This window comes from Massilia rhizosphaerae, assembly GCF_016093545.1.
Taxonomy (GTDB): Bacteria; Pseudomonadota; Gammaproteobacteria; order Burkholderiales; family Burkholderiaceae_D; genus Telluria; species Telluria rhizosphaerae.
The window spans coordinates 112,847-206,988 of record NZ_JADKYX010000012.1; the positions used below are offsets into that span (position 1 = coordinate 112,847).

Below are 94,142 nucleotides of genomic sequence, written 5' to 3' on the forward strand. Positions count from 1 at the left end.
GCGACGCGGTCGGCGGCACGATGGCCTTGATCGCGTCCATCGGTAAGCGCACCCAATCGTTCTCGGCCACGTCGCGCCAGCAGACGAAAACGACCCGCCCGCCCGGCCGGAGCGCGCGTCGCAGATGGGCAAACGCCCCTGTTGGATTATCGAAGAACATCACCCCAAAACGGGAAAACAGGATGTCGAATGCGCCTTCGGGCAGCTCGACGCTGCTGGCGTCGGCTACCTGGAACCGGACCGGCATATCCTGTGGTGCAAGCGCGCGTGCCCGGCCGATCAGCGGTTCGGATATGTCCACGCCAAGCACTTGCCCCCCTGCGCCGACGCGGGCGGTCAAAGCCAGACTCGATGCGCCCGCGCCGCAGCCGACATCCAGTATGCGCTCGCCAGCCGCCGGCGCGACGGCTTCGATCGCGGCCTGGCCGAACACCGCCACCATGGCGTCGAGCCGGGCCTGGTTAGCGACCCAGCGCTCCCCGCTTCGACCATTCCAGTCGGCGACCTGATCGCAACCGGAAAGGGAATCCCTGCTCTCAGACCAGCATCGATTGCTGGGCGAAGATGCCCGCCATCGCGCCCTGCGCCGATGCCTGGGTGACCGAGGGCAAGAAGGGCGTGGCGAGATCGCCAGCGGCGTAGATGCCTGGCATGCTGGTTTGGCGGCGCTCATCGACCTTGAGGACGATGCCGACGGGCGTATCCACCGTGGCGAGGCCCAGTGGTTCATGCAGGCTCGCGGACGGCTTATTGCGCGGCTGGGCGAACAGGATGTCGACCGCGATATTGCGGCCGGTATCGAGATTGACGGTGGTGATATGGCCCTTTTGATGGGCGATCTCGACGATCCGGCCATCGACGACAGGTATGTTGCGGCGCGCCAGATCGGCCTGGATATCGGGCGCGATGTCATGACCGTCGGCGAAGACCGTCAACTTGTCGGTCCAATCGCGGAACAGCCTGACGGACTGGTGGGACTGCGGGCCGGCCCAGACGACGCCCCAATGCTGGCCGGCGACTTCAAAGCCGTCGCAATAGGGGCAGGGCACGATGGACGTGCCCCAGCTTTCGGCAAAGCCCGGAACATTTGGCATCTGGTCGGCGACGCCATAGCTCAGGATCAGGCGACGTGCCCTTAGGGATTCGTTATCGTCAGTGACGACGCAGAAATCGTCGATTGCGCCAGACACGCTCTCGGCCCGGGCAGTGACCAGCCTGATCGTTGGGTAGCGCGCCAGTTGCTGCCGCGCCTCGGCCAGGATGTCCAGCGGCGGCTTGTGATCATGGCCGAGCAGACCGTGCGAATGGCCGGCAAAGCGGTTACGCGGCCGGCCGGTATCGAGAACGACGACCTTGCGGCGGGCACGACCGAGCTGCAGGGCGGCGGCGAGGCCGGCAAAGCTGCCGCCGATGATAATGACGTCATCCATGGCGATGGGCTCCGTGTTGTGAATGTAGGAAATCGGGCCGGGGCTGGCACGGAATATCGTCCAGCGATAGGCGCTCGAGACGGTCCTATCTTCGGCTTGCGTATTTTTTAAACTACGTGGTATCGTAATTAAAGAATTTAGATACTGTCAAGGACTATAATTGTCGTGACCAAAAAAAACAGTCAGACCCGGCGGGGCCGCCCCGCCAACGAGGCGCTTGGCCGAACCATCGTCGACGCTGCGTCCGAACTCTTTGTGGAATTGGGTTTTCAAGCGACGACATTGGACAAGGTCGCCCAGCGAGCGAAGATATCCAAACTGAGCATCTATCGGCATTTCGAGAGCAAGGAGGCACTGTTCAGCGCGGCTATCGCGGCCGGCTGCCAACAGTTGTTTGCACCTCAGTCTCTTCTTGAAGGCGTCGACGGTTCGGTCGAAGATCAACTGATGGCGGTCGGATCATTACTGCTTCGCACACTGTTGAGATCAGACGTCCGCAGTGTCGAAGCCATGGTCATGGCCGACAAGACGAATCAAAAGTCGTTAAGCAAGCTCCATTACGAAGCCGGGCCCGCTCATGTCATCGCCCAAATCGAGGCCCTATTGCGTCAGTTGCACGCAAAGGCGGTTCTGAACGTGCCCGATCCTCTCCTGTCCGCCCGCTTGTTTGCCGCACTTTTCAAAGGATCCGATCTTCTGGTTATCGCACGTTTCGATGAGGCGAGAGCAGAGGACGACAACGAAATCGAATCCTATTGCCGGTCGGCCGTCGCCATGTTCATCGCCGCGCACGGTGGCAACGACCACGCGGGCAGATAAGCATTTGATTGCTCCAGACAGCTTGGCTTGGGCACGTCTACCAACGCAAACTGAGGAGTAACGCAGGGTCGAACCTTGTATGGTCTGTGTCCGCTTTGTGCCGAACCCGGCCGTTGCAATGCCCAGGGTTATGGCCAGTATTGCTCTGCTGGCAAGTTGGCGTTTTGATAGACGTACTTTAGTGCCGCCTGAAATCCTTCGAATGCAGGCCATGCTTCTTGAGCAGGATCTGCAAGTGGGACCGGTTCATGTCCCAACGCCGCGCCAGTTCCGCGACCGTGCCGCCGACGTCCTTGAGGCCGCGCTCCAGGCAGGCACGCTCGGCCTCGTCGCTGGCGGCCCGCTTGGCTTCGGCCAGCGAGGCCGGCGGTGGCGGCGGAAGCGACGATGCGGCGGGCGCATCCTGCGCTTGCGCGGCTGCCGGACGCAGGTCTTCCGGCAAATGTGGCAAGTCCGCCGTGTCCCCGGCCAGGCAGGCCAGCCGGTACATCAGGTTGCGCAATTCGCGGATATTGCCGGGGTAGGCGTAGTCGAGCAGGAAGGCACGCAGGCGCGGCGTCATCCCGACCGGGCGCCGCTTCAACGCTTCGGCCGCTTCGTCGCCATAATATGCCAGCAGCAGCGGGATTTCGTCCTTGCGGTCGCGTAGCGGCGGCAGGGTCACGTGGATCACGCTGAGGCGATAAAACAGGTCTTCGCGAAACTGGCCCAGTTCGATCAGCTGGCGCAAATTCTTGTTCGTGGCCGCGACGATGCGGGCGTCGACGGCGATCGTCTCGTCCGAGCCGACGCGCTGGATCTCGTGCGACTGCAGCACGCGCAGCAGTTTGACTTGTCCCTGCAGCGGCAATTCTCCGATCTCGTCCAGGAAAATCGTGCCCTTGTGCGCGCTCTCGAACTTGCCCTTGCGGTCCGTCGCCGCGCCGGTGAACGCGCCGCGCTTGTGGCCGAACAGTTCCGATTCGATCAGGCTTTCCGGGATCGCGCCGCAGTTGACGGAGATATACGGCTTGTCGGCTCGCGCGCCGTTCGCGTGGATGACCTTGGCCATCAATTCCTTGCCCGTGCCGCTTTCGCCGTCGACCAGCACGGGCAGATCGGTCGGCGCCGCCTTTTCCGCGATCTCGAGCGCGTCCAGCAGGCGCGGGTTGTCGCCGAACGTGCCTTCGAACACGAAGCTGCGCGCCAGCAGCGCCGCGCGCCGCTCGCCGGGCGCCGGTTCGGGGCGCGGTGCCGCCTCGCTGCCGAGCGCCTGGATGAAACGCTCCTTGTGCGACAGCTGCATCACCTCGTCGCGCACGGCATTGGCCTGGCGCAGCAGCTTTTCGATGTCGGGCCGATCCAGGCTGTGGGCCCAGCGCAGGGTGGAGCGCAGGATTTCCAGCCGCTCCAGCAGGCCGGCGTACGACATCGACGACCCGCGCGGCAGGTCCTGGTTGAACAACTTCATGCCGCCGCCAGCTGCTTTTGCACAAGCTCGTAATACATGCCGCGCCCGGCCAGCAATTCCTCGTGCCGGCCCTGCTCGACGATGCCGCCCTCGTACAGCACGACGATCTTGTCAGCCCGCATGATCGTACTGAGCCGGTGCGCGATGATCACGGCCGTGCGCCCGGCGAGGATGTCGTGCATGTTGGCGATGATATTGCTTTCGGATTGCGTGTCGAGCGCCGACGTCGCTTCGTCGAACACGAGCAGGCGCGGGTCCTGATACAGCGCGCGGGCGATGCACAGGCGTTGCACCTGGCCGCCGGACAGCCCGACGCCGCGTTCGCCGACGACCTGCTCGTACCCGAGCGGCATCTTGCTGATGAAGGCATGCGCATCCGCCATCTTCGCGACCTGCTCGATGCGGCGCCGGTCCGGGCTTTCGTCGCCGCTGGCGATGTTCTCGGCGATGGTGCCGGAAAACAGCAGGTTGCTTTGCATGACGTAGCCGACCTGGGCCCGATAATAATCCTTGTCGATCGCCGTCATGTCGTAGCCGTCGACGAGGATCTTGCCGTCCGTGGGCGCATAAAAGCCGACCAGCAGTTTCGCCAGCGTCGTCTTGCCCGAGCCGCTGCGGCCGACGATGGCGACCAATTCTCCGCGCCGGATGTCGATGCTGATGTTTTCCAGCACATAGGCCGTGTCGTTGCCGCCGTAGCGGAAATAGACGTTCTCGAGCTTCACGTCGCCGCGCAGGTCGGGCAGCACGACGCGGCTGGCGGCCTCGCTGGGCTTTTGTTCCGGCTCGATGTCGAGCACGTCGCCGAGGCGCTCCATCGCCACGCCGGCATCGGCCAGCCGGCTCCACAGGGCGACGAGCCCCATCAACGGCGCCAGCACGCTGCCCATCAGGGCGTTGAAGGCGATCAGCTGGCCGATCGTCAGTTCGTGATCGAGCACGAGGCTGGCGCCGGCCCACAGGATGGCGATCGTCGTGGCGGCGTTGAGCAGCTGGCTTGCCAGGCCCACGAGGATGTTGAACTTCTGCGCGCGATATTGCGTGTCGAGCGCCTTGACGTATTTCTTTTCCCATTTCAGGCGCACGGGGCGCTCGCTGCCCATGCCCTTGATCGTTTCCACGCCGCCCAGCGCCTCCATCAGGAAGGCGTGCGCGTCGGTCGACGCGTTGAACACGTCGCGCGCGTACTGCTTGATGTGCGGCGTCGTCAGGATCGTCAGCGCCATGATCGGGACGACGAACGCGATCAACAGCAACGTCAGCTTGACGTTGTAGACGAACAGGATCGTGAAATAGATGAACACCATCAGCAAGTTCAGCATCGTCGTGACGGTGGACTCGGTGAGGAAGGCGCGGATCGTCTGGTTTTCCTGGAAGCGCGCGACGATATCTCCCGTTTTTCTCTTGGCGAAGAACGAGAACGGCAGCGACATCGTGTGCTTGAAGAACCCCGCCATCATCGAGAAATCGAGGTTGCGCACCATGTAGTTGGCGAGGTAGGCGCGCACGGTCGCCATCAGCTGGGAAAACACGCTCGCGATGACGAGCCCGGCGATCAGGACGTGCAGCAGGCTGACGTTCTGGTGCACGACGACGCCGTCGAGGATGTTCTGGATGATCAACGGCGGCACGATGCCGAGCATCTGGATGACGAACGTGGCGAGGAACAGGTGCAGCAGAATGGTCCGGTACGGCCGCAGATAGCCGACGAAGCGCAGCCACGGCGAGCGAAGGGCGGCTTGCGCCGCCATGTCCTGGCCGGGCGTGAAGACGAGGCACGTACCGCTCCAGCCGCGCTCGAACTCCTCGACGGACAGCTTGCGGAAACCCACCGCCGGATCCGCCATCCACACCTGGCGCGGCGAGATGCCGTACACGATCACGTAGTGGTAGCCCTCCCAGTGCACGATGAAGGGCAGGTCGAAGCCCTGCAAGGCATCGAACGTGCACTGCACGCCGCGGCTGGAAAAGCCGAGCGTCTCGCCCGCGCGCGCGAGGCTGTCCAGGGTGGCGCCCTGCGTGGTGACGTTGGCCAGCTCGCGCAGCTTGCCGAGCGTGACCTGCAAGCCGTGATGGCGGCACAGCATGGCGAGGCAGGCCGCGCCGCAATCCATCTCCTCGGCCTGTTCGACGAGGGCGAAGCGGCGGATCACGCGCTCGCCGGCCCCGGGCTGCGATTCGAGGTCGAGCCGAAGCGGGCGCTTGCGGCGTTCGGCCAGCTTTTTTTGCCGCTCGAGCTCGCGCTCGACGAAACGGATACGGTCTTCCAGCACCTCGCGCAGGCCGGCGTTGCGCTCGAGGATCGTGTGCGCCGTCTTCTCGGGAATGACGAGCAAGGTGGCGGGCGTGACGGCCACGGCCGACACCATCTGCTCCTGCCGCATCAGGCACGCCTTTTCGCCGAACGTGTCGCCCGCCTGCAACGTGGCCAGCGTGAATTCTTCTGCGCCGTCGTGATAGACCAGTTTGACCTGGCCCTGGCGCAGCACGTATAAACGGTGGTCGTCGCGCGCGTTCTGCTTGAGGATTTCCTTGCCGGCCGGGACGCGCTTGGCGCCCACGCTGCGCACGACCTCTTCCAGTTCCTCCTTGCCGACCTTGCCCCGCAAATCGAACAGGCGCGCCACGAGGCCGCCGGCGGAACCGATCGCGACATAGCTCGTGACGAAATCCAGCGCCTGCGGATTGTGCGCCAGCACCGGCTCGATGGCCGCGCGCGGGATAAGCCACAGCTCCGTCTTGAGCGACGCGCGCGCCGACAATTCGTGGTGCGCGTCGCGCAACATGGCGATGTCGCCGAACGTCTCGCCGGTTTTACGCACGCCGATGCTGAGCTCCTTGCCGTGCTCGTCGGAGAACACGCGCACGGAACCGGATTTCACGACGTACAGGCCCTCGGCCGGGTCGCCCGTCTTGCAGATGGTGTCGCCGAACGCGTAATGGCGCACCTGCACCGCTTCGGCCAGCCGTTCCAGTTCGTCGCGCCCGAGCGGGGACAGGATCTCGACCGACGACAGGAAGTCGGCGGGCGACTGCACGGCGGACGACGTCTCCATGATGCCTGGGCGGGCTCAGCGCGCCGGACACGCTTCGATTACGTGCTCCTGCGCGCGCGCCATCAGCCACTCTTCGCGCAGCAGGCGCCGCACCTCGGCGGCCGTGTCGGCATCGAGCGTGGCCGGGTGTTTCGCGTTGACGCAAAAGATTTCGTAGCACGCGCCGTCGGGCGCTGGAAACGGCCCGAGCAGTTCTCCCGGCCGCGCATTGAAGACCCGCGCCTCGACGTCGCCCTTGAGCGAGCCGCGCAAGACCTTGCCGATGACGCCGCCCTGCTGGCGCGTGCCCTCGTCGATCGAATGCTCGCGCGCCATCTCGCCGAACAGCTCCGGTTCCTCCTGCAGCACGGACATCATCTCGCGCGCCGCGCCCTCGGAATCGAGCACGACATGGCTGACCTCCACGCTGTCGAAGCGCGGCGAATTCAGCTTGAAATACTGCGTGACGGCCGCCGCGCTGCAGACCTGTTCCAGCATCTTGTCCTGGTACAGGCTGTCCGTAATGTAGGCCTCGAATTCGTCGAGGGAGACGCCGAGCGCGTCGAGGTAGTGATTGGTGTCGGCCGCGCGATGCAGGCCCAGCGCGCGGCGGAATTCGTCGGCGCGTTCCTGGATCTGTTCGGGTGCGAGCACGAGGCCCGCCTGCCGGGCGGCGCGCGCCGTGAGCCGGTCGCGCACCATCTGCTCGACGAGCCCCTCGAACTGCCCGCCCAGCTTGAGCGTGCGGATGAAGTCGTCCGTCGTGATCACCTCGTCGTCGATGCGCACGATGCCTGTCATGGTGTCGCTCCTGCCGCCGGGTATGGTCCGGTGCCCGTGTTAGAGCGTGCGGCGGGGTGAAGGTTCACCGCGCGACCGGTGTGACGCCCGGCGCGATGTTACAGAAATACAACAAGTCATCACACAGCGCTGCCGCGCCCTTCCCGTGTTGCAGTTCCTCCTCGGTAGCGGCAGAAATTAACGTAACACTTAGTAAATTTCATTTCCCCATTTGCACGTTTTTGCACTTGCGGCTCCCACCGCCGAAATGGCATCATAAACCATAAAAATGTCTGTTATATATAAAATACTATAGCGCCGCAGTGTGCAGGGATCGTGATGACGATCCCTTTCTGCCGGCGCCTGGATTTGCACGCCAGGTATCCGTATCCCGCTACCAGTCGAGTACATCCCTTTATCGGCATCCGCCCTGGCGCGTGCGTTCCCGCACGTCGCGCCGGCCCCCCGTTGCCCTTTGGCGCGCGTTTTGCGGGATTGATGAACAACGAGTTAACACAACAGAAAACAGAAAGGAACACCACCATGAGGAGACCCGCGATGAAGTTCCAGATAACAGCAATTATGCTTGGCTGCGCCGCCCTGCTCGGCGGCTGCGGCGGCGGCGGCGGCGGCAGCGCCAGCGACGGCGGCGTGGAGCAGACAATAGATTTCTCGCTCCCGTTCTCGGGCCAGGCGATCATCGGCTTGCCGGGCAGTACCGCGACCGCCACGCTGAAAGCGACGGCGAGTTCCGGCGGACCCGTGACCTACGCCTCGAACACGCCGGACACGTGCAGCGTCAGCGGGGATCAGCTGTCGCTGCTGAAAGCGGGCGAATGCTCGGTGACGGCCACCCAGGCCGGTACCGGCGGCTATGCGCCGGTCTCGAAGCGCCAGCTGTTCGTCATTCCGAAAAACCCGCAGCTCGTCACCAAGTTCCCGAACCCGGGTTGGCAACCGCTCGATTCGACGCCGGTGCAACTGTCCGCCAGCTTCAACACGGGCCTGCCGGTCACCTTCACGAGCAAGACGCCTGACGTGTGCTCGGTCAGCGGCAGCACGATGACCAAGCTCGCCAACGGGATGTGCACCATCACCGCCGAGCAGGCCGGCAATGACTACTATGCGGCGGCGACGGTGGACAGGCACATCCCGATCGGCACCGAAAAGGTGGCCGCGCTGAATTTCGTGACCGGCTACAAGGATGGCGGCACTACCAACGAAGGCCTCATCGGTCATCCGGGCAACCAATGGTGGTGCCAGGACTGCGATACGAAAGCGTCCAGCGACGGCAACAGCTACACGTTTACCGCGAGCTGGGGAGCGCCTCCGAAACCTGGGGACTGGGACTATAACTCGGCGTTGTTCACGCTGTTCGGAACCGGCCTCGACGACACCGATCTCTATTCGCCCAACGGCTGGTACAGGGGCGGCGTGAAAGCCGCGTCTTTCAGCAAGCCCAGCGCCATACCCAAAGGCGTGCAGATCGACATCCAGGGCGCATTGCATTTCAATCTCGCGCAAAATCCCGAATGGTTCGGCTCGAGCAACAACAAGTTCAACGTCGAACTGTTCCTCGCCCACTTCAACCCCAACAAAGTGGACGGGCAAGGCAATGTGTGCAACGTGACCTTGAAAGCCACGGTCCAGCCCACCGCCGCTGCCGCCACGGACTACAGCGTCGGCCTCAAGGATCAGTTCACGATCAGCGACACGTGCGACCTGAGCGGCCTGGACGTTTGGGACGAGCTGCAGACCTTCCCGGTCGTCGAGATCAAATTCTCCGCAGTGCAGCCGAACGGGGAGAAGGCCGACGCATCCGGGAAATACGTGAGCCAGTACACCCTGACCGGCCCGATCTACTTCCAGTGACAACCGACTGATATTCAAGGCCACCGCATGACACGGTGGCAATCAAGGCATACACAAGAGGACACAAATAATGACAAGAGTTGAGACGAAGATCGTGAGGAAGCCGATCAAGATGACCGCGCTGGCATTCGCCGCGGCGCAGGTCGCGCTGTTGTGCGGCAACGCCGCGCACGCGCAGACGGACACGTCGACGAAGGAACAAGACGCCAAGGACGGCAAGACCCAGACCGTCGTGGTGACCGGCCAGCGCAAGCAGTTGGAGACCGCCACTGCCATCAAGCGGAATTCCGACTTGATCGTTGACTCGGTCGTGGCCGACGAGGCCGGCAAGCTGCCCGACAAGTCGATTACCGAAGTGCTGCAGCGGGTGGTCGGGGTCACGATGGACCGTAACCGCTCGCGCCAGGGCGCCAGCCTGGCCGCGACCGGCCTGGAATTCAACGTCGAAGGCTCGGGCATCCAGGTGCGCGGCCTTTCCTGGGGTTCTTCCACGCTGAACGGACGTGAAACCTTCTCGGCCGGCTGGCCTGGACGTGAACTGAGCTGGGGTGACGTGCCGCCGGAATTGATGGCGGGCGTGGACGTGTACAAGAACCCCTCCGCCGAACTGATCGAAGGCGGCGTCAGCGGCCAGGTCGACTTGCGCACCCGGCTGCCGTTCGATGCCAAGGGACAATATGGCGCGCTGACCGCCACGGGCAATTATGCCGAGCTGGGCAAGAAGAAATCACCGGGCTTCTCCGGCTTGTATTCCAACCGCTGGAAAACGTCCATGGGCGAATTCGGCGCGCTGGTGGATCTGTCCGTCAACAAAAACAAGAACCGCTTCGATTCGATCGGCCAATCCGTCTATTACCCAAGGAGCGATCTCATCGCGGGCAAGACGGCGTGGGTGCCGGCCGGCGTCAACTACGGTACCACCACCGGTGACGACCAGCGTACGGGCATCTATGGGGCATTGCAGTGGAAAAACCGCACCATGGAATCGTCGCTGACGTACTTCGATTCCTCTTTCCATCAAGTGAGCGAACAAAACAGTATCGGCATCTCCGCCGGCTCGAATTACGGCGACTCCGAAGATCCCTACAAGCTCATGTTCACCGACGCAAAGTTCGACGACAACGGCGTCTTCCAATCGGGCACAATGAGCCACCCGATCGGCGGCCAGGGCGCCAACGAGTTCGCGGCCGGCGGCATCGGTACGAACATCACGCGGAATTACAGCGAAATCCGTGGACGCACGCGCGAGGTGGCCTGGAACTTCAAGTGGCGGATCAATGAGAGCTGGACGTTCCAGAACGATCTGCAATGGGTTCATGCCACCAACTCCGGTGATTACGGCATGATCAACCTCGGCACCTTCGTGCCGAGCATGAGCGTCGACGAGACCGGCTCGCGTCCGTCGTTCACTTTCGACGACAAGGCCCGCGCTTTCCTGGCCGATCCGGGCAACTATTACTGGGGTATTTCTCAGCCTGATGTCAACAAGGCCAAGGCGGATCTGTATGCATGGAAAGCGGATGGCAAATACACCTTCGATGATCCGGTGCTGCGCGATTTCCGTTTTGGCGTACGCGTGACGAACCGTTCTACGCGTAAAGACAAGAATGCCGGGACGGGTTGGAAATCCTACGCCGAGTCGTGGGGCGTGCGTCCGACCGACGTGGCGGGGCAGTTGCCGAACGTCGCCGATTTGGGCTGGCAGCGCAGTAACTTCGGCTATCTGAGCGATCCAAAATATGCGGCCCTGGGCACCGTCGAACCCTACGCGTTCCCCGACTTCTTCAACGGCAGGATGACTGCGCCGCCAACGTTCATCGTCCCCACTTCGGCGATGGTCCACGATAAGCCGGGCGCGTACCGGAATCTGTTGACCGCACTGAAATATAATTGCATGGACGACAATGCAATCAAGGGCGGTACCAATGATTGTTCGACCGCCGGCAGCGACTGGAAGCCAGATGGCTACGACAACGACCCGCAGCACGTCAGCAGGCACAGCGAAGGGAGCCAGGCCGTGCACGGCACTTTGCGCTTCGGCTTCGACAACTGGAAATATCCGGTGGAAGGCAATGTGGGCGTACGCGTGGTCAGGACCAGCACGACGGCCCATGGCTACACGGTGTTCAAGCCCAGTTATAGTGTGAACACCAATCCGACCGTTCCCCGGTTCGGAGAGGTCAACGAACCGCTCGATCTGAAGGCCAATTACATCGACGTGCTCCCCAGCCTGAACCTGAAGGCGAGCCTGACGAACAATCTGCAGGCGCGGTTGGCGCTGTCCAAAGGCATTTCCCGTCCCGGCTTCGATCAGATGCAGGAGTACATCACCCTGTCGCAGAACGTGATAAGCGACCCCAACGATCCGAAGATGATCAAGACGATCACCTACACCGGCAATAACGACGGCAACGTGAAGCTGAAGCCGCTCAAGTCGAACAACTTCGACGTGTCGCTGGAATGGTATCCGCATCCTGGACAATCCCTGACCGCCGCGGTGTTCTACAAGCAGGTCAAGGACATCATCATGAAGGAAACCTATACCAGGACGTACAAGGACCTTGCCGGCCAGGATATGGACTTCATGATCACCGGGCCGGCCAACGCAGCCAAGGCCCGGGTGCGAGGTATCGAAGTGGCCGGTATGACTTACCTCGATCACCTGCCTGTCATTAGCGACGATCTGCCTGACTGGGCGAAAGGATTCGGCGTTTCCTCGAACTTCACCTACATCGACGGCAAGCAGCAACTGTATCACCCGTTCAAGGGGGATTATTGCCCGGCCGGCGCCCTGTCGGGTACCCTTTTGCTGTTCGGTTGCGACACCAATGGCTTACCGTACAAGGATTTGCCGGTGCCGTACATGTCGAAGCGCGCATTCAACCTGGCGTTCATGTACGACCACGGTCCGGTGTCGGCGCGCCTGGCTTACAGCTGGCGTGACCGCATGCTGCTGGCGACGGGCATCTATGCCGCCAACAGCACCAACGGCACCAGCGCCGACCCGTCGCGCTTGTACGCCCCCGATTCGGCGCAGCCGGACGTCAAGGTCGAGCCGCATGACGTGGGCTTTGCGCCACCGATTTGGCAGGAAGCCGTGGGCCAGTGGGATGCGGGTATCAGCTACCGCTTCAGCGACCACTTCTCGGGCAGCTTCAATATCAGCAACCTGACCCGTACCGTGACGAGGCAGACGACCCAGCAGGCGCCCGGCAACATGGGCAGCTCCTGGTTCGATCCGGGCCGCAGCTTCCGGATGCAGGCGACCTACACGTTCTGATCTGAAGCACCCGCGGGGCGCGGCATGGCCTGACAGGCATGCCGCGCCCCGCCTCGTTTTACGATGACGGTCAACCGCGCACGCTGCGCCGCCCGACGATCACGTGCAGGACGAACAGCACGGCCACCACGAAGCCGACGCTCCAGTGCAGCAGCGACCAGACCGGACGGTCGCTTTCGCCGGCCACGTAGTACAGGCCGTAGCCGGTGAGCGTCAGGAAGGACAGGGTCACGATCATCGCCCACCCGGTGAGCGCGTTGCGGCCGGCCCGCAGCGCCCGGCGCACGTGCAGGTGCAGCAGGCTGCCGACGAAGAACAGCGAGGCCATCGCCGCCGCGCCATGCAATTTCATGGCCCAGGGTTCGAGCGGATTGACCGATTCGCCGAACTCGGTCACGGGGCGCAGGAAGTAGCGCAACACCAGCCACGCGGCACCCGACACGAGCAGCAGGATACCGGTCGCGTAGATGCTGCGGCGGTGCCAGCGTTCGAGCTTGAAGGAAAGAAGACGGCCGGTGGTCGGGCTGGGCATGCGGGTCATGGGTCTCGGATCAGGAAAGCGGTGGCATCGAGCGCGGCCAGTGCCGGGTGGGTGCAGTCGCCGGTCGCCAGGACGACCTTGGTCAACGCATCCGCCACGGCGCAGCGGCCCGCGCGCACGGACGCGCTGGCGTTCGAAACCAGCGGCTGGCCGTCGCGCGCGTCGAGCAGGGCGCTGACGACGCCGCCGCGATGCGCACGCGCCGAGAAATAACTCCCCGACGTCGCGAGGGCCGCGCCACACAGCATTATATGATGCGCGGCCCGCCCGGGCGCACCGGGCGCGCGCACCGCGACCGGCACCTCCATCGACCCGAAGGCGCGCAGGTCGCCGCCGGCGTTCACGCAACCGCCCGGCACGCCCGCCGCCTCCAGCACGGCGACGGCCGCATCCACGATATACCCCTTGGCGATGCCGCCGACGTCGATCCACCCCGCGCCGCATTTGCGTACGCAGCCGTCGTCCTCCAGCGCGAACACGCCGGCCGACGTCCGCGCGGCGGGCTCGGCCTGCTCCGGTGCGGGCGACGGCAGGATGTGCCGGTCGACCAGCCAGGGCGCGCACGCGATGTCGAACGCGCCGCCGGACAGGTCCGCGATTTCTCCGGCCAGCCGCAGGACGTCCCACGTGGCCGCGTCCACCCGGACCACGTCGCCCGGCGCCGCACGGTTGAAGCGCGCGATGTCGCTGGCCCCATCATGAAAACTCATCAACCGGTGCAGGCGCGCGATCTCGGCAAAGGCAGCCGAGACCACGTCCTGGCTGGACGTGCCCTCTACCGTGATGTCGACGAGGGTGCCGAGCCAGGGCTGCGCGCGGCGGATCATCTGGCCAGCGCGACCTGGGCCACGGCGGCGATGCGGCGCACGCCGTCCGTGACATGCGTGCAGGACAGGGTGGCGCCGCTGATGTTGTTGATGCCGCCGCCGATGCGCAAATCGCCGCTCCTGGCGCTCTTGCCGACGAACTGCCTGCGCCATGCGGGCAGGCGAATCTCGCTGCCGTGGCTTTCGCGGTACGCCAGGATTTCGACCTGGCGCACGCTGGCGTCCGGATTGACGCCGACGGCATACGAGATCAACTCGAATTTGCCGATCACGTCGTCCTGCACCATGTAGCCGAGCAGTTTCTCGCCCTTGTAGGCGGCCACGACACGCCATTGCACCGAACGCGTCGGCAGCCCCGCGATCTGCTCCACCTGGCGCATCTGCGCCAGGTCCAGCGACAGCGGCCGGGAATGGAACGCGTCGGCGTCCGGGAACATCAGCTTTTGCGCCTGTTCCGGGCTGAGGTATTGCGTCGCGAACGCGGGCGCGGCAACGGCGCTGGCGCCGAGGACGATCAAGGGAACATAGCGCATGACGATGCCTCCGGGGATACGATCAATAGGAGAAGCCGACGCCCAGGTTCACCCGGTCGAGCGACTTGTCTTGACGGAATTTCTGGTAATCCGCCTTGAGCACGACGCCCTGCGCGACCATCAGGTTGGCGCCGACGGTCGCCACGCGCTCGTACGGCGCGGACGGCACGCCCAGACCGGCGGGCAGTTGGGCATACGTGCGGGCCGTGTCGAAGCTTTCGAAACGGGCGAACGGGCTGAGCGAGAAATCGGCATTCTGCCAGAGTTTATATGCGGCCTGCAGATACCAGCCGGCGAAGCTGCTGGGGACGGGCGTCGGATTGCCGACGAAGGTCGCGTTGAGCGCTTCCGTGTTCGAGATGCGGCCGTAGGCCCACAGCGCCGACAAGTCCCACGCGCCCGGTGTGTAACGGGTGTGCAATTCGGCCAAGGTCACGCGCGCGTCGTTGGCGGAGAAATCGGTCGTCGCATGGCCCGCCTTGCCGGTGAAGACCGAGCCGCCGACGAGCAGGCCCGGATAGCCGCGCCAGTTGAGCGCGCCGTGCAGCTGCAGGTCGCGCGACTTCGCCAGCTGCCCTTCCTGGTGGATGGCGCCCAGCGGCGATTCGCGGCCCTCGCCGGAGGCGGCATCCCACTTGGTCAGGTCGAAGCCGGTGGTGAGGCCCGCATCCCACGCGAAGCCCTCGCCGAATTCGCCCGACAGGCCGACGCCGGCTTCGCGCCAGGTGGTCGGGATGATCGCCGTTTCGACGAAGTTGCGCTCGACGCCATAGTAGGCTGTCGGCTCGTGGTTCTGGTTCAGCAGGCCGACCGGCATCAGGAACAGGCCCGCCTTGCCGCGCAGGCCGTTATTGAACTCGCGCTCGACGTACATCTGCTCGACGGCCGACTCGCCGCTGTCCGAGGCGGACGCGATCGCATGCTCCCACTCGAATTCCGCGACCACTTTCGTCTTTTCGTCGAAGCGGTGCTGGACGCCGATCACGGCGCGGCGCAAATCCGTCTGCGCGCCGCTGGCGTTGCGTACGGGGTGGTTGTAGTTCACTTCGCCGTAGCCGGAGAAGACCGTGTCCGGCGTCGTGGCGGCAATCGCCGCGGGTGCCGGCGCGGCGGCGGCCGGCTGGGCCGGCGCGTTCGACGCGACCGCTGCCGCGGCCTGCGCGCGCTGCGCCGCGAGTTCGGCCTTCACTTGCTCGAGTTCCGCGGCGAGCTGCTCGACGCGTTTCGCCAGGTCGGTCTCCTGGGCAAGGGCCGCAACCGGAGCGGCAAGGAATGCGGCGGCCAGTGCCGCGCTGATGACACGTTGTTTCATGAATGTCCTTGGTTGATTTTAAGGTTGATAACCGTCGGTGAGCGTGCCGAGGAACTGGACCAGGTCGGCGATTTCGGCTTCGTTCAAGGCCGGCGCCATGCCCGGACGGCGGTTGTAAGGCACTTCCGTCGTGTTCACGTTCCCGCGCAGCGCCGGGGGCAGGTCGTTGAATTTGTCCACGGTGCCATCGGCGTTCACCGGATACCAGCGCTCCGGATTCGTATCACGCGTCACGTAGAAGCGAACGACATCGGTCAAATTCGTGAACGCACCGTTATGGAAGAACACCTTGCGCGTGGCGACGTTGCGCAGTGTCGGCACCTTGAAGGCGCCGCACAGGTCCATGCGCGCGGTCAGGTCGGTGCGATCGGGACCGCACAGGCCCAGGTCGAAGTAGGCCGGATCGCGCGTGGCCGGGATGCGCATGTTGCGCGGCACGCCCAGGTTGTCGTAGCTGAAGTCGGTAAACAAGGGCGCGCCGCCGTCCGCGCCGCGGGCGCTCGTGTGGCAGGCCGCGCAATTGCCTTTGTTCGGATCGTTGAACAGCGCCAGGCCGCGCAGCTCCGCATCGGACAAGGCCGCTTTGCCGGCCAGGAACAGGTCGTACTTCGAATCGAACGGGTGGAAGCGCGGATCCTCGTTTTCGAACTGTTGAAGCGCAAACTGGACGCGGCTGAACGCCTGGTCGACATTGTCGAAAATATGGTCGCCGAACGTGGCGCGGAATTGCGCCGCGTACGCCGCACGCTGCAGCCGCGCGACGACGTCCGCCTTGCTGGCGTTGGCCATCTCGTGCGGGGCCACGAACGGGCGTTCCGCCTGCTCCTGCAGCGTCTGGGCGCGGCCGTCGCGGTCGAAGCCGCCGACGGGCGTGCCGTCCGCCTCGAAGTGAAACGCCGGCGTCTGCTGCATGTAGCGCAGCGACGGCGATGCGCGGAAGCCCGGCACGTCGCCGTTCGGACCACCGAGCTGCACGGCCAGGTCGTTCGTGGGGCCGTGTGCATTGTCCGGATTGTGGCAGGTGGCGCACGACTGGCGGCCGGAGGCCGAGAGCGACACATCGTTGAAAATCTTTTCGCCCAGGACGGCGCCGGGGCTGAACGACGTCACGGCCGCGGCCGCCGACGTGGCCGGCGCGGGACTGCCGTCGCCACCGCCCCCGCATGCCGAGAGGGCGCCCGAAAGCAGGATGGCCAGGAGCAGGGTGGAGCGGCGGGAGGCAAGGCGGCGCATGTGTGAATGATAATGTAAATCTAAATGAGAACTATTCTAATTTAGAGATAAGTACGTGGCAACAAATAGATATCGTGACGACAGCGATATGTATCCGATTAGCAACTACCTGAGCTCATCGGGAAAAGATGCGGACGAGGCGCGACTTAACGGCAAGTCGCGCCTCGATCTTGGTCGTGCGGGCAATCGCCTTAGCCGGCGTTCACCATGTCGTCCACCAAGTCGCGGATGGGCCAATTCTTGAAGAAGAACTGGTCGTTGCCGGGGAAACGGTCGACCCCGAGGAGGGAGCAGGCCAAGCGGCCTTTATCGATGTCCGCCATCAGGCCTTTATCGGGAGGGAAAATTTTGCCCAGTAGCTCATCCCGCGCTCGAATCTCCTGGCCCTTGCCCCAGGGCACACCGATGGTTTGACCAAGCACCTGCAAGCACTCTCGTCCATCCTTGAAGACAATGTCATGGAAAGTAATTTCTGGGAGTTTGTTCCATTCGATGTCGAACTCCTGGTCGAATTGCGCTCTGAGCGCTGACTCCCGCGCAACGAGCGTCGCCAGCAAATCCTGCGTAACGGGCCGGCCTGGGCAAATATAAATGCTGTAGGCCGCCGGCGTATCGGGACAGGAAAGGGTCAAGGCGTCTTCGTAGGCCGCTTGTTTTCGGTGGTCCACCGCCCAGTTCGCGCCTGGGTCCTCCGCCTTCTTGTATTTGGCATCGACCAGCAGAACGCCGCCCATGTGCTTGCGCGTCGCCTCTCGATACGATTTGAATGGCGCACATTGCCAAAAAGCGCTCGGCCCCGGGCTCCACGTCCCGAGGCGGCACAGCATGGCGATGACTTCGGGACGGTCCGGATCGGGTCGTTGGACGCCGGTCAGCGCCAGAACAGGTTGGGCTACCTCCTTCTCGCCGCCAGGCGACGACACGGATGACCGGATTTGCGCCTGGGTTGGTGTACCGGTCGTAGCAAGGTACTCATGCGTGCCGGAAAGCGTCATGACGACCGGGCCTTCGCTCAGGTGGAGCTTCTCGACCCGGTGCCACCCTTGCTCGGGTTCGTACTCGCGTTTGAACTCCGCCGGTGACAGGATGGCGTCGGGATAGGGGTGCCCCAGCTTCTTGCCATTCGTCAGGAAGGTATGCCAGTCCCCACCGTTTTTACACAGCACCTGTTCGTCTTCCAGGGGAGGCTGGAAGCCGTCGTGCTGGAGCCGGTCGATCGTGTCGGGAGCGAGGTTGCCGTTCTCGATCCAGCAAAGACGGTTCCTGAACTGCTCCGCGGTCGCCAGCCGGGTCAGGACCATCCACTCCCATACGGGCCAGAAGCCGTCGAGCCCCCAGAGAATGCCGTTGCCGTGCGGCGTGTCCGCGGGCGGATACAAGAACCGCACCACTGCGTCGTAGAGCCGGTGGTAATCCTCATCCTTGAGCGCCGTCACCCGGTCGATGACGTCGAGTTTATCCCTGAGCGTATCGCGGGTCCGTTGCCATTCGTCGGCCTCCCAGCAGCTGGCCGAAGGCCAAAGGTGCTTGGATTCGAAATTCTCGGCGAGGACGCGAATGTCGTCCCGCAAGGGATCCGGATCACGCTCGGCCCAGACATGTTCGCGCAGATCGCGCAACAGGAAGCAATACAGGCCAACCAGATCGGAGGGCAGTACGGTCAGCGTGGTCGCCGGATGAAACGCCGCGTCGTCGAAAAACGTGTCGTCGTCCTGGTAGATGCGCCCGGCATCCGTCCGCTCGAAATACCGCAAATCGGAAGCCGGTCTGTCGGTGAAGCGCAGCCGCCGCTCCAGGCCGAGAATCGTCAGTTCGTCAAATGCGTCCAGCAGACTGTCGAAGGCATCGAAATGGCGGTAATAGTAGACGTCGCCTTCCTCATGGCGAACGATCCATTCGCGACCCGCTTGCAAGGCCGCACCGGCGTCCTCATGCGCGGCAGCGTCCTCTTTTTGCCGCTCCTGGTTGCGCCGTGCGACCGACCGGAATCGTCGAAACAGTTTAAAGAAGGCGATGTGCAAATCGCGGGCGGCGGCATACGGCTGATTACCACCAGGCCGCGGATAGCCGATCGGCAGACGGAATACCAAATCCTTGCCGCGCGCATACATGCCGACAAATGCCCAAGACGGATGCGAGGTGGACGACGCCTCACCCGCGTTTTCGAAGACGACGCGACTATAGTCCATCGCTTACGGCTTCTGCATGGCGGCGACGAAGTCCCCCGCCTTGTTCGCGAAATCGCCGAACGTGTGCAACTTCTCATTCTTCAATTCCGCTTCCAGGGGCGTTTTATCCCTGGCGAACACGCTGTCCCACAAGTGGAACATGACTTTCGCGAGGTCCCGTCCGAGCATGGTCTTGTTCGCATCCCGATCGGTGCCCTTGATGAAGCGGGGGCCGAGCAACTTGTCGTCAAGACGTCGAATTGCCGTTCCTTTCTTCTTGATGAACTGGTTGACCTTGGTCCGGAAATCCTTCCATTCCAGTTGCGGCGGGGTGGCGATTTCCAGGATCGCGCCATCTTCGGTCATATACTCCCAATCCCATCGCCGCTTGAACGCGGAGTCCATGTAGTAAATCGATTCGTCGGAGGTATTGATGGTGGCCAGGAAGTAGAGATTCGGCGGCAGTTGGACCTTGAAGGTCAGCCGCTCCTTGGCGCCATCGGCCTCGACGATCTTGTCCTTGATCGACTCCAATTGAGAACCGATTTCAACGAATTTGTGGTTAGGCATCCTGACCTGCGCACCGGCGATGTCGAATTTTTCGGCGCCGGGGAGCAGTTGCTGGAGAAAAGCCTCGTACTCCATGACGGAAAGGCTGATGGGATAGGACGACCAGCCGTCATCGTCACGATCCAGCAGGTTGAACACGCTGCCGAAGATCGCCGCCGCGTTGCCGCGATTGAGTTCGTCGATCACGAGCAACACATTCCCGCCATCCGGCCAGCGCCTGTATGCCTCGGCCAGCGCGATCAGAAAATGTCCCGAACGGTAGGCATAACGCACTTTGCCGTCCTCGGCGCTGGCCGGCAACAGGCGCCCCATAAAGTCGCCGTAAGTATATTCCGGATGGAACACGGCATTTACGATCTGCTCGCTGGAATCGATGTTCAGCGCCGCGGCATAGCTGCCATCCGCATAAGCACCGTTTTGTCGACCGTGGATTTTGTAGGATTTACCGGTTCCGGGGGGACCGAAAATAATCATCTGGCGGGGAATGGCGCTCGTGTCAGCGTGTGCGGCGTTATCGGAAGGGGTGGTGGTCATGAAAATCTCGTAATTGGTCGGCACGTGGGCGAGCCAGGGAGGCCCGCAACTGGATTGCCTGCGCGGCATTTCCAGTATCGGCACGCCAGTATACCGTTTTCTTGCAAATGGATAATATCAGATTGTCACTGAATGGCACTGGCGTCAGTGTCAGCGATACGTATTTGAATGCCGGCATTGTCGTTCAGTTTGGTAGCACGCTCATACGATTAGTTTATCTGCCACCGCTCACTAGCCGCTGACGGAGGATTTTTGCAACAGAGCCTGTTGCATTCAAAAATAATCCAGCTCAGCGATAAGAATTATCAAACTTCATTCAAGTTTCGAGGAATAACGTTTGTCTATGCATTTCGGGTATGCGCCAGCGGGTGCGTTACCCAAAGGGCGCAGCTATTGAAAATGCACAAGCGTTTCCAAGGAGCTTATGATGACAAATGGTGTCCTGAGCAGAAGAAACTTCATGCAACGATCGGTGATGTTACTGGGGGCATCGTCGATCGCACCGACAGTTTTTGGCCGAACCGCCTTGATGGTGCGTCCGGAATGGCAGTCGTTCAAGACGACGTCGCATTATGACGCATTGATCAGAGCCGTCAAATTAATGAAGGCCAATACGAATGCCAACGATCCGAAAAGCTGGAATTATTGGACGAATATTCATCTGAGACAATGCCCGCACATGGTGCCTTATTTTTTCGCCTGGCATCGCGGATATTTGTATTATTTTGAGCGCCAATTACGCGCGGTGTCGGGCGATGCGAATCTCGTCCTGCCATATTGGGATTATTACACGCACCCGACCATACCGGCCGAGTTCACGAATCCTAACGGCGGCAATCCTCTTTACGTGGAGCGCGTGAATACCGACGTCCGGCAAGCCTTGACGATGGCGCCATTTTCTTCGACGCTCATTCATTTTCCCAGGGGTACATCCAACGCATTCGAGCCGAGTTTCGAAGAGATGCCGCATAACCCGGTGCATGACATCATCGGCAACTGGATGGCCGACATGCAGTCGCCGACCGACCCGATTTTCTGGTTGCACCATGCGAACGTCGACCGACTGTGGGTCGCCTGGGTGAATGCCGGCGCCGGGCGGAAGATGCCGGCCCTGACGCAACCATATTGGTCCGGCTGGCACACGTACACGAGCTCGCTTAAAATGCCGAGATCGTCCACCTACGGCACGCGCACGACACTGGCATACAGCTACCAGAACGAGGCATTCCCGAGCAGGCTGCCATTGGCGCAATTGGCGCCTGCCACCCTGCACCGCGTGCAGGCGACGCCGGACGACCTCCAGCGCGCCCGCCCGCCCATCGGCTCATTCCGCCTGTCGCCGTCGCGCCAGACGAGCGAACAGACGTTCGCCCTGGGCGGCGCGCTCGACGTCGGCCTGGACGACAGGTCGATCAGCGTCCAGTTGCCGGTGAGCTCGGAACATACGCACGCCCTGGCGCGGATCGCGACCGGAAGCGCCGCCGCCCTGCCCGGCAGCTCGAAACGCTACCGTTCCGTCGACCTCGTCCTTGACGACGTCGAAGTCACCGAGGCCGGAAAGGCGGGAGGATATTACTACCAGGTGTACCTGAACATCCCTGTCGCGGACGATGCCGCAAGCAAGTCGAGAGCCGTCCTCGTCGGCACGCTGGGCCCGTTCAAGATCAGCGGCGCGGCGCGCCATGGCGGCCCTGTCCAGTTGCGCTACCCGATCGGACGCGCCGTCTTCGCCGACGTGGCGTCGGAGGCCGGCATGATGTCAGTGTCGTTCGTGCGGGTCAACGGCGACCAGAGTCCCAAAGGCGGCGTCATCGGCGTTGGCGAAGTGCGGCTGGAAACGTCGACCGAGGACGAGGACTCGTAGCCCGGCAGTCTCCGTGGAAAAGTCGCCTGCATCGTCACTCTCGAGGATCAGTTTCATGTCGAACGAGTCTGCGATCAACGAAGCGAACCGCCCGATGGGACTGCAGCCGCCGGACCGCGCCGCACTGGAGCATGAGGTTTCCATTTCATGCCACGACACCGTGCCGGCGTCTCTTGAAGCGGAGCTGGTCCGGTTGTATCGCCACATGAATTCCTCGCTCTGCCACTACGCCGTCGCGCGCAGGGCGCGGAATGCCTATGCCTATTTGGCGCGCCGGGGAGAACATCCCCTGGCAATTTTCCTGTTCCAGCGCGAAGACCGCAGTATCGAGGTCTTCAACGAAATGATGCAGGTGGCACCGGCAGAAATCGAAAGGTTCGCACGGTACGTTTTCAGCCGCTTTCCGTCCGTCGCACGCATATCGTTTTCCAAGATCGGCAAGGACGTCGGGACGCTGTCTTTCCCCCGGCAGCAATACGGGCATGCCGAGGATATCGTGGTGAGTTTGCCCACCACCCCGGACGCCTATTTTTCCAGCCTGAGCGCCAAGACACGCTACAACATCAAGCACCAGATGAAGGCGATTGGCGCCGACTTCCCAGGCTTTTCCTTCGAGACCTATGAGAACGGCGCGATCCCGGAAAACCATGTCTCGGGCCTCATCGACCTGAAGAAGGCCAACATGGATGAAAAACGCGTCAAGTTCGGCATCACGCCGGAAGAAACGGCGTGGATCATGGAACGCGCGAAGACCAACGGATTGCTCATCGTCGCCCTGCTCGACGGCAAGGTATGCGGCGGCAGCTTGAGCTTTTGTCTTGACGACCATTATTTCGCGCACGTGAATGGCTACGATACGCGTTTCGCGAAATACAGCCTGGGCATGTTGTGCTGCTATCTCGCCATGAGGGAAACCATCCAGCGCGGCGCCAAGGAAGCACATCTGAGCTGGGGACGGAACCCGTACAAATTCAAGCTGCTGGGCGTCGCGCGCGATATGGCCAATCTGGACATCTACCGGTCGCGCATGGCGTATTTCCGGTATCTCAATCGCGTGCTCAGGAATGCGCTGGGCGATGTCGTCGAACGGCAAAAACTGACGCTTCTGGAATATGAGCATCGCAATGGTTTTCTGCCGGCGCTTGCAGGGCGGGTTGTCAAGGTCATGCGGAGAATCAAGCGAGCAAGCTTTCGTCCCTCCGGCTGATTGCGGCGTGGCCGATCGAAAACAAAAACACCAGCCCTGAGCTGGTGTTCTGCTTCACAACTGCTGCTGTGGACGAACAAAAAAGTTTGACACAAGCGCACCTCTGGCGTACCGACTCCGATATGCCGAGCATTGAAATAATGTTCGACACAACCGCCCTTCGAAGCGTCTCAGATCCTCGATTTGCAACAATAAAGTTTGACACAGCCTGTAGGCCGTCGCCAAGACCACATGTCCATCCGCTATTGACCCTGCATTTCTAAAGAGGCTTCGCCCAATGGAATTTTATAAGCCAGAATGAAAGTAAAACGCACGGTAGTACAAGCAAAAGCTGGATAAACATGGCAATCGGCAGGACTATGAGTATAAGGAAACTGCCCAATCCGCTGGCAATACCTATTGCTGGCCATAATTTTGACAGTCGGACATTGCGTATCCATTGGACGCTCATGACGATATGGGCCACCCAAGCCACAACCCACATGCATTTCATAAAAACCGGAACTTGGTCAGTCCCCATCCCGGCGCTCATGACGAATATCCCTGGCAATGTGAAAGCGTAGTAGAGAAAAACGATACCTAACCTTTGGAACGTCGGCCTACTGGATGAAGATCTTCTAAACTGGATTTCCAAGGAAGACTCCTTATTGGATTGCGCAACCGATAGCTGACGTTAGAAAAATCATCGCTTCACCGCACCTTTTTGTCTAACTTTATTGTTTTGTGCCCGACTTTATTGTCCGTCCACAGCTGTGTGGCGGGATAATAAAGTTTGACAGAGCCTCTCTAACAAAATCAATGGGTTAGCGGGTGCGGATACAAGTTCGAACGCAAATAAAGTTTGACACAAGAACCTCTTCAAGCATTTGCCGTCGAATTCCTGCAATAATAAAGTTTGACACAACCCTCCCCCAGCAGGGGCCCAGCTACGCGATGGAGGGGGACCATTCGCCGTTACCCGCTAAGTTGCCCCAGCAAGATGAGCCCATAAAAGGCCCAAGCGCCGTTGATGGCGCCATCAACGTTAGCGAACAGCAAAGCAACCAAGCGCGGGTGCTGATGTGTACCCGCTGATCGAAGTCATTGCCGAATTCCCGCTTAACACACATCGTCCAGTGCCGACAATGGCCGCATCGAATCTACAGCTCGGCCGCCGAGCGCACTGTGGTGTCTCGCTAGGCCGACGTAACTTCCTTTTGCCGATGCTGACGACGGTAGCGAATGCGCTGCCGCAATGTATGGGCTGCTCGGAACGGCCAGGCTGGCTGAACGCAGCTTCCCAGTGGGGTGGCAAGCATCATCTCGCTTCCTGCTTAAGCTCAAGAGCTCAAGACGACGCAGGACAACGCTTACACTGGTTAGCTCGCGGTAGAACTTGCACAGTAGGGATGGGACGCCCATGCTGAACGCAATCGAGTAGGGGACGGAGTTACCCCCGCCGCCCTCTCACACCACCGTACGTGCGGTTCCGCATACGGCGTTTCATCAAACACACTGGAAGCGCTGTTGGGTGTCCGACAGCGAGACCAAACCCAGGACGTCGAAGAAGCGCTTCGGATACGCATCAAGCATGTGGCGTGCGCCGGCGTTCCACCATGGGCCTCGTCCATTACTTGCCGATTTCCACGCCCGATGCGCGTCCAGCCCTCGTTCCTGCAAGCGTCGGTTCCGGGCCGCTGGATGCTTCCATTGACGCCATAACAAACACCGCAGCTTGCGACGTATCCACCCATCCAAGTCTTGCAGTACACCTTTTACCTCGGTCAAACGGAAGTACGACGTCCAGCCACGTAGCGCCGGGTTCAGTTCGTTGATCGTAGCTCCGAGGTTGCGCGAGGCATTCCCGACGACGATTTCCCGTACCCTGCCCTTGAGTCGCTCGATACTGCTCTCCGCGATCTTTAGGCGTACCAGCTTGTGCCACGTAAAACTGTAGCCAAGGAACTTCCTGTGCCAAGGCCGTGCGACGGCACTTTTCTCTCGATTCACTCGCAGCTTGAGCTTTCGCTCCAGATAGTCAGTGGTCGTTGCCATCGCACGCCATCCCGCCTTTTCGCTCCCGACATAGATGTTGCAGTCGTCGGCGTAACGACAGAACTTGTGCCTCCTGTGCTCCAATTCACGGTCGAGATCGGTCAGCAGGATATTCGACAGCACCGGTATTCGCGCCGCGTGCTGGCCTGGCGCGTCAGCAACAGCATGGACGCGTCGTTCTGCGTGGACTGCCTGGAAGACGCCTTGCGTCACCACGGCGGGCCGGAGGTTTCAACAGCGACCAGGGTTCACCAGCGACGCGTTCACCGGCGTGCTCAAACGCGAAGGCGTGGCGATCAGCATGGACGGGCGCGGTCGGGCACTGGACAACATCTTCGTCGAGCGTTTGTGGCGCAACGTGAAGTACGAGGACGTGTACCTGAAGGGCTACGCCAACATGGCCGAGCTGACGGTCGGTCTGGCGCAGTACTTCGCGTTCTACAACGCCGTGAGGCCGCATCAGACGTTGGGCTACGAGACGCCGGACCATGTCTACCGGGCCGGCGTCGGAGGCGGTGCGCTGATCATCGACAGGTTCGACAGCGCGGCCCCGGAACGGGAAGAAGACGACAGTACGGGGCAGCGCCGGGCAGCTGCTGGAGTGGCAATGGACACCGCTTAAACTCGCTGGCTGAGTGTCTTGACTGACGGGTCCACTTTAGATCTCCCCGGGTATTGCGCACCTACCTTCCCGCTTATGCCTGTCGGATCTACGTCGCAGCCTTCCGGACAAGTATTGGGCTTTGGCGATAATGGACACCTCACCCGGCTGCGCCGCCTCATATCCGCTTCCTGTTCGTCAGACCAGCGTTTTGCCTTCGGCTTCCTTCAGATTCGCAGTCGCCCGCGACACCCTTGCCGTTCAGCTAACTCTTCCCCTTGTCGGGCGAGTAGAGGACTTTCACCTCCAAGTAGGTGCGCCCTGCCGGGCGCACCCACAAAAAAAAAACCGCCACAAGGCGGTTTTTTCAAAACTTTTGTATCTACAGTAAAGCTGTGAAGCCGTATAGACCGCATCAGCGTCGCGAGGGGCCGGTACTGCTCCAGCACATCCTCACCAGAATCCATTCTATACCCTTACTCAAATTTAAGCAACCGTCTCTTTACTGAGCAGGCTGTTCAGCAAGCTCAGCGGCCATGTCCTCGTTGAATTTCATTTGCTCCTGCACAAGTTGCTCAAGATCAATCTGTGCAGTTTTTGCCAGATGAGACGCTACCTCATGTAGAGCGGTCCTTCTCGCGATTTCTTGTTCTGTCTCCACAACTGGAGGTGCCTTTTGTTTCCTTTTTTCTCGCAGTTGTACTTCTTTCAGCTCCTTATACGCGTCACGAAGCTCTTCAAAATTTGTAATTCCAGCAAGATGAGCAAGCGAACCGCGCATAAAAACCCTCTCTTGCTTTGGCAATCTTTCTCGGTATGTAGCAAGTCGGCCGGTGCCGCCTTTCGGGCTAAACGTTTCAGGAGGCAGGATCCGGGATGGTGACACAGAGTCAACCATGCCACAGAGAGCCCAACTACGCTTTCCTGAGGTTGAGTACCTACTTAGGTTTTTTAAACTATTCGGATCGATCTCAAAGCACATTTTATCCCCCGGATCGGGCGCATCCGAAGTAACCGGAACGACCTGCACAGTCTCCTTACTGGCTCGCACAACCAAAGCTAGACGACGTTTGTGTAATTCGCCACTGAGTAGTGCATCAGTGTTCGTATTACTGAGAAGTGAATTGCTATCGTGTTTAGCTATTGCCGGTATGAATCCGTAGTCAACTTCAACCATCGTACCAAACTGCAGCAAAGACCCGATTTTTTCCCCTCCCGATAGCGTAGTATTTAAATAAGTCTCAACAGGCCCGTTACGCTTCTTGAGGTTGATGTTACACACTGCAGGCGTATTTGCCGAACCAGAGGATATAGAAACTGACTCTACACGCCAACGCTGAGTCTGATTGCCTAAAAACTGGATCGTCAGGTACAGGTGATCGTATCGACTCTTGTGCGGCAATAGTAACTCTACAATGCCATCGTAACTTGCTTGTCCTAGCTGATTTTGATGAACGGTACCCGTAGTTGGATCCGCAACTTCTTCAAAATAACGAACTAAAAATGTATTCATCGGCGATCATTCAGCGGCTTTAGTCTTCTTGGCGATGGCTTCCATTAAATTCGCTATCGCCACGTCCAGATCGCGAATTAAATTGCGCCGCACGTCCTCGGAAGCGTCACTTGCTTCGTCGAGCTTAGCCTTAGCTATATTTATTGCCTCCTTCAGCATCGTTAGCTTTGGATTTGCTAGCTCTCCAGCCAACACGCGACGCATCAGCCAGCGCTCCATTTGAAATGCAGAGGTATTCATAGCTCTGGCTTTGGCAGATTCTTCCCAGCGCTCAAATGCCGTCACTGCGTGCTTATTCGGGCCAACCGGGAAACGCTGGCGGTGCACCGCCGGCGCATGGGTCTGACGATTTACACTGTATGACGCTACTAAGCCCATGCGCCCGTCGTCTGATATAACATAACCAGCGTAGTTTTCACTGGAAACGACATCCAACGGCGCCTGGTCTTCGCTGACGATGACAACCAGCTCGCGGCTACTCTTGTCGCTTTCAATGCGCGCTATCTCTGCACGCACCTCGTGCATCAACAAACGCCAACGTACATCCGGCATAGCTTGACGGTTACTCTCCCACAGTGCAATCGTGCGCTCGGTCACGTCCAGTAGTTTTGCGGTATCGCCGACGCTCCACTCAAGCGATCGGCGCCACTTTATAAGCTGACCACCACGCTCGCTAGGCGCAATATTTTCTTCCGAAAGATCCATGGAACACTCCTGTCGATCTGCAAACACAACCCAACTCTGAAGTTGTAGCGGGATACGCCCAAACTTCCGATACCTGAAATTTCATGTTAGTGATGAAGTGGAGTACTGTCAAGTGATACTTACAATGACCGGATCGTATGAGACATTCGAAGTCGTGGCTCCCTCGCCCAACGGCCACCGTCTGAAACTGGAGCGTACTTCACGAATACTCCGCCGGGCCGCTACAATCTCGAACCCTGCTTGCCAATGGACGCAGGCGTAAGAAGAGACATGACGAGCCAGCTCCCGAACACGCCAAGCCAGCAATCCCGCAAGCTGCATTTTTTCCCCGCGTCCTGTATTGTGTCGGGACAACAATGGATAGAACGGCACGAAGGAACAGTTTGCGTACGAGTAGGATGACGACCACGTGTGAGCAATACTGGTCGTGGTATCAAGAAGTATCAGCGGATTTGAAACTTCTCAGGATTGATGATACTTGTTGATACCACGCGGAAAGGCTTCGACCGCAGCCGTAACCAGCGATACCAATCACGTACTGTGCCATGCGAAAAGCAAAATGCGGTTCAAGCTGTAGGCTGACCAACGTCAAAGTCTGCAAGTGTCTTCCCCGTGACAAGAGCATCGCTCAGCCACTTTGGTCGACGACCTTTCCCGGACCAAGTGTTGCCGAACTCATCTGCATACTTGGCCGGCCCATTGATGGCGGCCTTCGTTGCTACCATCGACTCTCGGAAATCGACTTGGGGCGCGGCGTTGATGCCGACGATACGCAAGAAGAGCGCTGGGTCCGCGGCTTGCAGCTCCAAGGCCTTCGCTTCGAGGAGGCGAATTAGTCCTGCAAAGTCAACTTCTCCGCCCGTCGGGTTGTTCCACTTCCGCTGACGCTGGAGCACAACGACGAAAAAGCCAATCTTCGAGTCCGAGGCTTGCATGTACTGTCCCGTCAGCTGCTCCGACAAGGCCACAAGGTAGTCGGCCACCGTCCAACGCTCGGACATCTTGAGTTCAACTGTGGCCCGAATCTCACCGACCTGACACAGTACATCGCGCCGGGTTGCCGCCGGAAGGATTGGCTCGAGCGTCACGCCATAACGGCCGCTGCTAGCATGGTTTAGCTCACTTCCGAGCAGTGCTTGAAAGTCTTCCTCGAGGGCCAGGCCTTCAGTATCGGTTTTGATGTGCTCCATGACCACCTGGTTGAAGAATCTCCGGAGGCTGAACTCGCCATGCTCGATGTCACGTTTCACCGTAAGCAGGTCGTTGTGCACAGCTTGAGCGAATTGCGCATAGCTAGTCATCGGAGGCGAGAAATCGCGCTCGAACTTGGCGTAGTTCTGTTGCGCGACTGGAGCAACATACCCTTCCTCCTCACGCATCTGAAATTGCAAGCGTTGGATGTACTTCGCATGTGGGCCAGTGGCCTTCCTTCGAAGTTCATCCAGCACCTCATAGGCTGCTTGAGACTTGACACTCGAAATCGCGGGTAGAAGTGAGTCGCGAAGACGCTGAGCGTTGTCTCGAGCGCCGACGTGATACGCCACCCCATCTTCGTGAGCAAGGTCCTCGGATTCGCGAACGACGGACACTACCCACTGATAGAGGGCTGAGAGTACCTTCAGTCCTTCCATGCCCCTCTCCGCTGCAGCTCTCAAGCGGCTTTGTCGGTCCTCGCCGATGTAAGCGGCCAAGTCGAACATGAACTCCTCCGCTGCGCGCTGTTCGGATGTACGCCAGCGTTCCCACCGCGCGCTGAAGGCAGATGGGTAGTGCAACAGCCAGAACAGGCCCCATACAACCGCGTTTGAGCGTAGGCGCGTCATCTCATGGATGCGGGCCTGTTGGTCGGCATTCTCCGGCAGGGTAAGCGCCGCCAAGGTAGGCAGGGGGGCTTGGAACGCGGCGCATATGCGCGACCAAGCTTCGCCCTCGAAAGTGTTTTTGTCGACACTCCCGCCGTCGCCCACTGCACAGGTCAGGGCACCTTCAAGGGCATAGGAATCGACGCTGGCAGAGCCTGTCGCGAACGTCCACGCCGCGCCGCCTAGACCGTACTGAACGGCTAAAGGCGCGTCAGGGAGGTGTCGAATCAGTGTGGCCGCCTTGTCGGCCGAAACCGCGCCGGCATCTGCTGCAGCCAAGACTTCGCGGAATTCCTCTAGCGCTACCGCCTCATGCGCACGCACGACCGGCCAGAACCACTTAGGGTAGCCGTTTAGTTCAAATCGACCGTAGAAGAGGGCTTGCTTAACCTCGGCGTCGGACAGCGCCGGAAGCTTGGCTCCGTCCCCGAGGTCGAGATGAAGTCCCTGGAGGCCTGCGACTGTGACGTAGTACGTGGTGTTACGCTCGGCCTCATTAAATTCGGGCGCGCGCTTACGCCAGATGGCGCTAAGTCCGGCGCGCGCAGCGCTCGCAAGTACAGGACCCGCCGCCGTCTCGAACGCCGAGAAGTCGCACTCGCCGTAGCGCGAGTTGTTAGTTGTCTGGCTAAGCCATCGGGCAATCCCGGCAAGTGCATTCGTGTTCGAACCGTCTTTCACGCTATCAACTTGAGTCAACAGTGCGACCTTTGAATGTTCGTCCAGTTCCAGCTTGTCTCGCTTCGCTTTCTGAGGGCGAGCAGCCGGCTTTTGCGCAGCAGCGTTTTCCTTGAGCGTGGTCACCAGTTCGGTGAACCCAGGCTCGGCAAGCGCTTCAACATCGCGGTCTTCCCAAGGCCAGTACAGCCCGTAGGAGACAAATGTCCTCCAGATTCCGTCAGAAGTTCGGTCACTTTGAGCGATAACCCTTCGAAGTAGGTTCTGGCGAACAGAGTCGGACAGCTTCAACGCGGCATGGAGCTCAGGCTGGTCGAAACGTCCGAAGTGGAGCCTGCCGTGCGCCTCGTAATACGTCAGGCACAGCTGGGTTCTGCGTTCGACAGGGAGGTTCTCGGCTTGAACAACGAGCGCAATTAACTCTTGAACAACCTCCGCGAAATTATCATACCGCTCGCTGTGCTCGTCACGCTTCACTTCATAGTGCTTCACCATATAGAACAACAACTCCTCGGTCAGCGCCGCGAGTTGCTCAGGGCTTGCAGAGTCTGCGACGTCGTGCTTAAGAGTCCAACTGAGGTTGAAACCGCCGCCCTTGCGCATGTACTGCTTGCTTGTCAGTTCAGCAATCGTCGTAGCATCAAATTTTTTCCACGCGAGCTCGCTAAGAAGAAGGCGAAGCGTCCGTTCTTCAAGACGCGGACTCACCTTCGCTGCATCAGCGAGTGCCTGAGCATCGTCATCTCGTTCGAGCGACATCAAATACACGAGCTCAGCTGAATTCCCTAGCAGCTTCGTATAATCGTTGCCATGTTCGGACAGAACCTTGTCGCGCAAGACGTCGAGACGAGCGTGGGTAGCAATATCGAGAAGTGCGGTGCGCGCGTGCCAGTCGGAGCCAACGCTGCTGTAGGTCTCCAGAAGCGTAGGTTCAATTCCGGGCTTCGCGGCTTGCCAGTAGTTCTCCGCCGTCAGGGTGAACTGGTTCCGTCCGAGCGTGTCGCCGAGAGTGCTTAGCCGCACCAAGCTACGCTTCAACGCTGCACTCGCATCAGCCAACGGAACCTGCGTACTCCGCAGGTCACCAAAGAATGCAACGGCCTGCGGTTCAACTTCCAATAACTCCAACCTGCAGTGGACGTTGAATGTGGCCAGCCAGCCGGCGACACTCAGGTAAGCCCTATGTACTCCACACTCACCCGTCGCCGCTCGCCAAGACAGCGCAGCAATAAGTCTGCGCGCGTCTTCGGGAGAGTGAACCAGTGATGAGAGACGCTTCGCGGCTAGGTAGGGGAGAAGTTGCTCAGGATACAGCTTGACCTGATGCTGTCCTGAGTCGATGAACAGCCTCGAGCCAAGCAGATACGTCAATGAACTCTCAGAAAGCAAGGAGCCTACGAGCGGCCGGCACGACAATACGCCATCCCGCACCTTGAGAGCACCCGCGGCCAACTCCATGTTTGGCAACTGACAAACTGCAGAAGCTGCCGCGAGCTTCGCCACAGCCTCGTCCAAGCTCTCCGGGGAGGGGCGTCCAACCAGCGACTCGCGGTGGTCAGAGCGCTGCTGAGCCTGAACACCAGCAACCATCCGCTCAAAGACGGAGCTTAGGTCGCTAGGCGGATTGGACAATGGGTCGACGTAAGACAATACGTCGAGACTTCCCGGGCCATCCGCGAGGTCATTTAGGCCGAAATGTCGCGCTGCATCCAGCAATGCCCTGCCGTCAGCGACATCATGGCGACTCTCGAGGTACAGCCTGGCGGCCTTGCTTGACAGAGGAAGCAACCTGAAGACCTTCAAGTGCTCCTTCGGGACGGCCATCGCTTTGACGGTGCTGCCGGCCTCGAACGCGGAGAATCCCGCGCTTGGCACATCAGTGGCATTCACTTCTTCTAACGTGTCGTCGGGCGACTCGTCCTTCGCGTCGCCCACATAGAGCGTTGTACAAAGCTCTGCTTGAATAACCTCAAGAACAGACGGCGTGAGAGTGGCGGGGCGCGACGAGAGAATCCAACTGACATCTGCGCCAGCACGTCCAACTGCCCTGGACACCCTACGAAGTGCAGATTGAAGCCCCGCCTCCCGACCAAGTGCCGCCTCGTCCAGCGAATCAACGAACAGGTGCAGTCGCTCGGTGGCCGCAGCCTCCCATTCTCCGAACGCTTTAGCCTCGGTCGCTTCAAGAGCGATTTGAAATTCGGGCTCTTCGAGAAGCCGGTGAAGGGCAACGAACACAGCATGCTTCCCTTCGTCACGAAGACGCTGCGCGCAAGCTCGCAGTTCCATTGTTTTGCCGAAGTTTGCACGAGCTGTGACAAGGGAAAAGCGTCCGGTGAGAAGTTGCTCCCAGCCTAGATGTTTGCGGCCCATGATATTCAGGGCCAGAAGTTCCTCGACCGAATACTTGGTCAAGAGTCCAAAACGTCGTTCAAGGTCGAGGTAGTCAGTCATCATGGGGCTGCTTAGTCGGGTTCTTCTTCATTGCGTGACCGCCGGTAACTTTTGGAACTTTACATCAATGCAGTCATCTGGAAGAACGAAAGTAGAAGCCGAAATCAAATACGAACGAGCCCAAAAGCCGTATATCAGCTGTTTCAGCTTTATCCGTTATTCAGCAAAATCAGAATATCTGCATAACGGATCCTCTGATGTCTTCTACTCCGCCATCGGTTACGGTTCTCACTGCGGCTCATTTGGGGCAGTTGCTGGTTTCAGCGCGCAAGGGTCGCAAGCTCACATAAGCCCAAGTTGGGTCGCGCCTCAACTTGAGTCAAAACCGCATCTCTTATCTAGAAAAGCATGCAGATGAACTGAGCTTCAAACAGTTGCTCGTTTACTGTGCAGTCGTCGGACTTCAGGTCCGAATTGGAGAGCGAGCCACCCTAGATGATTCGAAAAGCACTGCGGAATGGTGAACGCCCGAGAAGACTCGATAGTCAGTCTCAGCTGCTGCCAAGCAATCTCACGGATTGTTTGACGGATACTGCCGCGAGGTAAAATCCGGGCGGAACGGGCCATCGCGAGTCGGCGAAGGGTTGAGGTGGGGATGCACTCGTCAGATGCGAAGTGCTTGCCAGCTCGAAAACACGATATTTGCGCCAGGATGCGACGCCACGAAGCCGTCTTGCCTAAGCGAAAACAGTCGGAGGTATTGCTCCAGGCTGCAGTCTGGCGCGTCCTAATGTCGCGGTAAATAAAAGCGTTTCTGACCAAGCATGACGCGGGTTTCGGGGGAGGTCTGCCCCCCGAAACGGACGCTTTTACGTAGCAAAAAACGCACGCTTCTATTTCCCGCCTACACCGACACAATGTTCCAGCGCGCAGTTATTCAACCGTCACCGACTTCGCCAAATTCCTCGGCTTATCCACATCCGTCCCGCGCGCCAGCGCCGTGTGATACGCCAGCAACTGCAGCGCCGCCACGTGCAGGATCGGCGACAGCAGGCCGTAGTGTTCCGGCAGGCGGATCACGTGCAGGCCTTCGCTCGACGTGATCTGGGTGTCGACGTCGGCGAACACGTACAGTTGGCCGCCGCGGGCGCGCACTTCCTGCATGTTCGACTTCAGCTTTTCCAGCAGGGCGTCGTTCGGGGCGATCGTCACCACCGGCATCTCTTCCGTCACCAGCGCCAGCGGGCCGTGCTTGAGTTCCCCGGCCGGGTAGGCTTCGGCGTGGATGTACGAGATTTCCTTCAGCTTCAGCGCGCCTTCCAGGGCGATCGGGTAGTGGATGCCGCGGCCCAGGAACAGGGCGTTTTCCTTGCGGGCGAATTCGTCGGCCCACGCGATCACCTGCGGCTCCAGCGCCAGCACGGACGACAGCGCGACCGGCAGGTGGCGCATCTGTTTCAGGTAGTTCGCTTCCTGCTCGTCGCTCAGGCGGCCGTTGACCTGGGCCAGCGTCAGGGTCAGCAGGAACAGCGCGGCCAGCTGCGTGGTGAAGGCCTTCGTCGACGCGACGCCCACTTCGACGCCGGCGCGGGTGATGTAGGCCAGCTTGCACTCGCGGACCATGGCGCTGGTGGAGACGTTGCAGATCGTCAGTGTGTTCGTCATGCCGAGGCTGCGCGCGTGCTTCAGCGCGGCCAGCGTGTCGGCCGTTTCGCCCGACTGCGAGATCGTCACGACGAGGGTGCTCGGGTGCGGGACGCTGTCGCGGTAGCGGTATTCGCTGGCGATTTCGACGTTCACCGGCACCTTGGCCACCGACTCGATCCAGTATTTCGCCGTGAGGCCCGCGTAATAGCTGGTGCCGCAGGCCAGGATCAGCACGCGGTCGATTTCCTTGAACACGCGGAACGCCTGGTCGCCGAACAGTTCCGGCATGATGCCCGTCACGCCTTCCAAGGTGTCGCCGACGACGCGCGGCTGCTCGAAGATTTCCTTCTGCATGTAGTGGCGGTACGGGCCGAGCTCGGCCGCGCCCGTGTGCGCGTGCACGGTCTTGACCTCGCGCTCGGCCGGGCGGCCTTCCGCGTCGACGATCCAGTAGCGGGCCAGTTGCAGGTCGACCACGTCGCCTTCTTCCAGGTAGATGATCTGGTCGGTCGTGCCGGCCAGCGCCATCGCGTCGGAGGCGACGAAATTCTCGCCCTTGCCCAGGCCGACGATCAGCGGCGAGCCCTGGCGCGCGGCCACGACGCGATGCGGCTCTTCGCGGCAGAACACGGCGATCGCGTACGCGCCGTGCAGGCGCTTGACGGCCTGCTGCACGGTGTCGAACAGGTCGCCGTTGTACATGTGGTCGATCAGGTGGGCGATGACTTCCGTGTCGGTCTGGCTCTGGAACACATAGCCCAGGCCGGTCAGTTCGGCGCGCAGCTCATCGTGGTTTTCGATGATGCCGTTGTGGACGAGGGCGATGCGCGCGTCGTCGCTGTTCGGCGAGAAGTGCGGGTGGGCGTTCTTGGTGGCCGGTGCGCCGTGCGTCGCCCAGCGGGTGTGGGCGATGCCCGTAAAACCTTGCAGATGGGTTTCCTGGATCTGGGTTTCCAGGTCGGCCACGCGCGACGTGCTGCGCGAACGCTGCAGGCGGCCATCCACGTGCAGCGCCACGCCGCAGGAGTCGTAGCCGCGGTATTCAAGGCGCTTCAGTCCTTCGATGAGAACAGGGGTGATGTTGCGCTGGGCGACTGCTCCGACGATGCCACACATGGGAAACCTCCGAAATTGGTTGATGCAGGCACTGTAGAGCAGACCACATGAAATAAGCTTTCTAAGTGCATTTAATTTTGATAGATTATTTCACAGAGCTTTCTAGATGAAATATCCTTTCATTTTTCTCGAAATATTTTACTAATATGCCATCAGACGCCCCAATCCTGGACGATGTGGATCGTCGCATCCTGAATATCCTGCAGGTTGACGCTGCGCAGACCAATGCGGAGTTGGCGGAATTGGTACACGTGTCGCCGCCGACTTGCCTGCGCCGCGTCAAGCAGCTCACGGAAAATGGTGTTATCGAGCGGCAAGTCGCGATCGTGGCGCCGGACAAGGTGGGGGCGCGCCTGTCCGCCATCGTCGAGATCACGCTGGACGTGCAGGCGGCCGACCGCATGGCGGAATTCGAACGCGTGGTGGCCGACGAGGCGGCCGTGCTGCAGTGCTACCGGGTGTCGCCCGGGCCGGATTTCGTGCTCATCGTGCAAGTGGCCGACATGCCGGCCTATCACGCCCTGGCGCACCGCCTGTTCACCACGCACAGCAATGTGCGCAACGTGAAAGCGTATTTTTCGACGTTCCGCAGCAAGTTCGAAACCCGTATCGCGATCTGACAGCCTGTGGATAACTCTGTGCACTCATTCGAGGTGCATGGGACGAAACACGGCCTCATCTCCCGCCACAAGCGGATTTCACCGCGTTTCTGAAACGATCAGGCGCGTGTAAAGCACGCGGCGAACCTGTGGATGACTTTGTGGACGATCTTGTGGATAGACGGTTGACATCCCTGTGCACAGGCAGTGGATCAGGCTGTGATTACCCTGTGGGTTTGCCGTGGACTGCCTGTGAACATGCGGTGGAAAGCGCGTGGACAGGTCTTACTTCTTGACCTTGACCGGGCGCTTCCAACCTTCGATGGTCAGTTGCTTGGGACGCGAAATCGTCAGCTTGCCGGCCGGGGCATCCTTGGTCAGCGTGGTGCCGGCGCCGATCGTCGCGCCCTTGCCGACCGTGACCGGGGCCACCAGTTGGCTGTCGCTGCCGATGAATGCCTCGTCCTCGATGACCGTGCGAAATTTATTGGCGCCGTCGTAATTGCACGTGATCGTGCCGGCGCCGATGTTGACGCGCGAACCGACGTCGGCATCGCCCACATAGGCCAGGTGGTTCGCCTTGCTGTGCGCGGCGACCTTGCTGTTCTTGATCTCGACGAAGTTGCCCACGTGGACGTCCTCGCCCAGCTCGGTGCCCGGGCGCAGGCGCGCGTACGGGCCGATCACCGATTTTTCGCCCACGACGGCGCCTTCCAGGTGGCAGAACGGCTTGATCTGTGCGCCCGCCGCGACGGTCGCGTTCACGAGCACGCTGTTGGCGCCGACCGTCACGCCGTCGCCCAGTTCCACGCGGCCTTCGAACACGCAGCCGACGTCGATGGTGACGTCGCGTCCGCAGACGAGTTCGCCGCGCACGTCGATGCGCGCCGGATCCATCAGCGTCACGCCCTTTTCGAGCAGGGCGATGGCGATGTTCAGCTGGTGACGGCGCTCGAGCTCGGCCAACTGCACCTTGCTGTTCACGCCCGCCACTTCCCATTCGGCCGACGGCTGCGCCGACACGACGGGCACGCCCGCCGCCACGGCCTGGGCCACGATGTCGGTCAGGTAGTACTCGCCCTGGGCATTATTGTTCTTCAGCCCGCCGAGCCAGCCCGTCAGGAAGCGGGTCGGGATCACCATGATGCCGCTGTTGATTTCCTTGATGGCCCGTTCGAACTCGTTGGCATCCTTTTCTTCCACGATGCGCACGATCTGGCCGTTTTCGCGGACAATGCGGCCCAGGCCGAAGGGATTGTCCTGCTCGACGGTCAGGATGGCCAGCTTGTCGTCGCCGGCGGCCTCGACCAGGCGGCGCAGCGAAGCGACCGTCGTCAGCGGCACGTCGCCGTACAGGACGAGCGTCGGGGCGTTCTCGTCGATTTGCGGCAGGGCCTGCATCACGGCGTGACCGGTGCCCAGCTGCGGTTCCTGCAGGGCGGTATCGAGCGCGACGCCGCCCTCCGCCGACCAGGCCTGAACCGCACTCGGCACCGCTGCGCCGCCGTGCCCATAAATCACGCATAATTTACTCGGGTTCAGGCTGCGTGCCGTACTGATAACATGCTGCAATAGCGGCTTGCCTGCCAAAGGATGCAAGACCTTCGGCAGTGCGGATTGCATGCGCTTTCCCATGCCGGCGGCGAGGATGACTACGTTCATAAGCCGTTCTCAAACGAGTTAAAAAAGATGAAAAAGTTTAACACGCCCCATAACGGGTTCCAGCGGGCACGTCTGATGCTCGTGATTGCCCTCATCGCACTGCTGAGCGCCTGCAGCGCGGTCCGCTTCACCTACAACCACGGCGACACGCTGCTGTACTGGTGGCTCAACGCTTATCTCGATCTCGACAGCGACCAATCCGACTGGGTCAAGAAAGACATCGACAACCTGTTCCAGTGGCACCGCACGACGCAGCTGCGCGATTACGCGGGCCTGATGGCCAAGATGCAGCGCCAGCTCGGCGACGGCAACGTGACCCAGGACGAACTGCTGTCCGACTACCGCGACATCAAGGCGAGGACGGAGCTGCTGGCCTTCAAGGCGTTACCGCAACTGGCCGACCTGGCGATGTCGATCAAGCCGGACCAGATCGCCCAGATGGAAAAAAAATTCGCCAAGAACAATGCGGACTTCCGCAGGAAATTCATGAGCGGCAGTCTCGACGACCAGCACGAAGCCCGTTATAAAAAGGCGATGCAGCAGCTGGAACTGTGGTTCGGCAGTTTCAGCCGCGACCAGGAAACGGCCCTGCGCAAGGCGTCCGACGCGCGCCCGCTCGACAACGAGATCTGGCTGCAGGAACGCGTGATGCGCCAGAAGAAAATCGTCGCGCTGCTGCAGCGCATCCACCGGGACAAGTTGAACAAGGAACAGACGATGGCGGCGATCCACAGCCTCCTGCGCGACTTCTTCGACCGCATGGACGCGCCGGACCGCAAGGCCTTCTTCGACGCCTATATCGACAGCACGTCGACATTCATCCTGACGGCGATCCGCATCACGACGCCGGATCAGAGAGCCCATGCGCAGAAACGCATGCAGGGGTGGATCGACGATTTCAATACCCTTGCGACCGAGCGGTAGGACGGACGGCTGCATGCTATATTCCCGCCCATGCAAAAAAAGAAGTCCGCCCCCTCCCACGCCCGCCGTCCGGGCCCGCCGCAACAAGTCCGCATCATCGGCGGCACCTGGAAACGCACCCCGCTTCCCGTCCTCGACGCCCTCGGCCTGCGTCCCACGCCCGACCGTGTCCGTGAGACCGTCTTCAACTGGATCAACCACCAGATGGCGGGCGACTGGGACCGTGCCGACTGCCTCGACCTGTTCGCCGGCAGCGGCGCCCTCGGTTTCGAGGCGGCAAGCCGCGGCGCGCGCGCCGTCACGATGATCGACGCCGTCGGCCCCGTCGTGCGCCAGCTCGAACTGATCAAGGACAAGCTCAAGGCGGACAACGTCCGCATCCTGCGCGCCGACGCCCTCGCCGCGGCGCGCGACTTCGTCCAGCGCGGCCAGCGCTTCGACGTGATCTTCCTCGATCCGCCCTACCAGCAAGATTTCCTCGTCCAGGCCCTGCCGCTCTGCGCGCAGCTGCTGAACGAAGGCGGCCTCGTGTATGCGGAGTCGGGCGAGCGCCTGCCGTTCGCGACGACGGACGATGCGGCCGATGCCGATGCCGACGTCGGCGACGACGTGCCGGCATGGCTGCAGCCCTGGCAACTGGTGCGCGCCGACAAGGCCGGCATGGTCCACTACCACCTGTTGAAGTTGCATTAAAACACCGCTTCCCCCCGCAAAACTGCTTAAAAAATAAGCAAATGGAGGACCACCTCGGGGCGGCTGCCGAAATTTCAGGCATAATGCGCGTCTATTCAGGTGCATTCTCCAGGGAGCCGCAATGGTTGTAGCCGTTTATCCAGGTACGTTCGATCCGCTCACCCGCGGCCACGAGGATTTGGTGCGTCGCGCATCGGGACTGTTCGACACCCTGGTGGTCGGGGTTGCCGACAGCAAGAACAAGCGTCCCTTCTTCTCGCTCGCCGAGCGCCTGGAAATCGCCAACGAAGTGCTGGGCCATTATCCGAACGTGAAGGTCGAAAGCTTTTCCGGGCTGTTGAAGGATTTCGTCCGCCAGCACGACGCACGGGTGATCGTGCGCGGCCTGCGCGCCGTGTCCGATTTCGAATACGAGTTCCAGATGGCGGGCATGAACCGCTATCTGCTGCCCGACGTCGAAACCCTGTTCCTGACGCCGTCCGATCAGTACCAATTCATCTCCGGCACCATCGTGCGCGAGATCGCGATGCTGGGCGGCGACGTGTCGAAATTCGTGTTCCCCTCGGTCGACCGCTGGCTGCAAAAGAAAATCGCCGAGCTGGCCGCCGCCCCGAAAGCGTAAGGTTGATTCTGTCATGGCATTACTGATTACCGACGACTGCATCAATTGCGACGTGTGCGAGCCCGAGTGCCCGAACGAAGCGATCAGCATGGGCGCGGAGTTCTACCAGATCGATCCGCACAAATGCACGGAATGCGTCGGCCACTTCGACGAGCCGCAATGCCAGCAGGTATGCCCCGTCGCGTGCATCCCGTTCAATCCCGAATGGCGCGAAACGCGCGAAGAACTCCAGGCGAAATACGAACGCCTGACCGCGGACAAGGCCAAGGCGGCCTGAACGCACGAGCCGGCCTTGCGCCGGCTTTTCTTTTTGGCGGCCCCGCATCCGCCACGCATGTGTTCCAAAAACACAACACTCTCCCGCACTGCCCTGGTGCGCAGCAAACCCGCATTCTCACTCGGAAGGCCGGGGAAGAGGGTTCCGGGATTGTGCTATTGCAGCAATGAAATAGTTATGAGTCTCTAATTTTGTCAAATTGATCGGTGCTATATTTAATTTGGAAAATTAGCACGCCCATTCTTTTTTTCGGACGAGAGACTCAAAATAATGATTAGAAATATGAGTATCGGCCAGCGTCTGGCCATCGGGTTCGGTGTCGTGATTGCCCTGTTGGTGCTGCTGGCAGGGCTTTCGTATATCAGGATCGCCGGCCTGAACAAGGAAATGGACACCCTGGTCAACGTGCGCTACGCCAACACGGTGGCGGCCAACCGCATCAAGGAAGACGTGAGCGAAGCCACGCGCAGCATGCTCAACGTACTCATCATGACCGATCCGGACCAGATCAAGAAGGAATTGGCGACCACGGAAGCGCGCAGCGCCGGCGCCACCGCCGAGGTTGCAAAGCTGGCGCAGAGCACGAACGATGCCGAGGCCGCCGCGATCCTGAAGGCGCTGGCCGCCATCCAGAACAAATTCCTGCCGGCGCAAACAGCCTTCATCAAGCTCGTCGACGACGACAAGAAGGACGAGGCAATGGTCAAGTTCATGTTCTCGCTGCGCCCGCAGCAGACGCGTTACTTCGAACAGCTGGACAAATTCGTCGCCTGGCAAAACGCCGCGATGCACCAGGCCGGCGCCAATACGGCCGCCGTCACAGAGCGCACGCAAATGCTGATCCTGGCGCTGACGGCGATCGCGGCGGCGCTGTCGCTGGGCGTCGCCTGGCTGGCCACGCGCAGCATCACCCGACCGCTGGGGCAGGTGGTGGACATCGCGCGCCGCGTCGCCGACGGCGATCTCACGAGCGACATCGCGGTCGACAGCCGCGACGAGGCGGGCCAGATGATGGAAGCGCTGCGCCACATGAACGCCAGCTTGATCCGCATCGTCGGCGAAGTGCGCACGAGTACCGAATCGATGTCCTGCGCGTCCGGAGAAATTGCCAGCGGCAACCAGGACCTGTCGACGCGCACGGAATCCCAGGCCATGTCCCTGGCCCAGACGTCGAGTTCGATGCGCGCGCTGACCGGCACCGTGCAGCAGAACGCGGACAATGCGCGCCAGGCCAATATGCTGGCGGCCCAGGCGTCCGAAGTGGCGGCGCGCGGCGGGTCCGTCGTCTCGCACGTGGTCGAGACGATGGGGTCGATCACGGCGTCGTCGAAAAAAATCGTCGACATCATCGGCGTGATCGACGGTATCGCCTTCCAGACGAATATCCTCGCGCTGAATGCGGCGGTCGAGGCCGCGCGCGCGGGCGAGCAGGGGCGCGGTTTCGCCGTCGTCGCCTCCGAAGTGCGCAGCCTGGCGCAACGTTCCGCCGCCGCCGCCAAGGAGATCAAGCTGCTGATCGGCGATTCGGTGGATAAAGTCAAAGAGGGCAGCACGCTCGTCGAACAAGCTGGCGTGACGATGGCGGAGGTCGTCGAAAGCGTGCGCCGCGTCACCGACATCATGGGAGAGATTACGGCCGCCAGCGTCGAGCAAAGCGCCGGCATCGCCCAGGTCAGCCAGACCATCGTCGCGATGGACGAGACGACGCAGCAGAATGCCGCGCTCGTCGAGCAGGCGGCGGCGGCGGCCGCGTCGATGCAGGAACAGGCGCAGCACCTGGCGCGCGCCGTCAGCGTGTTCAAGCTGCAAAATGGCGGCACCGACACGCCGGCGGCGCCGCGCCGGACCCGAACTACCCAGGCACTGGCCGCGGCCTGAACCGCGGCCTTCGATTTTTACAACGACAGCGCTTCCATCAAGGAGACAACCATGACTACCACCCGATTCGCCATCAAGGGCCTGCTCGCCGGCGCCATCCTCACGCTGGCCGCCAGCCTGCCGGCGGTTGCCGCCGTCGTCGACGTCAGCGGCTACAAATTCGACGACGTGACCAAGGTCGCCGGCAAGGATTTGAAGTTGAACGGCGCGGGCATGCGCACCAAGTTCATCATCAAGGTCTATGCGGCCGGCCTGTACCTGCCGGAAAAGAAGAACAACACGGCCGAGATCCTCAAGGAAGAGGGCCCGCGCCGCGTGACCCTGCAAATGGCGCGCGACATTTCGTCGGAGGATTTCGGCAGGGCGTTCATGGATGGCTTGAACGAAAACATCGACAGGGCGGAAAAGCAGCGGATCGTGTCCCAAATCAGCAAGATGGGAGAATTGTTCGCCTCCGTCGACGGCCTCAAGAAGGGTGACGTGCTGCACCTGGACTGGATCCCGGGCACGGGCACGCAAGCCGAGCTGAACGGCCAGAAGCTGGGCGGCCCTATCCCCGACATCAATTTCTACAACGCGATCCTGCGCATCTGGCTGGGCGACAAGCCGGTCGACCGCTCGCTCAAGCCGGCGCTGCTGGGCGAAGCCAAGTAAGCCTCATGACCCCGCGCAACGCGGCCCCGGGCAACCGGCGGCCGCGTTTTTTTTCGCTCCGTAATTTTTACTGCGTACCGTTCGGTTTTCTGGATGAAGGGGGAGGCCTGCCGGCGCGCGGACGCCTCTGGCGGCGCATCCGTTCGACATGATCGATGATTACGATAACTCATTCATGTCTCGAAACCATTCGTGAACTTCGTATATTTTACGTATAACGTTGATTAAAATCCGTACATTTTCATCAATTTCTTCGATTTGAACAATATTTTTCAAACATTTTTTGAAATTTCCACGAGTTCGGCAACTTCCGCGATATGCCATCAACATAGAACGATACGCTCTCAACATGACGACAACTCATCCATTTACCTATCATCGATCTTTTGAGATGGATGTATCGTATCGACTAATTGTTAAATCGAACCGGCAAAAAACGACGTGACAAGCAGAGCGACCGCGAGTTACCCGCGACGGGTGAGACTGGATTACGTTTCGGGGCCGGATGCGCCGGAAGCAGGGCCGAAAAAAAAGCGGCGCCCGGTCATCCGGACGCCGCTTTCGAGAATGAAGCTGTGTAAACTAAACCGTATGGATCAGTGCGATCCCACGACGGCAGCGGCCTGCGCGCGCTGCTTGCGGCGCGCGGCCAGCTCATCCTTCGTGGGGCGCGGGCGCACGACCAGCACCAGCGCACGGGCGATGCCGATCAGGAGGGGGCGGAAGAACATCACGAGGCCGCCCAGCAGGGTCAGCTGGACCATGACGAACAGCACGTGGGTGAAAGGCAGGGCCATCACCGGCGTCTGGAAAAGGGTAGCTGAGAAGGACATGGCAAGCCTCGGAGTGGCAATCTGATCTATTCGTTCGATGTCACTATAGTGCAACGCAACATATAAATCTAATTACACTTTGTAATAGCTATTATATTGATCGTGAATGGAAATCGAGTACACTTGGCATACCCATGAACCATTTTTATTGCCAGTCCTGAACGGAGTCCCATGAGCTTCCTCACGCTTGATCTGAACCTGCTCCGCGTCTTCGACGCCGTCATGACCGAGCAAAACCTCACGCGCGCCGCCGGCCACCTCGCGATGACGCAGCCGGCCGTCTCCAACGCCATCAAACGCTTGCGCGAAAGCCTCGGCGACGAGTTGCTGATCCGCACGGCGTACGGCGTCAAGCCGACGCCGCGCGCGGAAGCGCTGTGGCCGGCCGTGCGCCAGGCCCTGGCCGCGCTGGAAGCGGCCGTGATGCCGGAAACCTTCGACGTGTCGAAGGCCCAGGCGACGTTCCGCATGGCGATGGCCGACGCCACCGCCGCGCTGTGGCTGCCGTCGCTCGTGCGGTCGATCGAAAAAGAGGCGCCGTGCGTCAATATCCGCATGGTGCCGCTGACCACACGCGAACCGCGCCCCATGCTGCTGCGCGGCGACATCGACCTGGCCGTCGGCTTCTTCCCCGGCGTCGCGGCCCAGTTGTCGTACGAAACGGGCTCGCCGATCCGCCACGAGCGCCTATATTCCGGCGAATACGTGGTCGTGATGCGCAAGAATCACCCGCTCGCCCAGGGCAAGCTCGACCTGGACGATTATTGCAAGTCGAACCACCTGCTCGTGAGCTTTTCCGGCCGCGCCCACGGTCTCGTCGACGAAGCGCTGGCGCAGATCGGCCGCGAACGGCGCATCCTGCTGACCGTGAACCAATTCTTCACGGCGGGCCGCGTCGTCGCGAATTCCGACCTCGTGACAGTGCTGCCCAAGCACCTGATCGCGTCGACGGGCGCCGCCGAACAACTGACTTGGCGCGAGTTGCCGTTCCAGCTGCCGGCCGTCCACCTGGACATGCTGTGGCACGAACGCGACGGCCGCAGCCCGGCGCACCGCTGGTTGCGCAAGAACCTGGAAAACCTGTCCGCCACGGCGCAAAAAATGGTGCCGCAGCGGTCGGAAGCGTCGGAAAAGATGGAAAGAATTGCCTGATGACGCATCGCCCCGCCTGGCCGGGGCGATGTGCTTATTTGATGGGCAGTTTGGTCGTGTTCTTGACCTCTTCCATCACGGCATACGTGTGCGTTTCGCGCACACCTTTCTGCAGTAGTGTCTTGCCGAGGAATTCGCGGTAAGCTGCCATATCCTTGACGCGCGCCTTGACGAGGTAATCGAAGCCGCCGGCCACCATGTGGCACTCGAGCACTTCCGGGATCAGCTGGACGCTCTGCTTGAAGGCATCGAAGACTTCCGGGGTCGTGCGGTCCAGCACCACTTCGATGAACACGAGCAGCGACACATCCAGCAGCTGCGGGTTCAACTGGGCGGTATAGCCCATGATGTAACCGGACTCGTGCAACTTGCGCACCCGCTCGAGGCAGGCGGCGGGCGACAGGTTGACCCGGGCGGCCAGTTCGACGTTGCTGATACGCCCGTCGCTCTGCAGTTCGGCCAGGATTTTCTTGCTGATCTTGTCCAGCATCTTGTTCTCTCTCCACTATAAATATTATTTGGTGAAATTCTCTCACCAAAAACTATCTATTGCTAGTCTTCTCTAAAAACAGAATTAATCCAGAAGATTTCCTTCTACAATCGAATCATTGATCCGCACTCGAACGACGCGCCGGCCGTGGCTACGGTGCGGCGCGTTTTGCTGGCGGTCGCCCTTTCACTTTTTTCTGAGCGTCCATGAACATTGCCGCCTTCCCGGCTTCCACCTACGTCCCCTTCGACGCCCTGCAGGCCGAGACGCGCCGCGAACAGACGCCGCTGCGCGCCGCGATCACCGCCGCCTACCGCCGCGCCGAGACCGGCGCCGTGGAATGGCTGCTGGCCCAAGGCGCCTGCGCCAACGCCGACGCCTATCTGCTGGCGCACCGCCTCGTGTCGGCCGTGCGCGAAAAACGCACGCGCTCGTCGGGCGTCGATGCGCTGATGCACGAATTCTCGCTGTCGTCGGAAGAAGGCGTCGCACTGATGTGCCTGGCGGAAGCGCTGCTGCGCGTTCCCGACACGGAAACGGCCGACCGCCTGATCGCCGACAAGATCAGCAAGGGCGACTGGAAAAAACACCTGGGCGAATCGCCGTCGCTGTTCGTGAACGCGGCCACCTGGGGCCTGCTCATCACCGGCAAGCTCGTGTCGCCCAGCAGCGAGACGGGCCTCGGCGCCGCGCTCGCCCGCATGATCGCGAAGGGCGGCGAGCCGCTGATCCGCAAGGGCGTCGACCTGGCCATGCGCATGCTCGGCAACCAGTTCGTCACGGGCCAGACCATCCACGAAGCGCTGAAGAACAGCCGGGACAACGAAACCCGCGGCTACCGCTATTCCTACGACATGCTGGGCGAAGCCGCGCTGACGGAGTCCGACGCCGACAATTACTATGCGTCGTACGAAGCGGCCATCCATGCGATCGGCAAGGCGTCCAATGGCCGCGGCATCAAGGACGGTCCGGGCATCTCGATCAAGCTGTCCGCCCTGCATCCTCGCTACAGCCGCGCGCAGTATGCCCGCGTGATGGGCGAGCTGCTGCCGCGCGTGCGCAACCTGATCCTGCTCGCGAAGCGGTACGACATCGGCATCAATATCGACGCCGAGGAAGCGGATCGCCTGGAAATCTCGCTGGACATGCTGGAAGCGCTCGCGTTCGATCCGGCGCTGGCCGGCTTCGACGGCATCGGCCTCGTCGTGCAGGCCTACCAGAAGCGCTGCCCGTTCGTGATCGACTTCGTCGTCGACCTCGCACGCCGCAGCGGCCGCAAATTCATGGTGCGCCTCGTCAAGGGCGCCTACTGGGATGCGGAGATCAAGCGCGCCCAGGTCGACGGCCTGCCGGACTATCCGGTCTATACGCGCAAGGTGTACACCGACGTGTCCTACCTCACGTGCGCGCGCAAGCTGCTCGCCGCCACGGACGTCATCTACGCCCAGTTCGCCACGCACAACGCCCACTCGCTGTCCGTGATCTACACGTGGGCGAAGGCGGATAACGTGTCCAACTACGAATTCCAGTGCCTGCACGGCATGGGAGAAACGCTGTACGACCAGGTCGTCGGCAAGGACAACCTCGACAAGGCCTGCCGCATCTATGCGCCGGTCGGCTCGCACGAGACCTTGCTCGCCTACCTCGTGCGCCGCCTGCTGGAAAACGGCGCCAACTCGTCGTTCGTGAACCAGATCGTCGACGAGAACGTCCCCATCGACACCTTGCTGGCCGATCCGTTCGAGGCCGCGCGCGCGGCCAAGTGTCTGCCGCATCCGCGCATTCCGCTGCCGCTGGATCTGTTCCCGGACGGCCGCAAGAATTCCACCGGCCTCGACCTGGCGAACGACAACGTGTTGACGGCGCTCGCCGCCGAACTCGGCACGCCGCGTCACTATCACGCCACGCCGCTCGTCGACGGTCCGGTGGAAGCGGCCGGCGCGCTGAACATCGTCAATCCGGCGCAGTCGGCGGACGTCGTCGGCCAGGTGACGGAAGCGACGACCGCCGATGTCGACACCGCCCTGCACGCGGCCGTCGCCGCCGCGCCGGGCTGGGAGGGCGCCGGCAACGGGGCCCGCGCGGACGTCATCGCCCGCGTCGGCGACCTGTTCGAGCAACACCGCGGCGAACTGATGGCCTTGGCCGTGCGCGAGGCGGGCAAATCGCTGCCGAACGCGATCGCGGAAGTGCGCGAAGCCGTCGATTTCCTGCGCTATTACGCGGCCGAGATCCGCAACGCGCAGCAAGCCAGTGCGCTGGGCGCGGTCGCGTGCATCAGCCCTTGGAACTTCCCGCTGGCCATTTTTACGGGCCAGGTCGCGGCCGCGCTGGCCGCCGGCAATGTCGTGCTGGCGAAGCCGGCCGAGCAGACGCCGCTGATCGCCCACCGCGCCGTGCAATTGTTCCACGAAGCCGGCGTGCCGAAGGGCGCGCTGCAGCTGCTGCCGGGCCGTGGCGAAACCGTCGGCGCCGCGCTCACGGGCGATGCGCGCGTAAAAGCCGTCATCTTTACGGGGTCGACAGAAGTCGCACAATTGATCAATCGCACATTGGCCGCGCGCGCCGCCAGCGAAGGCTGCGATATTCCGCTGATCGCCGAGACGGGCGGCCAGAACGCGCTCATCGTCGATTCGTCCGCGCTGCCGGAACAAGTCGTGCAGGATGTCCTGACCTCGGCATTCGACAGCGCCGGCCAGCGCTGCTCCGCGCTGCGCGTGCTGTTCCTGCAGGAAGATATCGCGGACAAGACGATCAAGATGCTCAAGGGCGCCATGCAAGAATTGCGCGTGGGCGTGCCGGACCGCCTTGCCACCGACATCGGCCCCGTCATCGACGAGGAAGCCCAGCAAAACCTGCTCGGCCACATCGAGCGCATGAAGGCGAAGGCGAAACAGCATTTCTCGCTGGACCTGCCGGAAGCGTTACAGGCGCAGGGCACGTTCGTGCCGCCGACCGTGCTCGAGATCGGCTCGATGAGCGAATTGAAGCGCGAAGTCTTCGGCCCCGTGCTGCACGTCGTGCGCTGGCGTCGCACCGACCTGGCGCAAGTCGTCGACACGATCAACGCCACCGGCTACGGTCTCACGCTGGGTGTGCATTCGCGCATCGACGAGACGATCGCGTTCATCACGACGCGCGCCCACGTCGGCAACATCTACGTGAACCGCAACATCGTCGGCGCCGTCGTCGGCGTGCAGCCGTTCGGCGGGGAAGGGAAATCCGGCACCGGGCCCAAGGCCGGCGGCCCGCTGTACCTGAAGCGCCTGCAAAAGGACGCGGCGCCGCTGCTGCACCACGCGCGCCGCGGCAATGAGGCGCTGGACGGGCTGCTTGCCTGGGCCCAGGCCAACGGCCACGGCGGCATCGCCCCGCTGGCGGAGCGCTATATGGAAACGACGCTGGACGGCGAACGCATCGAGCTGCCCGGTCCGACGGGCGAGCGCAACCAGCTCGATTTCGTCCCGCGCGGCACCGTCCTGTGCGCGCCGACCGGCATGGCCAGCCTGCTGAACCAGCTGGCGGCGGCGCTCGCGACGGACAACCGCGCGCTCGTGCTGATGGCGGAGAACGTCTCGCTCCCCGCCGCCGTCGAGGAGCGCGTGCGCTGGATCGGCGCGCAGGACCTGGGCGGCAGCGACTTCGCCCTGGCCCTCGTCGAGCAAGATATGGAAGGGGATTTGCGGCAAAAGCTGGCGGCCCGTCCGGGTGCCATCGTCGGCATCGTCGACACCCGCGAAGGCGATGCGATCGCCCTGTGGCGACTGGTGGCGGAACGCGCCCTGTGCATCAACACGACCGCGGCTGGCGGTAACGCAAGCCTGATGACGCTGGGCCAGTAAGCCAGGTCTACATGGACGCGAACGCCGCGGAGTAGGCTGGGCCTCTTCCGCGGCGTTTTGTTTTGGAAGTTCTTGGAAGTTCAGCTGCTTAACTTGGAGGAAGACATGTTAGTAGGCGTACCAAAAGAAATCAAAAACAACGAATTCCGGGTGGGCCTCACGCCCCCCAGCGTGCACGAACTGGCCGCGCGCGGCCATCGTGTGATCGTGCAGGCCGGCGCGGGTGCCGGCATCGGGTTGACGGACGAGCAGTACACGGCCGCCGGCGCGACGATCGTGGCGTCCGCGCAAGAGATCTTTGCGCAGGCCGACATGATCGTGAAGGTCAAGGAACCGCAGCCGCAGGAGTGCGCGATGCTGCGTCCGGGACAGATCCTGTACACGTATCTGCACCTCGCACCGGATCCGGCGCAGACGGCGGCCCTCGTCAAATCGGGCGCCGTGTGCATCGCATACGAAACCATCACAGGCCCGGGCGGCGGCTTGCCGCTGCTGGCGCCGATGAGCGAGGTGGCGGGGCGGATGTCGATCCAGGCCGGCGCCAGCCACCTGGAAAAATCGAAGGGCGGCGCCGGCATCCTGCTGGGCGGCGTGCCGGGAGTCGCCGCGGGGCATATCGTCATCGTCGGCGCCGGCGTGGTGGGGACCAATGCGTTGCAGATGGCCGTCGGCATCGGCGCGCGCGTCACCGTTCTCGATAAAAACGTCGACCGCCTGCGCCAGCTGGATCTCGTCTACGGCAACCGGATCACGACCCTGTATTCGAACGCGCACGCGATCGAGGAAGCCGTGCTGTCGGCCGACCTCGTCATCGGCGGCGTGCTCGTGCCCGGTGCCGCGGCGCCGAAGCTCGTCACGCGCGACATGGTGGCGCGGATGAAAAAAGGGGCCGTCGTCGTCGACGTGGCGATCGACCAGGGCGGTTGCTTCGAAACGTCGCATCCGACGACGCACGCGGATCCGACCTTCGTCGTCGACGGCGTCGTGCATTACTGCGTGGCCAATATGCCGGGCGCGGTGGCGCGCACGTCGACGTTCGCGTTGAACAACGCGACGATAGGCCACGCCGTGGCCTTGGCGAACAAGGGGTGGCGGCAGGCCCTGCGCGACGACGTTCACCTCAAGAACGGCCTGAACGTCTGCGAGGGCAAGGTGACGTATGCCGCCGTCGCGAAGGACCTGGGCTACGACTACGTGCCGGCCGACACGCTGCTGGCCTGACCCGCGTCCGCGTTGCGCCAGCCCAGGCAGAACTGCCTGACGATGTGAAACGCATACCGCGCGGCCACGGATTTCACGAAACGCATGAAATCCGTGGCCGCGTGTTCATTGGCGTTGTCGGAAATCGTCCGGATCACGCCGAATGGGATGCCCAGCTCGAAACAGGCTTGCGCCACCGCGGCGCCTTCCATCTCCACCGCCAGTAATCCCGGCAAGGCCTCATTCAACGCGTTCAGACGGTCCATGTCGCTCACGAACTGGTCGGCGCTGGCGATGAGGCCTCGATGCAGCCGCGGCCCGCTGAGCGCGAATACGGCCCGTTCCGCGGGATCGACGGCGAGGGCGAAGTCGTCTTCCAGGAAGCGACGGGCTGCGTCCGCCAGTTGCAACGCGACGTGGTGATCGGACGGGAAGTGCGTCAATCCCGTCAACGGCACCTCATAACGGGGAAACAAGGGACTTGCATCCATGTCGTGCTGGACGAGCGATTCGGCCACGACGATGTCGCCGACACGGATGGAAGGATCGCCGGCACCGGCCACGCCCGTGAACAGGATGTGGGTAACACCGAACTTCTCCACTAGCGTTGCGGTCGTCAGTGCCGCGGCAACCTTGCCAATTCGCGATAAAACGCACACAGCGTCGATTTCCCACAGTCGTCCGAGAAAGTACTCGCGCATGCCATGCATGAGCTTGTAGGGCCCTTCCATGGCCTCCACGAGCCCCTGCTGTTCTTCGTGCAACGCGCTGATGATCCCTAATCGCATGTTTCAGCCTTGTTCTGGATGGGTTGACGGGCCGGTTTTGGTCGGTTTTGCCCGGTTCTGGCGACTTGCGCACGCTGTTCCCGCTGTTTTTGTCTTAATAAAACAAAGATGTATATAAAAAATGGTAGTGATAGTAAACGCGCTTCTGTCTGTGGATAAGAAGGAATTTATCTACAGCGTCAACGGTTTACGCGATCGCGGACCGGCTGGACAAGCATTGTATCGATGCTGGACCGTTGTTGGACAAAAAGCTGGCGAGCAGAAAAAACGGCCGTTCTGCACATCCGGTCCTGTGGATATGCAGGACCTTTTCCACAGTCGAACCGGTTTGCAGTGGATGCGGAGGGTTGATTTGCCGTTCTTGCATGCATGCAGGACGCGCTGTCTCTTGTGGATGCGACAGGTGCATCGCGTTCTTTCTGTAGACAAAACGGTGTTCGCGTCATGTCGGCCTTGCCGCCAGTCGTGCGGCTGGAAGCGTTCGTTCGAAGCCGCGACGGTTTTCCTTCTTTAGTTAACTTGGATAGAAAGAAAGGATAGTGATGATAGTAAACGCTGTCCGATCTGTGGATAAACCCGATTTTTTCCACAAGCTCAAGGGTTTACGTGCGCCGGAAGCGCTTGAACAAACCTTGCTTCTGGACGGGACCGAAACTGGACAAGAAATTTGCCGTCGCATTGTTCGGCAGTTCCGCACATTCGATCCTGTGGATATTCAGCAGCTTATCCACAAAAGGGCCGGAAATCGGTGTTTTGAGTTGCCGGAAGCCGGCCTGGTCGACGTCGCGCAGAGCTTGTAGCGGGGAACGCGTCCGGAGTCGGTCGATTTTTTTTTTGCTTGCAGGAAGAGATCGTCGCAGCGCACCGTGGCCGGAGCCGAACATTTTTTTTTGCGTTCGCAACGGGTCGTCAGGTTTACACCCAAAAGCATGTATACAGAATAATGGTAGTAGTTAACGGTGGCACTCTTCTGTGGATAAGCCGGGTTTTTTCCACAACATCAAACGTTTACGGTTCGCATAAGGCAGTGGGCTGGTCTTGTATGTGCCTTGTGGCAAAACTGGATAAAAAACGCGGCTGTGCGAAAACGCTGTCTTCCCCACATTTCGTACCTGTGGATATTCATACGCTTATCCACAGCCGGAGGACCGCTTGTGAGCTTGATGATCTGGTAAGCTTGCTCAACCGAATCACGCGTGAGGATCCATGGAATCCGCCGGAGTATTCGATGTCATCATCGTGGGGGCAGGTACCGCCGGTTGCGTGCTGGCCAACCGGCTGAGCCGCAAGCCCGACGTGCGCGTCCTGCTGATCGAGGCCGGCGGCAGGGACGATTACCTGTGGATCCACATCCCCGTCGGCTACCTGTATTGCATCGGCAACCCGCGCACCGACTGGTTGTTCAGGACGGAAGCGGATCCCGGCCTCGCGGGCCGCTCCCTGATCTACCCGCGCGGTAAGGTGCTGGGCGGCAGCTCGTCGATCAACGGCATGATCTATATGCGCGGCCAGGCGGCGGATTACGACCGCTGGGCCGACATCGCGGGCGATCTGTCCTGGCGCTGGGATCGTGTTTTGCCCATTTTTAAGGCAAGCGAAGACCACCATGGCGGCGCCAGCGCCATCCACGGCAGCGGCGGCGAATGGCGAGTCGAGCGCCAGCGCTTGTCGTGGGAAATCCTCGACGCCTTTCGCGAGGCGGCCGCCGAGACGGGCATCCCGAAAGTCGACGATTTCAATGGCGGAGACAACGCCGGCTGTGCCTATTTCGACGTCAACCAGCGGCGCGGCATCCGGCTCAACACGGCGAAAGCGTTTCTGAAGCCGGCTGCGACGCGGGCCAACCTGACGATCATGACGGACTGCCATGTGGAAAAGCTTGTCCTCGAGCAGACGGCGCAGGGCGTTGCCTGCCGCGGCGTGCGATTCACCCGCGGCGGCCGCGCATTCACGGCCACGGCACGGCGCGAAACCCTGCTGGCCGCCGGCGCGATCGGCTCGCCCCACATCCTGCAATTGTCCGGCATCGGGCCGGCCGGCTTGCTGCACCGGCACGGTATCGAACCCGTCGTCGATGCGCCTGGCGTCGGCGAGAATTTGCAGGATCACTTGCAACTGCGCATGGTCTACCGCATCACGGGCGCCCATTCGCTCAACACGAGTGCCGCGTCCTGGTACGGCAAGATCAAGATCGGCATGCAATATCTGCTGTTCCAGAGCGGGCCGATGTCGATGGCGCCGTCGCAGCTGGGCGCGTTTGCCCGGTCCGATCCCGGCCAGCCGACGCCGAACCTGGAATACCACGTGCAGCCGCTGTCCCTGGACAAGTTCGGCGATCCGCTGCACGGCTTTCCCGCGTTCACGGCCAGCGTCTGCAACTTGCGGCCGACGGCGCGCGGCCACGTCCGGCTCGCGGCCAACGACAGCTATGCGCCGCCGAAAATCGTCCCGAACTATCTCAGCACGCCGGAAGACCGCAAGGTGGCGGCCGACGCGCTGGCGCTCACGCGCCGCATCGTGGCCGCACCGGCCATGGCGGCCTACCGCCCGGAAGAATTCAAGCCGGGTCCGCATTACCGCACGGAAGACGAGCTGGCGGAGGCGGCCAGCCTTATCGGCACGACGATCTTCCACCCCGTCGGCACGTGCCGGATGGGAAAAATGGACGATCCGTTCGCCGTCGTCGACAGCCGGTTGCGGGTCAAGGGCGTCAGCGGACTGCGCGTGGTCGACGCGTCCATCATGCCGACGATCACGTCCGGCAACACCAACTCGCCCACCCTGATGATCGCGGAAAAGACCGCGCAGCTGATCGTCCGCGAATGGGATGAGCTGGGCAAATTTGCACAACGGGTTTGCGCGCCGTCATGACCTAACGCAGGGCGACACATCAGCCGTGTGCTGTATCTTGACGAGTTCCAAAAGTGTGTATGATTTGTAAAGCTTGCATCACGACAGCGAGGAGACGCAATGTCGGACGTCATTCTGGAAACACGTGATCTGACGAAGGAATTCAAGGGTTTTACGGCCGTCAACCAAGTGAATCTGCAGGTGCAGCGGGGCCACATCCACGCGCTGATCGGGCCCAATGGCGCCGGCAAGACGACGTGTTTCAATCTGCTGACCAAATTCCTGTCCCCGTCCGGCGGCCGCATCCTCTTCAACGGCGCGGACATCACCGGGCTCAAACCGGCGCAGATCGCGCGCCGCGGCATCATCCGCTCGTTCCAGATCTCGGCCGTCTTCCCGCACATGACGGTGCTGGAAAACGTGCGCATCGGCCTGCAGCGCGCGCTCGGTACCAGTTTTTATTTTTGGCGCAGCGAGGGCTCCTTGAGCCAACTCAACGATCGCGCCATGCAACTGCTGGCCGAAGTCGACCTGGAAGAGTTTGCCGGCAGCGTCACGGCCGACCTGCCGTACGGCCGCAAACGCGCGCTCGAGATCGCGACGACGCTCGCCATGGAGCCGGAACTCATGCTGCTGGACGAACCGACGCAGGGCATGGGCCACGAAGACGTGCACCGCGTGACGGCACTGATCAAGAAAGTGGCGGCCGGCCGCACGATCCTGATGGTGGAACACAATATGAACGTCGTGTCCGGCATCTGCGACCGTATTTCCGTGCTGCAGCGGGGCGCCGTGCTGGCGGAAGGCACCTATGGCGACGTGTCGCGCAATCCGCAAGTCGTCGAAGCGTATATGGGCAGCGCCGACGGCCACCTGGCGGGGGCGCACGGATGACGCCGGCACTGGAGATCGACAACCTGCAAGCGTGGTACGGCGAATCGCACATCCTGCACGGCGTCAGCCTGGCCGTGCAGCCGGGCGAGGTGGTGACCCTGCTGGGCCGCAACGGCGCCGGCCGCACGACCACCTTGCGCGCCATCATGGGCCTGACGGGCGCGCGCACCGGTTCCATCCGCATCAATGGCGTCGAGGCGATCAACCTGCCCACGCACCGCATCGCCCACCTCGGCATCGGCTATTGCCCGGAAGAGCGGGGCATTTTCGCTTCGCTGTCGACGGAGGAAAACCTCATGCTGCCGCCGCGCCTGGCCGGCCGCGATGCCGGCATGTCCGTCGACGAGATCTACGCGATGTTCCCGAACCTGTACGAACGCCGCCGCAGCCAGGGCACGCGCCTGTCCGGCGGCGAACAGCAGATGCTGGCGGTGGCCCGCATCCTGCGCACGGGCGCGCGCCTGCTGCTGCTGGACGAGATCTCGGAAGGGCTGGCGCCCGTGATCGTGCAGGCGCTGGCGCAGATGATCACGACGCTCAAGGCGAAGGGCTACACGATCGTCATGGTGGAACAGAACTTCCGGTTCGCGGCGCCGCTGGCGGACCGGTTTTATGTCATGGAACACGGCCGCATCGTCGAGACGATCGCGGCCGCGGAACTGCAGGCCAGCATGCCGGCGTTGACCGAGCTGCTGGGTGTTTGATCATCGACAACGGAGACCACATGAAACGCACGACACGCACCGCGCTTGCCTTTACGGCTGCCACCTTGACCGCCGGTTTGTCCGCGTCGGCCCAGGCCCAGATTTCGGGCGACACCATCAAGATCGGCTTCATCACCGATTTATCCGGCGTGTATTCCGACATCGACGGCAATGGCGGCGCCGAAGCCGTGCGCATGGCAATCGCTGACATGGGCGGCGCGATCAACGGCAAGAAGATCCAGTTCATCGTCGCCGACCACCAGAACAAGCCGGACATCGCCGCCGGCAAGGCGAGGGAGTGGTTCGACCGCGAGGGCGTCGACATGCTGATCGGCGGCACGAATTCGGGTGCGGCCCTGGCCATGGCCAAGGTCGCGGCGGAAAAGAAAAAAGTCTTTATCGCCATCGGTTCCGGCAGCGCGCAACTGACCAACGAACAGTGCACGCCGTTCACCGTGCACTATGCCTATGACACGGTCGCGCTCGCGCGCGGCACGGGCGCGACGATGGTCAAGCACGGCGGCAAGACGTGGTATTTCCTTACGGCCGACTATGCGTTCGGCCAGTCGCTGGAAAAGGACACGACCGACGTCATCAAGGCCAACGGCGGCAAGGTGCTGGGCAGCGTCAAGCATCCGCTGGGCGCCTCCGACTTTTCGTCCTTCCTGCTGCAGGCGCAGGCATCGAAGGCGCAAGTGCTGGGGCTGGCGAACGCCGGCGGCGACTTCATCAATTCGGTCAAGGCGGCGAAGGAATTCGGCCTGACGAGCAAGATGAAGATCGCGGGCCTGCTCGTGTTCATCAACGACATCCACACCCTCGGCCTGGCGACGACCCAGGGCTTGTATCTGACCACGGGCTGGTACTGGGACTTGAACAACGACACGCGCGCATGGGCCAAGAAATACTTCGCCAAGATGAAGAAGGAGCCGTCGATGCTGCAGGCGGCGGATTATTCGGCCGCGATGACCTACCTGAACGCCGTCAAGGCGATCGGCACGGACGATGGCGAGAAGGTCATGGCCCAGCTGCGCAAGACCAGGATCAACGACATGTTCACGAAGAATGGCGAGCTTCGTCCGGACGGCCGCATGGTCCACGACATGTATCTGATGCAGGTTAAAACGCCGGCCGAGTCGAAGGGGCCGTGGGACCTCTACAAGGTCGTGGCCACGATTCCGGGCGCCCAGGCGTACACGACCAAGGCCGAGACCAAGTGCGCGGCCTGGAAGTGAGCTCGACGTAAGCGTGTGGCGGCTGGCGCCGGCCGCCATGTCCAACCTTGATGACGGATCCCATGGATATTTTCGGCGTCCCCCTGCAGGCGATGATGGGCCAGCTGCTGCTGGGCCTGGTCAACGGTTCGTTCTACGCCATGCTGTCGCTGGGCCTGGCCGTGATCTTCGGCCTGCTCAACGTGATCAATTTTTCGCACGGCGCGCTGTACATGATGGGCGCGTTCGCCGCCTATATCGGCGTCACGTCGTTCGGCCTGAACTACTGGACGATGCTCGTGCTGGCACCCCTCGTCGTCGGCGCGTTCGGCATCCTGATCGAAAGGACGATGCTGCGCTGGTTGTACCGGTTCGATCATCTGTACGGCCTGCTGCTGACCTTCGGCATCACCTTGCTGCTGGAAGGCGTGTTCCGCTCGTTTTTCGGCGTGTCCGGCCAGACGCTGGACGTGCCGGACGCGCTGTCCGGCGCCACCGACCTCGGCTTCATGATCCTGCCGAACTACCGTGCCTGGGTCGTGTTCGCGTCGCTCGTCGTGTGCCTGGCGACGTGGTTCACGATCGAAAAGACCCGGTTGGGCGCCTATTTGCGGGCCGGCACGGAGAACCCGAAACTGGTCGAAGCGTTCGGCGTCAACGTGCCCCTGATGGTGACGTTGACCTATGGCTTCGGCGTCGCCCTGGCCGGCTTCGCGGGCGTGCTGGCGGCGCCCGTCATCAACGTCACGCCGCTGATGGGGTCGAATCTCATCATCGTCGTGTTCGCCGTCGTCGTGATCGGCGGCATGGGCTCCATCCTCGGTTCCATCGTGACGGGCCTGGCTTTGGGCGTCATCGAGGGCCTCACGCGCGTGTACTACCCGGAAGCGTCGGAAGTCGTCGTGTTCGTCGTGATGGTGATCGTGCTGCTGCTGCGTCCCGCCGGCCTGTTCGGCAAAGAACGATAAGGAAGCACTATGAACAGAAAGTTCGGCTATGGCCTCGCGCTGGTGCTGGCACTGGCGGCGCCGTTCGTCGGCTATCCGGTGTTCCTGATGAAGCTGCTGTGCTTCGGCCTGTTCGCCTGCGCCTTCAACCTTTTGATCGGCTACACGGGCCTGCTGTCGTTCGGCCATGCCGCGTTCTTCGGCGGCGCCGGCTATGTCACGGGGTACGCGCTGGCCGTGCTCGGCTTGCCGTTCGAGGCGGCGCTCGCGCTGGGCGTGCTCGCGTCCGCCGCGCTGGGCCTCGTGATGGGGCTGTTGGCGATCCGGCGCCAGGGCATTTATTTTGCGATGATCACGCTGGCGCTCGCGCAGATGGTGTATTTCGCCGCGCTGCGCGCGCCGTTTACGCACGGCGAGGACGGCTTGCAGGGCGTCCCGCGCGGCAAGCTCCTGGGCGTGCTCGATCTCGGCAACGATGTCACCTTGTACTTCGTCGTGCTGGCGATCTGCGTGGGCGGCTTCGCTTTGATCGTGCGCACCGTGCACTCGCCGTTCGGCCAGGTGCTGAAGGCGATCAAGGAAAACGAGGCGCGCGCGGTGTCTCTGGGCTACGACGTCGATCGCTACAAGCTCGTCGCCTTCGTGCTGTCGGCCGCGCTGGCGGGCCTGGCCGGGGCGACCAAGACCGTCGTGCTCGGCTTCGAGACGCTGACGGACGTGCATTGGTCGATGTCCGGCCTCGTCATCCTGATGACCCTGGTCGGCGGCATGGGCACGCTGGCCGGGCCGATCCTGGGCGCCTTTCTCGTCGTCGCGCTGGAAAACAAGCTGGGGGACCTGGGGAACTTCCTGGCCGAGACGACGCATGTAGAATGGTTCGCATCACTCGGGGAATCCGTGGGCATCGTCACCGGCTTCATCTTTGTTGCCTGCGTGCTGCTGTTCCGACGGGGCATCGTCGGCGAGATCGCGGCGGCGCGCAAGGCCGCGTAGCGGTGCCGGTCGAGTTTTCAAGGAGGCGAACGTGATCGACGAATCCCTCATGCTGGACGTGAACGGCATCCGCATCCACACGACGACGATGGGGCAGGGCCTGGCCGTGCTGCTGCTGCACGGCTTTCCCGACACGCACCTCGTGTGGCGCAAGCAGGTCCCGGCGCTGGCCGCGGCCGGTTTCCGCGTGCTGGCGCCGGACCTGCGCGGCTACGGCCGCAGCGACGCGCCGGGCGGCATCTTCGACTACACGATGGATAAATTGCGGGGCGACGTGCTCGGCCTGCTGGATGCCCTGCACATCGACAAGGTCTTCCTCGTCGGCCACGACTGGGGCGGCATCATCGGCTGGCAGATCGCGGCGCTGGCGCCCGAACGCGTACGCCGCTTCGTGGCGATGTCGACGGGCCACCCGGATGCCATCGCGCGCGCCGGCCTGCTGCAGCGCTTGCGCATGACGTACATCCTCGGCTTCATCCTGCCGGTCCTGGCGGAGCATACGTTGCGCGCGGCCGACTGGTTCATCATGCGCCAATTCACCGACGAGCCCGGCCAGGCCGACCACTGGAAGCGGGATCTGTCGCCGCCGGGCCGCCTGACGGCCGCACTGAATTACTATCGCGCCAATCTGAACCTGGCCCTGCCGCACGGGCACCGGAAGGTGAGGGTGCCCGTGATGGGCATGTGGAGCGACCGCGACCCGGCGCTGGGCGAAAAGCAGATGCGCGACTCGGCCCATTATGTCGACGGCGAATTCCGTTTCGAGCGCATCCACGGCGCCGACCACTGGCTGCAATTGACGGCGGCGGACGAGGTCAACCGGCTGCTGCTGCAATTCCTGGAAGAGGGGCGGGCGGCGGCCGTGTGAACCGGTAACGGTTTGCTGCGTCGCAGCAATGGACGGGGCCTGACCGTCCTCTGCCGTACAATAACGCTTTTACGCGTTATTCCTCATGTTCGATTTTGCCCTGCTGGCCGTCGCGGCCTTCGTTGCCGGTCTCGTGGATGCTGTCGTCGGTGGGGGAGGATTGATCCAGATTCCGGCGATCTTCGCCGTGTTTCCGAAGGAAGTGCCGGCCACGCTGCTGGGGACGAACAAGCTGGCATCGATGTTCGGCACGGCGGTCGCCGCCGTCAGATACTCCCGCCGCGTGACGGTCGCATGGAGCACGGCGGCGCCGGCGGCCGTTGCCGCGTTCGCGCTGTCGTTCATCGGGGCCTGGACCGTGACCCGCGTGCCAGGCGACTTCGTGCGCAGCCTGCTGCCGTTGATCCTGCTGGCCGTGGCCGTGTACACGTTCAAGCAGAAGAACCTGGGCGCCGTGCACGCGCCGCTTCACAGCGGCATGAAGGAACGTTTATTGGCGACGGGCGCCGGCGCCGCGATCGGCTTTTATGATGGCTTCTTCGGTCCGGGCACGGGCAGCTTCCTGATCTTCCTGTTCGTGCGCTTCTTCGGCTTCGATTTCCTCAGTGCGTCGGCGGCCGCGAAGATCGTCAACGTCGCCTGCAATATCTCGGCACTGATCTGGTTCGGCTACAGCGGTCATTTGATCTGGCAGCTCGGCCTGTTGATGGCCGTGTGCCAGATCGCCGGCTCACTGGTTGGGACGCGACTCGCGCTCAAGCATGGCAGCGGGTTCGTGCGCAAGCTGTTCCTCGTCGTCGTCGGGTTGTTGATCGTAAAGACAGCGTTCGACACGTTCCGGCACCTGGGCTGGTGATTGTTTCACGTGGAACAATCAGCGGGCCTTGCGTACGTGGGTGACGAGCGTCGGTAGGTTCCAGGCACCGCCGGCCGCGATCTTGCGGCACATGCCCGTCGTCGCCGCCGATGTTTGCGCGAATGAGCGTCCGTCCCACGTCCAAGTCGCCGAGCCGAAGCAATCGCCGATGCCGCGGCCTTTTTGCGCCGATGAGATGACGCCGTCCGCGTAGTCCGTGGCGGACGTCGTGACGAGAACAGCGGAATAGGGTGGCTTGGCGTCGACGACCCAGTAGCCGTCGCCCGTGTTGTAGGCTGCCGTCCAGCAGGGGTGCGAGACGAGCAGTTTGTCGTGAGTGAGGTGCCTGACGTCGAGTGTGCCGGTGTCGACGTGCTTCGTGTCGACCAGCCCGCAGCTGCCATCCTTCACGGTCTTGCGGAGCGCGGCCATGAGATCTCGGGTCTGTGCAGTCGTCAGCTCGACCGGTTGCGTATCCGGGCTGACGACGCCCGCCTTGATCTCGGGCGGCGCAAGTGGCGGCAAAACATTTGATTCTGGGTTGGTACCTTTGCGCGCCAGCGCACCGGGCGTGCCGAGGCGCCCCTGGAATTCGTCCATCTTCAACAGCACGGCATTGGCGCCGTCCGTCGAGATCGTCCACGTCGTCCCGTTTACCGACCATGCGATGTGGCCGTCCTTGAGCAGTGCCGGCAGCAACGCCTTGACCTGTGCATCCGACAGCTTGCCGATGTTGGACTTCGGATCGATACCGACCGTGCCCAGCGCTTTGCCGTCGACCGTCATCGTAAGCTGATCGGGCGCTGGACGCCGGTCGTCATCGGCAAGCTGCAATTCGGCCGTGACCGGTTGGTTCGGGCCGGCGGCGCGCATCAACAGGATGGTGGCGTTCGGTTCGTCGTTTTCTTTGTGGTACCCGGCCGCGCGGCAGGTTCTCGTGTTGTCGCAGGCGAGTTCCCAATCCTTGTGGTTGAACGAGATGGATGGCAAGTCGTGGCGCGGATAGGCGCCGGCGGCGGCGCTGGCGACGAGCAGGGCGAGGGTCAATGGGCGTGGTCTCGGCATGGTAGCGATAGGTGGATGGCGTGGCAAAAGCCTAACATGAGCTCGCCTCCGCTGTTTCACGTGAAACAAAATCTGTCATTTTCGCGGTCGCGCAGAAGCCGCACGGAAAAAAGAATCTATAATCCTTGCTTAATCCTCCTCGCAACACACTCCATCATGTTATTTCCGACAGAATTCGACGTGATCGTCGTCGGCGGCGGCCATGCCGGCACCGAAGCGGCGCTCGCGTCTGCGCGCATGGGCCAAAAAACCCTGTTGCTCACTCACAATATCGAAACCCTGGGCGCGATGTCCTGCAACCCGTCCATCGGCGGCATCGGCAAGGGCCACCTCGTCAAGGAGGTCGATGCCATGGGCGGCGCAATGGCGATCGCCACCGACGAAGCCGGCATCCAGTTCCGCATCCTGAACTCCTCCAAGGGCCCTGCCGTGCGCGCCACCCGTGCCCAGGCCGACCGCATGCTGTACAAGCAGGCGATCCGTTCGCGCCTGGAAAATCAGCCGAACCTGTGGTTGTTCCAGCAGGCCGTCGATGACTTGATGGTCGAAGGCGACCGCGTCGTCGGGGCCGTCACGCAGATCGGCTTGCGCTTCCGGTCGCGCGCCGTCGTGCTGACGGCCGGCACTTTCCTCGACGGTAAGATCCACGTCGGCCTGCAAAACTACTCGGCCGGTCGCGCGGGCGATCCGCCGGCCGTGTCGCTATCGTCGCGCCTGAAGGAATTGAAACTGCCGCAGGGCCGTTTGAAGACGGGGACGCCGCCGCGCATCGACGGCCGCAGCATCGATTTTTCCGTCATGACGGAACAGCCGGGCGACCTGGATCCGGTGCCGGTGTTCTCGTACATGGGGAACGCGGCCATGCACCCGAAGCAGCTGCCGTGCTGGGTGACGCATACGAATGCGCAGACGCACGACATCATCCGTAACGGCCTCGACCGCAGCCCGATGTACACGGGCGTGATCGAGGGCGTCGGCCCGCGCTACTGCCCGTCGATCGAAGACAAGATCCATCGTTTTGCGTCGAAGGAATCGCACCAGATCTTCCTGGAGCCGGAAGGCCTGACGACGAACGAGTTTTATCCGAACGGTATCTCGACGAGCCTGCCGTTCGACGTGCAATTGGCGCTGGTGCGCTCGATGCGCGGCCTGGAGAACGCGTTCATCCTCCGTCCCGGCTACGCGATCGAATACGATTATTTCGACCCGCGCGGCCTGAAGGCGTCGCTGGAGACGAAGGCGATCGGCGGTCTGTTTTTCGCGGGCCAGATCAACGGGACGACCGGTTACGAAGAAGCCGCGGCGCAGGGCATGCTGGCGGGTATCAATGCGGCATTGCAGACGCAGGGCCGCGACGCATGGACGCCGTCCCGTTCCGAAGCCTACCTCGGCGTGCTCGTCGACGACCTGACGACGCAGGGCGTCGCGGAACCGTATCGCATGTTCACGAGCCGTGCGGAATACCGTCTGTCGTTGCGTGAAGACAATGCCGACATGCGCCTGACGGAGATCGGCCGCAAGCTGGGTGTCGTCGGCGATGCGCAGTGGGAAGCGTTCGAGCGCAAGCGGGAAGCCGTCGCGGTCGAACTGGAACGCCTGCGCTCGACGTGGGTCAACCCGCGCATCCTGGCGGCCGCCGAATCCGAGCGGGTGATCGGCCAGGCCATCGAGCGCGAATACAATCTCGCCGACTTGCTGCGCCGGCCGGGCGTCGAGTACGACAAGCTGGTGACCTTGCAGGGCGTCGACGGCCAGGCGCTGGGCGGCCCGGGCGTGACCGACTCGGCCGTAAAGGAGCAAGTCGAGATCCAGCTGAAATATTCGGGCTATATCAATCGCCAGGCGCGCGAGGTCGAGCGTCACGACTACTACGAAAACCTCAAGCTGCCGGACAACCTGAACTACCTGGAAATCCAGGCCCTGTCGATCGAAGTGCGCCAGAAGCTCGACAAGCAGCGTCCGGAAACGCTGGGCCAGGCATCGCGTATTTCCGGCGTGACGCCGGCGGCAATTTCTCTGCTGCTCGTGCACCTGAAGAAGCGCGGCGCGAAAGGTTTTACGAATGTGCCGAACGAGGAATCGGCCGCATGAAGAATTTCGACCGTACCGCCTTGTCCGCCGTACTGGGCGAGGGCATCGCCGCGATGCACCTCGACGTGACGCCGGCCCAGCAGGACAAGCTGATGGATTACCTGGCCATGATGTTCAAGTGGAACGCCGTGTACAACCTGACGTCGTTGCGCGATCCGATGCAGATGGTCACGCACCATTTGCTGGATTCTTTGGCCGCCGTGCCGGCGTTCGCGGGCGCGCGCAATGTGCTGGACGTGGGTTCGGGCGGGGGATTGCCGGGGATCGTGCTGGCGATCGTGCGTCCGGACATGAACGTGTCGATGATCGACACCGTGCACAAAAAGACGGCCTTTTTGACGCAGGTGAAGGCGCAACTCAGCCTGACGAACGTGACGGTGTACACGGCGCGGGTGGAGCAGCTGCAGGTGAGCGACAAATTCGACGTCATCACGTCACGTGCTTTTGCCGACCTCTCGGATTTCGTCAACTGGTCCAGTCATTTGCTGGCAGACGGCGGCCGCTATATCGCCCTGAAAGGGGTGGCCCCGAAAGACGAGCAGGAACGGCTGCCGGCCGAGTGGAAGGTGGCCGGGGTGGAATCGCTGCACGTGCCAAAGCTGGATGCCGAACGTCACCTGGTATTCATCGAACGTTCCACGTGAAACAATCGAAGCAATCGCGCCGCATGCGCCGGCGCATGGGGATAAAAAGATAAACCGTATAACCAGTTTATATCGTTGTTACCATATAAACCGTATAAATCGTTTTAATGGTATTAACGGTATGACTGAACAAGGCATACATGGCGAAAATTTTTTGCGTAGCAAACCAGAAGGGCGGGGTCGGCAAGACCACCACCAGCGTGAATCTGTCCGCCGGTCTCGCCAAGTTGGACCAGCGCGTGCTGCTGGTCGACCTCGACCCGCAGGGCAATGCCACCATGGGTGCGGGGATCAACAAGGCGGGGCTCACCTCGTCGATCTATGAGGTCCTGCTGGGCGAAGCCGACGTGGCGGCGGCGCGCCTGCGCAGCGAAGCGGGGCGCTTCGACGTGCTGCCGGCCAACCGCGAACTGGCCGGCGCCGAAGTCGAGATGGTCGCGCTGGAAAACCGCGAGCGCCGCCTCAAGGAGGCGCTGGCCAAGGTCGACGCCGATTACGACTTCATCCTGATCGACTGCCCGCCGGCGCTGTCGATGCTGACCTTGAACGGCCTCGTGTCCGCGCACGGCGTGATCATCCCGATGCAGTGCGAGTACTACGCGCTGGAAGGCTTGTCCGACCTCGTGAACACGATCAAGAAGGTGCACGCGAATCTGAACCATGATTTGCGCATCATCGGCCTGCTGCGCGTGATGTTCGATCCGCGCATGACGTTGTCGCAACAGGTCTCGGCCCAGCTCGAGCAGCATTTCGGCGACAAGGTGTTCAAGACGATCATCCCGCGCAATGTGCGCCTGGCGGAAGCACCGTCGTACGGCATCCCGGGCGTCACGTTCGATCCGTCCTCGAAAGGCGCACAGGCTTATATCGCCTTCGGCGCGGAGATGGTCGAACGCATCAAGACTATGTAACCAGAAATAGACAAGTTATGGCAACCAAAAAACTCAAAGGTCTCGGCCGCGGTCTCGACGCGCTGCTCGGCGGGGACGCCTCGGCGCCGCCGGCCGCGCCCAGCGGCGCGCCGTCCCTGCTGCCGGTCGCGCAGATCCAGGCCGGCAAATACCAGCCGCGCACGCGCATGGACGACGGCTCGCTGTCCGAGCTGGCCGCATCCATCAAGTCGCAAGGCATCATGCAGCCCGTGCTCGTCCGTCCGATCGACGGATCCGCCTCCGGCGCCCGCTACGAGATCATCGCCGGCGAACGGCGCTTCCGCGCGGCGCAACTCGCCGGCCTGGACGAGATTCCCGTCCTCGTGCGCGAAGTGGACGACCAGAACGCCGCGGCGATGGCGCTCATCGAGAACATCCAGCGCGAAGACTTGAATCCGCTGGAAGAAGCGCAGGGCATCGCGCGCCTGATCTCGGAATTCAGTTTTACGCACGAGCAGGCCGCGCAGGCCGTCGGCCGCTCGCGCAGCGCCGTGTCGAACCTGCTGCGCCTCGTGAACCTGGCGCAACCGGTGCAGACGATGCTGATGGCCGGCGACATCGACATGGGGCACGCGCGCGCGCTCCTGGCCGTCGACGCCGCCAGCCAGATCGGCCTGGCGAACCAGGTGATCGCCAAGCGCCTGTCCGTGCGCGAGACCGAAAAAATGGTGGCGCGCGCGCTGGAAGAGCAGAACGCACCGCCGGTCGCGCCCCGTCAGAAGGAAAAGTCGGGCGACATCGTGCGTCTCGAGGAAGAACTGTCCGACCGCCTCGCCACGCCCGTGATGTTCAAGATGGGACCGAAAGGCAAGGGGCAGTTGATCATCGACTTCGCCGACCTCGACGTCCTCGACACCGTCCTCGCGCGCCTGCGCGCTTAGGCCACACCCGCCGCGCACAGGCCCCCGGTGCACGGCCTGTTGTAATTAAGACACAGGAGCGACGCTCTTCGGTGCAGCGTCGCACCATCGCGGGCACGCCTGCGCATCAATTAAGTGCGCCGCGCGTTCCGGTGTAATGCTCGTTACGACGGCGAATATAGAGGCATCCAATCTTGCGGGACGCGCCGCCCGATGCCGGCAATTCATCATTTCCAGGTCCTATCTCCATGTTTTTGCTATCAAATCATACAACTTTACGCAGGCAGAATCGTTTGACTCAGTCTGGCGCAAGCACTTATAATCTCCGGGATTTCTGTAATTACCACGCCGTAACTAAGCTCCCGACGGCTTGCGCGAAAATAAGAACATGCTGCGCATAGTCTCCCTGCAATTAATAGCAACAACAGTCGCTGGTTTGATCGCCGGACTGCTGTGGGGCGGGGCTGCGATGTTTTCCGCGGTTCTGGGTGGATTGTGTTGTGTCGTCCCCAACGGCCTGTTCGCGCTGCGCCTGTTCGCAAGCGCGCGCCGACCGGGCGCCGCAAACCCGATGTCGTTTTTCATCGGCGAATTTATAAAGATTGCGTCGACACTCGCTTTCCTAGGGGCGATTGTCTGGTTGTACCACGACCTGAACTGGCCGGCGCTCCTCGGCGGCTTCATCGTGGCGCTCAAAAGTTACATCATCTTATTGTTTAGGCACCGTAAATGACTACTGAAAACGTGGCGGGAGCAGCACAACCAGCGGGTGAGCACGTCATCACCACTGGTGAATACATCACACACCACCTGCATCACAACGCATCGCACATCCAGCACGGACCGATCGACTTTTCTGTCATCCACTATGACACAATTTTGTGGTCGGTGTTGCTTGCTGCTATTGCCTCGATCGTCCTGATCGCCGCCGCGCGCCGCGTCACCAGCGGCGTGCCGGGCCGTTTCCAGGGCATGGTCGAAATGGTCGTCGAGATGGTCGAAGACCAATCCAAAGCCATCGTCCATGGCGACCGCACCTTCATCGCGCCGCTGGCCCTGGCCGTGTTCATCTGGGTCATCCTGATGAACTCGATGGACTTCCTGCCGGTCGACCTGTTCGCCACCATTTTCCGCGCGCTGGGCATCCATAATGCCGAAGGCCATGAGCCGTTCTTCCGCGTGGTCCCGACCGCCGACCTGAACGGTACGCTGGGCATGTCGCTGGTCGTGCTGTTCTTCATGCTGTACTACAACATCAAGATCAAGGGCGTGGGCGGTTTCGTGCACGAGCTGTTCAATGCGCCGTTCGGTTCCCATCCGGCCCTGTGGCCAGCCAACTTCGGCCTGAACCTCATCGAATTCGCTGCAAAAACTGTCTCGCTCGCAATGCGACTGTTCGGCAACATGTTTGCTGGCGAACTGATCTTCCTGCTGATCGCGCTGCTGGGCGCCCAGTGGGTTGGCTTCACGACCCAGAGTGTCCTGCTGTCGGGCCTGCACATTTTTGCCGGATCGATCTGGGCAGTGTTCCACATCCTGATCGTGCTGTTGCAAGCTTTCATTTTCATGATGCTGACGCTGGTGTACCTCGGCCAGGCGCATGAGGGTCACTAAGCGGCATCTCGTTTTTGCAGTATCCAGTAATTTTATTTTTTACTTTTTTGATTATCTAAGGAGTTTTTGATGACTAACGTCGCGTTCATTGCACTGGCTTGCGGTCTGATCATTGGTTTGGGTGCTATCGGTGCATGTATCGGTATCGGCATCATGGGCGGTAAGTTCATCGAAGCTTCGGCTCGCCAGCCTGAACTGATGAACACCCTGCAGACCAAGATGTTCCTGCTGGCCGGCCTGATCGACGCCGCATTCCTGATCGGTGTCGGTATCGCGATGATGTTCGCATTCGCTGCCCCGAATTTCGGCGGGTAATTCCCCGGACTCTTGAATAGCCGGGCCAGCGACGCACACCGCGTCGGCCCGGCGTACTTCATTCTGAGAAGGAAAAAGCTGTGAACTTAAACGCCACAATGTTTGTGCAGTCCATTGTGTTCCTCATCCTGGCGTGGGTCGTCGCGAAATTCGTGTGGCCGCCGGTGATGGGTGCGCTGGATGCACGTGCAACCAAGATCGCTGAAGGTCTGGCCGCAGCCGACCAGGGCAAGCAGGCCATGGCCGCTGCCGAGAAGCGCGTGCAGGTCGAACTGGCCAGCGCCCGCGACGAAGGTGCCAAGCGCATCGCCGACGCCGAAAAGCGCGCCCAGATGGTCGCCGACGAGATCAAGGCCAATGCCCAGGCCGAAGCCGAGCGCATCGTCGCCCAGGCCCGTGCCGAAGCCGAGCAACAGGTAAGCAAGGCGCGCGAAGAACTGCGTGCCCAGGTGGCCACGCTGGCCGTCGCGGGTGCCGAGCAGATCCTCAAGCGCGAAGTGAACGCAGCGGCCCACGCCGACCTGCTGAACCAACTGGCGACTGAGCTGTAATCATGGCTGAGCTCGCAACCGTTGCCCGCCCTTACGCCGAAGCGCTGTTCCGTGTCGCCCAAAACGGCGACATGAACGCCTGGTCGGCCGTCGTGTCGGAATTGGGCCAGATTGGTTCCAATGCCGACGTGCAAGCGTTCGCCAATAACCCGAACGTTACGCAAGCCCAGCTGGCCGACACGATTGCGTCCCTGGTCAAGTCGCCGCTGAACGCTGAAGCGAAGAACTTTATCTCGATGCTGGCCGAAAACGGCCGCGTCGCCCTGCTGACCCATATCGCTGCCCAGTTCCACGAACTGAAGAATGCGCACGAAGGCGCCGCCGACGCGCACATCTTCAGCGCGTTCGACCTCGCTCCGGCGCAGGTGGGGCAGCTGGCCGCATCGCTGGAAAAGAAATTTGGCCGCAAGCTGAACCCAACGGTGACAGTGGATCCTTCGCTGATCGGTGGTGTGCGCGTGGTCGTTGGCGACGAAGTGCTCGACACCTCGGTGCGTGCGAAGCTGCAACAGATGCATGTTGCGCTCACCGCCTGAGGCATTCGCACGATACGCCGGCGCCCGACGCCCTTGCCCTACGCATCAAGAAACTATTAGGAGTTAGCACTCATGCAACTTAACCCATCTGAAATCAGCGAACTGATCAAGAGCCGGATCCAGGGTCTCGAGGGTTCCGCTGAAGTTCGCAATCAAGGCACGGTGATTTCCGTCGCCGACGGTATCTGCCGCATCCATGGTCTGTCGGACGTGATGCAGGGCGAGATGCTGGAATTCCCCGGCAACACCTTTGGCCTGGCCATGAACCTGGAGCGCGACTCGGTCGGCGCCGTGGTGCTGGGTAACTACGAGCAAATCTCGGAAGGCGACATCGTCAAGACCACCGGCCGCATCCTGGAAGTGCCGATCGGTCCGGAACTGCGTGGCCGCGTCGTCAACGCGCTGGGCCAGCCGATCGACGGCAAGGGTCCGATCAACACGACCCTGACCGCCCCGGTCGAGAAGATCGCACCGGGCGTGATCGCGCGTGAATCCGTGTCGCAGCCGATGCAGACCGGCCTCAAGGCAATCGACTCGATGGTGCCGATCGGCCGTGGCCAGCGCGAGCTGATCATCGGCGACCGCCAGACCGGCAAGTCGGCCGTGGCAGTCGACGCGATCATCAACCAGAAGGGTCAGAACATGACCTGCGTGTACGTTGCGATCGGCCAGAAAGCATCGACCATCAAGAACATCGTGCGTTCGCTGGAACAGCACGGCGCGATGGAGTACACGATCGTCGTCGCCGCTTCCGCTTCGGAATCGGCCGCCATGCAATACATCTCGGCCTACTCGGGCTGCGCGATGGGCGAATACTTCCGCGACCGCGGCGAAGACGCGCTGATCGTCTATGATGACCTGTCGAAGCAAGCTGTTGCTTATCGTCAAATTTCGCTGCTGCTGCGCCGCCCGCCGGGCCGTGAAGCATATCCTGGCGACGTGTTCTACCTGCATTCGCGTCTGCTGGAGCGTGCCGCACGCGTCAACGCCGACTACGTCGAAGCCTTCACCGGCGGCGCCGTCAAGGGCAAGACCGGTTCGCTGACCGCGCTGCCGATCATCGAAACCCAGGCGGGCGACGTCTCGGCGTTCGTGCCGACCAACGTGATCTCGATTACCGACGGCCAGATCTTCCTGGAGACCTCCCTGTTCAACGCCGGTATCCGTCCCGCGATCAACGCCGGTATCTCGGTGTCGCGCGTCGGTGGCGCCGCCCAGACCAAGGTCATCAAGGGCCTGTCCGGCGGTATCCGTACCGACCTGGCGCAGTACCGCGAGCTGGCTGCGTTCGCGCAGTTCGCATCGGACCTGGACGAATCGACCCGCAAGCAGCTGGACCGCGGTGCGCGCGTGACGGAACTGCTGAAGCAGCCGCAGTATTCGCCGCTGCCGATCTCGCTGATGGCCGCGTCGCTGTTCGCCGTCAACAAGGGCTACTTCGACGACATCGACGTCAAGCAAGTGCTGGCTTTCGAAGCCGGCCTGCACGGCTACCTGAAGACCAAGCACGCTGCCCTCCTGTCGAAAATCGAAGAAACGAAGCAACTGGACAAGGACGGCGAAGCTGAGCTGGCCTCCGCCGTTGCCGAATTCAAGAAAGCATTCTGATCGATTCGGGATGGACACGCCGCCAGCGGCGCGCCCGTCCCGCCGACCAGGGTGAGGGCCGCTGGAAGCTTGCTGCGGCCCTCAAACCAAAGGAGTAAGGACTCATGGCAGTAGGCAAAGAGATACGTGGCAAGATCAAAAGCGTAGAGAATACGAAGAAGATCACCAAGGCGATGGAAATGGTCGCCGCGTCCAAGATGCGCAAGGCGCAGGAACGGATGCGTGCCGCCCGTCCCTACAGTGAGAAGATTCGCAACATCACCGCCAATCTGGCTTCCACCAATCCGGAGTACACGCACCCGTTCATGGCCAAGGCCAAGGACGTCAAGCGCAATGCGGTCGGCTTCATCGTCGTCACGACCGACAAGGGTCTGTGCGGCGGCATGAACACCAACGTGCTGCGTCAGGTGGTGCAGAAGACGCGCGAATTGGAACAAGCCGGCAACAGGATCGAAGCGGTCGCCATCGGCAACAAGGGCCTCGGTTTCCTCAATCGTATCGGCGTGAACGTGATGTCGAGCCTGACCCAGATCGGCGACACGCCGCACCTGGAAAAGCTGATCGGCCCGATCAAGGTGATGCTGGACGCTTTCCAGGACGGCACGCTGGACGCCGTCTACCTGTGCTACACCCGGTTCATCAACACGATGAAGCAGGAGCCCGTCGTCGAGCAGCTGTTGCCGCTGCCGGCCAAGGCCCTCGAAGCGGACAAGGCCGGTTATGGATGGGATTACATCTATGAACCGGACGCGGCTTCCGTCATCGACGAACTGCTGGTGCGCTACGTCGAGGCGCTGGTCTACCAGGCGGTCGCCGAGAACCTGTCGTCCGAGCAATCGGCACGCATGGTGGCGATGAAGGCGGCAAGCGACAACGCGGGCAGCGTCATCGGTGAACTGAAGCTGGTCTATAACAAGACCCGCCAGGCTGCGATTACCAAAGAACTTTCCGAGATCGTCTCCGGCGCGGCGGCTATCAGCGCTTGACGAACACTCATTGATCGCGGGACAGGGCGAGCGCGTGCGCCGGTTGCTGTCCCCACAGGTCTTAACGAATTAAAACTATATCTGAAGGAACGAAAATGGCTGATGGCAAAATCGTTCAGTGTATCGGCGCCGTGGTCGACGTGGAATTCCCGCGCGACGCAATGCCGAAGGTCTATGACGCACTGAAAATGGAAGGCTCCGAACTGACCCTGGAAGTGCAGCAGCAGTTGGGTGACGGCATCGTCCGTACCATTGCGCTGGGCAGCTCGGAAGGTCTGCGTCGCGGCATGGCTATCCAGAACACCGGCAACCCGATCATGGTGCCGGTCGGTCCGGCCACCCTGGGCCGCATCATGGACGTGCTGGGCAACCCGATCGACGAGCGCGGTCCGGTCAGCCAGGAAAAGACGGCATCGATCCACCGCGCCGCACCGGAGTACGACGAGCTGTCGCCGTCGCAAGACCTGCTGGAAACCGGCATCAAGGTGATCGACCTGGTCTGCCCGTTCGCCAAGGGCGGTAAGGTCGGCCTGTTCGGCGGCGCCGGCGTCGGCAAGACCGTGAACATGATGGAACTGATCAACAACATCGCAAAAGCGCACTCGGGTCTGTCCGTGTTCGCCGGCGTGGGTGAGCGTACCCGTGAAGGTAACGACTTCTACCACGAGATGGCCGATTCCAAGGTCGTCGACCTGGACAACCTGGGCAACTCGAAAGTCGCGATGGTCTACGGCCAGATGAACGAGCCGCCGGGCAACCGTCTGCGCGTCGCGCTGACCGGCCTGACGATCGCCGAGTCGTTCCGTGACGAAGGCCGTGACGTTCTGTTCTTCGTGGATAACATCTACCGTTACACCCTGGCCGGTACCGAAGTGTCGGCACTGCTGGGCCGTATGCCGTCCGCCGTGGGCTACCAGCCGACGCTGGCCGAAGAAATGGGCCGCCTGCAAGAGCGCATCACGTCGACCAAGACCGGTTCGATCACCTCGATCCAGGCCGTGTACGTCCCTGCGGACGACTTGACCGACCCGTCGCCGGCCACCACCTTCGCCCACCTGGACTCGACCGTCGTGCTGTCGCGTGACATCGCTTCGCTGGGTATCTACCCGGCAGTCGATCCGCTCGACTCGACCTCGCGCCAGCTGGACCCGCTCGTCGTCGGCCAGGAACACTACGAGACCGCGCGCGCCGTGCAGGGCACCCTGCAGCGCTACAAGGAACTGCGCGACATCATCGCGATTCTGGGCATGGACGAACTGGCACCGGAAGACAAGCTGGTCGTCGCACGCGCGCGCAAGATGCAGCGTTTCCTGTCGCAGCCGTTCCACGTCGCCGAAGTCTTCACGGGTTCGCCGGGCAAGTACGTCTCGCTGAAGGACACGATCAAGGGCTTCAAGATGATCGCATCGGGCGAGCTGGACCACCTGCCGGAGCAGGCGTTCTACATGGTCGGTACCATCGAAGAAGCAATCGAAAAGGCCAAGAAGCTGGCTGCTTGATCGCTTAGCCTCTTCAAAGGACACACATGGCAAATACCATTCACGTTGACGTCGTCTCGGCCGAAGAGCAGATCTTTTCGGGCGAAGCCGAGTTCGTCGCGTTGCCGGGTGAAGCAGGTGAGCTGGGTATCTACCCGATGCACACCCCCTTGATCACGCGCATCCGCCCGGGTGCCGTGCGCATCAAAGTGCCGGGCCGTAGCGACGAAGAGTTCGTGTTCGTCGCCGGCGGCATCCTGGAAGTCCAGCCGAAAGGCGTGACGGTCCTCGCCGACACCGCGATCCGCGGTGCCGACCTGGACGAAGCGAAAGCCCAGGAAGCCAAGCGCCGTGCCGAAGAGCAGATGCAGAACAAGGAATCGCAGATCGACTACGCCAAGGCGCAAGCCGAACTGGCGGCGGCGATCGCCCAGCTGGCGGCCATCGCCAAGCTGCGTCAAAAAGGACGCTGATCGCGGCCGTTCGCGCGCTCAAAGAAAAGCAGCCTCCGGGCTGCTTTTTTATTTCCAAAATTCGGGGTCAGAGCATGTTTTTCTTGAGATTCGGGGTCAGAGCAATTTTGGGAACAATATCTTTTGCACAAAAAAACGCTCGGAATCGACGCGGTTTGCGGACGGAGCGTGGCGTATATCGCGATAAGCTTTCTTGCAAACCATTGATAAAAAAAGTGCTCTGACCCCGAATTTTTGCCAAATTGTGCTCTGACCCCGAATTTTGCAAACCTGATAAGCTAGCGTCAACGACGAGACGAACCGAGTAACAGGCCATGCGAACCATCGAACAAATCCTCCGCGCCGCCCGGACCGTGGCCGTGGTCGGGCTGTCGAACAAGCCCGAGCGCGCCAGCCTGGAGGTTGCCAGCTACCTGCAGGAGCAGGGCTACCGCATCATTCCCATCAATCCGGCCTACGCGGGCCAGGAGATCCTCGGCGAGACCGTGTACGCCACGCTGCAGGAAGCGGCCGACGCGCTCGCGCCCGGCGGCACGCGCATCGACATCGTCGATTGCTTCCGCAAATCCGAAGATATCCCGCCCATCGCCAAGGACGCCATCGATGTGCGCGCCGGCTGCTTGTGGATGCAGCTCGGCATCGAGAACCAGGTCGCCGCCGACCTGGCCCGCGCCGCCGGCCTGGACGTGGTGACGAACCACTGCATGCTGATCGAGCACCGCAAGCTGGGCGAGCAGGTCGCATGAGCAAGACGATGCTCGAACGTTTCCGCGCCCCGAAGAATCTCGAACTGCGCGACAAGGACGCCGGCGATACCCCGCTGCGCGACGATGAGAACGGCAAGCTCAAGAATGGCGACATCAAGGAACGCGAGCGGGCGCTCACTACCGAGCTGACGGCCGAAGTGGCCAAGCTGCAGGAAAAGCTGTACGCGGCGCGCAACCAAAAGCTCCTGTTGATCCTGCAAGGCATGGACACGTCCGGCAAGGACGGGACGATCCGCGCACTGTTCTCGCAGATCAATCCGATGGGCCTGCACGCCACGGGCTTCGTCGCGCCGACCGACAAGGAAAAGGCCCACGATTTTCTCTGGCGCGTGCACGCGCGCGTGCCGGGCAAGGGCGAAATCGGCATCTTCAACCGCAGCCATTACGAGGACGTGCTCGTGCCGCGCATCCAGGGCACGCTGGACGACAAGGAGCGCGAGCGCCGCTACGCCCAGATCCGCGACTTCGAGCGCATGCTGGCCGAGACCGGGACGACGGTCATCAAGGTCTTCCTGCACATCTCCAAGGATGAACAGCGCGAGCGCCTGCAGGCGCGCCTGGACGATCCGGAGAAGCACTGGAAGTTCGACCCGGCCGACCTGGCCGCGCGCGACAAATGGGACCTCTACCAGCAGGCCTACGCCGACATGATCAACGCGACCGATTGCGACCACGCGCCGTGGTACGTCGTCCCGGCCGACTCGAAAACGCACCGCAACCTGATCATCGCCCATCTGCTGCTGGAGACGATGCGGGGCATGAAGCTCGAATGGCCGGCGCCCAAGGCGGACATGTCGAAGGTGAAGATAACGGGCTGAGCGACGGGCCGCGCGGATTGTCATAGAATGAAGATCCACCAACCCGCGCCCCTTCCGATCATGCTCAAGACCACCGCTTTGCTGCTTACCCTCGGCGCCGCCGCGACGTTCTCCGCGGCGCCGCCCGCGCTGGCGCAGACGCCGGCCGCCGCGGCGCAACCGTCCGCCCATCCGGCCAGCTGCCCGGCCGTGCTGCAGCACACCTTCAAGCGCCTGCAGGACGAAGCGCCGCAGGATTTATGCCAGTACGCCGGCAAGGTCGTGCTGGTGGTGAACACGGCCAGCTACTGCGGTTTTACCAAGCAGTACGACGGCCTCGAAAAACTGTACGCGAAGTACGCGCCGCGCGGCCTTGTCGTGCTGGGCTTCCCGTCGAACGATTTCAAACAGGAAGACGCGGACGCCAAGAAGATCGCCGACCTGTGTTACAACACGTACGGCGTGAAATTCCCGATGTTCACGAGCACCGTCGTGACGGGAACGGGGGCCAATCCACTGTATTCGGAATTGATCAAGGCCACCGGCAACCAGCCCAAGTGGAACTTCAATAAATACCTGATCGACCGGAACGGTAACGTCATCGACTACTTCCCGAGCAAGGTGACGCCGGAGGATCCGACCCTCGTCGGCAAGATCGAACAGGCGCTCCAGGTCCGTTCTTGATCTAAAACAGGTCGCCGTAATAACCCGTATGGCCTCATGGTCATTTTGATTCAAGTCAACGATTTTGCTGAGGTGGCTCAATAGACTGGTCTTCGCTGAACAACAACGCGAAGAAAGGTCTCACCATGAAAAAGTCGAGGTTGAAACTGGTGTGTGCAGCCCTGGTCCTGGCCGGGGTTGCCGTCCCCGCACTGGCGCAGGAATCGCCATGGGTGGTGCGTGTGCGGGCGGTATACATCAATCCGGCCGACAAATCCGATCCCGTCGGCGGCACCGGCGCAAGCGACCGCCTGCACGTCAGCGACAAGTGGATCCCGGAAGTCGACATCTCGTATTTCCTCACCCCTAACTGGGCCGCCGAACTGGTCCTCACGTATCCGCAAAAGCACGACGTCACGCTGGACGGCCAGCGCATCGGCAGCTTCAAGCACTTGCCGCCGACCCTGCTGGCGCAATATCACTTCCTGCCGGGCGCGCAGATCGATCCCTACGTCGGCGCCGGCATCAACTACACCTTGATCTCCAAGGTCGACATCCTGAACGGCGCCGGGCGCCTCGAGCACGACAGCATCGGCGCGGCGCTGCAGGCCGGCGTCGACTTCCGCATCGACAGCAAGTGGTCCGTCAATCTCGACGTGAAGAAGGTGCAGATCCGCAGCGACGTCGACATCAACGGCGTGCGCGCCAGCCGCGTGCGCATCGACCCGGTGCTGTTCGGCGTCGGCGTCGGTTACCGTTTCTGACGGACGTAACGAACCCCCGCTTCCTCCAAAAGCGTGCCGGCCGTAACAGGCCGGTTTTGGCCGGCCTTGCGCCGGCCCTTTTTATTTGAGTACGACGGCGCGCAACGCCCCGCGCAAGGCGTTGCAGACGACGATCTCCTGCGCATGCGCGAGGCTCTCGCGCGTGAGGGGACATTCGATCGCGTCCCAGGCCGGATCGTCCAGCAGCACGACGCGCATCACGCCCGGCAGCACGCCGGACGACAGCGGCGGCGTGTACCAGCGGCCGGCGATCTTCACGAACACATTGCTGCGCCCACCCTCGGTCAGTTCGCCGCGCTCGTTGAAGAACAAGGTGTCGAAGGCGCCCACGCTTGCCGCCGCGCGCCAGGCCGCATCGTAGCGGCTGCGGACGCTCGTCTTGTGGCGCAGGAAGACGTCGTGCGCGCGGGTCGGCGCGTCGGACAGCAGCACCGTCACCGGTTCGCTCAACGGCGCCAGCGCGCCCGTCTGCACGACGATTTCGCCATCGGGCCGCAGCGCGAGACGCACGCGGTGCGGGCCGTCGGGCAGCGCGGCGCAGGCTTCGAGCGCGGCGGCGCGCGCGAGCTCCGGATTGAACGGATGGCCGAAATACGCCGCGGACGCTTGCAGGCGCGCGAGGTGGCGCTCCAGGTGGCGGCAGCCGCCCCCGCGCGTCGCGTAAATGGTTTCGAAGATGTCGAAGTCGTTCGTCAGCCCGGTGAGGAAGCTCGCCTTGAGCCGGCATTCGGCGTACTCCGCGCCGGCGTCGCTGTCGTAGACGATGCCCGCGCCGACACCCAGTTCGCCGTGCCGCACGCCGTTCTGTTCCGGCTGCAGCGTCAAGGTGCGGATCGGGACGGCCAGGCAAAAATCGCCGAACCCGGCATCGTGGTGTTTGCCGAATCCGGCGCCCGGCGGCGGCGGATCGATCCAGCCGATCGCGCCCGTGTAGATGCCGCGCGCGGCCGGTTCCAGTTCGCGGATGATCTCCATCGTGCGGCGCTTGGGCGCGCCCGTGATCGAGCCGCAGGGATACAGTGCAGCAAAGATGTCCTGCAACGACGTGCCCGGCGCGAGCTGGGCCTGCACGGTCGACGTCATCTGCAGCACGCTGCTGTAGCGCTTCACTTCGAACAGCGCCGGCACGCCCACGCTGCCGGTGCGCGCGATGCGTCCCAGGTCGTTGCGCAGGAGGTCGACGATCATGAGGTTCTCGGCGCGGTTCTTCGGATCGGCGGCCAGGTGCTGGGCGCGCACGGCGTTCACGAGATCGTCGTTGTCCGCCGGCGCCGTCCCTTTCATCGGGCGCGCCAGCAGGCGGCCGGCGTCGTGGCGCACGAACAGTTCCGGCGACAGCGACAGCACGGCGCGGCCGTCCGGCAGGGCGATCAAGGCACCGTAGGGCACCGGCTGGCGCGCGCGCAGGCGCGCGTACAGCGCACACACGGGGCCGAACGCGTCGAAGCGCAGGCGATACGTGTAATTGACCTGGTACGTGTCGCCGGCCGCGATGTAATCGCGGATGCGCCCGATCGCATGCGCGAACGTGGCCTCGTCGACGTTGGCGCGTACAAAGCCGATGCCGGCCGGGCCGGGGCCCTGTTCGTCCGCGCGCGCCGCCAGCCAGGCGTCGACCTCCGCCGCATCCAGCATGTCGTAGCGTTCGAACAGCAGCACCTGGGCCAGCGGCGCGTGGAGCTCGCGCGCGGGCGCGATGCCGGCCAGCTGTTCGCCCAGTTCATAGGTCAGCACGGGCACGGCGTGCAGGCCGCGCGCGAGGGCGTCCTGCACGCCGTCGAGCAGGCGCGGCCAGTCTTCGATGCGCTGGCAGGCCAGCATGCCGGCATAACCGCCGTACAGGCGCGAGCGCGCCTGCGCATGGCCTTCGGCACTCGCGTCGTCGAGGAGGGCGAATACGGTGGCGTCCATGGCGGCGGTCAGGCGGCGAGCAACAGGGCCAGCTGCAGCGGGCTGTTCTCCGTGGGGTGCTGTTTGAAACCGCTCTTGGCGTAGCGGTGCCAGCGCCCGGTCACGTACGAGACGAGCATCGCGGCACGCGCGGCCACGTCTTCCTCGCGTCCGTGGTCCTGGGTGGCGGCCACGCGCAGCGCCTGCTTGAACGCCAGCTCGATCTTGTCGTAGAACTGGTTCATGCGCAGCTGCAGGCGGTCGTCCTCGCCGACGAGGGCGTCGCCGATCAGCACGCGCGTCATGCCCGGATTGTTGGCGGCGAACGTCAGCAGGATCTGCAGCATCGCATGCGCCTGCGCGACGCCGTTGTCCTCGCGTTCCGCTACCTGGTTGAACAGGGTGAACACGGTCGCCTCGATGAATTCGATCAGGCCCTCGAACATCTGGGCCTTGCTGGCGAAATGGCGGTACAGGGCCGCTTCCGACACCGACAGGCGGGCGGCCAGCGCCGCCGTCGTGATCTTCTCGCCCTTGGGATGTTCGAGCATGGCCGCCAGGGCTTGGAGGATCTGCTGTTTGCGTTGGCCCGGCTTCGTGCTTGCCATGTTGTTCGAGGTTCCCCGTGTGAGTCAGTGTGCCAGCCGGCGCAAATGCGCGGGCAGCTTGAGAACGGATTTTACTTTGACATCGACGTAACCGGGGCGTTTGATCATTTTCGGCAGGGGCGCTTTGCCGATCGGATCGCTGTAGCGTAGGTATTGCGTGACCCATACCGTGCGCACGCCCAGCTGCTTGGCGCGCTTGAGGTTCATGAGCGTGTCCTCGACGAGGATGCAGCGGCTCGCCGCCACGCCGTGCCGGCGCAGCAGGCGGCGCAGCATCAGCTTCGACGGCTTCGGACGCAGCTGGCCGTGCACGCGCATGTCCTCGATCGAGACGTGGTGCGCGAACTGGCGCTGCAGGCCGATGTGGCGCACGACGCCCGTCGAATACGCGGTCGGCGCATTCGTCAGCAGGATCTTGCGGCCCGGCAGACGGCGCAGCGCGCGTTCCAGGCCGCGCTCGAAGCGCACCAGGTCGTGCAGCGCGCCGATGTCGTGCGTCTGGCGCAGGAAGTCCGCCGCGTCGACGCGGTGGTGGCGGATCATGCCCAGCAACGTCGCGCCATAACGCTTCCAGTAGCCGACGCGGGCCGCGTCGACGGCGTCCTGGCTCGCCGGCGTGACGCCGTCGCCGAGCACGCGCGCGATGTACGTGTTCATGTTGGCGCTGATCGCCGGGAAGATCGCGTGCGATGCGTCGTGCAATGTGTTGTCGAGGTCGAACAGCCAGACGGGCGAGCGGAGCTTGGGCACGGGACAGGAAAACGAAGGAGGAAGTGGCGATTATATCGGGACGGCGCAAGGGAATTCCGACCTCTGATCCAGATCGCATGTCGAACTGCTGAGCAGATCAATAATCGATTCAGCACGATTACCCAATTTGGATGCCGGATGGAAATACAGGCGAGGGCAGTCGGCCAGGGATGACGTCAACCGGCAGTTCTTACCAGTGAGGATGCGTATGCGACGCTTCTTCCGCCCCTTTCGCACGTTCGCAAAGTTGCTCTTGGGCTTGTTCCTATTGGCGACACCAGCGGCCCACGCGACCGATCGCGGCGCCCTGTTCCGGCTGACGCTCGATGGTCATGTGATGCATCTGTTCGGTACGTTGCACGTTGGCTTGCCGGAGTTTTATCCGCTGGACGAGCGCCTCATGGGCGCGTTGGCGACGTCGTCCACGCTGGCGCTCGAGATCGACCCCGCCCAGCCGCGCGCCGACCTGCAGGACGCGCTGCGCACCTACGGCCTGCTGGCGCCCGGCAACCCGGCCTACGACAGCCTGCCGCCGCGGCAACAGCAGCGTCTCGACAGGTTGTTGCAGCAGGGCGGCCTCGATGCATCGTCCATGCTGACCTTCAAGCCCGTGCTGCTGGCGACGATGCTGGCATTGGCCGAGTACACGCGGCAGGGTTACCGGTCGGACTTGTCGAGCGACGCCTGGCTGGCCCGTCAGGCGCGTGGTCGGCACATCCGGGTGCTGGCGCTGGAATCGCTGGGCGGCCAGCTGGCGCTGCTCGACCGTCTGCCGGTGCCGGACCGCTGGCGTTTCCTCGAGGAGATGATGGACACGATCGAATCCGGCGCCCAGCACGCGGAAGCGCAGGAAGTCGTGCGGGCGTGGAGCACGGCGGATCGGGGCGCGCTCGACCGGATGGCGGCGCAGTGCGAGGCCGACCGGAGCGTTTCCGGACAGTTCGTGACCCGGGTGCTGCTCAAGGAGAGAAACGTCGGCCTGGCGGCGCACTTGCTGCAATTGCTGCGTTCGGAAGACCGGACCGTGGCCGCGATCGGCGTCATGCATCTGCTGGGGACGGGGAGCGTGCCCGACCTGCTGGCCCGGAGCGGCGTCAGTGTCGAGCGAATCTATTGACTGAAATTCGGGGTCAGAGCATTTTTTCTGCAGATTCGGGGTCAGAGCACTTTTTTGTGCACGATCTTCAAAGCAAGTTCGAGTGGTAGTGCGCGGCGGGCGTACGGGGGACGAAGCCGGCGTCGCGCGCTGATGTCGCAGGCGATTGCACTCAAGAGCAATTGCTCTGGAATGTGCTCTGACCCCGAATTTATGCTCTGACCCCGAATTTGACCCAGAATTTGGCAACAAAAAAGGGTCCGATGAATCGGACCCTTTTTGGAATTCTGGCGGAGCGGACGGGGCTCGAACCCGCGACCCCCGGCGTGACAGGCCGGTATTCTAACCAACTGAACTACCGCTCCAGCTTTTCCTGCTAGCTCGCTTGAGTGACGCTTGTCATCGCGCCGCGAGTGTCCTCATTTCCGGCTGCGCGAAGCAAACGCGTAGCGTGGACAAGAGTCTGTCTTATCCGTTACGTCAGGCATCGGGGATACCACAACAGGCGGGAATGGGGACAAAACCTGGTGCCCTTGACGTGGATTGAACACGTGGCCTCTCCCTTACCAAGGGAGTGCTCTACCACTGAGCTACAAGGGCAAATGATCGTGGCGCCATGCAGACGCCACAAAAATTCAATGCGAGCGGATCATAGTGCCAAAAGCCTGTTCGGTCAAGACTTCCAGCAACAATGAGTGCTCGATGCGGCCATCGATGATGTGCACGGTATTCACTCCCGACTTGGCGGCGTCCAGGGCCGACGAGATTTTCGGCAGCATGCCGCCGGAAATCGTGCCGTCCGCGAACATCTCGTCGATTTCGCGTGCCGACAAGTCCGTCACCAGATTGCCTTGCTTGTCCTGCACGCCGGCGATATTGGTCATCATGATCAGCTTTTCCGCTTTCAGGATTTCCGCGATCTTGCCGGCGACGACGTCGGCGTTGATGTTGTAGGCCTGGCCGTCCTGGCCGAAACCGATCGGCGAAATGATCGGAATGAAGGCGTCGTCCTGCAGCGCTTTCACGACGGCCGGATTGATCGCCTCGATTTCGCCGACGAAGCCGATGTCGAGGAATTCGCCCGGCTTTTCCTTGTCCGGCATCGCCATCCTGCGTGCGCGGATCAGGCCGCCGTCCTTGCCGGTGAGGCCCACGGCCTGGCCGCCGTAGTGGTTGATCAGCATGACGATGTCCTGCTGGACTTCGCCGCCCAGCACCCACTCCACCACTTCCATGGTTTCTTCGTCGGTGATGCGCATGCCTTGCACGAAGGTGCCTTGCTTGCCGATTTTCTTCAGGGCGTTGTCGATCTGCGGACCGCCGCCGTGCACCACGACCGGATTCATGCCGACCAGTTTCAGCAGGATGACGTCGCGCGCGAAGCCGTGTTTCAGGCGCTCGTCGGTCATCGCATTGCCGCCGTATTTGATGACGATGGTCTTGCCGTGGAAATTGCGGATGTAAGGGAGTGCTTCGGCCAGGATCTGCGCCTTGATCTGCGGCGAGACCGCAGTCAGGTCGTTATTCTGGTCGTCGCCCGTCAGATTGGTCAGCGTTGCGTTCATTGGCGGTCCGGAAAAGAATTTGCGAGATTTTACAGGCAATAGCCTACGGCAGTGGCCATTATAGAAGTTCTATGTTGTATTTTCCGGCACCCGCCGTTAAGGTGGATTACATCTGGATACACGATGTCACCTTTGCATGAGCACTTGTTCACAATGCGGCGCCGAATTCGGTTGCGCGATGGTCGACGGCAGCGACGGCGCACCGTGCTGGTGCACGAAACTGCCGCCCGTGGCCGCGCTGCCGCTCGCCGGCGACGCGGCCGGATGCTGGTGCCCGGCCTGCCTGGCGCAGCATATCGCGCAACGGGCAGCCAAGGCGCCGGATTCATCGGACACGTCGGATACGTGATGCGGCGTCAGCGTGCGGTGCGGAAGAATCGCATCATCTCCCGGCTTGCGCTCGGACCCTTGCCGTCCGTATAACTGCCGCGCGTATCGCCGCCCGACCACGCATGGCCGGAACCGTGGATCACCCAGTGTTCCGCGTGGATGCTGCCGTCCGGCTTGCGGTGCACCGTGCGCGTATAGGCGTGGCCGTCCGGCACCATGCCGGGCTCGACGACGACGTCTTCCGCCGGATGGCGCCGCCTTCGCTTGATCAATTCGTCGCCGTTGGCCGGGTGCACGGTCGTGTCGCGATCGCCGTGGAACACGATGATCGGCAGGGATTTGCCCGGTGTGTGGTGCGTGCGGAAATCGCCCTGCATCGCGGCCATCGCCGAGGACAGGTCGTGGGCGGCCGCGAACGGCAGGCCCGAGTGGACGCCGACGGCCGCGTAGATGTCCGGATACAGCGTGCCCAGGATGGCCGCCATCGCGCCGCCCGCCGACAGGCCCGCGACGTAGACGTGTGCCGGATCGATCGCGTAGCGCGCCATGATGTCGTGCGTGAGTCCGGCGAGGATGGCGGGTTCGCCCTGGCCGCGCTGCTGGTCCGCCGCGCTGAACCAGTTCCAGCAGCGCGACGCGTTGGCCTGGTGCGACTGGGCCGGATACGCGACGAGGCAGCCGTATTCCTCGGCCAGCGTGTTCATGCCGGTGCCGAGCGCGAAGTCGTCGGGATTCTGCGCGCAGCCGTGCAGCATCAGGAGCAGCGGCGCCGGCCGGCCGGCATACGTGCTGGGAATGTAGAGCTTGTAGTCGCGGGTGCCGGCGTCGTTCGTATAGCTGGCGTCGATGAAATGGCCCGGCAGGCCGGCGGCGGCCGCGCCCGTCGACAGCGGCGGGACGTTGAACGGATTGCTGTTCAGGCCCAGCCGGGACAGGTCGGCCAGCATGTCGGAAAAGGCGTCGTAGGCCGATTGGTTCGAGGCCGGCGGCGCGACGGCGGCCGCGCCGTTGACGGCCGCGGCCTGCATGGCGGTGGCATTCTTGACGGATTCCCGGATGACGGTGCGGGCAACGGCGGGACCGCGGCGCAACAGGGATCGGGTCGCGGCGCGCATTTGCGCCAGGAACTTGTGATTCAGGGTCATCGGCACTCCTTGTGGGGTGTGTCGGCAATGCCGCCGGCGCGTGGCTGAGGCATCGAACGGAGTCAGTCTTGATGGCGAAGCTTGCGCGAACCTTACAGATGGGGTACGCGCAACGCGCACAACGGAAGAGTCCAGTCTACGCAGGCCGACCGGCCGGTCAAGCGCGATTCGTCCGGATGCGTTAATCTGCACACCATGAGTCCTGTATTCCAGACCGGCCTGCGCGTCGAGTCGCGCAACACAATACCTGAATGCGCTTTAGTGCCGTGGCGTGCACAGGCCGCCGCATGAGCGACGCACGCCTTCCGCCGGAACGACAGACGCCGGTCCCTTCTCCCTGCATCAATGTGTGCAAGATGTCGCCCGTCACGGGCCTCTGCGAAGGCTGTCTGCGCACCATCGACGAGATCGTCGCCTGGGGCCGCGCCGACGACGCCTATAAGCGCGCCGTGTGGCAGGAAATCCGCCGGCGCGAAGCCCAGATCCCGTTCGACTGATGCCGACGCACGACGAATTAGAGCCGAGAATCTAGCACGGTCGTGCTTTTCTGCGCCATAATCGGCGGGTCCGATCAACTCTCGCGAGAAACCCATGGCGCTGCCTTCCGTCCTGCAAGACCTGTCCCTCCCCGTCATCGCGTCGCCGATGTTCATCGCCAGCGGCCCCGCGCTGGTGGCCGCGCAGTGCAAGGCGGGCATCGTCGGTTCCTTTCCCGCGCTGAACGCGCGCCCGGCCGCGCAGCTCGACACGTGGCTGACGGACCTCCAGCGGGAACTGGCCGATTACCAGGACGCGCATCCGGACCAGAAAGTCGGGCCGATCGCCGTCAACCAGATCGTGCATCAGTCGAACGACCGCCTGGAACACGACGTGGAAGTGTGCGTGAAGCACCAGGTGCCCATCATCATCTCGTCGCTGCGCGCGCCGCCGAAAGAGATGCTGGACGCCGTGCATGCGTACGGCGGCATCGTCCTGCACGATGTGGTGTCGATTCGCCACGCCGAAAAGGCGCTGGAGGCGGGCGTGGACGGCCTGATCCTCGTGGCGGCCGGCGCCGGCGGCCACGCGGGCGCCTTGTCGCCGTTCGCGCTGGTGGGCGAAGTGCGCAAATTCTTCGACGGCCCCGTCGCGCTGTCCGGCTCGATCGCCACCGGCGACGCCATCCTCGCCGCGCAGGCGATGGGCGCCGACTTCGCCTACGTCGGCTCGCGCTGGCTGGCCACGCGCGAATCGAACGTCACCGACGCCTACCGCGAGGCGATCGTGGAATCGTCGGCGGCGGACGTCGTCTACACGAACCTGTTCACGGGCGTGCACGGCAACTACCTGAAGAAATCGATCGTGGCGGCGGGGCTGGATCCGGACAACCTGCCCGTGTCGGACAAGAGCAAGATGAGTTTCGGTTCCGGCAGCGCGAAGGCGTGGCGCGACATCTGGGGTGCCGGCCAGGGCGTCGGCCTGATGGACGACGTGCCGACCGTCGCGGAGATGGTGGAGCGGTTGACGCAGCAATACCTGGCGGCGCGCGAGCGGCTGGGACTGAAAGCCTGACGGCGCCGTTTCCGGCGGCGCCGGAAACGGCCATCGCGGGCGCTTACGCCGCCAGCACCTTGTCCGCGTCGCGGATCACCCACAACCCCGGCAGGTTGCGCCAGTAGCCATGCGCATCCATGCCGAAGCCGACGACGAACTGGTTGGGCACCGTCAAGCCGACGATGTCCGCCTGCACCGGTTTCACTTTGCCCAGTTCCTTGTCGGCGAACACGGCCAGGATCACTTCGGCCGCCCCCATGTCGAGCAGGCGCTGTTTCACGTGGGCCAAGGTTTCGCCTTCGTCGAGGATGTCGTCGACGATGATGATCGTACGGCCCTTGACGTCCTGGCGCGGGATGACTTTCCACACGACTTCGCCGCCGCGGTCCAGGTCGCCGTAGCGGGTGACGTGGATGTAGTCGAATTCGAGCGGGAAGGTCAGTTGCGGCAGCAGGTTGCCGGTGAACACCACCGCGCCGCCCATGACGCCCAGCACGAGAGGGAAGTCGCCCGCCTCGTCATTGTCGAAACGCTGGTTCAGGACCTCGGCGACGTTGCGTACGGCCGCCTGGACCTTGTCCGCGCTGACGATTTCTTCGGCATTGGCCAGCAGGGCGCGGGCGCGGTTGTAGTGAAAGTCTTGCATCATATTTCAGAGTCGGTTGCAGGATTCGGAATCATCCTTGGGTGTGCGATTATCCGCCAGTTTGCGCTCGCGCGCGATTTCCCGACGGCCGGGTCGGCGGCGGGCGTCAGAGCGCGTATCATACCCATTTGATCAACGATCATCGATTTCGAGCATCATGCCAGCACCCGACACCTCCCACGTGCGCGCCGAGCGCCTGGCGCGGCTGCGCGCCGCGATGGCGCGCCACCAGGTCGACGCCTTCATCGTACCGTCCGCCGATCCGCACCTGTCCGAATACCTGCCCGCCCGCTGGAAAGGCCGCGAATGGCTCTCCGGCTTCACGGGCTCCGTCGGCACGTTCATCGCCACGCGCGACTTCGCGGGCGTCTGGACCGACGGCCGCTACTACACGCAGGCGGAGCAGGAACTGGCCGGCACGGAGATCCGGCTGATGAAGATCCCGTCCGGCGCCAGCCTGCTGCACATCGACTGGCTGGCGGAGCACATGGACGAAGGCCAGACCGTCGCCGTCGACGCGCGCGTGCTGGGCCTGGCCGTCGCGCGCCTCCTGGGCGATGCGCTCGCCGCCCGCGGCGTCAAGCTGCGCACGGACCTCGACCTGCTGGACGAGATCTGGAGCGACCGTCCCGGCCTGCCGCCCGAACCCGTGTACGAACACCTGGCGCCGTACGCCGTGCTCGATCGCGCCGACAAGCTGCATGCGACGCGCAACGCGATGGCCAAGCTGGGCGCGGAACGCCATTTCATCTCGACCCTCGACGACATCGCCTACCTGTTCAACCTGCGCGGCGCCGACGTCAGTTTCAATCCCGTGTTCGTCGCCCACGCGCTCGTGGAAGCGACGGGCGCCACGCTGTTCGTCGCCGACGGCAAGATCGACGACAACCTGCGCGCGCGCCTGGAACGGGACGGCGTGCGCGTCGCGCCGTACGACCGGGCGCAGCAAGCCCTGGCCGCGCTGCCGGCCGACAGCAGCCTCTTGATCGACCCGCGCCGCGTCACGGCCGGCATGCGCGCCGCCGTGCCTGGCCACGTACGCGTGGTGGAGGCCATCAATCCGACGACGTTCGCGAAATCGCGCAAGCTCGATGCCGAGATGGACCACGTGCGCGACACGATGGAACAGGACGGCGCGGCGCTGTGCGAGTTCTTCGCGTGGCTCGAGGCGACGCTGGCCAACGCCAACCGCGCGCCGCTGAACGAAGTGCACATCGACGAACGGATCACTGCGGCGCGCGCGCGCCGTCCCGGCTTCGTCAGCCCGAGCTTCGGCACCATCGCCGGCTTCAACGCCAACGGCGCGATCATGCATTACCGCGCCGCGCCGGACCACTGCGCCGTGATCGAAGGCGACGGCCTGCTCCTGATCGACTCCGGCGGCCAGTACCTGGGCGGCACCACGGACATCACGCGCGTCGTCCCCGTCGGCACGCCGTCCGCCGCCCAGAAGCGCGATTTCACGCTGGTGCTGAAAGGGATGATCGCGCTGTCCGCGGCGCGCTTCCCGCGCGGGACGAAAGGGCCGATGCTCGACGCGCTCGCGCGCGCCCCGATCTGGGCGGCGGGCATCGACTACGGCCACGGCACGGGCCACGGCGTCGGCTACTTCCTCAACGTGCACGAAGGCCCGCAGGTGATCTCGCCGTCCGCCCCGCCCGAGCCGCACACGGCGCTGGAACCGGGCATGATCACGTCCAACGAGCCGGGCATCTACCGGCCCGGCCAGTGGGGCATCCGTATCGAAAATCTTGTGCTGACGCGGGTCGTCGGGGAGGAGGCCTCTGATCCTCATAGTGAATTCCTCGGCTTCGAGACCTTGACCTTGTGCCCCATCGACACGCGCTGCATCGACCTGTCCCTGATGCGCGGCGACGAGGTGGCATGGCTGAACGATTACCACCGCAGCGTGCGCGCGCGCCTGCTGCCGCACGTGAGCGGCGCCGCGCGCGACTGGCTCGAACTGCGCACCAAGGAGATCTAGCATGGCGGGAGCCCGTTCCACCCGCGCCAGCGCCGCCGTCGAGCGGCTGAAAAGGCGCACCGGCGTGACCTCGTATTCGATGGCGCGCACCGGCGACGGCCATTTCTTCCTGTCCGAGAAACCGGGCGCGCCGCCGCTGTGCGCGCCGCTCGAACTGGACGACTTCGTCGCGTTCGTCAACGGCCTCGGTCCGCAGGAAGTCAAACGCGTCAGCAAGCACGACGTCGAATTCGAAAAACAGCTGGTCAGGAAAAAGCCTTGAGCGGGCCCGTATCGAACGACCTGGGCCTGACCCTGCCCGACCTGCTCCAGGCGTACTGGTCGCACGCGGAACTGGCCACGAACGGCCTGATCCTGCTGAACATGTTCGGCGCGCTGCTGCTGGGCCTCATGGTCGGCTACGAGCGCTCCTACCACGGCCGCGCGGCCGGCATGCGCACGTATGGCCTCGTGTGCATGGCATCGTGCGCGCTGACCATCGTCGCCGGCTATCCGAGCCACTGGTTCGGCGGGCACGGGTCGTCCGTGGCGCTGGTCGATCCCACGCGCGTCGTGCAGGGCGTCGTGACGGGCATCGGCTTCCTCGGCGCCGGCGTGATCATGCGCTCGGGCTTCAATATCAGCGGCCTGACGACGGCGGCATCGATCTGGTCGTCGTCCGTGATCGGCATCCTCGTCGGCCTCGGCTTCTACATGGCCGCGATGGGCCTCGCGTTCTTCTCCGCGATGATCATGATTTACCTGAACAAGGCGGTGGGACTGCTGCCGTCGCGTCACGCGGTGGCCGTCACCTTGCACTTCAAGCCCGGCGTCTATCCGCAGGAAGAAACGCTGCGCCAGGCGGCGCTGGAACGGGGCTACGAAATCGCCGGCGGCTCGCTCACCATCGCCAGCGAGAAGGGCTGCCAGGAATGGCATTTCGTCGCGCTGGAACGGGCCGGCAAGCCGGGCGCGCCGTTGTCGGTGCTTGCCAGCGAACTGTCGAGTTTCGAAGGCGTGGACGGCTTCCAGTTGTCGCACGCGCGTAACTGACAAACGACGAAGGGATACGCATGACACCTCGGGACGTTCTCGATTTCTGGTTCGGCGCACCGGGCAGCCCCGAGTCCGGCCAGCCGCGCCGCGAATGGTTCGTCAAGAACGACGCGTTCGACGCCGTCATCCGCGACCGCTTCGGCGCGGCCATAGTCCAGGCGCTGGCCGGCGGCCTGCGCGAGTGGGATGCGCAAGGGCCGCAAGGTCTGCTGGCGCGGATCCTCGTGCTCGACCAGTTCACCCGCAACGCCCACCGCAACACGCCCCTGTCCTTCGCCGGCGATGTCCTGGCGCTGGCGGCCGCGCGGTCGCTCGTCGACAGCGGCGCCGACCGCATGCTGGCGCCGCTGCAGCGCGCCTTCGCCTATCTGCCGTTCGAGCACGCCGAAGACGCGTACATGCAGGAACGCGCCGTCGAATTGTTCGGGATGCTGGCGGCCGAACACCCGGGCTTCGACGAGATGCTCGATTACGCGCACCGCCACCGCGGCGTGATCGCGCGCTTCGGCCGCTTCCCGCACCGTAACGCCATCCTCCGGCGCGCGTCGACGCCGGAAGAAGAGGAATTCCTGCGCCAGCCGGGCTCCCGGTTCTGATGCCGCCGGCCTTGAACATCGTCGGCGCGGGCCATGTGGGCCGTACGCTCGGCCGGCTGTTCGCGGCGCGCGGCGTGTTCGCCGTCCAGGATGTGAAGACGCGGACCATCGACAGCGCGCGCGACGCCGTCGCGTTCATCGGCGCCGGCACGCCCGTCGCCGGCGACGCGGCGCTGCGGCCGGCCGACGTGTGGATGCTGGCCGTGGCGGACGATGCGATCGGACCGGTCGCCGCCGCGCTGGCGCAAGGGACGCCGATGCAGGACGCGGTCGTGTTTCACTGCAGCGGCGCGAAGGCGTCCGGCGAACTGGATGCGCTGCGCCGCGCGGGCGCGCAGGTCGCGAGCGTGCATCCGGTGCGCAGCTTCGCCGATCCGGCGGCGGTCGCGGCGGCGTTCGACGGCACCTTCTGCGGCGTCGAGGGCGACGCCGCCGCGCTGGCGCTGCTGGTGCCCGCGTTCGAGGCGATCGGCGCGCGGCCCGTGCCGATCGACGCGGCCGCCAAGACCGTCTACCACGCGGCCGCCGTCTTCGCATCGAACTATCTCGTGACCGTCATGGATGCCGCGCTGCGCGCCTACCAGGCGGCCGGCATCCCGGCCGACGTGGCGCGCGAACTGGTGCGGCCGCTCGCGACGGAGACCCTGGCGAACGTGTTGAGACTGGGGCCGGAAGCGGCGCTTACCGGGCCGATCGCGCGCGACGACGCGGCGACGGTGGCGCGCCAGCAGGGCGCCGTCGCGGCCTGGGACGGCCCGACGGGCGATTTATACGACGCGCTGGCCGCGGCGACGTGGGACCTGGCGCGGCGCAAACGAGCTTGTTAACGATGGGAGATGACATGGTATTGACTGCATGGGCGACACTGGCCGTACTCGGCGTGTATTTCTGGACGGCGATGGTGGCCGGCGTGGCGCGGGTCAAATACAAGGTCGCGGCGCCGTCGATGGACGGCCCGCTGCCGTTCCTGAGCGCGCAGCGCGTGCATGCGAACACGCTGGAGCAGATGCCGCTCGTGCTGGTCCCGCTGTGGTTGTGCGGCCACTTCCTGGGCGACCGCTGGGCGGCCGCGGGCGGGCTATTGTGGTGCGTCGGGCGGATCCTGTATGCGCTAGGCTATTACCGCGATCCGAGCAAGCGCGAACTGGGCTTCGTCGTCGGCATGGTCGCGTGCGGCGCCCTCGTTGCCGGCAGCGCGACCGGGTTGCTGTTGCAGTAGAGCAAAATCTCGAAAACCATTGGTCGACAAAGTTCCCATACTGCAATAAGCTGTGTCTGATTTCAATTTATTGAATGGCGGCCCCATTGCCGCCATTGCATGGAGGAAGACGGTATGCTGTTCCTGAAAAGCACCAGTGTCACCAAGGCACCCGGCATCTACGAGGTCGACGTCGCGGCCAAGCCGCCCGGCAAGACGTTCGGCGTTTTCATGGCCACCGACCCGGACAATCCGCCGCAGGCCGTGCTGACCGCCCTGGCCGAGCTCGGATTCGAGAACACCTATCAACAGACCTATGTCCACAAGGACAAGGGCAAGGTATTGGACCTGCACTTCCAGAAGAACGGCACCGATCTGTTCAATGGCTGGAAATCCGACGAATGCGCGGCCAACCTGGCCGCGATCGACACCTTGTTCGGCAACGTCGGCATCAAGATCACGCCGCGCGTGATGAGCCTGGCCGAAGCCTACGCCTGATCCGGGTCACACTTTAACGTCGACGTGATACAGGGCCCACGGGCAGGCGGTAAAGCGCTGCGCCAGCGGCTGGGCCGCCATCTCGGGCACCCGGTCGGCGTCGTACACGGCCCATAGCGGCCCCAGACCTCCCAGCGGCATCGGATTGCCGTCGACGTGCGTCGCGACGATGAAGCGGCGCGCGCGCGCCTGGGCGACCGGCAGTTCGACGTTGTAGCCATCCACGGCGCGCAATACCAGGATTCCCTTGCCGTCCAGCGTGGCACCGGCATGCGCCAGCACGTCCGTGAGCAGCGGGCCGCGCAGCGTGTGCGGCTTGCCGTCGTATTCCAGCGTCGGGCGGATCGTCTGTTGCGGCAGGGCAATCAGGCTGGCGTAATCGAAGGTCCACGCTTTCGTGAACGTGACCTGGTGCTTGTGCATCATCTGGTCCAGCGCCGGGTCGAGTGGCCCGCGATTGCTGCGCGCAATGGCTCCGGTGACCGTCAGCAGGGCAGGGCCGCGCTCGGCCGTTTTCGCCGCCTGGGCAACGATGGGAAAGGCGCCCGCGACCGCCGCGGTGCCGAGGAACTGGCGTTTGTTCATGAGAAAATGCCCGGTCGATTAGATTCCGCCATCATAGCAATATTGTCGAATGGATTTGTTCTCCACAGGCATGGACTTGATGACCATCCCCATCGAGGATGGCGAGTTGTCCATGCTGCCCCAGCTTCCCATGCCGATCGACAATGCGGAGATCCTGTCGCGCCTCGTCGCGGAGACGCCGTGGCGCGCGGACACCGTCGTCGTCTACGGCAAGCGCCATCTGCAGCCGCGCCTGACGGCCTGGTATGGCGAGGCCGGCTACACGTATTCCGGCCTGACCCTGCACCCGTTGCCGCTGACCCCGCTGCTGGCGCAGTTGCGGGCGGCGGTCGAACGGGCGACGGGCCGGCGCTACAACAGCGTGCTGCTGAATTATTACCGCGACGGCGCCGACAGCATGGGCATGCACAGCGACGACGAGCCGGAACTGGGGCTAGAACCCGTCATCGCCTCCGTCAGCTATGGCGCCACCCGCACCTTCATCCTGCGTCATAAACGGAGCAAGCGCACCGTCAAGCTCGATTTGACGGATGGCTGCCTGCTGTTGATGGCCGGCGCCCTGCAGGCGCACTGGCAGCACGGGATCAACAAGACGGCCAAACTGGTTGGACCACGACTCAACCTAACTTTTCGTTTCGTGAATTAAGTTGACCTTAACTTGCATCAAGTTTCGCTAAAACATTACTGAATTTAAGGTCATTAAGTTACATTCGATTACAAGTCTTACGAGTTCGGCAAGGACTTCACCATTTTGCGGTGCTATCTTGACCACATCGCGATTCATCGGAATTGCGAACCAGTCAAACATCGCAAAGGAATCCGCAATATGAAAAAGCTCATCGTTGCACTGATCGCAGGTACTGCCGCCATGGGCGCGGCCCAAGCCCAAACCACCCAACCGCACGCCTATGTCGGCGTCGGCGTCGCCACGGCGGACCACGAGAATTCGTCGGTCGGCGGCCTGACGAATGTCGACAGCGACGGCTACAAGGCCTCGGGCAAGGTTTTCGGTGGTTATGAATTCGACCAGAACTGGGGCGCCGAAGTCGGCTACACCGACTTCCGCAACGCGGATGTCAATTACACGGCCAACGGTACCAACGCGAGCGGCCGCACGAAGGGCTCCAGCTACTATGTCGCCGGCAAGTACAACATGCCGGTCAACGACCAGTTCTCCGTGTACGGCAAGCTGGGCCTGCAGCACAGCGAGCGCAAGCTGGAAAGCGCCGCGCTGAACCTCAAGAATACCGACACGGGTGCCTATGGCGCGGTCGGTCTGCAGTACAACCTCAACCAGCAGGTTTCCCTGAACGCCGAGTACGAACGCTACGGCAAGAGCAAGGACTTCGGCGCCAAGGCCGACGTCTGGACCGTGGGTGCGCGCTACAACTTCTGAGCGTCTCCGGTTCGTCTCCAGTGAAAGGGCCTGCGGGCCCTTTTTTCATTGGGTGCGCCCGGCAGGGCGCACCTACTTGGAGGTGAAAGTCCTCTACTCGCCCGACAAGGGGAAGAGTTAGCCGAACGGCAAGGGTGTCGCGGGCGACCGCGAATCTGAAGGAAGCCGAAGGCAAAG

At 62.5% G+C, this 94,142-nt stretch carries 82 protein-coding genes, 2 tRNA genes and 2 pseudogenes (1 of these 86 cut by a window edge); 54 read left to right on the plus strand and 32 right to left on the minus strand.

The window, feature by feature from the left end:
* Positions 1–508 (minus strand): annotated as a pseudogene (locus ISF28_RS18110) (class I SAM-dependent methyltransferase) (its annotated part extends 335 nt beyond the left edge of the window); the annotation flags it as partial.
* A 28-nt stretch (positions 509–536) separates the two neighbouring features.
* Positions 537–1,430 carry an NAD(P)/FAD-dependent oxidoreductase gene (locus ISF28_RS18115; RefSeq protein WP_198118577.1) on the minus strand — a complete coding sequence of 298 codons (894 nt, stop codon included), beginning with the start codon at positions 1,428–1,430 and terminating at the stop codon, positions 537–539.
* 165 nt (positions 1,431–1,595) lie between these two features.
* Between ISF28_RS18115 and ISF28_RS18120 the strand changes: the two genes are divergently transcribed.
* On the plus strand, positions 1,596–2,249 hold the full coding sequence (locus ISF28_RS18120) for a TetR/AcrR family transcriptional regulator (protein WP_198118578.1): 654 nt from the start codon (positions 1,596–1,598) through the stop codon (positions 2,247–2,249).
* Between the two features lie 178 nt (positions 2,250–2,427).
* On the opposite strand, the gene ISF28_RS18125 is transcribed toward ISF28_RS18120, so the two are convergent.
* From ISF28_RS18125 to ISF28_RS18135, 3 genes are read right to left on the minus strand one after another with little or no spacing between them, the layout of a single operon-like run.
* Positions 2,428–3,699 (minus strand): sigma-54 interaction domain-containing protein, encoded by a 1,272-nt coding sequence (locus ISF28_RS18125; protein ID WP_198118579.1) that lies wholly within the window; start codon positions 3,697–3,699, stop codon positions 2,428–2,430.
* Positions 3,696–6,755, minus strand: a complete 3,060-nt coding sequence (locus tag ISF28_RS18130; protein WP_198118580.1) for a peptidase domain-containing ABC transporter — start codon at positions 6,753–6,755, stop codon at positions 3,696–3,698. Before ISF28_RS18130 ends, ISF28_RS18125 begins: the two co-directional genes overlap by 4 nt.
* Before the next feature lie 15 nt (positions 6,756–6,770).
* On the minus strand, positions 6,771–7,535 hold the full coding sequence (locus tag ISF28_RS18135; protein WP_198118581.1) for a peptidylprolyl isomerase: 765 nt from the start codon (positions 7,533–7,535) through the stop codon (positions 6,771–6,773).
* Positions 7,536–8,072: 537 nt separating this feature from the next.
* On the opposite strand from ISF28_RS18135, the gene ISF28_RS18140 reads away from it, so the two are divergent.
* Together ISF28_RS18140 and ISF28_RS18145 are read left to right on the plus strand one after the other, a co-directional pair.
* Entirely contained in the window at positions 8,073–9,386 is a 1,314-nt protein-coding gene (locus ISF28_RS18140) for a hypothetical protein (protein ID WP_198118582.1), read from the plus strand.
* 94 nt (positions 9,387–9,480) lie between these two features.
* Positions 9,481–12,666 (plus strand): TonB-dependent receptor, encoded by a 3,186-nt coding sequence (locus ISF28_RS18145; protein WP_198118583.1) that lies wholly within the window; start codon positions 9,481–9,483, stop codon positions 12,664–12,666.
* A gap of 70 nt (positions 12,667–12,736) precedes the next feature.
* Here the strand turns inward: ISF28_RS18145 and ISF28_RS18150 are convergent, their stop codons facing one another.
* From ISF28_RS18150 to ISF28_RS18180, 7 genes are all read right to left on the minus strand, one after another.
* Positions 12,737–13,207 (minus strand): DUF4405 domain-containing protein, encoded by a 471-nt coding sequence (locus ISF28_RS18150; protein WP_229519181.1) that lies wholly within the window; start codon positions 13,205–13,207, stop codon positions 12,737–12,739.
* Positions 13,204–14,034: an FAD:protein FMN transferase gene (locus ISF28_RS18155; RefSeq protein WP_198118584.1), complete on the minus strand. Its 831-nt coding sequence runs from the start codon at positions 14,032–14,034 to the stop codon at positions 13,204–13,206. Before ISF28_RS18155 ends, ISF28_RS18150 begins: the two co-directional genes overlap by 4 nt.
* The gene (locus tag ISF28_RS18160) at positions 14,031–14,567 is read right to left on the minus strand and encodes an FMN-binding protein (RefSeq protein WP_198118585.1); all 537 of its coding nucleotides are present in this window, start codon (positions 14,565–14,567) and stop codon (positions 14,031–14,033) included. The genes ISF28_RS18155 and ISF28_RS18160 overlap by 4 nt, the downstream gene beginning before the upstream one ends.
* Before the next feature lie 22 nt (positions 14,568–14,589).
* Positions 14,590–15,879 (minus strand): putative porin, encoded by a 1,290-nt coding sequence (locus ISF28_RS18165; RefSeq protein ID WP_198118586.1) that lies wholly within the window; start codon positions 15,877–15,879, stop codon positions 14,590–14,592.
* Positions 15,880–15,897: 18 nt separating this feature from the next.
* Positions 15,898–17,112 carry a cytochrome-c peroxidase gene (locus ISF28_RS18170; RefSeq protein WP_198118587.1) on the minus strand — a complete coding sequence of 405 codons (1,215 nt, stop codon included), beginning with the start codon at positions 17,110–17,112 and terminating at the stop codon, positions 15,898–15,900.
* A 191-nt stretch (positions 17,113–17,303) separates the two neighbouring features.
* A complete protein-coding gene (locus ISF28_RS18175) occupies positions 17,304–19,301 on the minus strand; it encodes a hypothetical protein (RefSeq protein WP_198118588.1) in 1,998 nt (665 codons plus the stop codon).
* A gap of 3 nt (positions 19,302–19,304) precedes the next feature.
* Positions 19,305–20,384: a hypothetical protein gene (locus tag ISF28_RS18180; RefSeq protein WP_198118589.1), complete on the minus strand. Its 1,080-nt coding sequence runs from the start codon at positions 20,382–20,384 to the stop codon at positions 19,305–19,307.
* Positions 20,385–20,844: 460 nt separating this feature from the next.
* On the opposite strand from ISF28_RS18180, the gene ISF28_RS18185 reads away from it, so the two are divergent.
* Entirely contained in the window at positions 20,845–22,248 is a 1,404-nt protein-coding gene (locus ISF28_RS18185) for a tyrosinase family protein (RefSeq protein ID WP_198118590.1), read from the plus strand.
* 55 nt (positions 22,249–22,303) lie between these two features.
* Positions 22,304–23,455: a GNAT family N-acetyltransferase gene (locus tag ISF28_RS18190; RefSeq protein ID WP_198118591.1), complete on the plus strand. Its 1,152-nt coding sequence runs from the start codon at positions 22,304–22,306 to the stop codon at positions 23,453–23,455.
* A 1,485-nt stretch (positions 23,456–24,940) separates the two neighbouring features.
* Here ISF28_RS18190 and ISF28_RS18195 read toward each other — a convergent pair.
* A complete protein-coding gene (locus tag ISF28_RS18195; protein ID WP_198118592.1) occupies positions 24,941–25,705 on the minus strand; it encodes a group II intron maturase-specific domain-containing protein in 765 nt (254 codons plus the stop codon).
* Here ISF28_RS18195 and ISF28_RS18200 point away from each other — a divergent pair.
* Positions 25,616–26,111 (plus strand): annotated as a pseudogene (locus ISF28_RS18200) (integrase core domain-containing protein); the annotation flags it as partial. The gene ISF28_RS18195 and the pseudogene ISF28_RS18200 overlap by 90 nt on opposite strands.
* Positions 26,112–26,592: 481 nt before the next feature.
* Here the strand turns inward: ISF28_RS18200 and ISF28_RS18205 are convergent.
* From ISF28_RS18205 to glmS, 4 genes are all read right to left on the minus strand, one after another.
* Positions 26,593–27,603 carry a type II toxin-antitoxin system PemK/MazF family toxin gene (locus tag ISF28_RS18205; protein ID WP_198118593.1) on the minus strand — a complete coding sequence of 337 codons (1,011 nt, stop codon included), beginning with the start codon at positions 27,601–27,603 and terminating at the stop codon, positions 26,593–26,595.
* A gap of 6 nt (positions 27,604–27,609) precedes the next feature.
* Entirely contained in the window at positions 27,610–28,308 is a 699-nt protein-coding gene (locus ISF28_RS18210) for a hypothetical protein (protein ID WP_198118662.1), read from the minus strand.
* 566 nt (positions 28,309–28,874) lie between these two features.
* Complete coding sequence (locus ISF28_RS18215) at positions 28,875–33,305, minus strand: H-NS histone family protein (RefSeq protein WP_198118663.1); 4,431 nt, start codon at positions 33,303–33,305, stop codon at positions 28,875–28,877.
* A gap of 870 nt (positions 33,306–34,175) precedes the next feature.
* The gene (gene glmS / locus ISF28_RS18220; RefSeq protein WP_198118594.1) at positions 34,176–36,005 is read right to left on the minus strand and encodes a glutamine--fructose-6-phosphate transaminase (isomerizing); all 1,830 of its coding nucleotides are present in this window, start codon (positions 36,003–36,005) and stop codon (positions 34,176–34,178) included.
* A 146-nt stretch (positions 36,006–36,151) separates the two neighbouring features.
* On the opposite strand from glmS, the gene ISF28_RS18225 reads away from it, so the two are divergent.
* Positions 36,152–36,625, plus strand: a complete 474-nt coding sequence (locus tag ISF28_RS18225; protein ID WP_198118595.1) for an Lrp/AsnC family transcriptional regulator — start codon at positions 36,152–36,154, stop codon at positions 36,623–36,625.
* Positions 36,626–36,889: 264 nt separating this feature from the next.
* Here ISF28_RS18225 and glmU read toward each other — a convergent pair whose 3' ends face one another.
* A complete protein-coding gene (gene glmU / locus ISF28_RS18230) occupies positions 36,890–38,266 on the minus strand; it encodes a bifunctional UDP-N-acetylglucosamine diphosphorylase/glucosamine-1-phosphate N-acetyltransferase GlmU (protein WP_198118596.1) in 1,377 nt (458 codons plus the stop codon).
* A gap of 27 nt (positions 38,267–38,293) precedes the next feature.
* On the opposite strand from glmU, the gene ISF28_RS18235 reads away from it, so the two are divergent.
* From ISF28_RS18235 to ISF28_RS18260, 6 genes are all read left to right on the plus strand, one after another.
* Positions 38,294–39,190, plus strand: a complete 897-nt coding sequence (locus ISF28_RS18235) for a DUF6279 family lipoprotein (protein WP_198118597.1) — start codon at positions 38,294–38,296, stop codon at positions 39,188–39,190.
* A gap of 30 nt (positions 39,191–39,220) precedes the next feature.
* A complete protein-coding gene (gene rsmD, locus ISF28_RS18240) occupies positions 39,221–39,883 on the plus strand; it encodes a 16S rRNA (guanine(966)-N(2))-methyltransferase RsmD (RefSeq protein ID WP_198118598.1) in 663 nt (220 codons plus the stop codon).
* A 121-nt stretch (positions 39,884–40,004) separates the two neighbouring features.
* On the plus strand, positions 40,005–40,505 hold the full coding sequence (gene coaD, locus ISF28_RS18245; protein WP_105378666.1) for a pantetheine-phosphate adenylyltransferase: 501 nt from the start codon (positions 40,005–40,007) through the stop codon (positions 40,503–40,505).
* A gap of 13 nt (positions 40,506–40,518) precedes the next feature.
* Positions 40,519–40,782, plus strand: a complete 264-nt coding sequence (locus ISF28_RS18250; RefSeq protein ID WP_166857327.1) for a YfhL family 4Fe-4S dicluster ferredoxin — start codon at positions 40,519–40,521, stop codon at positions 40,780–40,782.
* Positions 40,783–41,064: 282 nt separating this feature from the next.
* Positions 41,065–42,660 carry a methyl-accepting chemotaxis protein gene (locus ISF28_RS18255; protein ID WP_229519182.1) on the plus strand — a complete coding sequence of 532 codons (1,596 nt, stop codon included), beginning with the start codon at positions 41,065–41,067 and terminating at the stop codon, positions 42,658–42,660.
* 51 nt (positions 42,661–42,711) lie between these two features.
* A complete protein-coding gene (locus tag ISF28_RS18260) occupies positions 42,712–43,314 on the plus strand; it encodes a chalcone isomerase family protein (RefSeq protein ID WP_198118600.1) in 603 nt (200 codons plus the stop codon).
* Between the two features lie 596 nt (positions 43,315–43,910).
* Here the strand turns inward: ISF28_RS18260 and ISF28_RS18265 are convergent.
* Complete coding sequence (locus ISF28_RS18265; protein WP_198118601.1) at positions 43,911–44,147, minus strand: hypothetical protein; 237 nt, start codon at positions 44,145–44,147, stop codon at positions 43,911–43,913.
* A 171-nt stretch (positions 44,148–44,318) separates the two neighbouring features.
* Between ISF28_RS18265 and ISF28_RS18270 the strand changes: the two genes are divergently transcribed.
* Positions 44,319–45,299, plus strand: a complete 981-nt coding sequence (locus tag ISF28_RS18270) for a LysR family transcriptional regulator (RefSeq protein ID WP_198118602.1) — start codon at positions 44,319–44,321, stop codon at positions 45,297–45,299.
* A gap of 34 nt (positions 45,300–45,333) precedes the next feature.
* Here ISF28_RS18270 and ISF28_RS18275 read toward each other — a convergent pair whose 3' ends face one another.
* Entirely contained in the window at positions 45,334–45,789 is a 456-nt protein-coding gene (locus tag ISF28_RS18275; RefSeq protein WP_036171419.1) for an Lrp/AsnC ligand binding domain-containing protein, read from the minus strand.
* Positions 45,790–45,995: 206 nt separating this feature from the next.
* Between ISF28_RS18275 and putA the strand changes: the two genes are divergently transcribed.
* Both putA and ald read left to right on the plus strand, forming a co-directional pair.
* Positions 45,996–49,631 (plus strand): trifunctional transcriptional regulator/proline dehydrogenase/L-glutamate gamma-semialdehyde dehydrogenase, encoded by a 3,636-nt coding sequence (putA, locus tag ISF28_RS18280; RefSeq protein ID WP_198118603.1) that lies wholly within the window; start codon positions 45,996–45,998, stop codon positions 49,629–49,631.
* A gap of 105 nt (positions 49,632–49,736) precedes the next feature.
* Positions 49,737–50,852 carry an alanine dehydrogenase gene (ald, locus tag ISF28_RS18285; RefSeq protein WP_198118604.1) on the plus strand — a complete coding sequence of 372 codons (1,116 nt, stop codon included), beginning with the start codon at positions 49,737–49,739 and terminating at the stop codon, positions 50,850–50,852.
* Here the strand turns inward: ald and ISF28_RS18290 are convergent.
* Together ISF28_RS18290 and ISF28_RS18295 are read right to left on the minus strand one after the other, a co-directional pair.
* Complete coding sequence (locus ISF28_RS18290) at positions 50,822–51,619, minus strand: 5'-methylthioadenosine/adenosylhomocysteine nucleosidase (protein WP_198118605.1); 798 nt, start codon at positions 51,617–51,619, stop codon at positions 50,822–50,824. The two genes, ald and ISF28_RS18290, sit on opposite strands and share 31 nt — an antisense overlap.
* A 602-nt stretch (positions 51,620–52,221) precedes the next feature.
* Positions 52,222–52,503, minus strand: coding sequence for a hypothetical protein (locus tag ISF28_RS18295; protein WP_198118606.1), 282 nt, complete (start codon positions 52,501–52,503; stop codon positions 52,222–52,224).
* A gap of 322 nt (positions 52,504–52,825) precedes the next feature.
* Here ISF28_RS18295 and ISF28_RS18300 point away from each other — a divergent pair, with 322 nt between their 5' ends.
* The 8 genes from ISF28_RS18300 to ISF28_RS18335 all read left to right on the plus strand — a co-directional run bounded on the left by ISF28_RS18300 (position 52,826) and on the right by ISF28_RS18335 (position 60,945).
* Positions 52,826–54,490, plus strand: a complete 1,665-nt coding sequence (locus tag ISF28_RS18300; RefSeq protein WP_198118607.1) for a GMC family oxidoreductase — start codon at positions 52,826–52,828, stop codon at positions 54,488–54,490.
* A 99-nt stretch (positions 54,491–54,589) separates the two neighbouring features.
* A complete protein-coding gene (locus tag ISF28_RS18305; RefSeq protein ID WP_198118608.1) occupies positions 54,590–55,363 on the plus strand; it encodes an ABC transporter ATP-binding protein in 774 nt (257 codons plus the stop codon).
* Positions 55,360–56,067 (plus strand): ABC transporter ATP-binding protein, encoded by a 708-nt coding sequence (locus ISF28_RS18310; protein WP_198118609.1) that lies wholly within the window; start codon positions 55,360–55,362, stop codon positions 56,065–56,067. The genes ISF28_RS18305 and ISF28_RS18310 overlap by 4 nt, the downstream gene beginning before the upstream one ends.
* A gap of 20 nt (positions 56,068–56,087) precedes the next feature.
* Complete coding sequence (locus ISF28_RS18315) at positions 56,088–57,302, plus strand: ABC transporter substrate-binding protein (RefSeq protein ID WP_198118610.1); 1,215 nt, start codon at positions 56,088–56,090, stop codon at positions 57,300–57,302.
* A 62-nt stretch (positions 57,303–57,364) separates the two neighbouring features.
* Positions 57,365–58,249 (plus strand): branched-chain amino acid ABC transporter permease, encoded by an 885-nt coding sequence (locus tag ISF28_RS18320; RefSeq protein WP_198118611.1) that lies wholly within the window; start codon positions 57,365–57,367, stop codon positions 58,247–58,249.
* Positions 58,250–58,258: 9 nt separating this feature from the next.
* A complete protein-coding gene (locus ISF28_RS18325) occupies positions 58,259–59,221 on the plus strand; it encodes a branched-chain amino acid ABC transporter permease (RefSeq protein ID WP_198118612.1) in 963 nt (320 codons plus the stop codon).
* A gap of 31 nt (positions 59,222–59,252) precedes the next feature.
* On the plus strand, positions 59,253–60,089 hold the full coding sequence (locus tag ISF28_RS18330; protein WP_370663462.1) for an alpha/beta fold hydrolase: 837 nt from the start codon (positions 59,253–59,255) through the stop codon (positions 60,087–60,089).
* A gap of 85 nt (positions 60,090–60,174) precedes the next feature.
* Positions 60,175–60,945, plus strand: coding sequence for a TSUP family transporter (locus tag ISF28_RS18335; protein WP_198118613.1), 771 nt, complete (start codon positions 60,175–60,177; stop codon positions 60,943–60,945).
* Between the two features lie 18 nt (positions 60,946–60,963).
* Here the strand turns inward: ISF28_RS18335 and ISF28_RS18340 are convergent, their stop codons facing one another.
* Entirely contained in the window at positions 60,964–61,992 is a 1,029-nt protein-coding gene (locus ISF28_RS18340) for a DUF1176 domain-containing protein (protein ID WP_198118614.1), read from the minus strand.
* A gap of 174 nt (positions 61,993–62,166) precedes the next feature.
* Here ISF28_RS18340 and mnmG point away from each other — a divergent pair, with 174 nt between their 5' ends.
* The 17 genes from mnmG (at position 62,167) to ISF28_RS18425 (ending at position 77,089) form a co-directional block, all read left to right on the plus strand.
* Entirely contained in the window at positions 62,167–64,101 is a 1,935-nt protein-coding gene (gene mnmG / locus ISF28_RS18345; protein WP_198118615.1) for a tRNA uridine-5-carboxymethylaminomethyl(34) synthesis enzyme MnmG, read from the plus strand.
* Positions 64,098–64,745, plus strand: coding sequence for a 16S rRNA (guanine(527)-N(7))-methyltransferase RsmG (rsmG, locus tag ISF28_RS18350; protein ID WP_198118616.1), 648 nt, complete (start codon positions 64,098–64,100; stop codon positions 64,743–64,745). The genes mnmG and rsmG overlap by 4 nt, the downstream gene beginning before the upstream one ends.
* Before the next feature lie 140 nt (positions 64,746–64,885).
* Positions 64,886–65,656, plus strand: a complete 771-nt coding sequence (locus ISF28_RS18355) for a ParA family protein (RefSeq protein ID WP_198118617.1) — start codon at positions 64,886–64,888, stop codon at positions 65,654–65,656.
* 17 nt (positions 65,657–65,673) lie between these two features.
* Positions 65,674–66,558 (plus strand): ParB/RepB/Spo0J family partition protein, encoded by an 885-nt coding sequence (locus tag ISF28_RS18360; RefSeq protein ID WP_198118618.1) that lies wholly within the window; start codon positions 65,674–65,676, stop codon positions 66,556–66,558.
* Positions 66,559–66,925: 367 nt separating this feature from the next.
* On the plus strand, positions 66,926–67,270 hold the full coding sequence (locus ISF28_RS18365; RefSeq protein WP_198118619.1) for an ATP synthase subunit I: 345 nt from the start codon (positions 66,926–66,928) through the stop codon (positions 67,268–67,270).
* Positions 67,267–68,151, plus strand: a complete 885-nt coding sequence (gene atpB, locus ISF28_RS18370; RefSeq protein WP_198118620.1) for a F0F1 ATP synthase subunit A — start codon at positions 67,267–67,269, stop codon at positions 68,149–68,151. The genes ISF28_RS18365 and atpB overlap by 4 nt, the downstream gene beginning before the upstream one ends.
* 69 nt (positions 68,152–68,220) lie before the next feature.
* Positions 68,221–68,466 carry a F0F1 ATP synthase subunit C gene (gene atpE / locus ISF28_RS18375; RefSeq protein ID WP_198118621.1) on the plus strand — a complete coding sequence of 82 codons (246 nt, stop codon included), beginning with the start codon at positions 68,221–68,223 and terminating at the stop codon, positions 68,464–68,466.
* 80 nt (positions 68,467–68,546) lie between these two features.
* Complete coding sequence (locus ISF28_RS18380) at positions 68,547–69,017, plus strand: F0F1 ATP synthase subunit B (RefSeq protein ID WP_198118622.1); 471 nt, start codon at positions 68,547–68,549, stop codon at positions 69,015–69,017.
* A 2-nt stretch (positions 69,018–69,019) separates the two neighbouring features.
* A complete protein-coding gene (locus ISF28_RS18385) occupies positions 69,020–69,553 on the plus strand; it encodes a F0F1 ATP synthase subunit delta (RefSeq protein ID WP_198118623.1) in 534 nt (177 codons plus the stop codon).
* 72 nt (positions 69,554–69,625) lie between these two features.
* The gene (atpA, locus tag ISF28_RS18390) at positions 69,626–71,161 is read left to right on the plus strand and encodes a F0F1 ATP synthase subunit alpha (protein ID WP_198118624.1); all 1,536 of its coding nucleotides are present in this window, start codon (positions 69,626–69,628) and stop codon (positions 71,159–71,161) included.
* Positions 71,162–71,265: 104 nt separating this feature from the next.
* Positions 71,266–72,147: a F0F1 ATP synthase subunit gamma gene (atpG, locus tag ISF28_RS18395; protein ID WP_198118625.1), complete on the plus strand. Its 882-nt coding sequence runs from the start codon at positions 71,266–71,268 to the stop codon at positions 72,145–72,147.
* 95 nt (positions 72,148–72,242) lie between these two features.
* Positions 72,243–73,646, plus strand: a complete 1,404-nt coding sequence (gene atpD / locus ISF28_RS18400; RefSeq protein ID WP_198118626.1) for a F0F1 ATP synthase subunit beta — start codon at positions 72,243–72,245, stop codon at positions 73,644–73,646.
* 26 nt (positions 73,647–73,672) lie between these two features.
* Positions 73,673–74,098, plus strand: coding sequence for a F0F1 ATP synthase subunit epsilon (locus tag ISF28_RS18405; RefSeq protein ID WP_198118627.1), 426 nt, complete (start codon positions 73,673–73,675; stop codon positions 74,096–74,098).
* A gap of 314 nt (positions 74,099–74,412) precedes the next feature.
* The gene (locus tag ISF28_RS18410; RefSeq protein WP_198118628.1) at positions 74,413–74,844 is read left to right on the plus strand and encodes a CoA-binding protein; all 432 of its coding nucleotides are present in this window, start codon (positions 74,413–74,415) and stop codon (positions 74,842–74,844) included.
* Positions 74,841–75,683 (plus strand): PPK2 family polyphosphate kinase, encoded by an 843-nt coding sequence (locus tag ISF28_RS18415; RefSeq protein WP_198118629.1) that lies wholly within the window; start codon positions 74,841–74,843, stop codon positions 75,681–75,683. The genes ISF28_RS18410 and ISF28_RS18415 overlap by 4 nt, the downstream gene beginning before the upstream one ends.
* A gap of 27 nt (positions 75,684–75,710) precedes the next feature.
* Positions 75,711–76,346 (plus strand): glutathione peroxidase, encoded by a 636-nt coding sequence (locus ISF28_RS18420; protein WP_370663463.1) that lies wholly within the window; start codon positions 75,711–75,713, stop codon positions 76,344–76,346.
* Between the two features lie 125 nt (positions 76,347–76,471).
* Positions 76,472–77,089: an OmpW/AlkL family protein gene (locus ISF28_RS18425; protein WP_198118630.1), complete on the plus strand. Its 618-nt coding sequence runs from the start codon at positions 76,472–76,474 to the stop codon at positions 77,087–77,089.
* A gap of 81 nt (positions 77,090–77,170) precedes the next feature.
* Here the strand turns inward: ISF28_RS18425 and ISF28_RS18430 are convergent, their stop codons facing one another.
* From ISF28_RS18430 to ISF28_RS18440, 3 genes are read right to left on the minus strand one after another with little or no spacing between them, the layout of a single operon-like run.
* The gene (locus tag ISF28_RS18430; protein WP_198118631.1) at positions 77,171–79,021 is read right to left on the minus strand and encodes a chorismate-binding protein; all 1,851 of its coding nucleotides are present in this window, start codon (positions 79,019–79,021) and stop codon (positions 77,171–77,173) included.
* Between the two features lie 8 nt (positions 79,022–79,029).
* Entirely contained in the window at positions 79,030–79,608 is a 579-nt protein-coding gene (gene slmA, locus ISF28_RS18435; protein WP_198118632.1) for a nucleoid occlusion factor SlmA, read from the minus strand.
* A 24-nt stretch (positions 79,609–79,632) separates the two neighbouring features.
* Positions 79,633–80,358 (minus strand): pyrimidine 5'-nucleotidase, encoded by a 726-nt coding sequence (locus ISF28_RS18440; RefSeq protein WP_370663464.1) that lies wholly within the window; start codon positions 80,356–80,358, stop codon positions 79,633–79,635.
* Positions 80,359–80,626: 268 nt separating this feature from the next.
* On the opposite strand from ISF28_RS18440, the gene ISF28_RS18445 reads away from it, so the two are divergent.
* Complete coding sequence (locus tag ISF28_RS18445) at positions 80,627–81,475, plus strand: TraB/GumN family protein (RefSeq protein WP_198118633.1); 849 nt, start codon at positions 80,627–80,629, stop codon at positions 81,473–81,475.
* Positions 81,476–81,742: 267 nt separating this feature from the next.
* On the opposite strand, the gene ISF28_RS18450 is transcribed toward ISF28_RS18445, so the two are convergent.
* The 3 genes from ISF28_RS18450 to argB all read right to left on the minus strand — a co-directional run bounded on the left by ISF28_RS18450 (position 81,743) and on the right by argB (position 83,019).
* A tRNA-Asp gene (locus ISF28_RS18450) sits at positions 81,743–81,819 on the minus strand.
* A 160-nt stretch (positions 81,820–81,979) separates the two neighbouring features.
* Positions 81,980–82,054 (minus strand) — tRNA-Thr (locus tag ISF28_RS18455).
* 35 nt (positions 82,055–82,089) lie between these two features.
* Entirely contained in the window at positions 82,090–83,019 is a 930-nt protein-coding gene (argB, locus tag ISF28_RS18460) for an acetylglutamate kinase (protein ID WP_198118634.1), read from the minus strand.
* 136 nt (positions 83,020–83,155) lie between these two features.
* On the opposite strand from argB, the gene ISF28_RS18465 reads away from it, so the two are divergent.
* Positions 83,156–83,368, plus strand: a complete 213-nt coding sequence (locus ISF28_RS18465; RefSeq protein WP_198118635.1) for a cysteine-rich CWC family protein — start codon at positions 83,156–83,158, stop codon at positions 83,366–83,368.
* 7 nt (positions 83,369–83,375) lie between these two features.
* Here ISF28_RS18465 and ISF28_RS18470 read toward each other — a convergent pair whose 3' ends face one another.
* Entirely contained in the window at positions 83,376–84,494 is a 1,119-nt protein-coding gene (locus ISF28_RS18470) for an extracellular catalytic domain type 1 short-chain-length polyhydroxyalkanoate depolymerase (RefSeq protein WP_198118636.1), read from the minus strand.
* 287 nt (positions 84,495–84,781) lie between these two features.
* Between ISF28_RS18470 and ISF28_RS18475 the strand changes: the two genes are divergently transcribed.
* Positions 84,782–84,991, plus strand: a complete 210-nt coding sequence (locus tag ISF28_RS18475; RefSeq protein WP_198118637.1) for a DUF1289 domain-containing protein — start codon at positions 84,782–84,784, stop codon at positions 84,989–84,991.
* Positions 84,992–85,085: 94 nt separating this feature from the next.
* Positions 85,086–86,045 (plus strand): NAD(P)H-dependent flavin oxidoreductase, encoded by a 960-nt coding sequence (locus tag ISF28_RS18480; RefSeq protein ID WP_198118638.1) that lies wholly within the window; start codon positions 85,086–85,088, stop codon positions 86,043–86,045.
* Positions 86,046–86,088: 43 nt separating this feature from the next.
* On the opposite strand, the gene ISF28_RS18485 is transcribed toward ISF28_RS18480, so the two are convergent.
* On the minus strand, positions 86,089–86,673 hold the full coding sequence (locus tag ISF28_RS18485; protein WP_198118660.1) for a hypoxanthine-guanine phosphoribosyltransferase: 585 nt from the start codon (positions 86,671–86,673) through the stop codon (positions 86,089–86,091).
* A 157-nt stretch (positions 86,674–86,830) separates the two neighbouring features.
* On the opposite strand from ISF28_RS18485, the gene ISF28_RS18490 reads away from it, so the two are divergent.
* From ISF28_RS18490 to ISF28_RS18520, 7 genes are all read left to right on the plus strand, one after another.
* On the plus strand, positions 86,831–88,657 hold the full coding sequence (locus ISF28_RS18490) for an aminopeptidase P family protein (protein WP_198118639.1): 1,827 nt from the start codon (positions 86,831–86,833) through the stop codon (positions 88,655–88,657).
* Position 88,658: 1 nt separating this feature from the next.
* On the plus strand, positions 88,659–88,919 hold the full coding sequence (locus tag ISF28_RS18495; protein ID WP_198118640.1) for a hypothetical protein: 261 nt from the start codon (positions 88,659–88,661) through the stop codon (positions 88,917–88,919).
* Positions 88,916–89,689: an MgtC/SapB family protein gene (locus ISF28_RS18500; protein ID WP_370663465.1), complete on the plus strand. Its 774-nt coding sequence runs from the start codon at positions 88,916–88,918 to the stop codon at positions 89,687–89,689. Before ISF28_RS18495 ends, ISF28_RS18500 begins: the two co-directional genes overlap by 4 nt.
* A 20-nt stretch (positions 89,690–89,709) precedes the next feature.
* Entirely contained in the window at positions 89,710–90,288 is a 579-nt protein-coding gene (locus ISF28_RS18505) for a DUF924 family protein (protein WP_198118641.1), read from the plus strand.
* Positions 90,288–91,115, plus strand: coding sequence for a Rossmann-like and DUF2520 domain-containing protein (locus ISF28_RS18510; protein ID WP_198118642.1), 828 nt, complete (start codon positions 90,288–90,290; stop codon positions 91,113–91,115). Before ISF28_RS18505 ends, ISF28_RS18510 begins: the two co-directional genes overlap by 1 nt.
* A 14-nt stretch (positions 91,116–91,129) precedes the next feature.
* Positions 91,130–91,507, plus strand: coding sequence for an MAPEG family protein (locus ISF28_RS18515; protein ID WP_198118643.1), 378 nt, complete (start codon positions 91,130–91,132; stop codon positions 91,505–91,507).
* Positions 91,508–91,621: 114 nt separating this feature from the next.
* Positions 91,622–91,984 (plus strand): hypothetical protein, encoded by a 363-nt coding sequence (locus tag ISF28_RS18520; protein ID WP_198118644.1) that lies wholly within the window; start codon positions 91,622–91,624, stop codon positions 91,982–91,984.
* A 6-nt stretch (positions 91,985–91,990) separates the two neighbouring features.
* Here the strand turns inward: ISF28_RS18520 and ISF28_RS18525 are convergent, their stop codons facing one another.
* Positions 91,991–92,569 (minus strand): putative pterin-binding protein, encoded by a 579-nt coding sequence (locus ISF28_RS18525; protein ID WP_198118645.1) that lies wholly within the window; start codon positions 92,567–92,569, stop codon positions 91,991–91,993.
* 79 nt (positions 92,570–92,648) lie between these two features.
* Here ISF28_RS18525 and ISF28_RS18530 point away from each other — a divergent pair, with 79 nt between their 5' ends.
* Entirely contained in the window at positions 92,649–93,215 is a 567-nt protein-coding gene (locus ISF28_RS18530) for an alpha-ketoglutarate-dependent dioxygenase AlkB family protein (protein ID WP_307727452.1), read from the plus strand.
* Between the two features lie 180 nt (positions 93,216–93,395).
* Positions 93,396–93,965, plus strand: coding sequence for a porin family protein (locus ISF28_RS18535; protein WP_198118647.1), 570 nt, complete (start codon positions 93,396–93,398; stop codon positions 93,963–93,965).
* The last annotated feature ends 177 nt before the right edge of the window (positions 93,966–94,142 follow it).

Excerpts from the sequence above, each read along its gene's own strand:
- ISF28_RS18115 (WP_198118577.1), bottom strand. The coding sequence starts at position 1,430 with ATGGATGACGTCATTATCATCGGCGGCAGCTTTGCCGGCCTCGCCGCC.
- ISF28_RS18125 (WP_198118579.1), bottom strand. The coding sequence starts at position 3,699 with ATGAAGTTGTTCAACCAGGACCTGCCGCGCGGGTCGTCGATGTCGTAC.
- ISF28_RS18130 (WP_198118580.1), bottom strand. The coding sequence starts at position 6,755 with ATGGAGACGTCGTCCGCCGTGCAGTCGCCCGCCGACTTCCTGTCGTCG.
- ISF28_RS18135 (WP_198118581.1), bottom strand. The coding sequence starts at position 7,535 with ATGACAGGCATCGTGCGCATCGACGACGAGGTGATCACGACGGACGAC.
- ISF28_RS18140 (WP_198118582.1), top strand. The coding sequence starts at position 8,073 with ATGAAGTTCCAGATAACAGCAATTATGCTTGGCTGCGCCGCCCTGCTC.
- ISF28_RS18150 (WP_229519181.1), bottom strand. The coding sequence starts at position 13,207 with ATGACCCGCATGCCCAGCCCGACCACCGGCCGTCTTCTTTCCTTCAAG.
- ISF28_RS18155 (WP_198118584.1), bottom strand. The coding sequence starts at position 14,034 with ATGATCCGCCGCGCGCAGCCCTGGCTCGGCACCCTCGTCGACATCACG.
- ISF28_RS18160 (WP_198118585.1), bottom strand. The coding sequence starts at position 14,567 with ATGCGCTATGTTCCCTTGATCGTCCTCGGCGCCAGCGCCGTTGCCGCG.
- ISF28_RS18165 (WP_198118586.1), bottom strand. The coding sequence starts at position 15,879 with ATGAAACAACGTGTCATCAGCGCGGCACTGGCCGCCGCATTCCTTGCC.
- ISF28_RS18170 (WP_198118587.1), bottom strand. The coding sequence starts at position 17,112 with ATGCGCCGCCTTGCCTCCCGCCGCTCCACCCTGCTCCTGGCCATCCTG.
- ISF28_RS18175 (WP_198118588.1), bottom strand. The coding sequence starts at position 19,301 with ATGGACTATAGTCGCGTCGTCTTCGAAAACGCGGGTGAGGCGTCGTCC.
- ISF28_RS18180 (WP_198118589.1), bottom strand. The coding sequence starts at position 20,384 with ATGACCACCACCCCTTCCGATAACGCCGCACACGCTGACACGAGCGCC.
- ISF28_RS18185 (WP_198118590.1), top strand. The coding sequence starts at position 20,845 with ATGCAACGATCGGTGATGTTACTGGGGGCATCGTCGATCGCACCGACA.
- ISF28_RS18190 (WP_198118591.1), top strand. The coding sequence starts at position 22,304 with ATGTCGAACGAGTCTGCGATCAACGAAGCGAACCGCCCGATGGGACTG.
- ISF28_RS18205 (WP_198118593.1), bottom strand. The coding sequence starts at position 27,603 with ATGAATACATTTTTAGTTCGTTATTTTGAAGAAGTTGCGGATCCAACT.
- ISF28_RS18210 (WP_198118662.1), bottom strand. The coding sequence starts at position 28,308 with ATGGATCTTTCGGAAGAAAATATTGCGCCTAGCGAGCGTGGTGGTCAG.
- ISF28_RS18215 (WP_198118663.1), bottom strand. The coding sequence starts at position 33,305 with ATGATGACTGACTACCTCGACCTTGAACGACGTTTTGGACTCTTGACC.
- glmS (WP_198118594.1), bottom strand. The coding sequence starts at position 36,005 with ATGTGTGGCATCGTCGGAGCAGTCGCCCAGCGCAACATCACCCCTGTT.
- ISF28_RS18225 (WP_198118595.1), top strand. The coding sequence starts at position 36,152 with ATGCCATCAGACGCCCCAATCCTGGACGATGTGGATCGTCGCATCCTG.
- glmU (WP_198118596.1), bottom strand. The coding sequence starts at position 38,266 with ATGAACGTAGTCATCCTCGCCGCCGGCATGGGAAAGCGCATGCAATCC.
- ISF28_RS18235 (WP_198118597.1), top strand. The coding sequence starts at position 38,294 with ATGAAAAAGTTTAACACGCCCCATAACGGGTTCCAGCGGGCACGTCTG.
- rsmD (WP_198118598.1), top strand. The coding sequence starts at position 39,221 with ATGCAAAAAAAGAAGTCCGCCCCCTCCCACGCCCGCCGTCCGGGCCCG.
- coaD (WP_105378666.1), top strand. The coding sequence starts at position 40,005 with ATGGTTGTAGCCGTTTATCCAGGTACGTTCGATCCGCTCACCCGCGGC.
- ISF28_RS18250 (WP_166857327.1), top strand. The coding sequence starts at position 40,519 with ATGGCATTACTGATTACCGACGACTGCATCAATTGCGACGTGTGCGAG.
- ISF28_RS18255 (WP_229519182.1), top strand. The coding sequence starts at position 41,065 with ATGAGTATCGGCCAGCGTCTGGCCATCGGGTTCGGTGTCGTGATTGCC.
- ISF28_RS18260 (WP_198118600.1), top strand. The coding sequence starts at position 42,712 with ATGACTACCACCCGATTCGCCATCAAGGGCCTGCTCGCCGGCGCCATC.
- ISF28_RS18265 (WP_198118601.1), bottom strand. The coding sequence starts at position 44,147 with ATGTCCTTCTCAGCTACCCTTTTCCAGACGCCGGTGATGGCCCTGCCT.
- ISF28_RS18270 (WP_198118602.1), top strand. The coding sequence starts at position 44,319 with ATGAGCTTCCTCACGCTTGATCTGAACCTGCTCCGCGTCTTCGACGCC.
- ISF28_RS18275 (WP_036171419.1), bottom strand. The coding sequence starts at position 45,789 with ATGCTGGACAAGATCAGCAAGAAAATCCTGGCCGAACTGCAGAGCGAC.
- putA (WP_198118603.1), top strand. The coding sequence starts at position 45,996 with ATGAACATTGCCGCCTTCCCGGCTTCCACCTACGTCCCCTTCGACGCC.
- ald (WP_198118604.1), top strand. The coding sequence starts at position 49,737 with ATGTTAGTAGGCGTACCAAAAGAAATCAAAAACAACGAATTCCGGGTG.
- ISF28_RS18290 (WP_198118605.1), bottom strand. The coding sequence starts at position 51,619 with ATGCGATTAGGGATCATCAGCGCGTTGCACGAAGAACAGCAGGGGCTC.
- ISF28_RS18295 (WP_198118606.1), bottom strand. The coding sequence starts at position 52,503 with ATGTTCGGCTCCGGCCACGGTGCGCTGCGACGATCTCTTCCTGCAAGC.
- ISF28_RS18300 (WP_198118607.1), top strand. The coding sequence starts at position 52,826 with ATGGAATCCGCCGGAGTATTCGATGTCATCATCGTGGGGGCAGGTACC.
- ISF28_RS18305 (WP_198118608.1), top strand. The coding sequence starts at position 54,590 with ATGTCGGACGTCATTCTGGAAACACGTGATCTGACGAAGGAATTCAAG.
- ISF28_RS18310 (WP_198118609.1), top strand. The coding sequence starts at position 55,360 with ATGACGCCGGCACTGGAGATCGACAACCTGCAAGCGTGGTACGGCGAA.
- ISF28_RS18315 (WP_198118610.1), top strand. The coding sequence starts at position 56,088 with ATGAAACGCACGACACGCACCGCGCTTGCCTTTACGGCTGCCACCTTG.
- ISF28_RS18320 (WP_198118611.1), top strand. The coding sequence starts at position 57,365 with ATGGATATTTTCGGCGTCCCCCTGCAGGCGATGATGGGCCAGCTGCTG.
- ISF28_RS18325 (WP_198118612.1), top strand. The coding sequence starts at position 58,259 with ATGAACAGAAAGTTCGGCTATGGCCTCGCGCTGGTGCTGGCACTGGCG.
- ISF28_RS18335 (WP_198118613.1), top strand. The coding sequence starts at position 60,175 with ATGTTCGATTTTGCCCTGCTGGCCGTCGCGGCCTTCGTTGCCGGTCTC.
- mnmG (WP_198118615.1), top strand. The coding sequence starts at position 62,167 with ATGTTATTTCCGACAGAATTCGACGTGATCGTCGTCGGCGGCGGCCAT.
- rsmG (WP_198118616.1), top strand. The coding sequence starts at position 64,098 with ATGAAGAATTTCGACCGTACCGCCTTGTCCGCCGTACTGGGCGAGGGC.
- ISF28_RS18355 (WP_198118617.1), top strand. The coding sequence starts at position 64,886 with ATGGCGAAAATTTTTTGCGTAGCAAACCAGAAGGGCGGGGTCGGCAAG.
- ISF28_RS18360 (WP_198118618.1), top strand. The coding sequence starts at position 65,674 with ATGGCAACCAAAAAACTCAAAGGTCTCGGCCGCGGTCTCGACGCGCTG.
- ISF28_RS18365 (WP_198118619.1), top strand. The coding sequence starts at position 66,926 with ATGCTGCGCATAGTCTCCCTGCAATTAATAGCAACAACAGTCGCTGGT.
- atpB (WP_198118620.1), top strand. The coding sequence starts at position 67,267 with ATGACTACTGAAAACGTGGCGGGAGCAGCACAACCAGCGGGTGAGCAC.
- atpE (WP_198118621.1), top strand. The coding sequence starts at position 68,221 with ATGACTAACGTCGCGTTCATTGCACTGGCTTGCGGTCTGATCATTGGT.
- ISF28_RS18385 (WP_198118623.1), top strand. The coding sequence starts at position 69,020 with ATGGCTGAGCTCGCAACCGTTGCCCGCCCTTACGCCGAAGCGCTGTTC.
- atpA (WP_198118624.1), top strand. The coding sequence starts at position 69,626 with ATGCAACTTAACCCATCTGAAATCAGCGAACTGATCAAGAGCCGGATC.
- atpG (WP_198118625.1), top strand. The coding sequence starts at position 71,266 with ATGGCAGTAGGCAAAGAGATACGTGGCAAGATCAAAAGCGTAGAGAAT.
- atpD (WP_198118626.1), top strand. The coding sequence starts at position 72,243 with ATGGCTGATGGCAAAATCGTTCAGTGTATCGGCGCCGTGGTCGACGTG.
- ISF28_RS18405 (WP_198118627.1), top strand. The coding sequence starts at position 73,673 with ATGGCAAATACCATTCACGTTGACGTCGTCTCGGCCGAAGAGCAGATC.
- ISF28_RS18410 (WP_198118628.1), top strand. The coding sequence starts at position 74,413 with ATGCGAACCATCGAACAAATCCTCCGCGCCGCCCGGACCGTGGCCGTG.
- ISF28_RS18415 (WP_198118629.1), top strand. The coding sequence starts at position 74,841 with ATGAGCAAGACGATGCTCGAACGTTTCCGCGCCCCGAAGAATCTCGAA.
- ISF28_RS18420 (WP_370663463.1), top strand. The coding sequence starts at position 75,711 with ATGAAGATCCACCAACCCGCGCCCCTTCCGATCATGCTCAAGACCACC.
- ISF28_RS18425 (WP_198118630.1), top strand. The coding sequence starts at position 76,472 with ATGAAAAAGTCGAGGTTGAAACTGGTGTGTGCAGCCCTGGTCCTGGCC.
- ISF28_RS18430 (WP_198118631.1), bottom strand. The coding sequence starts at position 79,021 with ATGGACGCCACCGTATTCGCCCTCCTCGACGACGCGAGTGCCGAAGGC.
- slmA (WP_198118632.1), bottom strand. The coding sequence starts at position 79,608 with ATGGCAAGCACGAAGCCGGGCCAACGCAAACAGCAGATCCTCCAAGCC.
- argB (WP_198118634.1), bottom strand. The coding sequence starts at position 83,019 with ATGAACGCAACGCTGACCAATCTGACGGGCGACGACCAGAATAACGAC.
- ISF28_RS18465 (WP_198118635.1), top strand. The coding sequence starts at position 83,156 with ATGAGCACTTGTTCACAATGCGGCGCCGAATTCGGTTGCGCGATGGTC.
- ISF28_RS18470 (WP_198118636.1), bottom strand. The coding sequence starts at position 84,494 with ATGACCCTGAATCACAAGTTCCTGGCGCAAATGCGCGCCGCGACCCGA.
- ISF28_RS18475 (WP_198118637.1), top strand. The coding sequence starts at position 84,782 with ATGAGCGACGCACGCCTTCCGCCGGAACGACAGACGCCGGTCCCTTCT.
- ISF28_RS18480 (WP_198118638.1), top strand. The coding sequence starts at position 85,086 with ATGGCGCTGCCTTCCGTCCTGCAAGACCTGTCCCTCCCCGTCATCGCG.
- ISF28_RS18485 (WP_198118660.1), bottom strand. The coding sequence starts at position 86,673 with ATGCAAGACTTTCACTACAACCGCGCCCGCGCCCTGCTGGCCAATGCC.
- ISF28_RS18490 (WP_198118639.1), top strand. The coding sequence starts at position 86,831 with ATGCCAGCACCCGACACCTCCCACGTGCGCGCCGAGCGCCTGGCGCGG.
- ISF28_RS18495 (WP_198118640.1), top strand. The coding sequence starts at position 88,659 with ATGGCGGGAGCCCGTTCCACCCGCGCCAGCGCCGCCGTCGAGCGGCTG.
- ISF28_RS18505 (WP_198118641.1), top strand. The coding sequence starts at position 89,710 with ATGACACCTCGGGACGTTCTCGATTTCTGGTTCGGCGCACCGGGCAGC.
- ISF28_RS18510 (WP_198118642.1), top strand. The coding sequence starts at position 90,288 with ATGCCGCCGGCCTTGAACATCGTCGGCGCGGGCCATGTGGGCCGTACG.
- ISF28_RS18515 (WP_198118643.1), top strand. The coding sequence starts at position 91,130 with ATGGTATTGACTGCATGGGCGACACTGGCCGTACTCGGCGTGTATTTC.
- ISF28_RS18520 (WP_198118644.1), top strand. The coding sequence starts at position 91,622 with ATGCTGTTCCTGAAAAGCACCAGTGTCACCAAGGCACCCGGCATCTAC.
- ISF28_RS18525 (WP_198118645.1), bottom strand. The coding sequence starts at position 92,569 with ATGAACAAACGCCAGTTCCTCGGCACCGCGGCGGTCGCGGGCGCCTTT.
- ISF28_RS18530 (WP_307727452.1), top strand. The coding sequence starts at position 92,649 with ATGACCATCCCCATCGAGGATGGCGAGTTGTCCATGCTGCCCCAGCTT.
- ISF28_RS18535 (WP_198118647.1), top strand. The coding sequence starts at position 93,396 with ATGAAAAAGCTCATCGTTGCACTGATCGCAGGTACTGCCGCCATGGGC.